132 protein-coding genes (1 of these 132 running past the window's edge) are annotated in these 113677 nt (G+C 38.5%); 52 read left to right on the top strand and 80 right to left on the bottom strand.

Annotation, left to right across the window (positions count from 1 at the left end; translation table 11 throughout):
• Window positions 1-217 precede the first annotated feature (217 nt).
• The 6 genes from AC1M9A_RS03690 (at window position 218) to AC1M9A_RS03665 (ending at window position 6740) form a co-directional block, all read left to right on the top strand.
• Window positions 218-1459 (top strand): mechanosensitive ion channel family protein, encoded by a 1242-nt coding sequence (locus AC1M9A_RS03690; protein ID WP_481607331.1) that lies wholly within the window; start codon window positions 218-220, stop codon window positions 1457-1459.
• 30 nt (window positions 1460-1489) lie between these two features.
• Window positions 1490-3355, top strand: coding sequence for an ABC transporter ATP-binding protein (locus tag AC1M9A_RS03685; protein WP_481609654.1), 1866 nt, complete (start codon window positions 1490-1492; stop codon window positions 3353-3355).
• On the top strand, window positions 3342-3776 hold the full coding sequence (locus tag AC1M9A_RS03680; protein ID WP_035267505.1) for a MaoC family dehydratase: 435 nt from the start codon (window positions 3342-3344) through the stop codon (window positions 3774-3776). Before AC1M9A_RS03685 ends, AC1M9A_RS03680 begins: the two co-directional genes overlap by 14 nt.
• A 116-nt stretch (window positions 3777-3892) precedes the next feature.
• Window positions 3893-4924 (top strand): AraC family transcriptional regulator, encoded by a 1032-nt coding sequence (locus AC1M9A_RS03675; RefSeq protein WP_179997980.1) that lies wholly within the window; start codon window positions 3893-3895, stop codon window positions 4922-4924.
• Window positions 4925-4992: 68 nt separating this feature from the next.
• Window positions 4993-5367 carry a glycine cleavage system protein GcvH gene (gcvH, locus tag AC1M9A_RS03670; protein ID WP_035267502.1) on the top strand — a complete coding sequence of 125 codons (375 nt, stop codon included), beginning with the start codon at window positions 4993-4995 and terminating at the stop codon, window positions 5365-5367.
• 197 nt (window positions 5368-5564) lie between these two features.
• A complete protein-coding gene (locus AC1M9A_RS03665) occupies window positions 5565-6740 on the top strand; it encodes an MFS transporter (protein ID WP_481609653.1) in 1176 nt (391 codons plus the stop codon).
• Between the two features lie 54 nt (window positions 6741-6794).
• Here AC1M9A_RS03665 and AC1M9A_RS03660 read toward each other — a convergent pair whose 3' ends face one another.
• From AC1M9A_RS03660 to AC1M9A_RS03645, 4 genes are all read right to left on the bottom strand, one after another.
• Window positions 6795-7958, bottom strand: coding sequence for a PilT/PilU family type 4a pilus ATPase (locus tag AC1M9A_RS03660; RefSeq protein ID WP_179997983.1), 1164 nt, complete (start codon window positions 7956-7958; stop codon window positions 6795-6797).
• Window positions 7959-8118: 160 nt separating this feature from the next.
• The gene (locus AC1M9A_RS03655; protein ID WP_481609652.1) at window positions 8119-9156 is read right to left on the bottom strand and encodes a 3-deoxy-7-phosphoheptulonate synthase; all 1038 of its coding nucleotides are present in this window, start codon (window positions 9154-9156) and stop codon (window positions 8119-8121) included.
• Between the two features lie 409 nt (window positions 9157-9565).
• Window positions 9566-11701, bottom strand: a complete 2136-nt coding sequence (locus AC1M9A_RS03650; RefSeq protein ID WP_180027846.1) for a sensor domain-containing protein — start codon at window positions 11699-11701, stop codon at window positions 9566-9568.
• Between the two features lie 383 nt (window positions 11702-12084).
• Entirely contained in the window at window positions 12085-12846 is a 762-nt protein-coding gene (locus tag AC1M9A_RS03645; RefSeq protein WP_481587912.1) for an alpha/beta fold hydrolase, read from the bottom strand.
• Between the two features lie 244 nt (window positions 12847-13090).
• On the opposite strand from AC1M9A_RS03645, the gene AC1M9A_RS03640 reads away from it, so the two are divergent.
• Window positions 13091-14296, top strand: a complete 1206-nt coding sequence (locus AC1M9A_RS03640) for an amino acid aminotransferase (RefSeq protein WP_481587911.1) — start codon at window positions 13091-13093, stop codon at window positions 14294-14296.
• Window positions 14297-14336: 40 nt separating this feature from the next.
• Here the strand turns inward: AC1M9A_RS03640 and AC1M9A_RS03635 are convergent, their stop codons facing one another.
• Window positions 14337-15446: an S-(hydroxymethyl)glutathione dehydrogenase/class III alcohol dehydrogenase gene (locus AC1M9A_RS03635; RefSeq protein ID WP_092766302.1), complete on the bottom strand. Its 1110-nt coding sequence runs from the start codon at window positions 15444-15446 to the stop codon at window positions 14337-14339.
• Window positions 15447-15647: 201 nt separating this feature from the next.
• Between AC1M9A_RS03635 and AC1M9A_RS03630 the strand changes: the two genes are divergently transcribed.
• Together AC1M9A_RS03630 and AC1M9A_RS03625 are read left to right on the top strand one after the other, a co-directional pair.
• On the top strand, window positions 15648-17126 hold the full coding sequence (locus tag AC1M9A_RS03630; protein ID WP_481609651.1) for a phospholipase D family protein: 1479 nt from the start codon (window positions 15648-15650) through the stop codon (window positions 17124-17126).
• Window positions 17127-17216: 90 nt separating this feature from the next.
• Window positions 17217-17654 carry a hypothetical protein gene (locus tag AC1M9A_RS03625; RefSeq protein ID WP_481587909.1) on the top strand — a complete coding sequence of 146 codons (438 nt, stop codon included), beginning with the start codon at window positions 17217-17219 and terminating at the stop codon, window positions 17652-17654.
• Between the two features lie 29 nt (window positions 17655-17683).
• On the opposite strand, the gene AC1M9A_RS03620 is transcribed toward AC1M9A_RS03625, so the two are convergent.
• On the bottom strand, window positions 17684-18271 hold the full coding sequence (locus AC1M9A_RS03620; RefSeq protein ID WP_092766305.1) for a uracil-DNA glycosylase family protein: 588 nt from the start codon (window positions 18269-18271) through the stop codon (window positions 17684-17686).
• Window positions 18272-18284: 13 nt separating this feature from the next.
• Window positions 18285-19007, bottom strand: a complete 723-nt coding sequence (locus tag AC1M9A_RS03615; RefSeq protein WP_481609650.1) for an SGNH/GDSL hydrolase family protein — start codon at window positions 19005-19007, stop codon at window positions 18285-18287.
• A gap of 114 nt (window positions 19008-19121) precedes the next feature.
• On the opposite strand from AC1M9A_RS03615, the gene AC1M9A_RS03610 reads away from it, so the two are divergent.
• Complete coding sequence (locus tag AC1M9A_RS03610) at window positions 19122-20531, top strand: alpha/beta hydrolase-fold protein (RefSeq protein ID WP_481609649.1); 1410 nt, start codon at window positions 19122-19124, stop codon at window positions 20529-20531.
• 24 nt (window positions 20532-20555) lie between these two features.
• On the opposite strand, the gene AC1M9A_RS03605 is transcribed toward AC1M9A_RS03610, so the two are convergent.
• From AC1M9A_RS03605 to AC1M9A_RS03590, 4 genes are read right to left on the bottom strand one after another with little or no spacing between them, the layout of a single operon-like run.
• The gene (locus AC1M9A_RS03605; protein WP_481609648.1) at window positions 20556-21299 is read right to left on the bottom strand and encodes an SDR family oxidoreductase; all 744 of its coding nucleotides are present in this window, start codon (window positions 21297-21299) and stop codon (window positions 20556-20558) included.
• A 31-nt stretch (window positions 21300-21330) separates the two neighbouring features.
• A complete protein-coding gene (locus tag AC1M9A_RS03600) occupies window positions 21331-22029 on the bottom strand; it encodes a histidine phosphatase family protein (protein ID WP_481609647.1) in 699 nt (232 codons plus the stop codon).
• Complete coding sequence (locus tag AC1M9A_RS03595; protein WP_481609646.1) at window positions 22026-23147, bottom strand: phosphotransferase family protein; 1122 nt, start codon at window positions 23145-23147, stop codon at window positions 22026-22028. Before AC1M9A_RS03595 ends, AC1M9A_RS03600 begins: the two co-directional genes overlap by 4 nt.
• 27 nt (window positions 23148-23174) lie before the next feature.
• Complete coding sequence (locus AC1M9A_RS03590; protein ID WP_481595279.1) at window positions 23175-24416, bottom strand: acyl-CoA dehydrogenase family protein; 1242 nt, start codon at window positions 24414-24416, stop codon at window positions 23175-23177.
• An 89-nt stretch (window positions 24417-24505) separates the two neighbouring features.
• Here AC1M9A_RS03590 and AC1M9A_RS03585 point away from each other — a divergent pair, with 89 nt between their 5' ends.
• The 4 genes from AC1M9A_RS03585 (at window position 24506) to AC1M9A_RS03570 (ending at window position 27836) form a co-directional block, all read left to right on the top strand.
• On the top strand, window positions 24506-25420 hold the full coding sequence (locus AC1M9A_RS03585; RefSeq protein WP_481588128.1) for a LysR family transcriptional regulator: 915 nt from the start codon (window positions 24506-24508) through the stop codon (window positions 25418-25420).
• 106 nt (window positions 25421-25526) lie between these two features.
• A complete protein-coding gene (locus AC1M9A_RS03580; RefSeq protein WP_481595280.1) occupies window positions 25527-26081 on the top strand; it encodes a thermonuclease family protein in 555 nt (184 codons plus the stop codon).
• A 100-nt stretch (window positions 26082-26181) separates the two neighbouring features.
• On the top strand, window positions 26182-26631 hold the full coding sequence (locus AC1M9A_RS03575) for a MarR family winged helix-turn-helix transcriptional regulator (RefSeq protein ID WP_481609645.1): 450 nt from the start codon (window positions 26182-26184) through the stop codon (window positions 26629-26631).
• A complete protein-coding gene (locus tag AC1M9A_RS03570) occupies window positions 26628-27836 on the top strand; it encodes an MFS transporter (protein WP_481609644.1) in 1209 nt (402 codons plus the stop codon). Before AC1M9A_RS03575 ends, AC1M9A_RS03570 begins: the two co-directional genes overlap by 4 nt.
• Window positions 27837-27885: 49 nt before the next feature.
• Here the strand turns inward: AC1M9A_RS03570 and AC1M9A_RS03565 are convergent, their stop codons facing one another.
• From AC1M9A_RS03565 to AC1M9A_RS03545, 5 genes are all read right to left on the bottom strand, one after another.
• Window positions 27886-28488, bottom strand: coding sequence for a nitroreductase family protein (locus AC1M9A_RS03565; RefSeq protein WP_481609643.1), 603 nt, complete (start codon window positions 28486-28488; stop codon window positions 27886-27888).
• A 245-nt stretch (window positions 28489-28733) separates the two neighbouring features.
• The gene (locus tag AC1M9A_RS03560) at window positions 28734-29225 is read right to left on the bottom strand and encodes a hypothetical protein (protein ID WP_481595283.1); all 492 of its coding nucleotides are present in this window, start codon (window positions 29223-29225) and stop codon (window positions 28734-28736) included.
• A 142-nt stretch (window positions 29226-29367) separates the two neighbouring features.
• On the bottom strand, window positions 29368-29994 hold the full coding sequence (locus AC1M9A_RS03555; RefSeq protein WP_481609642.1) for a DUF4760 domain-containing protein: 627 nt from the start codon (window positions 29992-29994) through the stop codon (window positions 29368-29370).
• Between the two features lie 557 nt (window positions 29995-30551).
• Window positions 30552-31946, bottom strand: a complete 1395-nt coding sequence (fumC, locus tag AC1M9A_RS03550) for a class II fumarate hydratase (protein ID WP_481609679.1) — start codon at window positions 31944-31946, stop codon at window positions 30552-30554.
• Between the two features lie 110 nt (window positions 31947-32056).
• A complete protein-coding gene (locus tag AC1M9A_RS03545) occupies window positions 32057-33058 on the bottom strand; it encodes an NAD-dependent epimerase/dehydratase family protein (RefSeq protein ID WP_481609641.1) in 1002 nt (333 codons plus the stop codon).
• 71 nt (window positions 33059-33129) lie between these two features.
• Between AC1M9A_RS03545 and tusD the strand changes: the two genes are divergently transcribed.
• The 4 genes from tusD to AC1M9A_RS03525 are packed head-to-tail and all read left to right on the top strand — an operon-like array spanning window position 33130 to window position 34549.
• Entirely contained in the window at window positions 33130-33498 is a 369-nt protein-coding gene (tusD, locus tag AC1M9A_RS03540) for a sulfurtransferase complex subunit TusD (RefSeq protein WP_481609640.1), read from the top strand.
• 44 nt (window positions 33499-33542) lie between these two features.
• Window positions 33543-33893, top strand: a complete 351-nt coding sequence (locus AC1M9A_RS03535; RefSeq protein WP_035267809.1) for a hypothetical protein — start codon at window positions 33543-33545, stop codon at window positions 33891-33893.
• A gap of 5 nt (window positions 33894-33898) precedes the next feature.
• Window positions 33899-34198, top strand: coding sequence for a DsrH/TusB family sulfur metabolism protein (locus tag AC1M9A_RS03530; RefSeq protein WP_035267811.1), 300 nt, complete (start codon window positions 33899-33901; stop codon window positions 34196-34198).
• A 27-nt stretch (window positions 34199-34225) separates the two neighbouring features.
• Window positions 34226-34549, top strand: a complete 324-nt coding sequence (locus AC1M9A_RS03525; RefSeq protein WP_179998007.1) for a TusE/DsrC/DsvC family sulfur relay protein — start codon at window positions 34226-34228, stop codon at window positions 34547-34549.
• 247 nt (window positions 34550-34796) lie between these two features.
• On the opposite strand, the gene AC1M9A_RS03520 is transcribed toward AC1M9A_RS03525, so the two are convergent.
• Window positions 34797-35168, bottom strand: coding sequence for a hypothetical protein (locus AC1M9A_RS03520; protein ID WP_180027827.1), 372 nt, complete (start codon window positions 35166-35168; stop codon window positions 34797-34799).
• On the bottom strand, window positions 35168-35518 hold the full coding sequence (locus AC1M9A_RS03515) for an immunity protein Imm33 domain-containing protein (RefSeq protein ID WP_035267817.1): 351 nt from the start codon (window positions 35516-35518) through the stop codon (window positions 35168-35170). The genes AC1M9A_RS03520 and AC1M9A_RS03515 overlap by 1 nt, the downstream gene beginning before the upstream one ends.
• A 152-nt stretch (window positions 35519-35670) precedes the next feature.
• Between AC1M9A_RS03515 and AC1M9A_RS03510 the strand changes: the two genes are divergently transcribed.
• From AC1M9A_RS03510 to accC, 5 genes are all read left to right on the top strand, one after another.
• The gene (locus tag AC1M9A_RS03510) at window positions 35671-36288 is read left to right on the top strand and encodes a LexA family protein (protein ID WP_257219868.1); all 618 of its coding nucleotides are present in this window, start codon (window positions 35671-35673) and stop codon (window positions 36286-36288) included.
• 28 nt (window positions 36289-36316) lie between these two features.
• Window positions 36317-37648 carry a Y-family DNA polymerase gene (locus AC1M9A_RS03505; protein ID WP_481597080.1) on the top strand — a complete coding sequence of 444 codons (1332 nt, stop codon included), beginning with the start codon at window positions 36317-36319 and terminating at the stop codon, window positions 37646-37648.
• Between the two features lie 236 nt (window positions 37649-37884).
• Window positions 37885-38340, top strand: a complete 456-nt coding sequence (gene aroQ, locus AC1M9A_RS03500) for a type II 3-dehydroquinate dehydratase (protein ID WP_481609639.1) — start codon at window positions 37885-37887, stop codon at window positions 38338-38340.
• Between the two features lie 18 nt (window positions 38341-38358).
• Complete coding sequence (gene accB / locus AC1M9A_RS03495) at window positions 38359-38778, top strand: acetyl-CoA carboxylase biotin carboxyl carrier protein (RefSeq protein ID WP_035267829.1); 420 nt, start codon at window positions 38359-38361, stop codon at window positions 38776-38778.
• 15 nt (window positions 38779-38793) lie between these two features.
• Window positions 38794-40158, top strand: a complete 1365-nt coding sequence (accC, locus tag AC1M9A_RS03490) for an acetyl-CoA carboxylase biotin carboxylase subunit (protein ID WP_035267832.1) — start codon at window positions 38794-38796, stop codon at window positions 40156-40158.
• A gap of 82 nt (window positions 40159-40240) precedes the next feature.
• Here the strand turns inward: accC and AC1M9A_RS03485 are convergent, their stop codons facing one another.
• Window positions 40241-40723 (bottom strand): hypothetical protein, encoded by a 483-nt coding sequence (locus AC1M9A_RS03485; protein ID WP_035270703.1) that lies wholly within the window; start codon window positions 40721-40723, stop codon window positions 40241-40243.
• Window positions 40724-40975: 252 nt separating this feature from the next.
• On the opposite strand from AC1M9A_RS03485, the gene AC1M9A_RS03480 reads away from it, so the two are divergent.
• Entirely contained in the window at window positions 40976-42442 is a 1467-nt protein-coding gene (locus AC1M9A_RS03480; RefSeq protein ID WP_481609638.1) for a GGDEF domain-containing protein, read from the top strand.
• Window positions 42443-42446: 4 nt separating this feature from the next.
• Here AC1M9A_RS03480 and AC1M9A_RS03475 read toward each other — a convergent pair whose 3' ends face one another.
• A complete protein-coding gene (locus AC1M9A_RS03475; protein WP_179998280.1) occupies window positions 42447-43610 on the bottom strand; it encodes an MFS transporter in 1164 nt (387 codons plus the stop codon).
• Between the two features lie 605 nt (window positions 43611-44215).
• On the opposite strand from AC1M9A_RS03475, the gene AC1M9A_RS03470 reads away from it, so the two are divergent.
• Window positions 44216-44401, top strand: coding sequence for a hypothetical protein (locus AC1M9A_RS03470; protein WP_481588135.1), 186 nt, complete (start codon window positions 44216-44218; stop codon window positions 44399-44401).
• A 65-nt stretch (window positions 44402-44466) separates the two neighbouring features.
• The gene (locus tag AC1M9A_RS03465; protein ID WP_481588136.1) at window positions 44467-44691 is read left to right on the top strand and encodes a hypothetical protein; all 225 of its coding nucleotides are present in this window, start codon (window positions 44467-44469) and stop codon (window positions 44689-44691) included.
• A 451-nt stretch (window positions 44692-45142) separates the two neighbouring features.
• Here the strand turns inward: AC1M9A_RS03465 and AC1M9A_RS03460 are convergent, their stop codons facing one another.
• From AC1M9A_RS03460 to AC1M9A_RS03230, 47 genes are all read right to left on the bottom strand, one after another.
• Entirely contained in the window at window positions 45143-45907 is a 765-nt protein-coding gene (locus AC1M9A_RS03460; protein WP_481609637.1) for an N-acetylmuramoyl-L-alanine amidase, read from the bottom strand.
• Complete coding sequence (locus AC1M9A_RS03455) at window positions 45904-46218, bottom strand: hypothetical protein (protein ID WP_481592616.1); 315 nt, start codon at window positions 46216-46218, stop codon at window positions 45904-45906. The genes AC1M9A_RS03460 and AC1M9A_RS03455 overlap by 4 nt, the downstream gene beginning before the upstream one ends.
• Before the next feature lie 45 nt (window positions 46219-46263).
• On the bottom strand, window positions 46264-46476 hold the full coding sequence (locus AC1M9A_RS03450) for a hypothetical protein (RefSeq protein WP_481590983.1): 213 nt from the start codon (window positions 46474-46476) through the stop codon (window positions 46264-46266).
• Window positions 46460-46939 carry a hypothetical protein gene (locus tag AC1M9A_RS03445; RefSeq protein ID WP_481609636.1) on the bottom strand — a complete coding sequence of 160 codons (480 nt, stop codon included), beginning with the start codon at window positions 46937-46939 and terminating at the stop codon, window positions 46460-46462. The genes AC1M9A_RS03450 and AC1M9A_RS03445 overlap by 17 nt, the downstream gene beginning before the upstream one ends.
• Complete coding sequence (locus AC1M9A_RS03440; protein WP_481609635.1) at window positions 46905-47414, bottom strand: hypothetical protein; 510 nt, start codon at window positions 47412-47414, stop codon at window positions 46905-46907. Before AC1M9A_RS03440 ends, AC1M9A_RS03445 begins: the two co-directional genes overlap by 35 nt.
• Entirely contained in the window at window positions 47398-47649 is a 252-nt protein-coding gene (locus tag AC1M9A_RS03435) for a hypothetical protein (RefSeq protein ID WP_481592619.1), read from the bottom strand. The genes AC1M9A_RS03440 and AC1M9A_RS03435 overlap by 17 nt, the downstream gene beginning before the upstream one ends.
• A gap of 14 nt (window positions 47650-47663) precedes the next feature.
• Window positions 47664-47987, bottom strand: coding sequence for a hypothetical protein (locus AC1M9A_RS03430; protein WP_481590011.1), 324 nt, complete (start codon window positions 47985-47987; stop codon window positions 47664-47666).
• Between the two features lie 45 nt (window positions 47988-48032).
• A complete protein-coding gene (locus AC1M9A_RS03425; RefSeq protein ID WP_481609634.1) occupies window positions 48033-50519 on the bottom strand; it encodes a phage tail protein in 2487 nt (828 codons plus the stop codon).
• 1 nt (window position 50520) lies between these two features.
• Window positions 50521-50940, bottom strand: coding sequence for an NlpC/P60 family protein (locus AC1M9A_RS03420; protein WP_481609633.1), 420 nt, complete (start codon window positions 50938-50940; stop codon window positions 50521-50523).
• 64 nt (window positions 50941-51004) lie between these two features.
• The gene (locus AC1M9A_RS03415; protein WP_481609632.1) at window positions 51005-51247 is read right to left on the bottom strand and encodes a hypothetical protein; all 243 of its coding nucleotides are present in this window, start codon (window positions 51245-51247) and stop codon (window positions 51005-51007) included.
• Window positions 51248-51259: 12 nt separating this feature from the next.
• The gene (locus tag AC1M9A_RS03410; protein ID WP_481609631.1) at window positions 51260-52339 is read right to left on the bottom strand and encodes an SUMF1/EgtB/PvdO family nonheme iron enzyme; all 1080 of its coding nucleotides are present in this window, start codon (window positions 52337-52339) and stop codon (window positions 51260-51262) included.
• A 20-nt stretch (window positions 52340-52359) separates the two neighbouring features.
• Window positions 52360-54246 carry a CotH kinase family protein gene (locus tag AC1M9A_RS03405; RefSeq protein WP_481609678.1) on the bottom strand — a complete coding sequence of 629 codons (1887 nt, stop codon included), beginning with the start codon at window positions 54244-54246 and terminating at the stop codon, window positions 52360-52362.
• A gap of 122 nt (window positions 54247-54368) precedes the next feature.
• Window positions 54369-55226: a DUF2163 domain-containing protein gene (locus AC1M9A_RS03400; protein WP_481609630.1), complete on the bottom strand. Its 858-nt coding sequence runs from the start codon at window positions 55224-55226 to the stop codon at window positions 54369-54371.
• Entirely contained in the window at window positions 55223-55876 is a 654-nt protein-coding gene (locus tag AC1M9A_RS03395; protein ID WP_481609629.1) for a DUF2460 domain-containing protein, read from the bottom strand. The genes AC1M9A_RS03400 and AC1M9A_RS03395 overlap by 4 nt, the downstream gene beginning before the upstream one ends.
• Before the next feature lie 10 nt (window positions 55877-55886).
• Window positions 55887-59582 carry a lytic transglycosylase domain-containing protein gene (locus AC1M9A_RS03390; RefSeq protein WP_481609628.1) on the bottom strand — a complete coding sequence of 1232 codons (3696 nt, stop codon included), beginning with the start codon at window positions 59580-59582 and terminating at the stop codon, window positions 55887-55889.
• Window positions 59583-59693: 111 nt separating this feature from the next.
• Window positions 59694-60461, bottom strand: a complete 768-nt coding sequence (locus AC1M9A_RS03385) for a hypothetical protein (RefSeq protein WP_481609627.1) — start codon at window positions 60459-60461, stop codon at window positions 59694-59696.
• A gap of 73 nt (window positions 60462-60534) precedes the next feature.
• Window positions 60535-60771, bottom strand: coding sequence for a hypothetical protein (locus AC1M9A_RS03380; RefSeq protein ID WP_481609677.1), 237 nt, complete (start codon window positions 60769-60771; stop codon window positions 60535-60537).
• A gap of 26 nt (window positions 60772-60797) precedes the next feature.
• Window positions 60798-61118, bottom strand: coding sequence for a hypothetical protein (locus AC1M9A_RS03375; RefSeq protein ID WP_034581963.1), 321 nt, complete (start codon window positions 61116-61118; stop codon window positions 60798-60800).
• Window positions 61119-61124: 6 nt separating this feature from the next.
• The gene (locus AC1M9A_RS03370; protein WP_481609626.1) at window positions 61125-61886 is read right to left on the bottom strand and encodes a hypothetical protein; all 762 of its coding nucleotides are present in this window, start codon (window positions 61884-61886) and stop codon (window positions 61125-61127) included.
• 59 nt (window positions 61887-61945) lie between these two features.
• Window positions 61946-62386 (bottom strand): hypothetical protein, encoded by a 441-nt coding sequence (locus AC1M9A_RS03365; RefSeq protein ID WP_481609625.1) that lies wholly within the window; start codon window positions 62384-62386, stop codon window positions 61946-61948.
• Window positions 62379-62861: a hypothetical protein gene (locus tag AC1M9A_RS03360; protein ID WP_481609624.1), complete on the bottom strand. Its 483-nt coding sequence runs from the start codon at window positions 62859-62861 to the stop codon at window positions 62379-62381. The genes AC1M9A_RS03365 and AC1M9A_RS03360 overlap by 8 nt, the downstream gene beginning before the upstream one ends.
• Before the next feature lie 7 nt (window positions 62862-62868).
• Window positions 62869-63063: a hypothetical protein gene (locus AC1M9A_RS03355; protein WP_179998029.1), complete on the bottom strand. Its 195-nt coding sequence runs from the start codon at window positions 63061-63063 to the stop codon at window positions 62869-62871.
• Window positions 63064-63072: 9 nt separating this feature from the next.
• Window positions 63073-63456: a DUF4054 domain-containing protein gene (locus AC1M9A_RS03350; RefSeq protein ID WP_179998030.1), complete on the bottom strand. Its 384-nt coding sequence runs from the start codon at window positions 63454-63456 to the stop codon at window positions 63073-63075.
• An 8-nt stretch (window positions 63457-63464) separates the two neighbouring features.
• Window positions 63465-63848, bottom strand: a complete 384-nt coding sequence (locus AC1M9A_RS03345; protein WP_481588151.1) for a hypothetical protein — start codon at window positions 63846-63848, stop codon at window positions 63465-63467.
• A gap of 13 nt (window positions 63849-63861) precedes the next feature.
• Window positions 63862-64857, bottom strand: a complete 996-nt coding sequence (locus AC1M9A_RS03340) for a DUF2184 domain-containing protein (protein WP_481609623.1) — start codon at window positions 64855-64857, stop codon at window positions 63862-63864.
• A 6-nt stretch (window positions 64858-64863) separates the two neighbouring features.
• Window positions 64864-65334, bottom strand: coding sequence for a structural cement protein Gp24 (locus tag AC1M9A_RS03335; RefSeq protein WP_481609622.1), 471 nt, complete (start codon window positions 65332-65334; stop codon window positions 64864-64866).
• Between the two features lie 14 nt (window positions 65335-65348).
• Entirely contained in the window at window positions 65349-66533 is a 1185-nt protein-coding gene (locus AC1M9A_RS03330; protein ID WP_481609621.1) for a DUF2213 domain-containing protein, read from the bottom strand.
• A 3-nt stretch (window positions 66534-66536) separates the two neighbouring features.
• Complete coding sequence (locus AC1M9A_RS03325) at window positions 66537-66953, bottom strand: hypothetical protein (protein WP_481609620.1); 417 nt, start codon at window positions 66951-66953, stop codon at window positions 66537-66539.
• A gap of 73 nt (window positions 66954-67026) precedes the next feature.
• Complete coding sequence (locus AC1M9A_RS03320) at window positions 67027-67323, bottom strand: hypothetical protein (protein ID WP_481589990.1); 297 nt, start codon at window positions 67321-67323, stop codon at window positions 67027-67029.
• 47 nt (window positions 67324-67370) lie between these two features.
• On the bottom strand, window positions 67371-68180 hold the full coding sequence (locus AC1M9A_RS03315; protein WP_481609619.1) for a phage head morphogenesis protein: 810 nt from the start codon (window positions 68178-68180) through the stop codon (window positions 67371-67373).
• Window positions 68155-69513 carry a DUF1073 domain-containing protein gene (locus tag AC1M9A_RS03310; protein ID WP_481609618.1) on the bottom strand — a complete coding sequence of 453 codons (1359 nt, stop codon included), beginning with the start codon at window positions 69511-69513 and terminating at the stop codon, window positions 68155-68157. Before AC1M9A_RS03310 ends, AC1M9A_RS03315 begins: the two co-directional genes overlap by 26 nt.
• An 8-nt stretch (window positions 69514-69521) precedes the next feature.
• Entirely contained in the window at window positions 69522-71048 is a 1527-nt protein-coding gene (terL, locus tag AC1M9A_RS03305) for a phage terminase large subunit (protein WP_481609617.1), read from the bottom strand.
• On the bottom strand, window positions 71026-71505 hold the full coding sequence (locus AC1M9A_RS03300; protein ID WP_481609616.1) for a DUF2280 domain-containing protein: 480 nt from the start codon (window positions 71503-71505) through the stop codon (window positions 71026-71028). Before AC1M9A_RS03300 ends, terL begins: the two co-directional genes overlap by 23 nt.
• Window positions 71506-71557: 52 nt before the next feature.
• Window positions 71558-72202, bottom strand: a complete 645-nt coding sequence (locus AC1M9A_RS03295; RefSeq protein ID WP_481609615.1) for a putative metallopeptidase — start codon at window positions 72200-72202, stop codon at window positions 71558-71560.
• Entirely contained in the window at window positions 72159-72599 is a 441-nt protein-coding gene (locus AC1M9A_RS03290) for a hypothetical protein (RefSeq protein WP_481609614.1), read from the bottom strand. The genes AC1M9A_RS03295 and AC1M9A_RS03290 overlap by 44 nt, the downstream gene beginning before the upstream one ends.
• Window positions 72600-72653: 54 nt before the next feature.
• Window positions 72654-73058, bottom strand: a complete 405-nt coding sequence (locus tag AC1M9A_RS03285; protein ID WP_481609613.1) for a type II toxin-antitoxin system HicB family antitoxin — start codon at window positions 73056-73058, stop codon at window positions 72654-72656.
• Window positions 73059-73105: 47 nt separating this feature from the next.
• Window positions 73106-73288, bottom strand: coding sequence for a type II toxin-antitoxin system HicA family toxin (locus AC1M9A_RS03280; RefSeq protein WP_026441143.1), 183 nt, complete (start codon window positions 73286-73288; stop codon window positions 73106-73108).
• Window positions 73289-73378: 90 nt separating this feature from the next.
• Entirely contained in the window at window positions 73379-73552 is a 174-nt protein-coding gene (locus tag AC1M9A_RS03275; RefSeq protein WP_481609612.1) for a hypothetical protein, read from the bottom strand.
• Window positions 73553-74331: 779 nt separating this feature from the next.
• Window positions 74332-74847 carry a hypothetical protein gene (locus AC1M9A_RS03270; protein WP_481609611.1) on the bottom strand — a complete coding sequence of 172 codons (516 nt, stop codon included), beginning with the start codon at window positions 74845-74847 and terminating at the stop codon, window positions 74332-74334.
• A gap of 12 nt (window positions 74848-74859) precedes the next feature.
• Window positions 74860-75018: a hypothetical protein gene (locus AC1M9A_RS03265; protein ID WP_171076748.1), complete on the bottom strand. Its 159-nt coding sequence runs from the start codon at window positions 75016-75018 to the stop codon at window positions 74860-74862.
• Window positions 75015-75422, bottom strand: coding sequence for a DUF559 domain-containing protein (locus AC1M9A_RS03260; RefSeq protein ID WP_481609610.1), 408 nt, complete (start codon window positions 75420-75422; stop codon window positions 75015-75017). Before AC1M9A_RS03260 ends, AC1M9A_RS03265 begins: the two co-directional genes overlap by 4 nt.
• The gene (locus AC1M9A_RS03255; protein WP_481589983.1) at window positions 75419-75679 is read right to left on the bottom strand and encodes a hypothetical protein; all 261 of its coding nucleotides are present in this window, start codon (window positions 75677-75679) and stop codon (window positions 75419-75421) included. Before AC1M9A_RS03255 ends, AC1M9A_RS03260 begins: the two co-directional genes overlap by 4 nt.
• The gene (locus AC1M9A_RS03250; protein ID WP_481609609.1) at window positions 75676-76632 is read right to left on the bottom strand and encodes a helix-turn-helix domain-containing protein; all 957 of its coding nucleotides are present in this window, start codon (window positions 76630-76632) and stop codon (window positions 75676-75678) included. The genes AC1M9A_RS03255 and AC1M9A_RS03250 overlap by 4 nt, the downstream gene beginning before the upstream one ends.
• Window positions 76629-76931, bottom strand: coding sequence for a hypothetical protein (locus AC1M9A_RS03245; RefSeq protein ID WP_481609608.1), 303 nt, complete (start codon window positions 76929-76931; stop codon window positions 76629-76631). Before AC1M9A_RS03245 ends, AC1M9A_RS03250 begins: the two co-directional genes overlap by 4 nt.
• Window positions 76928-77185, bottom strand: a complete 258-nt coding sequence (locus AC1M9A_RS03240; protein ID WP_481609607.1) for a hypothetical protein — start codon at window positions 77183-77185, stop codon at window positions 76928-76930. Before AC1M9A_RS03240 ends, AC1M9A_RS03245 begins: the two co-directional genes overlap by 4 nt.
• A gap of 47 nt (window positions 77186-77232) precedes the next feature.
• The gene (locus tag AC1M9A_RS03235) at window positions 77233-77685 is read right to left on the bottom strand and encodes a phage regulatory CII family protein (RefSeq protein ID WP_481609606.1); all 453 of its coding nucleotides are present in this window, start codon (window positions 77683-77685) and stop codon (window positions 77233-77235) included.
• Window positions 77686-77708: 23 nt separating this feature from the next.
• The gene (locus tag AC1M9A_RS03230; protein ID WP_481609605.1) at window positions 77709-77954 is read right to left on the bottom strand and encodes a Cro/CI family transcriptional regulator; all 246 of its coding nucleotides are present in this window, start codon (window positions 77952-77954) and stop codon (window positions 77709-77711) included.
• A gap of 1 nt (window position 77955) precedes the next feature.
• Here AC1M9A_RS03230 and AC1M9A_RS03225 point away from each other — a divergent pair, with 1 nt between their 5' ends.
• The 9 genes from AC1M9A_RS03225 (at window position 77956) to AC1M9A_RS03185 (ending at window position 84227) form a co-directional block, all read left to right on the top strand.
• Window positions 77956-78735 (top strand): LexA family protein, encoded by a 780-nt coding sequence (locus AC1M9A_RS03225; RefSeq protein WP_481609604.1) that lies wholly within the window; start codon window positions 77956-77958, stop codon window positions 78733-78735.
• 35 nt (window positions 78736-78770) lie between these two features.
• Window positions 78771-78986 (top strand): hypothetical protein, encoded by a 216-nt coding sequence (locus AC1M9A_RS03220; protein WP_481609603.1) that lies wholly within the window; start codon window positions 78771-78773, stop codon window positions 78984-78986.
• A 70-nt stretch (window positions 78987-79056) separates the two neighbouring features.
• Entirely contained in the window at window positions 79057-79884 is an 828-nt protein-coding gene (locus AC1M9A_RS03215; RefSeq protein WP_481609602.1) for a HipA family kinase, read from the top strand.
• Window positions 79877-80710, top strand: a complete 834-nt coding sequence (locus AC1M9A_RS03210; RefSeq protein ID WP_481609601.1) for a hypothetical protein — start codon at window positions 79877-79879, stop codon at window positions 80708-80710. The genes AC1M9A_RS03215 and AC1M9A_RS03210 overlap by 8 nt, the downstream gene beginning before the upstream one ends.
• Window positions 80711-80905: 195 nt before the next feature.
• On the top strand, window positions 80906-81334 hold the full coding sequence (locus AC1M9A_RS03205; protein ID WP_481609600.1) for a hypothetical protein: 429 nt from the start codon (window positions 80906-80908) through the stop codon (window positions 81332-81334).
• The gene (locus AC1M9A_RS03200; protein ID WP_481609599.1) at window positions 81334-82410 is read left to right on the top strand and encodes an ATP-binding protein; all 1077 of its coding nucleotides are present in this window, start codon (window positions 81334-81336) and stop codon (window positions 82408-82410) included. The genes AC1M9A_RS03205 and AC1M9A_RS03200 overlap by 1 nt, the downstream gene beginning before the upstream one ends.
• Window positions 82407-83756 carry a hypothetical protein gene (locus AC1M9A_RS03195; protein WP_481609598.1) on the top strand — a complete coding sequence of 450 codons (1350 nt, stop codon included), beginning with the start codon at window positions 82407-82409 and terminating at the stop codon, window positions 83754-83756. The genes AC1M9A_RS03200 and AC1M9A_RS03195 overlap by 4 nt, the downstream gene beginning before the upstream one ends.
• Window positions 83753-83896 carry a hypothetical protein gene (locus AC1M9A_RS03190; protein ID WP_179998060.1) on the top strand — a complete coding sequence of 48 codons (144 nt, stop codon included), beginning with the start codon at window positions 83753-83755 and terminating at the stop codon, window positions 83894-83896. The genes AC1M9A_RS03195 and AC1M9A_RS03190 overlap by 4 nt, the downstream gene beginning before the upstream one ends.
• A 64-nt stretch (window positions 83897-83960) precedes the next feature.
• On the top strand, window positions 83961-84227 hold the full coding sequence (locus AC1M9A_RS03185; RefSeq protein WP_481609597.1) for a helix-turn-helix domain-containing protein: 267 nt from the start codon (window positions 83961-83963) through the stop codon (window positions 84225-84227).
• A gap of 14 nt (window positions 84228-84241) precedes the next feature.
• Here AC1M9A_RS03185 and AC1M9A_RS03180 read toward each other — a convergent pair whose 3' ends face one another.
• Together AC1M9A_RS03180 and AC1M9A_RS03175 are read right to left on the bottom strand one after the other, a co-directional pair.
• Window positions 84242-85504 (bottom strand): tyrosine-type recombinase/integrase, encoded by a 1263-nt coding sequence (locus AC1M9A_RS03180; protein WP_481609596.1) that lies wholly within the window; start codon window positions 85502-85504, stop codon window positions 84242-84244.
• Between the two features lie 310 nt (window positions 85505-85814).
• Complete coding sequence (locus AC1M9A_RS03175; protein ID WP_035270711.1) at window positions 85815-86048, bottom strand: hypothetical protein; 234 nt, start codon at window positions 86046-86048, stop codon at window positions 85815-85817.
• A 273-nt stretch (window positions 86049-86321) separates the two neighbouring features.
• On the opposite strand from AC1M9A_RS03175, the gene AC1M9A_RS03170 reads away from it, so the two are divergent.
• Both AC1M9A_RS03170 and AC1M9A_RS03165 read left to right on the top strand, forming a co-directional pair.
• Entirely contained in the window at window positions 86322-86870 is a 549-nt protein-coding gene (locus AC1M9A_RS03170) for a hypothetical protein (RefSeq protein ID WP_179998064.1), read from the top strand.
• Between the two features lie 148 nt (window positions 86871-87018).
• Window positions 87019-87495, top strand: coding sequence for a hypothetical protein (locus AC1M9A_RS03165; protein ID WP_035263591.1), 477 nt, complete (start codon window positions 87019-87021; stop codon window positions 87493-87495).
• A 43-nt stretch (window positions 87496-87538) separates the two neighbouring features.
• Here the strand turns inward: AC1M9A_RS03165 and AC1M9A_RS03160 are convergent, their stop codons facing one another.
• The 3 genes from AC1M9A_RS03160 to prmB form a co-directional block, all read right to left on the bottom strand.
• Complete coding sequence (locus tag AC1M9A_RS03160; protein ID WP_143047393.1) at window positions 87539-87892, bottom strand: hypothetical protein; 354 nt, start codon at window positions 87890-87892, stop codon at window positions 87539-87541.
• Window positions 87893-87990: 98 nt separating this feature from the next.
• Window positions 87991-89076, bottom strand: coding sequence for a chorismate synthase (aroC, locus tag AC1M9A_RS03155; RefSeq protein ID WP_035263593.1), 1086 nt, complete (start codon window positions 89074-89076; stop codon window positions 87991-87993).
• A gap of 14 nt (window positions 89077-89090) precedes the next feature.
• A complete protein-coding gene (gene prmB / locus AC1M9A_RS03150) occupies window positions 89091-90101 on the bottom strand; it encodes a 50S ribosomal protein L3 N(5)-glutamine methyltransferase (RefSeq protein WP_092766327.1) in 1011 nt (336 codons plus the stop codon).
• 371 nt (window positions 90102-90472) lie between these two features.
• Between prmB and AC1M9A_RS03145 the strand changes: the two genes are divergently transcribed.
• The 6 genes from AC1M9A_RS03145 to AC1M9A_RS03120 all read left to right on the top strand — a co-directional run bounded on the left by AC1M9A_RS03145 (window position 90473) and on the right by AC1M9A_RS03120 (window position 95940).
• A complete protein-coding gene (locus AC1M9A_RS03145) occupies window positions 90473-90682 on the top strand; it encodes a cold-shock protein (RefSeq protein WP_035263597.1) in 210 nt (69 codons plus the stop codon).
• Between the two features lie 123 nt (window positions 90683-90805).
• Window positions 90806-91111 (top strand): hypothetical protein, encoded by a 306-nt coding sequence (locus tag AC1M9A_RS03140; RefSeq protein WP_481607396.1) that lies wholly within the window; start codon window positions 90806-90808, stop codon window positions 91109-91111.
• A 143-nt stretch (window positions 91112-91254) separates the two neighbouring features.
• A complete protein-coding gene (locus AC1M9A_RS03135; RefSeq protein WP_481607397.1) occupies window positions 91255-92628 on the top strand; it encodes an ABC1 kinase family protein in 1374 nt (457 codons plus the stop codon).
• Between the two features lie 227 nt (window positions 92629-92855).
• A complete protein-coding gene (locus tag AC1M9A_RS03130) occupies window positions 92856-94151 on the top strand; it encodes an acyl-CoA dehydrogenase family protein (protein WP_092766330.1) in 1296 nt (431 codons plus the stop codon).
• 30 nt (window positions 94152-94181) lie between these two features.
• Complete coding sequence (locus tag AC1M9A_RS03125) at window positions 94182-95381, top strand: acyl-CoA dehydrogenase family protein (protein WP_035263603.1); 1200 nt, start codon at window positions 94182-94184, stop codon at window positions 95379-95381.
• Between the two features lie 73 nt (window positions 95382-95454).
• Complete coding sequence (locus AC1M9A_RS03120) at window positions 95455-95940, top strand: GNAT family N-acetyltransferase (protein WP_092766331.1); 486 nt, start codon at window positions 95455-95457, stop codon at window positions 95938-95940.
• 38 nt (window positions 95941-95978) lie between these two features.
• Here AC1M9A_RS03120 and AC1M9A_RS03115 read toward each other — a convergent pair whose 3' ends face one another.
• Window positions 95979-97190 (bottom strand): alkane 1-monooxygenase, encoded by a 1212-nt coding sequence (locus AC1M9A_RS03115; RefSeq protein WP_035263607.1) that lies wholly within the window; start codon window positions 97188-97190, stop codon window positions 95979-95981.
• Window positions 97191-97378: 188 nt separating this feature from the next.
• Between AC1M9A_RS03115 and AC1M9A_RS03110 the strand changes: the two genes are divergently transcribed.
• A complete protein-coding gene (locus tag AC1M9A_RS03110; protein WP_092766332.1) occupies window positions 97379-98311 on the top strand; it encodes an AraC family transcriptional regulator in 933 nt (310 codons plus the stop codon).
• A 75-nt stretch (window positions 98312-98386) separates the two neighbouring features.
• On the opposite strand, the gene AC1M9A_RS03105 is transcribed toward AC1M9A_RS03110, so the two are convergent.
• From AC1M9A_RS03105 to AC1M9A_RS03095, 3 genes are all read right to left on the bottom strand, one after another.
• Window positions 98387-100252, bottom strand: a complete 1866-nt coding sequence (locus AC1M9A_RS03105) for a SurA N-terminal domain-containing protein (protein WP_481609595.1) — start codon at window positions 100250-100252, stop codon at window positions 98387-98389.
• Between the two features lie 128 nt (window positions 100253-100380).
• Window positions 100381-100653, bottom strand: coding sequence for an HU family DNA-binding protein (locus AC1M9A_RS03100; protein ID WP_035263613.1), 273 nt, complete (start codon window positions 100651-100653; stop codon window positions 100381-100383).
• A gap of 168 nt (window positions 100654-100821) precedes the next feature.
• Window positions 100822-101250 (bottom strand): phasin family protein, encoded by a 429-nt coding sequence (locus tag AC1M9A_RS03095; protein WP_481609676.1) that lies wholly within the window; start codon window positions 101248-101250, stop codon window positions 100822-100824.
• Between the two features lie 233 nt (window positions 101251-101483).
• Here AC1M9A_RS03095 and AC1M9A_RS03090 point away from each other — a divergent pair, with 233 nt between their 5' ends.
• The 8 genes from AC1M9A_RS03090 to fdx all read left to right on the top strand — a co-directional run bounded on the left by AC1M9A_RS03090 (window position 101484) and on the right by fdx (window position 107676).
• A complete protein-coding gene (locus AC1M9A_RS03090) occupies window positions 101484-102134 on the top strand; it encodes a hypothetical protein (protein WP_481609594.1) in 651 nt (216 codons plus the stop codon).
• A gap of 139 nt (window positions 102135-102273) precedes the next feature.
• Complete coding sequence (locus AC1M9A_RS03085) at window positions 102274-102747, top strand: Rrf2 family transcriptional regulator (RefSeq protein ID WP_035263618.1); 474 nt, start codon at window positions 102274-102276, stop codon at window positions 102745-102747.
• Between the two features lies 1 nt (window position 102748).
• Window positions 102749-103966, top strand: a complete 1218-nt coding sequence (locus AC1M9A_RS03080) for an IscS subfamily cysteine desulfurase (RefSeq protein WP_035263620.1) — start codon at window positions 102749-102751, stop codon at window positions 103964-103966.
• A gap of 103 nt (window positions 103967-104069) precedes the next feature.
• Window positions 104070-104456: a Fe-S cluster assembly scaffold IscU gene (gene iscU, locus AC1M9A_RS03075; protein ID WP_035263622.1), complete on the top strand. Its 387-nt coding sequence runs from the start codon at window positions 104070-104072 to the stop codon at window positions 104454-104456.
• A 30-nt stretch (window positions 104457-104486) separates the two neighbouring features.
• Window positions 104487-104807: an iron-sulfur cluster assembly protein IscA gene (iscA, locus tag AC1M9A_RS03070; protein WP_035263624.1), complete on the top strand. Its 321-nt coding sequence runs from the start codon at window positions 104487-104489 to the stop codon at window positions 104805-104807.
• A 101-nt stretch (window positions 104808-104908) separates the two neighbouring features.
• Window positions 104909-105424, top strand: coding sequence for a Fe-S protein assembly co-chaperone HscB (hscB, locus tag AC1M9A_RS03065; protein WP_481609593.1), 516 nt, complete (start codon window positions 104909-104911; stop codon window positions 105422-105424).
• A 37-nt stretch (window positions 105425-105461) separates the two neighbouring features.
• Window positions 105462-107321: a Fe-S protein assembly chaperone HscA gene (hscA, locus tag AC1M9A_RS03060; RefSeq protein WP_481609592.1), complete on the top strand. Its 1860-nt coding sequence runs from the start codon at window positions 105462-105464 to the stop codon at window positions 107319-107321.
• Between the two features lie 16 nt (window positions 107322-107337).
• Window positions 107338-107676 (top strand): ISC system 2Fe-2S type ferredoxin, encoded by a 339-nt coding sequence (fdx, locus tag AC1M9A_RS03055; protein WP_035263630.1) that lies wholly within the window; start codon window positions 107338-107340, stop codon window positions 107674-107676.
• Window positions 107677-107741: 65 nt separating this feature from the next.
• Here fdx and AC1M9A_RS03050 read toward each other — a convergent pair whose 3' ends face one another.
• The 4 genes from AC1M9A_RS03050 to AC1M9A_RS03035 form a co-directional block, all read right to left on the bottom strand.
• Window positions 107742-109184, bottom strand: coding sequence for an adenylate/guanylate cyclase domain-containing protein (locus tag AC1M9A_RS03050; RefSeq protein ID WP_481609591.1), 1443 nt, complete (start codon window positions 109182-109184; stop codon window positions 107742-107744).
• 52 nt (window positions 109185-109236) lie between these two features.
• Window positions 109237-109674, bottom strand: a complete 438-nt coding sequence (locus AC1M9A_RS03045; protein ID WP_035263634.1) for an HIT domain-containing protein — start codon at window positions 109672-109674, stop codon at window positions 109237-109239.
• 224 nt (window positions 109675-109898) lie between these two features.
• Entirely contained in the window at window positions 109899-113357 is a 3459-nt protein-coding gene (gene mfd / locus AC1M9A_RS03040) for a transcription-repair coupling factor (protein WP_481609590.1), read from the bottom strand.
• A gap of 101 nt (window positions 113358-113458) precedes the next feature.
• On the bottom strand, window positions 113459-113677 hold the 3' portion of the coding sequence (locus tag AC1M9A_RS03035) for a hypothetical protein (RefSeq protein ID WP_180027816.1). It continues 132 nt past the right edge of the window; 219 of the gene's 351 nt are visible here — the last part of the coding sequence; its start codon lies beyond the right edge, outside the window — the gene reads right to left on this strand; the stop codon is at window positions 113459-113461.

Below are 113677 nucleotides of genomic sequence, written 5' to 3'. Positions count from 1 at the left end.
CTGGTTTCAAGATAAGCTTTATAATTTAAAAATGTAATGACGATAATCTAGGAAATTTTATAGTGTGCCTTACTTCACTTTAATTTTATTTAAAATAGAAGTTCATAAAATGTTTCAAGTAATTTATTTAATCTATTCTGTTTGATAAACGTTAACTCTAATAAATTTAATAACTTAAACCATTAAGCTAATGCCAATTCATTTAGAGGTGATCAAGTTGGACAGATTAAATTTTGTAACTCAAATCCAAGAATGGTCAGATCAATTTCCTTGGTTAGAGATGTTGACCTCTCTGAGCATTCTTATTCTCATTGCATTTATCGCAAATTTTATTGCTAAACAAGTGGTCGTCCGTGGTATTCGCAAAATTATTAGTAAACTACGTTTTAGTTATAGTGATGTCTTAGCGGAACATAGCGTTATTCGAAGAATTGCAAACATTGTCCCAGCATTGGTGATTATGAATGGAATAGTGACGGTTCCGCACCTGTCTGAAAAAGTCATTACATTGATTCAGATGTTTGCACAAGCCTTCATTTTCTTAACCATAGCCTTGGCAATTAGTCAGCTTCTCACCATTTTTAATATTATTTATCAACGTAATCCTAAATCACACAATAAGCCAATTAAGGGTTATTTACAGTTAGTTAAACTGATTATTTTTGTTGTTTGTGCACTGATGGTCATAGGAACATTTCTTAAAAAAGATGTTTTCACGCTATTGGCAGGTTTCGGGGCAATGGCAGCAGTGCTGATGCTGGTTTTCCAAAATACAATTCTATCTTTAGTGGCTTCAGTTCAAATCTCTTCATATGACATGGTTCGGATTGGCGATTGGATTGAAATGCCAACCTTAAATGCGGATGGCGATGTCATTGATATGTCATTACATACGGTGACCGTACAAAACTTTGACAAGACCTATACCACTATTCCGACCAATCGTTTGGTGACAGATACTTTTAAGAACTGGCGAGGTATGCAAGAACAAGGTGTTCGCCGGATTAAACGTGCACTTTATATCGATCAAAATAGTGTTCACTTCTTATCTGCAATGGAATACAGCAAGCTCAAAGAATTTCTGATTCTAGAAAAATACCTAGATGAGAAACAAACCGAGTTAAAAAACTTTAATCAGCAATATGCAAATAATGGGGTCAATAACCAACGTCGTTTAACCAATTTGGGAACATTCCGCGCATATATTGAATACTATTTAAAAAATCATCCAGGTATTGCACAAAATCAGTCCTTAATCGTCCGTCAATTACAACCGACAGGTCAAGGTTTGCCTATAGAAATTTATGCTTTTACAAATACGACAGCATGGGTGGCTTATGAGGCGATCCAATCCGATATTTTCGATCATCTTTTGGCGATTCTTCCTGAGTTTGGATTAAAAATATTCCAGATTCCTTCTGGGAATGATTTCAAGATCCCTCAAGACACAGTAAACTGAGTTTTGATTAGATGAATTAAGATTGATCGTATGCTGCAGTGGTTTGAAAAACTCGTTGATCCATATCCATCCAAAGATTTAAATCAGCCCTTGCCGAAGAAATTTTTTCCATTTGTTTGGCAAGCAGCATCAGGAGTTAAGCGTTATCTCTTGGTGCTGGTGTTATTTACTGCAGCAACAGCTTCATTTGAAGCAATTTTCTTTTCCCAAATTGGTCATTTAGTTGATTGGTTGTCCGCATCGACGCCTGAAAATTTTCTCGAAAATAACCAAACAAATCTAATGATTTTATCTGGTTTTCTACTGGCTAATATTTTCTTTGCAAGTTTGCAATCAATCATAAGGCATCAGATATTATTCAGCAGCTTTCCAATGCGCTTGCGTTGGCGTTTTCACAATTTATTACTTCTTCAAGGCTTGGACTTTTTTCACAATGATTTTGCAGGTCGATTGTCAGCTAAAGTCATGCAAACTTCACTTGCTGTTCGTGAATTTTGGGTAATTTTGGGGGATATCGTTACTTATGTGGTGATTTATTTTATTACCATCAGTGTGGTTTTAGGAAACGTCTCCCCTCTACTCCTTATTCCCTTGATGGCATGGTTGATTTTATTCATTGGCGCGGCATCCTTCTTTATCCCGCGACTTGGAAAAATTTCAAAAAAGCAGGCTGATGCACGCGCGGTGATGACTGGTCGTGTGACTGATGCTTATACAAATATACAAACAGTAAAATTGTTTGCACATGCTGGTCGTGAAAGCCAATATGCCAAAGAGTCTATGCAACTTTTTATGAAGACGGTGTATACCCAGATGCGTCTGGGAACTGCTTATGAAATTAGCATTAATCTACTGACCGCAATTTTATTCTTTGGCGTTTTAGGTACAGCAGTTTGGCTTTGGTTTATTGGTGAAGCAAACATCGGTGTGATCGCCGCAACGACAGCCATGATTTTAAAGCTGAATAGTATGGCTTCTTTTATGATGTGGCAAACTTCAGCCTTATTTGAAAATATTGGTACCATCCAAGATGGGATGACCACGCTAGCAAAACCAATAGCAATTCAAGACAAAGAAGCTGCACTGCCACTCGAGGTACACTCTGGTGCAATTAAATTTGATAATGTGAGCTTTGCATATAATCAAAAAAATGTTATTAATCACTTGAATTTAGAAATTAAACCGGGTGAAAAAATTGGAATTGTCGGTCGGTCTGGTGCTGGAAAATCGACACTGATCCAACTACTACTTCATTTTTATCAAACCCAACAAGGTAAAATTTATATCGATGGCCAAGCAATTGATGAAGTCACCCAAGATAGTTTAAGAAAAAACATTGCTCTCGTGACGCAGGATACTTCTTTGCTGCATCGAAGTGTTGCTGAGAATATTAAATATGGTCGACCTGAAGCGACTGATGAAGAAATGTATGAAGCTGTCCGTAAAGCTCGAGCAGAAGAGTTTATCCCTCAGCTTACAGATCTACGTGGTCAGACAGGATATGACGCTTATGTGGGTGAGCGTGGTGTAAAATTATCTGGTGGGCAAAGACAGCGTATAGCAATCGCACGGGTATTCCTAAAAGATGCTCCAATTTTGATTTTGGATGAAGCAACCAGCGCACTCGATTCAGAGGTTGAGGCGGCGATTCAGGCAAGCCTTGATGACTTGATGGAAGGTAAAACGGTAATTGCAATTGCACACCGACTTTCAACCATTGCTCAAATGGATCGATTAATTGTTTTGGATCAAGGAAACATCGTAGAACAAGGATCTCACGATGAGCTAATCCAACAGAATGGAATTTATGCCCAACTTTGGCAACGCCAAACGGGTGGATTTTTAGTTGAACAAAAAGTGAAAGACAAGGAATTAGACGAAGATGCTTTATCTTGATGATTTAAAAGTGGGTGATCAGTTTAAAAGTCGTGAATATGAGTTAACACTCGAAGAAATTAAAGAATTTGCACAAAAATATGACCCTCAAGTCTTTCATACTGATGAAGAGGCTGCTAAAGATCATCCTATTTTTCAAGGTATCGCAGCCAGTGGTTGGCAAACTTCAGCCATTACCATGCGTCTCTGGACTGAATGTTTTCCAATTGCCAAGGGGCTTATCGGTTCAGAGTCAAGCTTAAGATGGCCAAAACCAGCTCGTGCAGGTGATCGTTTGCATGTGGAAGTTGAAATTGTTGCTATCAATCCTTCTAAAACAAAGCTAGATCGTGGGATTGTGAGCTATGTCACACAAACAAAAAATCAGCATGGTGATGTTTTGTTGATTTCAACCACAAAAATTGTCGTTTTTAAGGCTTAAACATCGGTTTCACACTAGATTTGTCCGACAAAATTGGTATTTTCTATCTGGAATTTATGTCAGTATTATTTTCACCAAAAATTATGAAAAAAATTGTGTAAAGCAATGGATCGCACATGAAAACAGTTTCAGTTCGCCCAGATTTAGGCATTCCAGGTGTTTATGGACTCTTACTTTTAGATGTTGTTTCTCGTTGGGGTTATAGTGCTGAGTCGCTATTCGCTCCCTTTGGATTCACCAACGAGCAACTTGCCGATCCTGAATTTAGAATTCCACTCCATGTTGCGAATGAGATGATTATTCTCGCGCGCAAAATGACAGGTGAAAGTTCTCTTGGTTATCATCTTGGTAACCAAATGCGGATTTCTATCCATGGTTTTATTGGCTATGCCATTATGACCTCGAATGAGATTACTGATGCACTTATTTTAGCCAATCGCTTTATACAACTGCGTATGCCTTTTCTGCAATTTCATTTCTCGACATTTACAGAACAAGTTTCTTTGCAGTTACAATGTGATATTGATCTTGAACCGCTGAGAACTGAAATTGTCATGGCTTTGACTTTTGGTGTCATTACCATGGCGAAAGCGCTGACAGGCATTAATGATTTGTATGGCGAAATTAATTTTGACTTCCCGAAACCTGAAGGCTTTGACAAATACATCAGTCGTCTACATCCCAAAACGATTATTCATTTTGACCAGACTCATTTTCTTGCCAGTTTCGATAAAAGTTATTTAGGCTTGAAGATGGTTAACGCAGATCCGATTGCCAGTCAAATTGCAATTAATCAGTGCGAAGCAGAACTATCAGAGCTGGGCGAACGCCGTCGAATTTCAATGCGTGTTCGCGATATTTTGACACATTCTGAACAACACTATTTAAGTATTGAAAATGTGGCAGATCGCCTGCATATGTCTGATCGTACACTGAAACGTCAGTTGGCTGCAGAAGGAACTTCTTTTTCAACCTTAGTGGATGAAGTTCGATATCGTCATGCAACCTCCCTACTGTCACGTACTGACTATTCACTCGAACAAATCGCAGATGAACTCGGTTATTCAGATGTTGCGAATTTCAGTCGTGCATTTAAACGTTGGAGTGGTCGAAGTCCAAGCAGTTGGCGTAAAGATCCATATTTATAGAACTTTCGTTTTTAAATAAAACACTGTATAACACAAGAAAATTTTTCAAATCGAATTGAGGAGTCGTGATGAATCATCCTTCAGAGCTTAAATATGCTCGCACACACGAATGGGTACGTATTGAAGGTGATCTCGTTGTTACTGGGATCTCAGATCACGCACAAGATGCATTGGGTGATCTTGTCTATGTAGAAGCACCTGAAGTAGGTCGTGAATTGACTGCTGGTGAACAAGCGGGTGTAGTTGAGTCTGTGAAAACAGCTTCTGATATTCATGCTCCTGTAAGTGGTGTAGTTGTAGAAATTAATGAAAATCTAGAAGATGATCCAGATTTTGTAAATGATGATCCCTATGGCAAAGGCTGGATCTACAAAATCAAACCATCTAATTTGGCAGATGTAGAACAACTTCTCTCAAATACAGATTATGAATCAGGTTTGTAATATTTATGACCAGTCTACGGACTGGTTTTTTATTTATACATTTTCGGATGAATGGCTCACTTTTTTGCTGTAATTTTCATGTAATTTGATTATAATTAATTCAACTTCTCTCCCTACTTCATTGCTGACCAAAACCAAAAATAATTTTATTTGGCACAGATTGAAGCTTTTAATGGTTCAATATTTCAAGGTTGTCTATGTCTTCTATACATGCTGAGCATCTATGGAATAAATCTTTTATTCTGTGTCTAATTAATAACTTATTTATTTTCATCTTCTATTTTGCTCAGACAACGATATTGCCAATTTATATTCTTAATGATTTAAATGGTAATATTACCCAAGCTGGGCTTGCACTGACTTTGTTTCTAGCTTCATCGATCGCAATACGACCGTTTACCGGTCTCATTATCGAGAAGATTGGGCTTAAAAAAGCGCTTTATATCTCTGAGTCATTTTTTGTACTGCTCTCTTTCGCTTATATCTTTGCTGATAATCTAACCCTATTACTGGTCATTCGATTACTACAAGGAATTTGGTTCAGTATTTTGACCACTGCCATGATACCAATCGTCAATGACTTCATTCCAAATCAGCGTAAAGGTGAAGGCATGGGCTATTTTGTCATGTCAGTCAATCTTGCCATTGTACTAGGACCCATGTTGGGCTTGATTCTCATTCAACCATGGGGATATATTCCAGTGGCTACACTTTTAGCTGCAATTGTTTTTATTGGTTATTTGTTCTGCTTTTTGATTCCGATCCAGACACAATTTCAAACTGTTAAGCGCAAAACTAAAATTAGTGTTCATGATTTTGTTGAGATTAAAGCTTTACCTGTTGCGATGATGGCGATGCTCATTTCATTTTCTTATGCAAGTATCATGTCCTTTATCTCGACATATGCTGAATCAAAAAATTTATTGACCTATGCGAGCTTATTCTTTGCTGTTTTTGCAATTTCCATGATGCTTCTAAGACCCTTCACAGGAAAGTTATATGACTCTAAGGGTCCTGCCTACGTTGTCTATCCAGCGATTGTGAGCTTTAGCATTGGGCTATTCATTCTAAGCCAAATTCATTCTGCTGCCGGATTATTGATATCTGCTGTCTTTATTGGCATAGGCTTTGGGTCTGCTCAGCCATGTCTCCAAACGCAAGCCATTCAAGCTGTTGCACGTGAACGAGTTGGACATGCGAGTTCAACTTTTTACACCTTTTACGATATTGGCATCGCATTAGGTTCTTTTATTCTAGGTATTGTGATCACACACTATCAGTATTCGATTGCATATATATTATGCGCGATATTGACGCTTTTGAGCTTGCTATTTTACCGCTTCGTTGTTCAAACTAAAGTTAAAACGGTCTAGATAGCTAAAAATTTGTCCAAAAAAAAGCCTTCAGATGAAGGCTTTTTTATTTAATTAGCTCTCTGCATCTTCATCAAACATACTGAAGGTTTGTGAAGAGGTTTCAGCATTCTCTCGGACGCGTGTACTTTTTAGCTTAATCTGTAGACGTAATTCATTTTTAGAGTCAGCATTACGAATGGCTTCATCATAACTGATCGCACCTTCGTTATATAAATCAAATAGTGCTTGGTCAAATGTTTGCATACCAAGTTCTCGCGACTTGGTCATAATTTCTTTCAACTCATGAAAGTTACCTTTCAAAATCAAATCAGAAACTAAAGGTGTATTTAGCATGACTTCTACAGCAGCTCTACGTCCGACACCATCTTCAGTTCGAACTAAACGTTGAGAAATAATGGCTTTCATATTTGATGAAAGATCCATAAGCAACTGATTGCGCCGTTCTTCAGGGAAAAAGTTGATAATTCGATCTAAGGTTTGATTGGCATTATTCGAATGCAACGTGCCTAAGCACAGATGACCAGTCTCTGCAAAAGCGATCGCATGCTCCATGGTCTCCGTATCACGGATTTCGCCAATTAAAATTACATCTGGTGCCTGACGAAGTGTGTTTTTAAGCGCATTATGCCATGAGTGACAGTCCACTCCGACTTCTCGGTGAGTGACCATTGATTTTTTATGTTTATGCACGTATTCAACTGGATCTTCTACAGTAATGATGTGCCCTGCTGAGTTCTCATTACGGTAATCAATCATGGCAGCAAGTGAAGTAGATTTACCCGATCCAGTGCCACCAACCACTAGAATTAAACCTCGCTTTTCCATCACCACATCTTTCAATGTTTCTGGTAATTTCAACTTTTCAAAGTTTGGAATTTCAGAGGTAATGGTACGAATGACCATCCCTACATTAAGTTGCTGTTGAAAAACATTCACGCGAAAGCGCGATACATCTGGGACATTAATGGCAAAATTACATTCTAATTCACTCTCGAATTCTGCTCTTTGTTTTTCATTCATTAAGCTATAAGCGAATAGTTTTGTTTTTTCTGCAGTCAAAGCTTGAGAACTTAAAGGCTTCATTGAACCTTGATGTTTCATACTTGGAGGAAAATCAGCTGAAATAAATAAATCTGATCCCTCATGGTCAAAAACGCTTTTAAGCAATCTGAACATGAATTGCCGAGCTTCGCTAAGTAATTCATTACTGAACATTAATTTCCCCAAGTTATAAATATTAAATACTTAAAATACTAATAGAAATATAAGGTTATTTCAGCTGTTTCATCAAATATTTAATGCTTTGAACAAACATTCAAATCTTAAAGGCAAAAAAAAGAACCCATATTTCATGGGTTCTTTTTTACGAATTATATTAGGAGAGTTGTTGAGCAACATCCAAAATCAATTGCTCTGTACTTAACCAACCCAAGCATCCATCAGTCACTGATTGACCATAAGTCATGTGATCAGAAATTTTCTGATTGCCATCGACTAAAAAGCTTTCTAGCATGACGCCACGGACTTGTGTTTGAGGTCGTTCATTCACAATTTGCTTTAATACAGCAGGTTGATTCAATGGATTCTTTGCGCTGTTTCCATGGCTACAATCAATAATCAAAGCTGGTAGTACATGGTTATTGTTTTCTTGAATCTTTTTAATTTCAGATAATTGGTAATTTGTACCCTGATTCGATCCACGTAAGATCAAATGTGCATGCGGATTACCCTTTGAAGATAAAATGCTTGGACCACCATCTTGACTTAAACCAAGAAATTGATGCGGTTGTGAAGCGGACTGAATCGCATCCAATGCAATTTGGATTGATCCATCTGTACCGTTTTTGAACCCAATGCTATAAGGCATATGGCTAGATATTTCACGGTGAATTTGCGACTCGCTTGTTCTCGCCCCAATCGCGCCCCATGAAATCAAATCATCAAAATATCCTGTTGCCATTGGGCTTAAGATTTCTGTGGCCAACGGCAAACCCATTTCAGCAATTTGAATGAAGAGTGATCTAGACTGTTCAAGTCCTTTTTGAATATCTGCTGAACCATTTAAATCTGGATCATACAAGAAGCCTTTCCATCCTACAGTGGTGCGAGGTTTTTCAATATAAGTACGCATCACGATGAAAATCTGATCTTTGACTTGTTCTTGCAGTTGTTTTAATTTTTGTGCGTATTCGAGGGTTGCTTTAGGATCATGAATCGAACATGGACCAGTAATGACCAATAAACGTGGATCATGACCCGCTAAAATGTCTTGTATTGTTTGGCGATGTTGACGAATTTGAAGTGAAACTATCGGACTAACTGGTAAAGCTGATTTTAGTTCTAATGGTAAGCTTAATTTTTTTTCTAAAGTATGTTGAGCTGTGGTTATAAGCTGAGAATTAATTGCATTCATCTTGAATTCCTTTGGGCAGCAATTGCCCTATCTTTTATTTGAGCGTGAGGTGTCTATTGGCTGGGTTTTGTTCTTGACTAAAATAGAACCAATAACCGTTGCTAAAATAAAAAGTATTCAATGTTTTCATGAGATGCTCCTATATTTGTTGAGATGAAAAAAAACCTGATTGGTGTTGCCAATCAGGTATAAACTTGATGGGCAACATTTTTGTTGCCCGAACGCGTCTAGGCAACTAGATGTTAAATTGCCAAAAATAATAATAAGCGTTAGTAATCAAGTGTGTCGTTTTCATCAAATTATCTAAAATATAACCCTTAAAAGTAAAATACGCATAAATAGACTGATTGACAAGCAATTTATATAAAAAATATTGTTATATCAATCATAACTCAAATATATCAATGGTTTATTGCTTATCTGTAGGAAGCCAATCTTTTATAGCACATACTTGTTTGAGCATCAGTTGCTCAGCCTCAGACTTACAAATCGCTTGGCTAAATAAAAAGCCTTGACCATATGCACAGCCAACATCCTGAAGACTTAAGAGCTGTTGGCATGTTTCGACACCTTCTGCGATCACATCCAATGACAGAATAGGTCCGAGCTTAGCAATGCCCTCTACAATTGAATTGATTGACTTCTCCTCATTCATTCGATTCACAAAAGCATAATCAATCTTGAGACAGTCGACAGGATAATCTCTTAAATGCGTCATTGAAGAATGACCGGTTCCGAAATCATCCAATGAGATTCGAAGACCATAATTTTTGAGCTTTTGTAGTGCTCGAATCACAAATTCTATTCCACGCTCAGCCAGAATATGTTCTGTAATCTCAACCTCGATTAAATGAGCAGGAATTTGATGTCGTTCTAAACGTTGAATTAACAATTCTGCATAATTGTCACGCATGAATTCAACTGGAGAGGCATTAATTGAGATCGGTACAAGTTGAACGCCCTTAGACATCCAATCTGCCATGTCACTGAAAATCTTTTGATGCATGATTTCACTGATTTTACTGGCCAGCTCATAATCGTTAAACGCTTCTGAGATTGAAGCTGGATAATGAAGTTGCTGCTGTGTATCATGCCAACGCATCAAAGCCTCAAATCCGATTAGCTGACAGTTATCTAAGCGAACCTTAGGTTGATAATACGGTTCGATTAAATTGTCCTGTATGATATAGCGAGCAGTATCAAGTTGTTGCATCTTCTTTTCAGCAAGTGCAAACATTTCGTCATCATACATACGATACCCACCACGACCTTTTTCTTTAAGATCATTTAGAGCGGTATCCGCACATTTCATCAATCCGAATACATCTTGAGCATCTTTAGGATAAATGGCACATCCAATACTCATCCCACTATTAATCACTTTTCCTGCATAAGTAATGGGGGCAATATTTTGTTTAAGCACTTTCTGTGTAGTTTGATGTAATTCTTCTTCTGAGGTCATCCCTGAGACAATAATTGCAAATTCATCTCCACCTAAACGTGAAACAATACACTTGCGATCCAAACTCTTTTGCAGACGTTTAGATAAGACTTTAAGTAGATGATCTCCAGCAGGATGACCTAAAGTATCGTTAATGTTTTTAAAATGATCGAGATCAATAAACATCATACCAATAAGTGTTTTTTCACGATTTGCTTGTGAAATCGCCGCTTTTAATTTATTTTTGAAGGCACGACGATTCATCAGACCAGTCAGATCATCATATTCACTGCTGATTTTTAGTTTAGCTTCGGCAACACGTTGACGGGTAATATCACGTGATACACAGAGAATACTGGTCGTATTTCCTTGTTCATCATGCACAGGTGTTAAAATATTATCCCAATACATCACAGTATCGCCGTGTGTGCTCATCCCCGCAAAACGGGCATTCTTCCCTCGAGCTGCTGTTTTAATCGCTTTTGCCCCCTGTTCACGTACTTCAGGTGGTAACAGCGTTAACCAATCCATTCCAAATTTCTTAACACGCTCTTGACCCAGTAATGCCATGCATCCAGATTTGTTCATGTGTTCAAGCTTGCCATCTGGTGTGATAATTTTTATACAGTCTACGCTGACATCGAGCATATCTGTATTCGCACGCAAGGCCTCAGCAGTTTCACGCATTTTGATTGTACGATCATGGATATTTGTGCAACTTATCATCCAATTTTGCTGGTTGGATTGAATCACCTTAGGTTCAGCAAGCATTAAGAACCAAAGATATTCACCTGATTTATTTTTTATACGACACTCTTTTTCAAATTTCTGACCGTTTTTTTGAGCATCATTCCAAATCTGATAAAGATGTTCAGCATCATCAGGATGAACAAATTTAAGCCAGTCTACGTCACGTAAGATTTGCGTATCCGCACCGATATATTGTTTAAGTGCGAGATTACAATACCCTGAGTTGGTGTGACTGACCCAAATCAAATTGGGCAGTAAATCGAGTGCAAATTTAAAGTCATCTGACAGTGTTAGATGCAAAGGCACAGCTTTGGACTGTAAATGATCAGCTCTATTCAGATCCAGAATGCTCATAGTTCACCTATTCGAAAATAACAACCCATCAAAATGACGAATACAAAAATCAGCGTAAAAATTTAGAATTTAATTAATCAGTATTTAAATTTAGTTAATAATGATTATTAATCATCATTAATTTTAAAATACGTGATAATAATAACACTTAAATGGACTAAATTAATACAAATACCATTTCTGCATGATACATAATTTTTATCACTTGTGAATATTAAATAGACAAAATGCATAAAAAATAATGAAATACGACACAATAATGAATTTATTTGATAATTCGACATCTTAGAATTAAATAATTCCGATTTTAATTAAAAAAATACCTACTTATATTAAGTAGGTGTTGAATAATATAAAAATAATCTAAACTTATTATTAATTTATTATAAAAAATCTTTAATGTTTTTGATCACCTCACTTGGTTTTTCTGCATGTAACCAATGTCCAGTGCCATCAATCGTCACAAATTTAGCTTTAGGATATTGGAACCGAATAAGATCGTTATCACGCTCGAGATTAATATAATCGGATAATTCTCCTTTTAAAAACAAAGTTTCATTCGATTGTGGATTAAGACGTTCCCATGACAAAATCTGAAAATATTGTTGTTTAAGTGCATCTAAGTTGAATAGCCAATGTCCATTGCGGAAAGATTTGAGCAGAAATTGAATAACGCCAATTTCATTAATATATTTCTGCATCAACTCGGTTGCCTCCTTTCTTGAAACAACTTGAGCTTTTTGAACTTCTTCTAAAGCTTTGAAAATTTGATCATGATGAGATTTTTGATAAGCGACGGGTGCCATATCAAGTACAATCAACTTAACTACTCGATGTGGTACAAGGTTTGCTAAGTGCATGGCAACTTTCCCCCCCATCGAATGACCAATGATGTGAAATTGTTGCACATTCATATCATCTAAAGTTTCTACAACATCTTGCGCCATGAGTTGATAACTCATTTGATTAGAATGAGGTGATAAACCGTGATTACGCAAATCAATTTGGATGACATCATGCGTTTCCTGAAATGCTCTCGCGAGCATGCCGAGGTTCGATAAACTACCAAAAAGACCATGAATCAGAACAAGAGCAGGTTGACGTTGATTCGCATTTGATTTGGTGATCTCAGCATTTAGTCGCATATATATACTCAAATAGCTTTAAAAATGTGATTCAAATTCTAACAGTAGAGTTTGTATTTTGGTGTTAGTTTAATTTTTATTTATATAATTCAGTAAATTAAAGACAATCAAAAAAATTCGGTTATAAGTAAAAGTATTGAGTTTTATAAAAATTAGTCCTGTAATTCGATCTTGTGATCGTGCGGAAATTATATATATTATCCGATTAAACTTTTTACTTTGAACATTTTAGGAAATTTAGACCATGTTTCATCATGTAGATGCTTATGCAGGTGACCCTATTCTTTCACTTATGGAAGAATATAGTAAAGATGAGCGTACTCAAAAAGTGAATTTGAGTATTGGTCTATATTATAACGAAGACAGTATTGTACCTCAGTTAAATGCGGTCAAAGCTGCGTACAAAAATATTGAACCGAGCAACGATAAAGTTAAACTTTATTTACCAATGGATGGTTTGAAATCTTATAACGAAGCGACTCAAGCATTAGTTTTAGGTCCTGATAGTCAAGCGCGTAAAGATGGTCGTGCTGTCACGATTCAAACACTTGGTGGCTCAGGTGCACTTAAAGTTGGTGCTGATTTTTTGAAAAAATATTTCCCTGAGTCAGATATCTGGGTAAGTCAGCCAACTTGGGATAACCATATCGCAATTTTTAATGGCGCTGGTATCCAATCTCATTTCTATCCTTATTTTGATGCTGATACAAATGGCGTTAACGTTCCAGCAATGCTTGAGGAATTAAAAACACTAAAAGCAAAAAGTATTGTTTTGCTTCATCCTTGCTGCCATAACCCAACTGGTGCAGATTTAACGCCAGCAGAATGGGATCAAGTGATCGAAGTACTTAAGACGAATGATCTTATTCCATTCCTTGACATCGCTTACCAAGGTTTCGGTAAAGGTCTTGAAGAAGATGCATACCTTATTCGTGCTTTAGATAAATCAGGTATGAATTTCATTGTGAGTAATTCATTCTCAAAAATCTTCTCACTGTATGGTGAGCGTGTCGGCGGCTTAACATTTGTCTGTGATGATAAAGCTACTGCTCAAAAAGTGCTTGGACAATTAAAAGCAACTGTACGCCGTATTTATTCTAGTCCAGCGAGCACAGGTGCATTGTTGGTTGAAAACGTGTTAAACAACGCAGATCTAACTGCTCAATGGCAAGCTGAATTACAAGAAATGCGTGAACGTATTATTAAAATGCGTGAATTGTTAAATGCTAAATTGAGTGCGGCTCTGCCTGAACGTGACTTTAGCTATCTAGTAAAACAACAAGGTATGTTCAGTTATACAGGTTTGACTGGCGAACAAGTGGATATTTTGAAAGATAAATATGGTATTTATTTAGTCCGTAGTGGCCGTATGTGCGCAGCAGGATTAAACTTGAATAATATTGATTATGTGGCTGAATCAATTGCAGAAGTTTTGAAAGCTACCGCTTAAAAACAAAAAACGGGCATATCGCCCGTTTTTTATTGCCCAATTAAAAATGTACAACTGTACGGATTGATTTACCTTCGTGCATTAAGTCAAAGGCTTTATTAATGTCTTCTAGCCCCATAGTATGAGTAACAAAAGGTTCTAATTGAATGTCACCCTTCATCGCATCTTCAACCATTTTTGGTAATTGAGTACGACCTTTTACACCACCAAATGCTGTACCCATCCATTTACGTCCAGTCACTAATTGGAATGGACGAGTTGAGATTTCTTGACCTGCACCAGCCACACCGATAATGACAGATTGCCCCCAACCACGGTGTGCACATTCAAGCGCTGAGCGCATTACGTTTGTATTACCGATACACTCAAATGAATGATCAACACCCCAGCCAGTCATCTCTACAATGACTTGTTGAATAGGTTGATCATAGTCCTTAGGATTGAGGAAATCTGTAGCACCAAACTGCTCAGCCAATTTAAATTTTTCTGGATTAGTATCCACTACAATAATTCGGCCAGCTTTGGCTTGTTTAGCACCTTGAACAACTGCTAAACCAATACCACCTAAACCGAACACAGCAACAGTATCACCTTCCTGTACTTTTGCAGTATTGTGAACCGCACCAATACCAGTCGTCACGCCACAACCCAATAAACAAACGTGTTCAGGGTTTGCTTCAGGATTAATTTTTGCTAACGATACTTCGGCAACAACTGTGTATTCACTGAATGTTGAACACCCCATATAATGGTAAATAGGTTCGCCGTTATAAGAGAATCGAGTCGTTCCATCAGGCATAACACCTTTACCTTGAGTGGCACGTACAGAGACACATAAGTTTGTTTTATTTGATTTACAGAACAAACATTCGCCACATTCTGCAGTATAAAGTGGAATGACATGATCACCTGGTTTTACACTGGTCACGCCTTCACCAACTTCAACCACAATACCTGCACCTTCGTGACCAAGTACCGCAGGGAATACGCCCTCTGGGTCTTCACCAGAAAGTGTAAATGCATCAGTATGACAAACACCTGTATGCGTAATTTTCACCAATACTTCACCAGCTTGTGGTGGAGCAACATCTAATTCAACAATTTGTAATGGCTGACCTGGACCGAATGCCACCGCTGCACGAGATTTCATGATGAAAACTTCCTTTGTAAATTAAGATTTAACAGATAAGTTACAGTAACCGCTTTTGATAAAAACATTCAACTATTTGATTGATGATATTATAGCCATACAACTGAATAATAAGATTTAGGAACGACAGCTTTGATGCTTATGTTGCGACATATATTGTGTTTACTCACATTCTTTATTTTAACTGGATGTAATTTGGCGATGAATACAAGTATAAAACAAGCCCCAATCCAACCTCATACCGCACTTTGGCTCAGTAATACACCAGAAACAAAACGCAATATTGAACAAGGTTTAACTGCATTTTTACCACTTCATGATCCTTTTATGAGTATGGCTTCACGTGTTCATTTAATACGTGAAGCAAATCATACGATCGATTTACAGTACTATATCTGGGAAAATGATGTGATAGGTCAGCATTTATTGTCTGACCTACTCAAAGCAGCTGATCGTAATGTGAAGGTTCGACTGTTAATTGATGATCAAAATGGCACTCAATTAGACTCGACCTTAAGTGCATTGTCTAAACATCCTAATATCGAAATTAAGCTATTTAATCCCTACAAATTTCGCAGCTTTAGAGTTTTGGATTATGTGTTTCGCTTTAATAAAGTCAATCATAGAATGCATAACAAACTGATTATTGCTGACGGAGCGATTGCTGTTACTGGGGGGCGTAATATCAGTAATGAATATTTTGATGCCAGTGACAATTTTCAATTCGCGGATATGGATATTTTATTTGCAGGGCAATCAGTTTCAGCTGCAAACACGGTGTTTCACCAATTTTGGAATGATGAGCTGAGTTATAATATTCAGCAAATAATTCCTCAGTCTCAAAAAGAATTAGCGTATTTAAGATCGCATTATTCAACCAAGCAAAATTTTCAAGGTGCTGAAACTAAAAAACGTATTGATCAAGCAGAACGTTTTTTAGAAGAAAATTTAAAAAAACATCCTATTCGTTGGTCTAAAGCTCATTTTGTTGCAGACAGCCCCAATAAAATCAGAGCGAAAGCTCAATCTCATGAACTGCTGTTTAATCAGTTCAAATCCATTATGGGGAAACCTGCTCAAGAAATAAACTTGGTGTCTGCCTATTTTGTTCCTACTGTTCATGGTGAGTCTTTCCTCAAACAATTGAGTGAGCAGAATGTCAAAGTTCGAGTTTTAACAAACTCATATTTGGCAAATGATGTCCCGATTGTTCATGCATTTTATCAAAAATATCGAACCCCACTCTTAAGGTCAGATGTAAAACTTTACGAGTTTAAACCTTATATTGAACGGTCTGATCGGACTTGGTATGAAATTATGACGGGTAATGTTATTCCTGCGAAAGGAAAAAATGCGTCGCGTCTTCATGCTAAATTTTTTACTGTAGATGATAAAGTTTTTATTGGAACATTCAATTTTGATCCACGTTCAGCGTATTTGAATACTGAACTTGGACTGATCATTGAGTCAGCCGATTTTAAAACAGAGATATCTCAATCTTTAGATGAAAATCTTCCCAAAGTTGCCTATCAGCTACATTTGGATGCACATCAAAACTTAAGATGGGAAGAACAACGAGGTGAAGAAAAGTTAATACATGATCATGACCCTGAAACGACTCGTTTTCAGAGATTTATGTTCAAGTCTTTGTCCTATCTCCCAATCGAATGGATGATGTAAATTCTTTGTTGTGACTGGTTTGTACAACCAGGATAAATTGCATTATTATTCACGTTTTATTTTTTGAACCCTTGGTTCTACTCTACTCCCATGCAATTTTTTGATCTTAGTCGACAGTATAATCTGAACGACATACTCACCCCTTTTTTATCACTTGAAGATTTATCTCAGCATGAATGGTATTTAGCTAAAATTAGTGTTGATTATGATTGCCTTACTGATGAAGACTTAGTTGAAGGTTCTATCACGTTAAAATCTAACCATAATGTTCAAATTGATTTGGCTTGGTTAATTTTAGACAATGGTCATGAGTTACAAGTTTTTTTCAAAGGCATTGAAACCTCTGTCTCAGAACAAACGCTCGTGATTGTGAAGGGTGCCCGCTTAGTTGATGAAGAAGGACAAGAATTATCTGCTCAAGCATTATCTTTATGGATTGATGGTACTCTACTCAATATGCTTCCACATATTCGTAAAGAAATTAAATCACGTTTAAACTTGTGGGATTATGTAGATTATGATGTGTAATAAGCATCTCGATTGACTTTAACAGGTTGTTAAATTAATCCAATTGACTGGAAAAGTTCACGATAGTATTCGGCTTTCTTTTCAAGAGCTAAAGGATAAGCTCTTGAAGAAGATGGCATACGATGAATTCGGATATCTTTGTTATCAAATTGCAGATCCACGACTGTACCCATTTTAACTTTAGTGTGTACAGACGCATTCATTGACTTTAATAAGGTCTCAGTTGCTTTATCACCTGTGGTCATAATATCTCGACAATATGGAATTTTTTTAAGCAATAGAAACATATCTGTCGGTGTAACGATTTCTAGAAATTGATCTGAGGCATTGTCTTTCAAACGCCGTACTTGATAGGCTGTATCAAATATTGCAATGCCCAACTCATTTAGAAAATCTTTCAGCATTTGCTCTTTGAATTGTTTATTTTCACGGTCTAGAAAATAATGAGAGTCTTGAAAAAAGATTAACCCATATATTTTCCACATATCATTTTGAAAATTCGGATAATAAAAATCCATTTTCCATCTTGCTTTCGGCGGAGGAAAACTGCCAAGCATGAGCAATTTGGCTTGTTGAGGTACAAATGGCTCAAGTGGATGTGTTTCGATATCAGTCATATCAAATTTCGGTCTAACTTTTCGATCTAAAGTGATTTTGAATAATCGAACTAATTTTTTTTGCCCAAAGCTGATAGATTTCTTTACTTGGATGAAATCCATCCTCAGCCATCTTCAAATTGAGTTGTTTATACTCATCCAAATCATATTTAACCAATTCAAATTTTGGTTGTGTTTCAATCCAATTTTCCAATTCAACATTCATTTGATAGGCATATTTTCCAAACAACCAAGCTAAAGGATTTGGTAATGCAGGAAACTCATTCATCGGTGGAACTCCAGTCGCGATAATGAGCTTGGGTGAAAATTTCTCAGCGATCAGTGAATATAATTGTTCTTGTAGGCAGATCCATTTTTGCGGTGAGATGAGCTGTGTTACATCATTGACCCCTATCGAAGTTACTACAATATCAAACTGATCATCATTAATAGCATGTATAGTTCGAATCACATCTGAAGTACAATTTCCAGTTTTTGCGATTAATGACCAGCGAATTTGAAAATGATCTCTAAGTTCCTGTAATAATGTTCCGCTTAACGCATCTTCTTGAAATTGCACACCCACACCAGCAGCAGCTGAATCGCCTAAAATTAAAATTGATATTTGAGGACCATTCCCAACCAAACCATTTCTTTCCCCCAAAGCTTCTGCTAAACGAGGTGTATTTTTCTTGACTTGGTAACCTTGCACAAGTAAAGCTGGAACGAGTGCGATTGTCGCTAATTTAAGAAACATGTAATTGATTTTAGGTTTTGATATTTCCTATTTTAAACGATTTTTTGATATTTTCATTGCTATTTATTATTGAAAATAATTATCATTTACATAATTAATTCAAGGCTAAAATCCATGAATCATCCTATCAAATTTTTTTCTATATTGATGTTAATGAGTTCCGCAGTAAGTGCTGATCTTTCTGTAAATCATTCATTACAAGTCAGCACTCAATCCTATGCCCCTGTATGTGAGGATATGGATGCCAAAAGTAAGGTGCTTCAACAAATCCAAAAACAGATTCAGATGCATCCTGAGCAAAAAAATCATCTCCTCGATCAATTTTGGTCGGAAATTCGTAAAAATCAAACCCCAATAATTGAACATTTTAATGAAACACACCAACGTGTCATTTATTTATATCGTGGTGCAAAACACAATGTGCGATTAATCGGTGGTCCGAGTAATGATCATGAGTGGTTAACTCGACTTAAAGGTACTGATATTTGGTTTAAAGAAAGTATTGTCGATTCAAGATTTATCGGAAGTTATAGTTTTGCTGTGGATTCGCCGAATATCGATGGATATTTATCAAATTACTGCCCACATTTAAACCCAAATTTAAAAGAATCACGAGATCAGCGTCGAGCTATTTTAAAGGTACAACAACTCGACCCTTTCAATCCTCATAAGTGGTTTGATTCTAAAAACATTGCCTTAAAAACGAATACCACGCTGAGGAATGAAAATATCGCAAAACTCAGTCGAGCGCCCAATTTTATTGATCCAACTCAAATGGCTGAAAAAAGTGAAAAACAATTAGTTTCATCCGTGTTGAGAAGTAAAGTTTTGGGAAATGATCGTCTTATTCAGATTTATGCAACTCCACCTCAAGTCGGAAAATCATATATCACTCTGATTTTTTTTGATGGTGAGCAATATGCGCATTTAGTTAAAGTTCCCCAGATATTAGATCAGTTGGTTCAACAACAGCAACTCCCACCTATACAGGCTGTTTTTGTTGGACATCCTAATGATCAATTACGTGCTAAAGAACTTAGCCCCAATCCAGAATACACACAGTTTTTTCAAGAAGAATTATTGCCTTGGATCAGTCAACATTTGCCATACCAACGTGATGACAACAAAACAGTCTTATTGGGTTCAAGTTTAGGTGGTCTGAGTTCTGCTTATTTGGCGTTAAAAACATCCAATGATATTAGTCACGTCGTGCCACTTTCTGGTTCATTTTGGTGGAAATCTGATCCAAATGATACAATCAATGGTATGAGTAAACTGATCAGAGCTTCAACATTAGACAATACAAAGAAACTCAATTGGTATATTTCAGCCAATAGCTATGAATATTCGAGACAAAATAATAGCTTAAGCATTCTAGAAACCTCTCCGATTGTCGCTCAGGATTTAGTCGATCAGGGACACAATGTTCACTATCAACAATATATAGGCGGACATTCATATGCCGTTTGGCAAATCGTCATACAAGATGCTTTGAAAAATTTCTTTAAAAATAAATCCCACTAAATGTGGGATTTATAAGACGTTCTTTTAACTCAGCTTATTGACGAGCTGAAGCGGTAAAACCTTCATTGCAAAACCCAATGGCAACCATGGCCACTTTGGTACATATGCTTTGGCTGGTTGCTTTTCGATTGCTTCAGCTAATAGTCGTGATCCTGTGGCTTGATCGACCTCAAAAGGTAATTTTCCAGCACCTTCATTAATTTCAGTTCGAATGTAACCAGGATAAATCGTTGAAACTTTAATTGGTGTTCCAAGAAGTTCAGCTCGAATCCCTTCGGCTAAATGCGCAATTCCCGCTTTACTGGCAGCATAAGCTGTAAGATGTTTTGGCATACCACGCAAAGCACTCATCGACGAAATTACAACTAAATGTCCTGAATTTTGAGATCTAAAAATTTCGACCGCTGCTTCACATTGTGCCATCGCAGAAATAAAATTAGTTTCAACTGTTGCTTTATTAATCGCAAAATTACCTTTACCGATACGACGTCCTTCGCCCACACCAGCATTGACTATCACTCGATCGATAGTGCCTAGCTCATCTTTAAACTCTTTAAATACACTGAAGACTTGCTCATCATCCGTGACATCCAATACCTTCGCACTTACTTTTACCTGATAGCGTTGTTCTATTTCATCTTTTAAAGCATACAACCTTTCTAAACGACGTGCACAGATCGCTAGGTTATATCCTTTTTTTGCAAACTCTTGTGCCATCCCAGCACCGATACCTGAGCTTGCACCTGTAATTAATATAGTTTTGTTCATTCCATTTTCTCTCTATGGCATATAGCCTTGATCAAATCCAAGTGAGCAAATCACGATCTTGTTCTTTTAAATAATGATGTTCATTTAAACTGAGTAATTGTGGTTCTGTACCAACCAATCTTAAGGTGGTAAAACTGGTATTGGTGATTGCCCAGTTCAATGCAAAAGTTTTGTCTGCACTTAAACCAAGTAAATGCCCTGCAACAACAGATATAACACCACCAGACGTATAAACCACGGCATAGCGAGGTTTTTCTGTTTCAAGTTGTATACATAGTTTGTTCAAGCCTTGAAGTACTCTTTGCTGAAATTGAGGCCAGCTTTCATCATAATCATGATGATGATCCCCCTTAGTCCAACGTTGAATTGCACCTTCAAAAATTTTTCCTAAATAGGCACGAGGATCTACCGCTTGACCAACATCTTTTTTAAGTAATGCAGGATCTGCAAAACGTGGTTCATATTTTGCAAACACTTGTTGATGATTGAACTCGTTCCAATGTGGATCGATATCAATCTGACTGTCAGGAAAACATTCATTCAAAGAGATATACGCCGTTTGCTGATGACGTTTCATCGAGCCAGCTATGACATATGGTCGCTCTTGTAGTAACTTTTGAAAATATTGTCCCAACACACGTGCTTGAACTTCACCTTTCTGAGAAAGCTGATCATAACTTTCAGCACCAAATGAAGCTTGACCATGTCTGACCAAATATATTGTCGTCATCTTGGCAGAATATCCTGTAATTTTGCGAGATAAGTTTTTGCAATTTCATTCGCTTCAAGCTTTTGTATACCTATAAGTTTTAAAGCACGAATATGTAATGCATGAATCACAATCCAAAAATCCTTAAATGCAGGATTATCCGTTTGTTTATGGTAATAACGATAATAAATTTGTTGTGCTATGACCGCTAATCTAAAGATCCCAAATACTTCATAGAACGTCCAGTTAGATGGCTTTAGTCGTGTTTTTTCAAGGTAATAATCCACAACTTCTTTACGTGTAAACATGCCTTCAAGATGTGTAGGTTGTCGACGTGTCGATTTAAAGATCATATTGTCGTTTTCTTCAACCCAATATGCTAAGGCTGATCCTAAATCCATAAGTGGATCACCAATTGTCGCCATTTCCCAATCCAACACCCCGATGACCTCAGTAGGCTGTTGAGGATTCAAAATGACATTATCAAAACGCCAATCGTTGTGAATAATACAGTTGGATGAATCCTCAGGAATATTGTCTTTAAGCCAATTTCGTACAAACTTAAAGGTCGGAACATTGATGGTATGGGCTTTGTCGTAGCGACTGTCCCAACCTTCGACCTGACGACGGCAGTAACCCTCACCTTTTCCAATTTGCTCAAGTGCTGTTCCTTGATAAGGAACTTGGTGCAATTCAATCAATTTGTCTAAAACATTTATACAAAGCTGATGCACATCAAATTTAGTGAGTTTTAGTTCTGGTGGAAGCTTTGCCCTTGGTATAATTCCCTCGATTCGCTGCATCACATAAAAATCGCATCCGAGTACAGATTCATCCTGACATAATGCCAGCATTTTGGGCACGACTGGATATAGATCTTTTAAAGCTTTCTGAACATTATGTTCTCGAACCATATCATGAGCAGATTTGGCTTTGGTTCCTGCGGGTGGTCTTCTTAATATCAGATCTGCATTGCTATATTTTAGCCGGTATGTCCAGTTTGAAGCTCCACCAGAATATTGTGTAACTTCTACAGGCTCAATCACTTCCACACCATTTTGATTTAACCAGTTTGTGACTGAAACGATATCGAGCTCTTCACCACGTCTGACTTGCCCTGCTGTATCTATAACTGACATATTTCTTCCTTAAATCGAGTGCTCATCTTATTGAGAATGACGAGTTGAAAAACCACGTTTCGCAAGTTCCAATTTTGCAATCATGCCTTTATGCACCTCATCTGGCCCATCTGCCAAACGTAATGCACGCGCTTGTGCAAAAAAACCTGTCAATGGCGTATCTCTAGATAGACCTGCACCGCCGTGAATTTGCATTGCCATATCGACAACTTTTTCCAAAACACTAGGTGCAACGACTTTAATTGCAGAGATTTCAGTGAGTGCAGCCATATTGCCCAGTTTATCCATTTTATATGCCGCATATAAGGTCAAAAGACGTGCTTGATCGATGGCAACACGCGCTTCCGCGACTCTTTCCAAATTACCACCAAGTTTCAAAATTTCCTTACCGAATGCTTTTCTTTGCATTCCACGATCAATCATTAATTCCAATGATTTCTCAGCAGCACCGATACAACGCATGCAATGATGAATACGTCCTGGACCAAGTCGCCCCTGTGCAATCTCAAACCCTTGACCTGCTCCACCAATAAAATGAGTGACTGGAACACGAACATTATTAAAGGTTACTTCTCCATGACCGTGTGGCGCATCATAATCACCAAATACAGGTAACATTCTTTCAATTTTTACGCCCTCAGTTTCAACTGGAACTAAAACCATTGAATGTTGTTGATGTCGACCTTTATTTGCGTCTGGTGTATGTGCCATAAATATAATGATTTTTGCATTAGGATCGCCTAAACCCGAAGACCACCATTTGCGTCCATTTAAAACAATTTCGTCTCCCTCAATTACAGCAGTGGCTTGCATGTTCGTCGCATCTGAAGAAGCAACTTCTGGTTCAGTCATGCAAAATACGGATCGAATTTTTCCGTCTAAGAGAGGTTTTAACCATTGCTCTTTTTGTTGTTCTGAGCCATAGCGCCAAATTAACTCCATATTACCGCTATCTGGCGCATTACAATTGAAAACCGTAGGAGCCAATAAACTACGGCCAGTTAACTCAGCAATGTGTGCATATTCTTGAACTGTTAAACCTTGACCAAATTCTGGGTCTGGTAAAAAAAGATTCCACAAATTTTGCGATTTAGCTTTTTGTTTGAGTACTTCAAGTTCTGCTGGCCACATCCATGATGTCCAATCATCACTTGAATTTAATTGATGAGCTTTATGCCAAAATTCTTGTTCTATAGGCTCTATTTCGTCTTGAATAAAGTGTTGTGCTAAATCATAAAAGTGTTTAGCTTTTTCCGTTAATTGAAACATTAATCCCTCGAACTATATTCTCATCACGCTTTACATCAACATAGCTTGAAACCTACTATGAATGAAATGATTTATTTAAATATTACTTTATGAATAGAATTCATCAGGAATCTGTGGATCTGAGCGCTTTTTCACACATTGATATCAATCTATATCCATTATTTATTGCGATATACGAACATCAAAGTATCAGTAAAGCCGCAAATTTGATGTGTATTACACAATCTGCAGCCAGTCACGCTTTACAGCGATTAAGATTACAATTGAAAGATGATCTTTTTATCCGAAGTGGTATAAAGATGGTTGCGACACCCTTTTCACATCAAATTTATCCACGAATAAAAGAAACATTAATCGCAATTCAGCATATCTCGACTCATCATATATCTTTTGATCCACTGACGATTCAATCTATTCGTATAGCAATTCATGATGAAATTGAGCCTTTAATTTTTCCGCAGTTAATTCGTCATTTTCGTGATCTTGGACTGGCGACACGGTTTCAAAGTATCAAATTAGACCGAACTAATTGGGCAAAAGATTTATTGTCACAGCAACTTGATTTAGTGGTCGATCTTCAACAGAAAGTTGATGAGAAAATTTATTTTAACCCTTTAGTGAATGATCGCTTTGTCATATGTGGTTTGACAACCATCGAAAATTTAGAACAATACAAACATGCCCAACATATTGGTGTTTCATCAAGGCATTCTGGTGTGCTTATTGAAGATTTACATTTTAAAAAGTTGAATATTCAACGTGATATTTTTTTACGCTGTCAACACTATTCAACAGCACTACAAATTTTGAAGGAGTATCCTGACACATTGCTAACCTTACCTTTTAGTATTTTAAAAAATTTGAAATTACCTCAAGATTTAAAAATTTCTGAACTTCCTGTTGAATTTCCTTTAATGAAAATGGGAATTTATTGGAACTCACAATTAGCATCACATCAAAAGTTTGAATATTTAATTTCAGAAATTAATAAAATTTTTGCTTAGGCTATTTAGTTGAAAATCTGTGTGAACACCATCTGTTCAATATTGAATCAAACACTCACTTCGAGTTGATTTATCATATTAAGGCTTGTTTTCTCTTGTGTTTTCTATGTTTGATCAACTCCCTGCATCATGGCTTATTGGGCTAGGTGCGATTTTATGCTTATTACTTCTTATCATTTTTAGACAAGTAAGAATTTATCTTCTTCAAGTATTTAAACCTTTTAAAAAAGGAAAAACTTATTGGTGCCGTGTTACAGCGGTGAGTGATGGTGACACCCTCTCCTGCCATCGTTTGAATTTGAGACGTTCTAAAACTAAATTACGCTTTGCTTTTGTAGATGCGCCTGAATCTAATCAAAGTTATGGGCTTGAATCTCAACGTTTAGTTAAGAAAATGGTTCAAGGTAAAATTGTTCGTGTAAAAATCACTGATATTGATCGTTATGGACGTTGCGTAGGTGTGGTCTACCTCTATCGCAAGAATATGAATGAAGAATTAGTGAGGCGTGGTGGTGCGTGGGTTTACGAAGAATACATACGTGATCCAAAGCAATTAAAATATATGATCTCGCTGCAAGATAATGCAAAACGCAATAAACGTGGTCTATGGCGCGGGACCCGTCCTATTCGACCAAGTACTTTTAGAAAACAAAAAAACTAATATTTTCAATACCCTGATTATCAATAAGTTCATTACGCTTGATTCGTCTAATAATTGAGCGTAAATTCAAGCCAACAAACTAGTTAGCTTGGTTAACTATATGCAAAACTCTCCCAAATTCCGTGTCGTATTGCTGCGAAGTGCGCGACTCTTTAGTGACCGTTTAAATGATATCTTGGCTCAATACCAACTGAACTATTCAATGTGGCAGTTGATTTATCATATCTATGATCATGACTCCATCACTTCAATTGATTTGGCTCATGAACTCAATGTTTCGAAACCATCAATTGCAAAACGCATTAATACTTTACATAAATTAGATGTTATTCAGTTTTTAGAATCATCTGATAAACGCCAAAAATTAATTCAATTAACCGAAAAAGGTAGAGATCTTTATCAAATTTGTACAATTCAGATTAATCAATTTGAACAACAGTTTTTGAATCAAATAAATCCTGAAGACATCGCTCAGAGTGCTGAGACACTTCAGCTGTTTTTGTCTATTTTAGAGCGTGATAAAAGCTTAAATATTGTGGAGGAGTTATGAGTATTTCCTCAAATCAGGTTGATCAGCCTCTTTGGACACGTAATTTTATTTTGGTCAGTTTAATTAACTTTCAATTGGTACTGACTTTTTATCTTCTTGTTATTGTCATTGTGGGATTTTCGATAGCAGAACTTGGAGCGACGACGGCGCAGGCTGGTTTAGTATCAGGACTTTTTATTGTGGGTACACTGATTGGTCGTTTATTGGTGGCTAAATTCCTCGTTAAATTCGGTTCTAAAGTCACCATGCTGGTCGGACTCACTGGATTTCTGATATTTTCAGGCTTTTATTTTCTCCATTTAGAGGTTGGAACTTTATTAATCGTTCGATTCTTGCATGGCTTTATGATGGGGGTTGCCTCCACCGTATTTGGCACAATGATCGCTCAAATTATTCCAGCAACTCGTCGTGGTGAAGGTATAGGTTACTACAGTATGAGTAGTACTTTAGGAACTGCAATTGGACCATTTTTGGCAATCTGGCTAATGCTTCATGTCAGTTACAACATTATTTTTTCCCTATCTTCAATCCTTGCGGTTTTATGTTTAATTACAGCATTATTTATTCAAGTTCCTCAATTGCATCAGGTTTCGTCTATACCTGATCAGGCACATACTCAAAATAGTTTTCTATCTCAGTATATTGAAAAGAGCGCCTTACCCATTGCTCTGATCATGTTGGTAAGCTCCCTCTTCTACTCTGGTGTTCTATCGTTTATTAACTTTTATGCCAAAGAAATCGATCTGGTTGAAGCAGCATCGTTTTTCTTTCTCATTTATGCGTTAACAATTCTGCTCTCTCGTCCTATTACAGGACCACTGATGGATAAGAAAGGCGAAAATATAATTATGTATCCGGCCTTTCTCATTATGGCACTTGCATTCTTCTTGTTGAGCCAAGCTAACAGTTCGGGTCTTTTGTTGATTTGCGCAGGATTATTAGGTTTAGGATACGGTAATATCCAATCAATTTGCCAAACAATAGCAGTAAAAAGTACTAGTTTGGAACGGATGGGATTTGCAACCTCAACTTATTTTATCTTTTTAGATGCAGGTTTAGGATTCGGTCCTTATTTCTTAGGTTTAGCTTTAGACTTGATCAGTTACCAACAACTCTATTTATATAGTGCTATTGGTACTTTATTTTGCATTGTCTTATATTATGTATTACATGGGAAAAACGTTCGAAATATGAATATTGCTTAGGCTATTTATGGGTTTAAAAAAAGCACTCCAATGAGTGCTTTTCCATATTTTATTTAAACACTTTAAAACGTGTGGCGTCGTCAATATAGCCTTTATCGAAAGCTTCACCTTCCTTAGATCCAAATACCAATTGTGCGCGTAGTTTCCACGAAGCTGGTATAGCCCATTCAGTTTGGACTTGATCATCTACAATCGGATTATAATGTTGAAGGTTTGCACCTAAACCTTCTGTATGCAAAGCTGTCCAAACCGCAAACTGTGCCATTGCTGTTGAATGTTCCGCCCAAATTGGAAAGTTTTCCGCATACGAAGGATATTTCTCTTGTAAGTCAGTGATCGTATCCATTTCTTCGAAAAATAATACAGTGCCTACGCCCGCAGAAAAGCTATCCATTTTTGCAGAAGTTTTTGCTGCACTCGCCTCGTCCTTCGCATATGACTTTAGCTTCTCTTTCACAAAGCCCCAAAACTTTTCATGTTCAGCGTTAAATAAAATTACCGCACGTGAAGATTGAGAGTTAAAAGATGATGGGCTTTGTTTAATCGCATTCTGAATAAGATCTGTTAAGTACTCAGGAGATTGTTCAACTGCTTTTCCTAAAGCATAAATCGTACGGCGTTTTTTAATTAAATCTAAAAATTGATTCGACATTTTCTGAAATCCTTTGGTATTTCCTCGGGGAAAGACGATACTCTGACTTTTAATTCATTAGAAATACTTAACCTAAGATTAAATATTCAACAAATCAAATATGTTGTAGTGTTACATTAAGCATTTATCAGACCAACATCTATCCATTTTGAACCCTAATTAGAAGATCTGATTTTATTCGTATTTTTTTTACCCAACAGTAAAAAGCCCTCCATAATAGAGGGCTTGTCTTGGCATATGTAAGCTTAAAATTTAGCTTCAAGAACCTGAGCCGATACTTGGTTTTTCCATAGGGAGCGTAAGGTTGGCAAATAGAATTTTTCACCTAACTCCACTAATTCAGCATCAATCGCCGTATGGACTTCATGCATGAACAAATAGTCTAAATCTACCGTATTGAGCTTAGGTTGTTCTTTAGAAAACTTCGCTCTTTTTTGTTGAGCAGTTTTTACTAGCTGATCTGCAAATTCACGATTTTTGAATTGTGTAATGGCATTCAGACGCAGTTCAATCACACCCCAACCTGTCAGTAGCAGTTTGAAGGTTTCAAAATCTTTTGTTGTTGATTCCCATGTCATGTCTTCTAGATTTTCATCTTTAGGTAGAACAGGAAGGAGTAATTCCATAATACTTGGGAAGATTTTTTTAAAGTTAAGAATAAATTTAACAGGATGTTCACCTGGATAATCTTGAAATTGAACATTTTTTTGAACATCTGTTAAATATATATCGAGCATTGAAAATTTCCGTAGATTGGCTGTCTTAAGTCTAAGATAAGAACTTTGATACAACAGCAATTAAAAGCAATGTGTATTTTAACAATTGTGACGAGTTAATCAATCTCATAATAATTACATGACTATGTGATGAAGTTTTTACTTATTTTTTTAATGTTTTGCAGTTATCGCATAATAAATCTTCCTCTGTTGTATATTTCGTTAATTTCTCTATTAATCTCATGATAGCTATCATTATTAGCCACCCTGAGCCCGTTAAAATTGTTAATGTAATGTTCCGAAGATTATTAAATTTATGTTTCTTTCTATTATGAACTTCATCATCAATACCTTGCTTACAATTGATACATTCTGGTTTTTTGTTCTCTTCCCACCTTTTATGCAAAATTTCGAGTTGATTGTAAATTTTAGGACTATCAATCTCTCTTAAATATTCAATTACAGGTTGGAAGAGGTTGTAATTAGCTTTAAGTATTGATTTGAAACTACTTTTTATTAAGTCTTCAGCTAAGTTGTTATGTCTGATTCCAATTGCTACAAATTCCAAAAAATTTAATAAATATGTTACAGCCGATTTTTCCTCATCTTCCAATGAATTAAATTTTTCTCTAGTCAATTGCACTTTATCTTTTGACTCTACGTTTTGATCCTTCCCCAAATTCCTTCTTATTTTGGTTGCAATATCAACCTTAGCAATATACGCAGTAGAATTCCTACTATTCATCAATACTTGTACTGAATGACTTCTTATAGTGTTTATAATTTGCACCCTTGAAGTAAAAATCCAACCAAAACGGCAGCTATAGCTGCTAAAACCATAACTAATGCTGTCGTTTTAAACTGCCCATCTGTATTTTCTATATCAAAATTTATAATCTTCAAAAAAACTTTTCCAAATTAATATTTCTACAAACGTGATACCTAATAAAATTAAGATGAGAAGGAGTTGATTACTACTTCTAATCCTAATAAAGAAATTATCTCTACGATAAATATAAAAATAAGCAATTACAGTGACATATGGAATTATCAGAAGATAATTATAAAAGAAATTCAATTTTATTTTACTCAAAAATAAAGCACCCTAATGGATGCTTTTTTATTACACAAATTTAAATGAGTCTCAACCTAATCCATAGCCTTCTTCAAGGATTAGACGAGCTTTATAATTATTCATAATTGTCTCCTTTGTAAAAGCCTTAAGTGACGTATGAAAGGTCGTTATATAAATAGTATTCTGAAATGAATAATTGGTGAATATATTAAAGACAGTTGCTTGTCAATATATGTTATCAACATTCAAATCAAAAATTCACCAAATCAAAATCACTTCACATTAGGTGAAACCATATTCTCAGGTACAACGACTTCATCAAACTGCTCAGCTGTGACTAAATTCAGCTCTACAGCAACTTGTTTAAGTGTTTTACCTTCCTTATATGCTGTCTTAGCAACTTTTGCCGCGTTTTCATAACCAATCACAGGATTCAATGCAGTCACTAACATCAATGAGTTATGCAAGAAATAATCAATCTTATCTTGGTTCGGCTCAATCCCCACAGCACAATGCTCATTAAAGCTATTACATGCATCACCTAGCAGCTGAATTGATTGCAGTAAATTATAAGCAATAACCGGCATAAAAACATTTAGTTCAAAATTACCTGAAGCACCAGCGATATTAATCGTCGTGTCATTACCCAAAACCTGCGCAACAACCATCGTCATAGCTTCACTTTGAGTAGGATTCACCTTACCTGGCATAATACTCGAACCTGGTTCATTTTCAGGAATACGAATCTCCCCAAAACCACAACGAGGACCACTCGCTAACCAACGAATATCATTGGCAATCTTATTTAAACTCGCAGCAAGTGTTTTCAGTGCGCCAGAAGCAAATACTGCAGCATCACGTCCTGCTAGTGCTTCAAACTTATTTGGTGCAGTCACAAAAGGTAAACCCGTAAGCTCAGCCAATTTTTTTGCTACATTTATCGCATAATCAGGATGAGCATTTAGACCTGTCCCTACAGCTGTACCACCTAATGGCAATTCATATAACCCTTCTAAAGCTTGCTCTAGACGCTTTAATCCATGATCGAGTTGGGATACGTAACCACTGAATTCCTGGCCTAAAGTTAACGGCGTTGCATCTTGTAAATGTGTACGCCCAATCTTAACGATATTTGAAAATTCTTGAGACTTCTGATGTAAAGTTTCACGTAAAGCTTGAACTGCTGGAATCAGTAACTCATTGATCTGTAAACTAGCAGCGACATGAATCGCTGTTGGAAACGAATCATTTGTAGATTGAGCTCGATTAACATGATCATTTGGATGAACGGGTTTCTGTGCTCCAAGCGGATTACCCAGTTTTTGATTCGCAATATTTGCAATGACTTCATTACAGTTCATATTACTTTGAGTACCAGAACCTGTTTGCCATACCACTAATGGAAATTGACTGTCCCATTGCCCCGTGATTACTTCTTCTGCAGCATCCACAATATAATTCGCCAATTCAGCAGGAATCTGATTTAACTCAGCATTGGTAAGTGCAGCCGCTTTTTTGACCAGCCCCATACCACGGATCATCGCACGAGGAAGTCGCTCACCGCCAATTTTGAAATTTTGCAAACTGCGCTGGGTTTGAGCCCCCCACATCGCATCACTTGGTACTTCTACATCACCCATCGTGTCGTGTTCTATACGTGTTTGCATATCAGCCTCAAATATTTCGCTATTCATTGGAAGAATCATGTTTGATTCAGATTGATCCACCGTTGATTTGATGCTAATCAAAAAAACCACAAATGTAAATGATTATCATTTTAATTATTAAAGGTGCTTTGATAGTATCGCCATTGATCTTCAATCATTTGTTCTAGTGATCGATGTGCTTTCCATTGCAATAATTCAAATGCTTTTAAACTATTCGAACCAATTTGATCTAATTCTTGGAAAACATAATCAGTTTCCTCAGTTCGAATTTTTGTTTCAGTCACTTTTTCTACCGTATTGATCAAGTTTTGAATTGAACTTGGCTGACCTGCGATATCAAATGCTTCGCACGTAGATCTTTGATTAAATAACCACTTTAAAGTTGCAATGACTGCCTCACACACATCAATGACATGCACAAAACTTCGTTCAACCGTTTGGTCTTTTGTCTTGGCATTCTTTTGTAATTGAATGGAATCGCGCTGCATGGCTGCGACTTGTAACACCAAAGGCAAAATATTTTTAGGTAAAGGGGCAACCACTTCACCCAAAACTCCATGTTCAAAAGCACCAGCTACATTTGCTAGTCTCAGGATCGCAATACTCCATTCTTCGTCCGTTTTAGAGGTATCACGGATGATCTCTTCAATCATTTGCTGGGATTTAATATAAGGGTTTGGATTGGCAAAATTGAGAGGATGTTCTTCATTTAAATTCAAACTCGAAGTGCCATAAACCGCCATACTTGAAAGATGCAATAATGTTCGTACACCTGTTCGTTGCATTGCACGCATCAGACTCATAATGCAACTGACATTATCATTATAATATTCAAGCGGTTTTAAGCGAGACTCCTCTAAAGACTTAAATCCTGCAGTATGTATAACAGCACGGATTGAGTACTGCTCAAAAACTTTATTCAGAGCAGGCGTATTTCTAACATCTAGCTTTACAAAAGGTACATACATCCCAGAAATGTATTCGAGACGTTCAAGTGTTTGTAAATTCGCATTGGCAAGATTATCTACAATGACAACTTCTTGACCATGTGCCAATAAGCTTAAAACAACGTGTGAACCTATAAAGCCTAATCCACCTGTCACTAAAATCATTGTATACTACCTTTTTGTTTAAAAGCCTGAACAAGCTATTTTCAGTTTGATCACCCTATGCGAAGTTTTAAATGAGTACGTTATTACTAATTACCTCGGCACCTAGCTCAATCCATGCTTGGCATGCATTAGGACTCGCACAATCATTGCAAGCGAAAGGCGAAATTTTTCGAGTTTTCTTTTATCAAGAAGGCGTTCAAGTTGCAAACAACTTACAGTGGTCGCCAGATGATCAAAGAAGTCTCAAACAAGAGTGGCAAAAATTAAATATCAAACTTCCTGTTTGCGTAAGTGCTGCCCTAGCACGTGGAATCACTGATGCTGAAAATGCTCAACGCCATCACATTGAGTCCCATAATCTGGCTGAAGGTTTTCAGCTGGTAGGACTCGGTGAATTGGCAGATGCTGTCTCAACTTCAGCACGTCTAGTTCAATTCTAAATTATTCATTTTTCATTGATTGTTGCAATTGAAAGGTAAATTGTGTGAAATCTGTACTGGTTATATTAACCCAATCAAATCTCAACTCGCTACAAGTTCATGAGAGCCTTTCTGCAACCATGGTTTTAGCAACTTTTGGCGCTGAAGTAAAAGTTTTATTGCAAGGCGCAGCTTTAAGTTTACTCCGTTCCGAATTAAGCTTCGAACCCATTAAACATGCGTTTAAACTGGCTTCCAACCTCGTCGATAGCTTTGAGTTTTACGATCTAAGCCCTATTTTGGTTGAATCCAATCAACAAGATAATCCCTTTGTTCAACATACTACGCATGAAATTAAATTTATTGAATTTAATAAAGAGTTAATTCAAAGCTTTGACCATGTGCTGTATTGGTAACTCATATGACCGATAAAACGCTTTATTTAATACAATCTCAATTTGCAAATACTGAACATTGTATTCAACAGGTTCAAAAAACACTGGATACCAATGATGCTTTAGTGCTTATGGGGGATGCGGTGTTGGCATTGTTTACACCATCTGTACTTACGATTCAAAACAAGGTCTACGTTTTAGATCGAGATGCTGAGTTATTACCTTCGCATCTATTGAACGGCGAGTATTTTCAAATTGAAGTGATTGATTACACCACTTTTGCAGATATCATTTTGGGCTTTACACGCTGTATTAGCCTTAAATAAAACAAATTTATTGACTTAGGTTTTACCATGACCACTGAATTATCCCTTGAACTCGATCAAGATGGTCATTTAGTTGACTATACCATTTGGAATGAAAATGTAGCGCAAGTACTCGCGAATACGCTCGAGCTTGAGCTAACAGCTTGGCATTTCGAAGTATTGCATGCGGTTCGCCAGTTCTACGCTCAATTTGGTCATTCTCCTGCAACTCGTCCCTTAATCAAATTTTTAATGAAACACGTCAGCGCTGACATTGATAATGCAGTATTGCAAGAAAGGTTTAAAACAGGCCTAGTTGCTCGCCATCTAAGTCGATTAGCCGGAATACCAAAGCCTGCCAATTGTCTGTAAACCAAAATTACTTTTTGATTTAAATAGCATATCGAGTCAGTTCGTAGCTTTAAAAAATGAATTAATCAGTGAAATAGACATCAAAAAACCCGCTATGCAGCGGGTTTAGACATCACCTAGACTAATGATGGTTAAGATGTCGCGTGTCAATCAGGGAAATTGGAATACGTCAACTCAACGCAAAAAATTATAATAAAGTTCGAGTTATCAATTCAGTCCAAATTCATATCAATATCTGACAAATTTGCTAGTTTGCGCTACACCAATCATCAATTGTCATGCCCGATTGCTGAAAACTCGTAGATTGCTGATTTAAATAAAATTGCGCAATACGTTTCATTACATGTGCTTGTTCAACTTGAATAAACTGGTCTGCTAAACCAACAATGTTTTGATAGGCCTTTAACCTTCCGCATAAAGCAAGTTGTTGCTCCATCGGTGTGGCTGTACTGTGTTCATCATCTAAAATCTGCTTGGTTTGTTCGATCAGCTGCATTTCATGATCCAGTTTTTGCTGATACACCATCTGTTGTGCATCAATCAAATCATTCGCTACAACCTGTTGTGATACAACAAAACTTAAACCTACAAAAATCAACCTCACCCATAACATGCGCATTAGATTCCTAAATCAGGCTCAGCTTTCCAAACATCCTCATAATCATCTCGATCAATCATAAAACGGAAACCTGTTTCCAATGCAAGAAATGGAATTGCGTCGGGTAAAATTTCTTCAAGCTCTTTCACCGTCATCGTCTCAAAAAAATCTTCGCCCTCGCCTAATTCACCACCATAAATAAACCATGCCACTTTCTCACCTGGTTCAGGCTTATTACGCAAACCGACGATTGGCTCTTGATCTAAAGTATGCTTAGCCACAGCAACAACATCATCTTCATTCACTTTGATGTAAGCAGAATCAAACTCCTCACAGACTAATTTTTGCTCTTCAATAAAATCTTGCAACATGGATGATTCCATTTTCATCATAAATTCAGACCTAATTTTAAGCATAGTGTCGTATAAGCACAATCAATCCGACGAAACAATCTGTTTTTACAATGTTTTTTTTGCTATCTTGATTTTGTTACATATTCAAGATTAAATGGGGGGAATTTCATATGAGCAGCAATTCAAATATTTCAGCAACAAATACCGCTTCTCTACATGGTGGTAAACGTGCCAATGCAGGTCGAAAATCACAGTTTTCAGAAAAAACAGTAGTAATGCGTGTTCCTGAATCAAAAGTGATTCAAATTAAAGAATGGTTAAAAATACGACCTGAAGATGATTTCAATCAACAAATTGAAATTTCACCAATCCAATTTAGAACACGTTTAAAAATTGCCTATCCTATTGAATCTGTGGCAGCAGGCTTCCCTTCCCCAGCACAAGATTATGTAGAAGGACATATTGATCTAAATGAATACTTGGTTCACAACGTAGCATCTACTTTTATACTACGCGTAAATTCTTTATCAATGAAAAATGCAGGGATTGAAGTTGGTGATCAAATCTTGATTGACCGGAGTTTGAATGCAGAACATGGTGATATCGTCTTGGCGCTGATTAATAATGAATTCACAGTAAAAAGATTAATGTTAGAAAAACAAAATGATGGAACGATCCTTTTATGGTTAAAAGCCGAGAATCCAGACTACCCTGACATCTATCCTCGTAGCGAAGAACAAATCATGGTCTGGGGTGTAGTGACTTGCATTTTAAAAAAACTGAAATAAATTGATCTAAGCAGTTCACCCTACTCCTATGCAAAATATTTATCATCAAGAGATTTTTGCGCTCATTGATATTAATAACTGCTATGTCAGTTGTGAGCGTGTATTTAATCCAAGTTTAAATGGTCAACCGGTCGTTGTTTTAAGTAATAACGATGGTTGTGTCGTATCCCGTAGTGAGGAAGCGAAAGCTCTCAATATTGGCATGGCCGTGCCATGGTATGAAATTGAAAAAGATATGCTTAAAGCTGGTGTTAAAGTATTCTCAAGCAACTATGCCCTCTACGGCGATATGTCTAGTCGTTTTTTCACTATTTTAGAGCAACACTTTCATGCAGATTCAGATTTAGAGCCCTATTCAATTGATGAATGTTTTATTCGTCTAACACATTATCAAAATCTTTTTGATTTAGAAAAATTTTGTCGAGAATTAGTCGACCGTATTCAACAATGGATCGGTTTACCTTGTTGTATCGGGATTGGTTACAGTAAAACACAAGCTAAACTCGCCAATCATTTTGCCAAAAAACGTTCTGGTTTTAACCGAGTGTGTTCTTTATTGGATTTGGATCCATGCAGTTTTGATCAATTACTTATAGAAACCTCAGTATCGGAAATTTGGGGCGTAGGTCGAAAAATTAGTAAACAACTTGAAAGTTACGGTATTTATAATTGCTATGACTTAACTTTTGCCAATGAACACTATTTGATGAAGCAGTTTTCAGTGCTCATGGGGCGTACCATTCGTGAGCTAAAAGGTCAGTCCTGTATTTCACTAGAAGATCCTGATTTACCGTCTAAACGAATCTTAGCATCACGAAGTTTTGCATCAGCATTAAAGGATAAAGCATTAATCAAGCAAGCCATGATTTTTCATTTAAGTCGGGCTCATGAGCGTTTAACCAAGCAAGAACAATTATGCGCCTGTGTCCATGTGTCTCTTTATGAAAAAATTCCAGTAAAACCATTCAAGAAATCACATTCTCATGTAATTGGTTTGGAATATCCGACGGATGATTTATTAATCCTGACCCATGCAGCACAACAGCAAATTGATGTTTTATTTAAAGAAAATATACGTTATGTAAAAGTTTCCGTCATGTTTTCTGCTTTGAGTGCTAAAAAAACACATACACATGACCTTTGGCAGCCTCATGATTTAATCCAGCAGCGAGATTCACTCATGACAACAATTGGCGCTATGAAAAACCGCTTTGGAAAGCATTGTATTCAAGTGGGCTATCATACCAATCAACAACAATGGAAAATGAAGCAATTGCACCACTCTCCACGCTATACCACCTCATGGTCAGAAATGCTGACTATTGATGACTCACATATGGCGGTTACACAAAACAAATGAATACTTTTGGTCAATTCGGTTTAAAATAGCAGACTCGAAGAATTAAAAGAAAAATGTAATTTTTTAACATTGCCAATTGACTGCAAAGTTCTCAAAATACAGCTCATTGACGACATTGTTTTTTTGCTATTTTTGAAACAAAATATAAATGAAAAGCTTAAAAACATGCCATAATATGCAAACTTTGCAGACATCTTGCAAGGTTATATTGCAACTTTCATATTGGAGCTGTCTTCATGAGTTCGACCATTTTGGTCATACATGGACCAAATTTAAACTTGCTAGGAAAGCGAGAACCTGAAGTTTACGGACATTTAACTTTAGACGATATCAATCATCAACTCATACAGCAAGCTCAAGAAAGTTCAATTCAACTTGAAACCTTCCAAAGCAATTGGGAAGGTGCCATTGTCGACCGAATTCATCAAGCCCAAATTGATGGTATAAAATTTATCATCATCAATCCTGCTGCACTGACCCACTCCTCAGTAGCAGTACGTGATGCCCTATTAGGTGTTGCGATCCCATTTATTGAAGTTCACCTTTCAAATGTTCACGCACGTGAAGCATTTAGACACCACTCTTATCTCTCAGATAAAGCTGTCGGTGTCATTTGTGGACTAGGCGCACAGGGTTATTCATTTGCATTAACTCATGCCGTGCAAAAAATTCAAACTTCTACACATCTTTAACCTTAGGAATACGAATTCATGGATATTCGCAAAATTAAAAAGCTCATCGACTTAATGATTGAATCGGATCTTCAATCTATTGAAGTAAAAGAAGGTGATCAATCCATTGCTTTAGCGCGTCGTAATCCTATCGTAGCCGCTGGTGTTGCACCAATACAATCTGCTGCGCCAGAAGCTCCAGTTGTGAAACCAGCTTCTCGTGGTGCTGTTGAAACCTCACCAATGGTTGGCGTGTTCTATGCTGCACCAAGTCCAGGCGAAGCACCATTTGTAAATGTAGGACAAACTGTTTCAGCAGGCGAAACGCTTGGAATTATTGAAGCAATGAAAATCATGAACCCAATTGAGGCAACTCAAAGTGGTGTGATTGAAGAAATTTTAGTTAAAAATGGTGATGTAATCCAATTCGGTCAACCTTTATTCCGCTACCGCGCGTAATCGTTGGGGGTTGGTATGTTGCAAAAAGTTCTCATTGCCAACCGAGGTGAAATTGCACTGCGTATTACACGTGCTTGCAAAACACTCGGTATTAAAACAGTCGGTATCTACTCGGATGCCGATAAAGACCTCATGCATTTACGCTTTGTTGATGAAGCCGTTTGTATTGGTCCTGGTGCAAGTAGCGAAAGTTATCTAAATATTCCTGCAATTATTACAGCAGCGGAAGTGACTGGTGCAGATGCAATTCATCCAGGTTATGGCTTTTTATCAGAAAATGCTGAATTTGCTGAGATTGTAGAAAGTTCTGGTTTTATCTTTATTGGTCCACGTCCTGAACATATTCGCCTTATGGGGAATAAAGTGTCAGCGATTATGGCGATGCGTAAAGCTGGTGTACCAACCGTTCCAGGTTCAGCTCATGCTGTAACACCAAACAATGCCTTGGCCGAAGCAAAAGAGATTGGCTTCCCACTTATCGTTAAAGCTGCTGCTGGTGGTGGCGGTCGCGGTATGCGAATTGTTGAACGTGTTGATACACTGTTGGAGTCTGTACAAGCAGCTCAACGTGATGCTGAAATGTGGTTCGGTGATGATACGGTTTACATGGAACGTTTCCTTCAAAAGCCACGCCATGTTGAAGTACAGGTGATTGGCGATGGTAATGGTCACGCCGTACATTTATATGATCGTGACTGTTCATTACAACGCCGTCATCAAAAAGTGCTTGAGGAGGCTCCTGCTCCGAACCTTCCAGAAGAAGCTCGTGCTGAAATTTTAGCAGCTTGCGTAAAAGCATGCGAATTAATGCAGTATCGTGGCGCAGGCACGTTCGAATTCTTATTTGAAGATGGTGAGTTCTTCTTTATTGAGATGAATACACGTGTTCAAGTAGAACATCCTGTGACTGAAATGGTAACGGGTGTCGATATTATTGAACAACAGCTTCGTGTAGCCGCTGGTCTTGGTTTAAATCTAGAACAAGATCAAATCAAAGTACACGGTCATGCAATTGAATGCCGTATTAATGCAGAAGATCCAACCACCTTCCTCCCATCACCAGGTAAAATCGAGCAATTCTACACACCAGGTGGTGCAGGCATCCGTTTAGATTCTCATATCTATCCAGGTTATAGCATTCCACCTTACTATGATTCGATGATTGCTAAATTAATCGCACATGGTAAAGATCGCGAAACCGCTTTGGCACGTATGAAACAAGCCTTAGATGAAATGATCTTAACTGGAATCAAAACCAATATTCCGCTACACAAAGATCTCATCCTTGAAGATAAGAACTTTGCAGAACAGGCTATGGATATTCACTACTTAGAGAAACATTTGTTGAAACAGGTACAAGGACATAGCGAAGCTGAGTAATTACAGCTTTACAAGATGAATAAAAAAGCCTCTTTTTCAGGAGGCTTTTTTTTATTGAAGAATACGCTGGAAAGATTTTAGCTCATGGCAATATACGATTAAGTTTTGCAAAACATTGTCCACCCTTTTCAGATGCACAGAAATTGATTTGATTCGGATTGTCCCATTTTACAAAATATTGAGACAAATCTCCTGCCTGATCTACTTGATTACCAGAGCAGTCTTTTTCGTTGTTCTCATAATTGACTTGCATGACCAAGGTAGGCAACAAGCCCGAAGAGCTGTCTTGAGATGGTTGATACTCAAATAAACCGACCGACCACTCTTTAGCACTATTCACGACCACCTCATTGTTACCACGGAAATTATAATACTCAACACATTTTTTATTATTTGGAATTTCCATTCCCCATAAACCTAAAATTTCTGGGCGCATGTTGATTCGAATATTATTTTCAGGCTGTTGTAAATCAGCACCTTTAGCTTGCGCTTGGACATTTTGATCGGCAGAAGAAAAAGACGTCATTAATAAAAGTAAAGGTGCAAAAAAAACTGTTTTTTTCATACAACATCTATAGGTCAACGTTTAGAGCTAAATTAGCACATTTCAGCAAGAAAACTCATAGAATTAACGTGATAAGAACAATTTTATATAAGAAAATGAATTCCCTATTGATGAAATTTAAATCATCAGCAGTTTAATGCGATCTATTGATTTATTAGTGCAAAAATATATTCTTATCAGAATAATATTCATTCTATACCTCACAGAAAGCTTAAAAATATAAGATTTTATGCAAGGGAATATACGTTAAGTATGACCATATGGATACGAACAGAGCTGATTAAAAACAATGCACAATCTTTTTTGATTGTCATGCTCATCATTACACTTTGTGCTTTGGCTGGAATACTTGGTCGACCTCTCTCATTTCTCGCAATTTTCTGGCCTGCAAATGCCGTACTACTTGGTCTTTTTTTAAGATTTAGTTATCTCAATAATCTTGGTGGCTGGCTTGGGGCCTTTTCTGGGTATATGCTTGCAGACCTAGGTACTGGCAACACTTTACAACTTACTTGGTTGTTAACTCTTGCTAACTTGCTAAACCCATTAGTGACCTTATACCTACTGAACCGGTTAAAAATCAATTATCAAGAATTCAATAAAGGTCTTACATTTGTTTACTTATTTTTAATTAGTGCTTTTGGAGGGTGCCTAGCGAGCCCAACCTTTGCGATTTTAACCATCCCTTATGTTCCTAACAGCTTTATGGAGCTCAGCCGTATTTGGGTTGATTTTGGCATGTGGTGGAGTGGTGAAATTCTTAACTTTGTCGCTTTTTTACCTATTGTTCTCGCATTACCAAGCAAAACTACAGTTCAACAATATTTTATAAATCAAAAAAATCAACGTTTAAGTTTGCCCCTTGTCTTACCCTTCATATTTGTCGTTGTATCTGTAATTCTAACTCACTTTTTTATTGGCCCTGGCGCCATCATGTTCCCGATCGGAGCACTCATCTGGGCAGCATTAACCTACAATTTATTGTTGGTTGCAATCATCAACTGCTTTGTATGTATGTTCTTATACAACAGCTTAAGTGCATATTATCTAACAGAATCTCCAGAAGCATTTATTTCGACAACACTGTCTGTTCGCATCGGTCTTTTCATGCTGGCTTTAGGCCCACTAACATTATCAATTATTAGTTTGAATCGCCAAAAGCTATATCACCAAATATTATATTTAGCGAACCATGACAGTTTAACAACGACCATGAATCGCCGATATTTTTATGAAGAAAGCGAAAAGACGATAGACTCAACTCATAGGGAGGCGAAATCCAATATACACAGCGTGTCTATTCTACTACTCGATATTGACCACTTTAAAAAAATTAATGATCAATATGGACATGAAATAGGTGATATTGTTCTCAAAGACTTTAGCAATATCGTCAGATCTCTAATTAGATCAAATGATTTATTCGGTAGAGTTGGCGGTGAAGAATTTGCCATCTTAATTAAAGATAGTAACCTACCAGCCTGCATTAAAATCGCACAGCGTATATGCGACCGCGTGGCAGAAACACCGATTATGATCAGGCAAAATCAACATCTCAATATTAGTGTAAGCATAGGTTTAAGTTATCAACAACTTCCGTCTGGCACCCCATTCCAACAATTGATTAATCGTGCAGATGTTGCCCTTTATCAAGCCAAATCTGAAGGACGAAATAGATTATGCGTGGATCCGCAATTACTATTTACTCAAACATCATAAGTCACTATCTTGCTTCAGTGGGCTTGAGATTTGGTAAAGCGGATAAAAATATGAAACCAATCAACGTTGAAGCTCCTGCAATGATAAAAATATAGCTGCCAGAAATCAGCTCCCAATATTGTCCTGCCAATACGCTTCCAGATGCCACACCCAAGCCCCACATCGTACTATACAAAGCTTGAGCTCTACCCTGCTGCCCAGCAGAAAAGTGCTCAAAAATAATGCGCATCGCCAATAAGTGAAATAAACCGAAACTGAATGCATGCATTGTCTGGGAGAGAAATTGGAGAACAAAACTTTCAGGAAATAAACCAACAATCAAAAACCTAAGCCCAGTCATCCATAAACAGATCGCAACCAACTGACGCCATGTAAAACGATTTAAAAAAAATGATGCATAGGCAAACATCATGATTTCAGCAATAACACCTGTTGACCAAAGAAATCCTGTTGCTGTGGTACTAAATCCAGATGACTGTAAGTAATTGCTATAAAAACTATAGAATGGTGCTTGAGCAAACAACATAATGAACTCAATTAAGAAAATTGCTTTCACAACTGGTTGTTTTAAGACTGGAATAATGGATTCAAGTGTTTTTTGGGCTTTTGGTGCGCCCTTCGGTTCTTTTACTGTAAATGACCATAAGAACGCTAGAAATGAAATACTCAGTAATAAAATCGGGAGATACTGAATATCGATGATTTCAAGAATTAGACCAATAAAGAAAACACCAACAATAAACCCAATCGATCCCCATTTTCTCACTTTGCCATAAAGTTCATTTCGTTTTTCACCTAACCAAAATAATGTAACGCCTTCAAATTGAGCAAGTATCGCATTTTGAAAAAAGCTGAAGATCAACATTAACAAGGCAATTGATTGAAAATTATTGGGTATAATAAAAATGAGGAACCATATACTCGCTTCCATCCATGTTGCGATTCGCACCAATAGCATTCTTTTACCCGTTTTATCCGCCACCCAACCCCAAATAAACGGCGCAAAAAAACGTGTCATGATTGCAATTGCACTAAGCCACCCAATCTCTAAAAAGCTAAATCCTTGATCTTGCAGATATAGACTCCAATACGGCATGAAGGTACCGACAATCGCATAGTAGAAAAAGTAGAATCCACCTAATTTTGTTTTAATTGGCAACGCTTGTATCATATTGCAATTACCAGTATTTTCAATAAGTTAATATCATTTAATAGTTGCATACATTTGTTACCACTTAGGTGTAATTGCACTTCATCAGTCTACAAATCAGTCTACAAATTTATTTTTTTGTAGACTCTTCATTTTTTGTAGACTGAAGATATTTACGTCTTAGAAAATAATTCTGTGATCATTTTCATCAGAATTAATTGTTAGTAAGTTACTAAAGAAATTTTATACTTTACCTATAAGGTTTCCTACCCAATTTTGCTATTTCTCTTTTTTGAGTATTCAGCGGATAGCATAACTTGCAAAGTATTGAAAAAATTTCAATCTATAGATTGTGTCGCACTAGACTGGGATAATAGAGTTTGATGAGGAGATTATTGCTAAATTGCTAATGTAAAAATTTATAACAATGCATGAGTAAGAGTTTTTATAAATTACAAATATATTAATTTAAATATTATATTAATAATCGATTAATATCAGGCACTCATAATAAATATTTCTAAAACTATAAATCTTGATACATATTCAGGGTATCTATTAAAAAATATAAGGCACATGCTGAGTTTGTCGATAATACTATTGACAATTCAAGGACAATCATTATGTCAAATTTCACAAAGTCAAGTGACTCTAAAACCCAGCAACAGAACCAGCAACAATCAAACCCTGTAGGCGATAATACGCAAAAAGCTCAGCAAGAAAAAAATAAGGAACAGCAATTAAATGCTGAGAACAGACAAACTAAAGATGCTCCGAAAGAGCATACTGAGGTTGAAGTTAAAAAATAACTTATAACTCAGAATTCTTAAATCATTTAAAAGGTTTAACTCCTTTTAGGTGATTAGGATAAATAATGAATATTGTTAAAGTTAAAGTCCATAAAATGTATGAAAACTTTCACAGAAATCCAGCTATTCAATATGTTGGGTTTTTTGATGATAATAATGTATTAATCAGCTTATACGATAACAATAATATTAAACTCATTAATAAAATCGGGACGTTGCAATGGGTAAGTATTGCTACCAATCAAGCTTACTTTGTTGAAATACCAGATCATATTAGTGCCGAGAATTAAACTCATGATGATTAAATACCCTCAAGTAATCCTCGTTTTTCACAAAGAGTCAAACCACAGTGATCGTAGATGTGCTTGGGCAAACTATAATTATCAAGGGAAACTAAATAACATTACGGATTTTTATGGCCAGAATTTATCTCTTTACGATGGCAATAAAGTTGTCATCGATGGTGATATTTGGGTTCTGGAAAGTCATCTACACAAGGTATATAGAGATAGAGGTCGCAAATGAAAAAAATTCTAAGTGCATTCGATTTAAAACGTAATTTATATTTCAGAAAATTAATGCTCGATGGTGATTACAAACAAAATGTATATGATTTAAAGCATAGGAATAATTATGATTTATATGTATATAAATTAATAGATAGTGAATCAGGCAGAAAACTGTACTTTAAAAATTTTGTTATATTTAAATAAATTAGCCCTCATTTAGAGGGCTATCTCTTTACTGGTTAGCGATAATTACTTTTGAGATTTCTCTTGCAATCAACCATGCTCGATCTTGAATTAGCTTTGCTTCAGCATCATTAGAGATAAAACCAACTTCAAGAATTAAACCTCCATTTTGTACGAAAGCCAATTTGCCTCGAGCTGATTTAGACTGATCAATCCAACCATTATCTCCACGAAGTCGTGAACCAGTGATTTTCTGAACGGCTTTAGAGATCTGTTGAGCCAATTTCTTATCTTTAGGTAATGAGATTGTTTCAATACCAACAGCAGTTTTGTTTGCTGCTGCATTCATGTGAATCTCTAGAGCAATTTTAGAGCCTTTGATCAATTTGAGTGCTGAAGACAATGGATCGTTCTGAGTACCGATACCATCAGTTTTAACCTGTAAGCCCGCCTGCTTTAGGTAATAAGCTAAAGCATTTCGAATGGTTACAACAAAATCGGCTTCTTTAAGATTGCCATTTACCGCACCAGGATCAGAATTTGAATGCCCTGCTGTTACAGTTACAAACTGATTAATGCTATGCAGTTCAGGTTGAGCCTTCAAGCGAGCAAGAATCATAGCTATACCAACAAAACATCCGACAAATTCTTTCCATTGTTCGGGAATGTAGGTTTTTAGCTCTGGTGGAATAACATTCCACACCTGTACAAACTGATCACAGAATAAAATTAAGGCATAAAAAAAAGCGCTAAATGCGCCTACTTGTACTGACTTGAGTTTCCAAGCCTGTTTCCAATTTTCAATTAATTTCATTTTCTATCCTCTCTGAGGCTTTTCATAATAGCCACATCTTGTTTGAGTTGATTGATTGTATTAATAGTCCACGAAGCACTAGTTATAGATATGCCGAGTAGAATAGTTGATGCCCATTTAAGTAAACCTATCGCACCTTGAGCACGATTGTTTTCACGCTCTAGGGCCTCAATCTTGATCCGATGCTGATCAAGTGCTTGGTGATACCCTTTGTTAATGGCATTTGATTCAATAAGTTGTTCAGACACTTTTTGGAGTTTGTCTGTTACTTCATTTAATTTTTTCCAAATTGATGCACTAGGTTCATTCACTAACGCCCCCTTAAAATCGGCAATAAAAAAACCACCCAGAGGTGGCTATACATTAAATGGGTTATAGTCCCATTCAGTAAATTCAGATATTGGCTTTTTATATTCCAAAATCCATTGATCAGGTGGTGGTAATGCTACCCATTGCTGAAAATTAAAAACAAACCAAGTTCCGTTTTCTTCTTTAAGATAATAATGTTCGCCAATTTGACTGCGATAATAATCTGAAAAAAACTGAGTACCTTCAGGCGGCAAGTGCATACTGATCTCCTATATAAGGTTTGCCAACAGCAATAAATTGTACAATCGCACCAACAGCATTGGTTAGAACCATAGCTGCTAACAAGCCTGCAGAATTCGCGGTTTTTGCTCTACCACGTGCTCGAGTAGTTGTAATACTCGAAGGAAATAGACATGCAAATGCAGCATTCCCAACAGCAGTATTAGTTTCGGGATTTAAAGCAAATCCTGTGATGAATATTTTGGGTGGTTCAGCAAATATGTTTTCAGGAATGTTGATTGTAAAGAAAGCATCCGATTCGTCTGCCACAACCTCACCTTCGTAAACAACTCTAGGCCCACCACTCGAAGACTTAAGAACATTACCTACCCGATTCCAATCAACATATAGTTGATTGTTATGCAGAATAAAGTCATCCGAAAATTCTTCAAGCTCAGGTACTTTTACTTCACTCGGAAACAATATCGGGTTGTTCTGGCTCATAAGGTAAAATCCACCCTTTAATATCACCTTTTAAATTTCTCAAGGCGACCGTAAACATACTTTTAATCAATGCACGCACATCAGCTTCACTCATAAATTGTGTCAAATCAATTCGCACTTGATCACCTGCAGTATCAGTGAGCACTAACACCTTTCCCTCAACCACACCACCATTTACGTGGACATCAGTCATAAATGCTGAAAAATTTAATTCTGTCGTTTGACCAAGCTCATTAACATAAGTGATAAAACGTGCACCTGACTCTGCATCGACTCTTGAAGAGAGAGCTGTTAATGTTTGATTGGCTTTAATAACATTAATCAATAATTGCGATTCAAAACTTAAGGCTATGGTTCCGTTTGGCTTGATATGAATAGATTCATTATCGACATTTACTTGCAGTTGATTATTCGCATTGATTGCTAGGCTCGGATGCAGATCATCCTTTAGTAAGATATCAAGTATCTGAACCATATATATTCCCCGCTAAATCTCTGAACAAAATTCTATTTTCATTAATTTTTTGATCAATTCGATCATCAACCTCATCTAAAGTTAGTCCAGGATCGCCTTTGGGTCCTTGACGACCAGCTTCATTTACTTGAACGACTTTGATGGGCATTTTCGCAACTATTGCTTTATTTGATGTGCTGACTGTCACCTTAAGCGCTGAATTTTTCACAATGACTTTCTGTGTGTTTTGACTCATAGAAATACCCTCCATTAAGAGATTCGTTCATCAACAATCCATTTGCTTACACCTTTGTCTGGCATAGGAAATACATGACCATCTTTCAAATAAAAGTAGACATCCCAAACATGTTCTCCTATAGGCCAATCATCAGTAGGACCTGTTTCTATAATGAGTCGACCAGGTGTTTCCTCATCAATGGAAATGATGAGTTCTGCAATAACCTCACGACTAATATTTCGTATCTTGCTGCGGATCTCAGTCACATCACTAAAGTCATATGGTGTGCCATCACTATTATTAACGTCTAATGGAATAGGCTTATTCGTACCCTGTTTAATCACGATATCTCGCAATTGATTACCCCTTTAAAAATGAAACCACCCGAAGGTGGTTTGTGATTAATCCGCAGTGGCTTGTGTGATTCGTGTTGAATAGTTCCACGAGGTCGGCTTCCATACGTCCCGTGCAGTAACACGCACATAATATGTGGTCGTTGATTGCAAGCCAGTAATCGTGCAAGCATTTTCAGTACCTGTCCAACGTGCAGCTGTAGTTTCGGGATCAAAGTTCGCATTAGTGCTGATCCACACCTGGTAATCTTTCAGATCAGGCACTTCACTTGGAATCCAAGTTACTGTGATCGAATCTGCAGTTGCCGATGTGTACACGTTCAACAATTGAGGTGGCACTGGATTACTGATATTCAACTCAGCAAAGGTACTGACAATTGAACCGTTTTTACTTGCGACACGTACCGTATAAGCACGCTGAATACCGTCGATTTTTGCTTCATCCATGCTGTATGAATAATCGGTATTCGTTGTATCAACAGTTCGAAGTAATACACCATTCGACCAAATCTGAACAACATAACCTGTCGCACCAGCTGCACTTTGCCATTGAACTTTAAAACTCGTCCCTTCAAATGCAGACTGCAGCGATAAACCTTTAACACCTGCAGGACGACCACCATTGATTGTGTAACTGTATGCCGTCACTTCATCCAAGGTTTCTTCCTTTTGCTCAAGACCATTGAAGCTTGTGAACTTCAGATAAATCTGCTTACCAACCATATTTTCATTGTAATCATGGCTAAAAATAGCACGATCAATACGGACAAATGCTTCACCTGAATTATGTGGACCTGCATCATCAAAACGTCCACGGACCACATCGCTTAATGTATACAGCCCAGATCCATCCAATGTGGCTTCGACGTAGTTAATATATTCGTCACCAACGCGGCATAGAGTTGCATCAACCTCAGCATCTTCAACCGTACCACTGAACATCTGGCTGGATGTATTCAACTGGATCTGCATCTCTGTATGATCGGCCTCAATCGCTGAAACCAAAGTACCATACCGAGCAGAACCGTAGATCGTACCGACCATTTCATAAGTCGTGTTATCCAGGCTGACCCAGACGTTACAGCCACCCCAATTGATGCCACCGGATACTGCTACCCAGATCTGATTTATACCGCCAGTCAAGTCTAATGGTGGCTCAAAAATATCAGGTGCAATAACGTTTCCAGGCTCTTCATTTCCGCCTTGGTACCCATTAGAGGATTGAAGGTCATATTCAATGGCAGAACGAGATCCAACAGCCAGCTCTTCAGCTGTAATAGAAAGCACTCCATCTTCATCTTCCTCAACACGAGTGATCCGTACTGGAAACTGATTCAATCCCAAAGATCCATCAGTGATGGTCACGATGTCCATTGGCTCTAATCGACAGTACTTCCAGCCTAATTCAAACTCATATTCATTTCGAACATAGAGTTTTCGCTGTAATAGCAATTGCACCGCATGACGCGCAATTTTTGGCTCACAGAAAAAGTCGTACTTGATCGGATCTTGGGTACGAAGCCCAAACATTTCAATATTGGCTTGGTCCTTGGCTTCAACCGTTTCAGTATTGTATTGGTTAAAACGATTCACGTACTCAATTTGGCAATGATTATACGCATCTGTATCACGACTTCGACGTACCCGAACTGGCTGATCTTCACCTATAAAATCGTCATCAGTAAGGTGATAAACCGGCTCCAGATCAGGTACGAACGTTACCCCATTTCCACTGACGACACTGTCACCATAAGATCGGATCTTCAAACCGTCTGGACTAGGTACCACGGCACAATTCACCGCTTCAACAATTTCATTGATGATTTCGAATGCTTCACGCTGTTCTGTCAAAGCAGGACTGATCAACAAATTGGTTGCTGTACAATAGGTCCGAAATTCAGACAAATCTGCCATTTGCAAAGTTGGTGATGCGCCATATCGTGGATTGGTAATGAAGTCTTCAATTACATCTGCAGGATTGGCATCTTGAATCGTTTCTGAGAATGTAATGTCGCTAATTACTTCAAAATTGTGATTCGATAAGCTGGCACTCCCCCCCAGATCGTAGTTGGCACATGCGACATAACCGAGAAATGGATAGTGCAATGCCTGGTCAGGATGCTTTGATGTGAGATAGCCCCAAACAGGATTATGATCACCATCAAATAATTCAAACCCTAGCTGATCAATGGGTTTAAGCTGGATACCACCTTCCGTTTTAGGAACAATCTGTTCTTTGTCACGCCAGATAATCCCAATATCTTTGATTTTATTTTCACAAAGCCCCAGCATGAAGGACGCGCTATAGGTATAAGTCGTGTTTTTGGTTTTTACACCACCACCCTTCCCCCCTTGCTTTTTCGTTGTTGTGTGGGCCGTGGCTGTAAAATCCCCATACCAGAACATATTGGCAGCGACACGGTTTTTACCGTAAACCAGAGGCTGGCAAAGACCATAGGCTGACTGCTGGATACGCATTGAATTGATACGTTTGTCAGATGTACTGACGGTACCACCACCAAAAACACCACCCATTTTATAGCCCTCTTAAACGATAAAACCCGGCAATTCGCCGGGCTAAACTTCCTTTGGTTCCATCCTGAAGAATGACTCCCTGATGGATATATGAGTGGATAATCGTTGGCCACTCAATGACAATTGCAGCATGACTGATGCACTTGCCAAAATGATAAAGAACAATATCACCAGGCTGAGGATCGTTTACCTGATCACAAAAGTTTTGAATGTGCTCAAGATAGCGCTGCCCCATCTGGTGCATATGCCAGTCAGGTGGGTATGGGCCTGGATCGTAATGATCAATCAGCCCCACTGCTTCATAGACTTCACAGATCAGTGTTCCACAGTCCACACCCACGCCTTTGACACGCCCCTGATGATGGTAGGGTGTGCCAAGCCAAGTGAGCGCTTCTTGTACTGCAAGTTGGTTTTTTTGCATCACTTCACCAAAATTTAGACATAAAAAAAGCCGCTCAATGGCAGCACCTAGTTCATGATTTTATTTACAATTTACCACTGACATGAGCCCAGACATAATCAAGATTAGTTTGTGTCAAACCATCCAAAACTTCATGCGTAGTAGCCGCGTTATCAATGATTGACTTGAAGCCAGGGAAAGGCTCTTCAATATCTGAGATAGATACATTGGCTCCTGTTTCAATCGAAATAATTTCAATGCGGCCATCATCAATGCGGACGCTATGAACTTCTTTTTGGCCATCGTTGTTTACAATTTTTAAAGTCATGTCAAATTATCCTTATGGTTTGTAATAAGCTGGGCGTGAACCTAAAACATTTATTGAATTACTGCGACTATCTCCTAATCTGAAAGAGAAAATATTTGCACCATTACCTTCGGAAAAGTGACCGCCACGACTCATCACAGTTTCTTCAGAACTCACATTAACATTGTTTCCACCCATTGTATTTTCAGTCCATATATCAAGAGGTAGCCAAATAGCAAGCTTGCGTAATACATTTAAAGCTTGAGATGAAACTGGAAAACTAGCTGAAGCTTGAGTGTTATAAACATTTGTTCCGGTAAGTTTCAAAGTGTAGGGATCTGTATTACTTGCATTATTAGTAACGCGAACAGCATAAGGAGTTGTACCACTCCCATTTGGTAAAATTAGATCGCCAGTTCGAGCATCAATCGCTCTCCACATACTACTTTCATTTGTTAATAAATCCAGCGATGCTGAATCGTTATTGGTCGTGACTTGCAACTCACCAAGAACTGTTCGAACACCTTGGAGCATATCTTTTGCATTCCCTGCTAAATCAGATATACCGTTGTATTTTCCGTTGTGGCGAAAAGAAACAGGGCCAGAACCTGTTAAAATCCGTGGATCACCTGTTGTTACACCAGCTTGCGAATCAACACCATCAACACGACGACCAAATTGTGTTGCATCTAAATGGCTTCTGCCATAATACCCATTTCCATGCGGCATCGTGCCGTCTTTCCATGCCTTTAGAGCTAATGCAGCCCATTCTGCATTTGTCATCATGTGGTGTCCCGCACCATTTGCTCTAGATGCATTAAAGTAAGCTGTATAGCTTGAGGCCGCGGGCGCTTGGTTAGGCAAGCTCAGTAACTCGCCGTTTCGAATCGTACCAGAGTACGTGCCAACATATATTTCGCTCTTTTCAATACCATTGATTATGAATGCTGGATGTGTGCCTGCTAAACCTTCGACAACCGAACTCATATCAAACTTTTTAATGATATTCATGAATGTTGGCTGACCTTTAGCTGTGTACAATACAGTCTGAGATCCACCGCTTGCAGCTTCTACTGAAGCACGTAAAGAATCTTTAATTAAAATCGTACTCATGTTGAGTTGCTCCTGATTTACTAAGATGAAAAATTGAAATAGCTGTCACACAACGGCAATCGTATTGAAAGCCAGTCATATATTTGTTTTGTTGATCCAGTTTGTTGAAGTGTTTGATAAATCGTTCCACCAGGAACTAAATTCCATCTGGTATTTTCAGCTTCAAAAAGCGCAGTTGGAAATTTACGTGTTAGGCTCTCGCAAACATTAAGAATGTTTTCGATACTAATAATATTTTTTCGTCTTAAATCAGCATAACGCGCATCAATTTCAGCACCATAAATCAGTCTGAACTTTGCCAATGTACCCCAACTGCTATTTGCAGCAGTACTTGGTACTATTAGTTTGTTGGCTGGGTGCAATTCCGTTACACCATCTGCATCGTAATAAACACCTGTAAAATGGAGCCCAAAAACAGTATCAACGTCATAAGGTAGGAAATGCCAAATATTGCCATCCCACGTTGTATACAGAGTGTTTTTATGAAGGTGATCCCACAAGTCACAAACTTGGCAAAGAATGATGTAATCCATCATGCTCTTACGGTCTATGTAGTTATCAATTCCTGCAGTCTCCATTCCAGACTTTGACATCTTCAAGAAAGCACTAAATCGATCATAATAGCCTTGAGATTCTTCATTCCAGGTTGCAGGCCGTCTGACATCAAATGCAGCCTTTGTTAAACTACTGTTCGCAGGATCATACGGAGTCGCAGGCAATGCATAGAGATTGACACCGCCTTCTGGATCAAGCTGTATATGTTTTGGTGAATCTTTCTTAAGATTATAGTTGTCTCGCTTTTTACCAATATTTAAACAACCTAAACCGTAAAACTCACCATTGATATACATCACAGCTGGAAAACCATCTACATGCCCAGTTGCACCCGTCGGTAAAGACCCCAAACCAACACCGCCTGTCATATTTACAAAATCAGGTTCACGCTTTGGCCAACCAGAACGTGACATTTGCATTTGATCCCAAATTCGATTTACAGCAATATTCCTGCAATGCGTGTTGTCAACAAAATTTGCTTTGAATACAAGTTCATCATGTGGCATTAAATGCCCTAGTTTTACTTTTATCGCATCTTCTCTTGATTCATTATTAAAGAAACCTAATGTCCAATTTTTCTTTGGAAAATTTGCACTTGATGATCCTTGAACTTCAAGTGTTCCAAAGCAACTCAATACCTGCCCTGCAACACTAATCGTGTTAATTGTATTAATTACTGGGCCTTTAGCCGTCGGCAATGCTTGATTTGTTTCTACATCAATTCTAATCAGCTCATCTGGTGATGATAAAATAACTACATTTTCAGATTCAATTTTTGCATTACTGCCAGATTTTTCAGGATCAAATCCATCTAATTTAGAAAGCTCAACTGTTTTCTCATGCTCACTCATCAATGCTTTTAGCTTAATAGCTTCAGGTTGCAATTCATTAGCGATGAAATTAACACCCTCAACTAAAGAGCTAATAGCTAATTGATGTTTTTGCGATACATCAGCATTATTTCTAGTTGCTAAATTAACAGCATCTAAATCATCTCTACATTGTGATACTACTGTTATTAAAGTAGTCAGACCTGTGTACAAGTTCAAAATATTATTTTGATCTACAACATCACTCGCTTTAATTTTTTCATCAGTGCTTATTTGAAGAGTGCTGATCACATCAACTAACTGTTGAACTGCTACAAATATATTAACAACATTGTTCTTAATAGAATTATTTTGAGACTGAATATCATTAAAATTAATGTCGTATTCTGTCAAATAACGCGCTATCGTATCGATTAAAATCTGGATTGAAAATAACAGTTTGGCATCATTCATTCCCGTTTCGTTACTTAAAGCTATTAAATCACTTTTTTCAGGAACACTACCTGCCATTTCAGCAAGCATTTCACGCACTTCAGAATGCTTTTTGGTTTTATTGCGAAAATCCGCAGGACTCGGAATTGGCATGATTTCTACCCCATAAAAAACCCAGCTCAATGGCTGGGTATGGATTAATACAAATTTAGTTAAACTGCGGTTTCAGGTACTGGTATAAATGGCGCACCACGGAAACGACTAAAGTTATTAAAACGGTTTTGACATGTCTCAAGACGTTTATCACACCCTGGATAAACTTTAATTCGTTGCCCTGCCTGCGGTGCTTCCAACAATGGCAAAGTCAATAACAAAGCACCCGATTCATGCATGCGAATGGTTCGTTTTAGACCAGCATTGCCACCGTCTAAGAACTCAATCACACCTTGAGTAAACCAACCTTGAGGCTGATTCACCTGGCATAAAATTCGTGCTGTAGTACTGCCCGATTCAATCGTTGTTTGCACCATAAAGTTTTGACGCAATAGACCGCATGCCGTATCAAATAGCGTGTTGGTACAGCTTGGCTGATATAGGTTTCTTGGCATTTGCACGTTCAATTCGTCCAGATCTGAAGCAACACTGGCTTGAATTGAATTTCGATCTAAGTCAGGCTCAATGATTCGACCTTCGAACAATTTGATGGTACCGGCACTGGTGTCCGTTGGTGTATTCATATCCATAAATATGCGTTCTAACTTAAATCGAGCACCGTCGAGTTGGCCATTATGAAACGCTTGAACAACATTGATACCGTTCCATTCATTATCATCAATACAATTAATACCGATCGATAAATTATCAACCTCAATACCCAGTGACAGGCTTATCCCTTCACGACTGATGATGGGACCACTTGAACTATATGTTTGACCTGCAACAGTCAAATCAAAGTCATAATTGGTATATCGAAATACATCACCTTGAACTGTCGTGATCGTATAAAGATCTGCCATCACAAACTGATCAGCATCAAGTAACGCAATTAGTTTTGCAGAAGCTGCTCTCATACTTTATTTCCTAGAGATCCAACGAGATCAACTCTTTTTGCATTCCAAAGTTTATGCATGAAATTCGTAAACTGTTGTTCATCATCAGCAAATCGACAGCGGTAGTAATATGTTCCATCGACTTCAAACTTAATGCCTCCATCTATTGGTTTGGATAACGTGATCTTTCCATCTTTTGAAATAATTGCAGTTGTATCATCCCAAAACAGATCGTCGTCGTTATCACTCCAAAATTGCTGATTGTCATTTTCATTCCAAAATGTTGGATCCACATCAAAAATTGTCTCAGCCTTAGTGTGAGCCAAAGGTATTACGGATGTATGCATCTGCTTATAAAGTTGATAGCTTGTTGTCGTGCCATCACCTTGAAAAGTGCAATTAAACTCATAATCATCAGGCATTTTGAAAAGAAATGAATCGAAAGCACCACGGCGCTCTAAAAAGAAACTTTCAAGTTGCTGTAATTCATTCCTACCATTGTATTCACGTAAAAATGCAAATGACATTGAGATTTCATACTTAGGAATGGCTTGGTAACTTGCGCGAAGTTCCCGACCGTTCACAGACGTCATTATTTTGGTATTAAAAATGGGAGTTTTTGACAACTCCCATTCAAGACCAGGTAATTCAGGAAATAATACATCAGACACAAAAACCCCCTTAGGTACCGAAATTACGGCGATGGCCCTTTAATCCACTCGCCAATTCACGACCATGCTTTTCAAAGAAACGCTTTACGTCACGTGAGTCAAAGGCTTGAATTGAGAAATGGTTACTCACTTGCTGACTTGGAGTTTGAGGTGTGCCAAAGCCTCCATCTGCACTTAGAGACTTACCTAAGGCACGAATCGTATTCGCGTGCTGTTTGGGTAAAACCATTTCTTCTTCGTGAAGTTGTGTCATAGGGTTTACACCAGCAGGAATATCGTACCCGCCTCGAGCAGATGCCACTTTTCCAACAATTGCAGATACACCCGCAAATGCGGCAATACCAGCAGCTACACCCAAAGCAGGACCTACGATTGGTATTGACGAAAGCGCTGCCCAAGCACCAGCCATAGCCTCCCAAGCCGACATCATGATTGACTTTAAGACTTCCATGAGCTTTAAACCTAAACGAGCAATTACACCTGTTGAAGTTGCAGCGGTTTTCATGCCTTCACCAGCTACCACGGCGCCAGTCTGTGCAGCTTGCCCAGCTACTTCAGCCGCCGTCTCTGATTTGATAAACCCTAATTTAATCGCCATACGAGTTGCTAAACTTGCAGCGTATTTTTTCAGTGGTTCACTAATCATGCTTTGAATAAATGCCCCTGCCAGTTCTGTAAAAATGGCATTCATGGCATTTTTCCAAGTCAGCGTGCCATTCATCATGGACTGAATGCCTTTATCCCATAGACCAGACATTCGTGACGTTAGATTCCCAAACTTATCCTCAAAGTCTTTCATTTGGGCATCAGAAATCATGCCTGGTACTTGGATATCAGACACCGATCTTTGATGATCTAATGCACTGATTTCATTGGTTACGCCACTTACCCCAGAACTATTCCCAGTGAGTTGACTTAGCTCTTGTTCAAGATCTAGGCGCTCCTCCAATCCAATACGCTTGATAGCATACAACTGTTCTTCAAGTTGCTTTGCAAGACGTACCTTTTCAACATTATTGATTCTTCCAGCATCAAGATCAGCATCCAAACGTGCCATTTCTAGCTCGAATATTTGCTGAGACAAAATCATTTTGCCTTGAAGCTCTTCCTCATGAAGCGTCTTGAGTTTTTCAAGTTGTTCAACACGAATCGCTTTGATTTTGTCGGCGGCTTCCTGCTCAGCTTTGATTGAAAAAGCTTTCTTTTCTTCAGCTGACAATATAGAAGAATCAATGTCACTTAGTTCTTTCTTAAGATCTAAAGCAACCTGCTTGCTTTCATCTGCATATTTATACTGCAGTGCTAGCATTTCCTTTTCAGCTTCTTCAGCTTTGCGGATTTGCTCTTGAAGTGATTTATCAAAATCTGAAGATTCAGTCCCTGCTTCTACACCGTTAACGCCAGCCATGTAACCCTTGACGTTTTTCACGTACTGGCGATTAATTGGACCAATACCGGTACCACGATCAACATTCCCTTCACCTGCATGATAAGCAGAAATAGCCTTGTTGATATCACCATACTTATCTAGCAAGAAACGCATGTATTTGGCTGCGCCTTCAGCAGCTTGTTTTGTGTCGAATGGATCAGATACGCCAAAGCGCTTGGCGGTCATATCCAGCATTTGAAAGTTGCCTTTCGCCGTGCCGTATTTAGTCTGAACGCCTTCAACATTTCGCCCCTTAGTCTCTTGCATGTTAAGAGCTGATAGCATGCCACTCGGCAAGCCATACTTGGCTTCAAAGCCTGAATAGTTAAACTTTTCAGCATTCGCTTTTACACGTGCATTGACCTGCAAGATCTGTTGCTGTTTTTCAAGCTCCTTAGTTTGACGTTTTTGAGTCTCCTCAGCTTTCTTTTCAGCCTCCTCACGCGCTTCAGCTGCTTGTTTACGCTTCCAGTCCGCTTCTTCAGCCTGTTTAACAGCTTCAGGCATTGCACCGTCTTTAGCGGTGTATCCCATACCAGCCTTATCACGAGCATCTGCCATGTGCTCAGCACGCTCACGCGACACACCACCAACGTTCATGTTGTGTTGAATATAGCGTTCTCGTTCAGACTGTTTGTTAGATTCACGAACATACTCCATCTGCTTTGCAGTCAAATTGGCTAATGCATTTGCTTTATCGTTGATGGAATTGGTGTGTTCCTTATTATCCTTAGTACCTTGTGTCACAACTTGGTTATAAGTTTTTAGAACACCCTGAGCATCAATGACTGCTTTACGCTCTTTATTAACGGCAGCAGCTTTCTCATCAATTCCAGCCTTATGTTTAGACTCAACTGTTCGTAGGTTATTAATACCTGTGGCTAGTTGATCTGAATTCAGCTTGCCTTGAATATATTGATCGTGGAGCTCTTTAGCTGCTTTTTTATCAGCATCTGATGCATCGGAATGATTAACAACCGCACGCACCAAGCCAAGTAATGCAATTTCCTGTTTACGGAAACCCTGCTCAGCTTTGGATAGGTCTGCCGTGGCTTGTCGCGTCAATACACGCTGTTGGGCTTTATCAAGCTTTTCATATTCCTCACGAAGTTGAGCAACACTTTTACCTTGTGTGCTTAAAGCTGGAACAGCTTCGTCACTGCTTCGTTTCATGTAAAGGAATGCAGCACCTGCCGCTAGACCTTGAAATGCCAACATACCTAAGCCAGCAGGTCCACCGAGCAATGCTGAAGCACTACGTAAGACACCCATCGCCGTCGCGGTACGCATTGCCTGCCCCTGAAGCGCAGACAATTGCATCTGATATGCCATGCCTTGGGCTAGGCCGATCACAAACTCTTTAGCCAAAACGGCGCATTGAACAACCAATTTAGCTGAAATAGCAGCACCTAAAGCGATGGCTACAGCTTTAATATTGTCAAAGTTCTGCGCAATAGCAGTCACTGCAGGCGTTACTGAATTGATCAGCATTGCCTGAAAGCCTTGGAAATGAAGCTCTAGTGTGTAAAGGTTTTCTTTAGCCTTACCGAGGTTGTCCACCATATCTTTAGACATGATAGCGCCAGCATTCTTGGCTTCTTCACCCCATTTTTTAAATCCTGCACCGCCGTCTTTGAGTAATGGAATAAGCAAACTGCCATCATTGACGATCTGCTCCATGTAAGTGATAGTTTCAGCGTGCGATAAATTGGCTTTTTCCAATCCATCGTAATATGCCTGGATAACTTCTGGACCACTTAAATCTTTGAACATATCGATGGTCACACCAATTTTAGGCGCAACCTTTTCAAAGAAGTCCATCATTTCGCCTTCACCACGGCGTGCTTCACCGAGCCGATCTAGCGCGTCCTTACCCATCATGCCGAACTGTTCTAATGACAATCCAGCTGTTTGAGCACCCTTGGCAAAGTATTGGAGGTCTTCTACCGATTCACCCAGCATGTCAGACATTTTCTGAACTTCTGAAGCGGTGCTAATTGCATTGCGAGTGAAACTGACCAATCCATCTACAGCTAAGGCAGAACCAATACCAGCAGCAATTTTTTTACCTAGGCCCAGCATCTGCGTTGAGATATTGCTTGAAAGATTATCAAAGGTCTTTTGCACACCAGACACGTCAATCTGAAAGTCCACTTTTTTACCTGTGACTTCAATCTCCTGCGCCGTATCTTTGACAATACTTTCAGCTTCATTCATGCCTTTTTTAAGTTCGGAAGTCTTCGCACCAACGTGCACTTCCACTCGATTGTTGCTCATAATTCCTATCTCGCAGGCATAAAAAAACCGCCGTGAGGCGGTATAGAAAATTTTCAGGTATTAAAAAGCACCCTAAGGTGCTTCTTTAAGTAAGTTTCAAAACTATGGGAATTACTGTTTTGTTCCTAAGTACAGTACTGCGTTCTGCCTATTGCTATTTTCTGCCACTGCATAAAGTGATTTAATTGATGAATCATAATAAACCACACCCTTTACAGACTGTCCCGCTAAGAGACAAGGTGAATAACCAAAAGCTAAATCAACATTGTAGTAAGGTGCATTTTCTTCAACTGCTATTTTCCCCGAGAACGTGCAGCCACTTTGTCCCTTACCTGAAATCACTCCCGTATTTGAAATTGTTAAGGTTGCTTCTTCAATACCTTCAACTATCGCTGATTGACCTATATAAGATCCTGCAATTGTCGTGAGATTGGATACCGAGTTATTTAATTCAGCATCATATAAAGTGTCAAATGTAACCTGATTTGAAGGCGTATAAGTGATCGTTCCATTTAGGCTCTTTTTAGTTTCAAAAGTACCATTAATAGATGTGTCGTAAACTGCACTACCACCAAAATAAAAGTCTTTGCCTTTATTCGCTTTTACTGTATTACCAGAAACAATTAAGTCACCAGTCATGAAGCCAGTAATTCCGTTAGAATAAGGTGGTGTATATAAAAACCAAAATTTATTTTTTTTATCTACCAACCCAATAACATTCTGCGCTTGATTGGTCTTGCCAGTGTAAATACCTGTGACTTCAGCATTAGCTACAGGTGTTTTATCTCCCTCATTATTAGAAGAAGAGGAATTACCCCCGCCACCACCGCAAGCAGTCAATGCCAAAGTTAATAGACCCAATCCAATTACTTTTTTCATGGTTATATCCAAGTTGTTATAAAGTTCCCGCGAACTTTAACCAACTCAAATACTTTAATCAATCAGGGCGGCCTTAGCCACCCTGAGGAAAATTCTGCAGATCCGCGAATAGATCATCTTCATCATCGCTTTGCGTATCATCTGAACCTGTAATGTCATCAATCCCCATAAATGCTTCAAGGATCCGACAAAGACGCTGAATACCAACATGGCTGGGAGGACACTGCTTATGGTACGCATTCAATGCTTTAACTCTTGGGAAATCCAATTCATTACGCACATAGTCGTAATCCTTGCCCAATGTCAGCACCAAATGCGTGTACAGCTCCTCCCAGTCTATTCCCCCGAATCAGTGGCCTGCTCGTCTTCACCTGTATAAACCAGACCAGAAGCCCCCATGACCGTTTCAAATACGGCGTTCACGTGGCCAACGTCAAGCAGTTCATCAGCAACAAATTCACGTGTAATGTCAGGATAGTTACGCTTTAAAGAGCCATGCGCAACATCCACCACTAAAGCAAAGTCACTTGGATCAAAGGTTTTAAGCTTTGGCATCAGCTTTTCAGCAGTACCTAAGGACAACGGCGCAAAAATCCAAATCTGGCCATTAATTTTAAGCGGGTTACCACGTGGGTTTTCGACCTGATTAAATTGCATATGGTATTACTCCGAAGTAGTCCATTTGAAGACACGGCCTAAATCATCGGCCATTGGCTGGAATTCAAACTCAGGTAGATCGTAATCATCCTGTTTTGAACTGAACGCAAGCTTATTGCTGACACAGCGGAAGAATTCAATACCAAAGAATTTACCCTTGTAGTCACGCATCAGATCAACACTGAATTCAGGCGTATAACCCATATCCAAGTTGCTTACGACACCTGATTTGGCACCTGCCACCGTCGCTGTGTATTTAAAGCTGATAAATACCGTTTTACCCACATCGGCAGATGCAAAGGTATAAACACCTGTCGATTCATCCACACTGTATTGACCTGCAACCGGTGCACTCGCCACACGCTTTAATGGAATAGCTTTGGCATCAGTCACGCCTAAATCTTTCAAGAATGTACCGCTGTTCGGAACGACTGGTGTTACGGATGCTGCAACGACTTCACCATTGATGGTTTGTGCGACTGCAGTAATACCACCTTCAGTGACTACGCCACCAAAGAAAATGGAATTCAACAATGCGCCGTTGATGCGACCCATTGTCGCTTTACACTTAATCGAACCCTTACCGCGTGCGGCATCTACGGCGAACTGACCACGGCCATAGAGTTCTTTTAAGTCATAGCTGATATCAACTGACGTTGACTGCAGTACGCCCACTTCAACGGGTGTGCCATTGGTGATTGGATTACCGTGCACATCCTGTAATGGTGTGGCAAAGATTTTACCGGCACCAAATAAATATTGAGCCATATCGACCTCTTAAAAATGAAAAACCGCCGTATTGGCGGTCATGGAATTTATAAATTGCTTTAGGTAGTGGTAATGATCCGTATCGGAATGATGGCAATCCCTTGGTCATCGAGCATGTTTTCAACTGCTTCAAAAACTTCGATTGTGCCCTCAATCCAACAATGCTCGACCAATCCCCCTAAGGTTTGGTATTCGCACATATCAGGATGATCAGGTGCAAGCTTGGCACGTACTTGATCAATCATCTGATTCAACTGTACCGACGGCGGTATCGTTGGATCTGATTCATGAATGTATACGTACACTTCCGCTTCAAGTTCAACCTTGGCATCCAAGCCCTTGATAGGCACTTCAGTTTGATTGCCTTGTGTCACAAATAACGCTGGACGCTGTTCGGGAGTAACATGGTTAAAATGCTTCAAGCGTCGACTGGTGGTTTTAATCCCATCAATACATGAAAGTCGGTCAAACAATGCCTGGTAAATGGCTTCACTATTCACTGCTCAATCCTCTTTCAATTGCTGCATCAATATTCTTCGGCACGATCTTCGCCACTTCATCCAATGAATCACGCATAAAACGGCGCTCTTTCATATCCACTTTACGTGAATGGGCTTTGATCATGACTTGGCGTGGTGTGATTGGCTGACCAAAGACTTTCTTGATTATCCGAAGATGTGCCTTAATGGCCATCGCACCTTTAAGCCCAAATTCATGCGCAAAAGCATACGGTACCAAGGCACCACCAGCTCCGACTGTACCCTCGATCCAGTCCTTATCCTCTTCCACCTTGGATGAAACGGATCCTCTTAAACGCCCAGACTGCACATTCAAACGCTGACCTGTCAGCATGTCTTCCTGAATGGTGCGCTGAAGTTTAAGTGTGAGTGCATTTACCGTGCGCCGTATTTCAGCACGTACACGTTCATTGACCTCGTTAAAATCAACATCAGCATCGACACGGTAATCACTCATACATCACCTACTTTGCAGCAGCAGTTTCTTTTTTAGGTTCTGCTTTGGTTTCAGGTACCGCACGTTTAAAACCATGTGGTGCCAAGATGTGTGCAATGTCGGTATCCGACTCGATCACACCTTTTTCAACCTTGTACGTGGTGCCTGCAATTTCAAGCGAAGTCGCTTTGAAGTTTTCAGGCGCTTGATACTTAAATGACATGCCTTGCTCCTAAACAACGAAAGCACCAACACCAATACGATTGGGATTAGTACCATCATTGCCAACTGGAATTGAATTTTTTAATGCCAGGTAACGCTGACCATAAATACTTTGGTTATAAAATGCATCGGTACCCGAACGTGAAAAACTCACGCTCTGACCTGCAATAGTCATACTTGATGCATCTGAAAAGCTGTTACCTGACTTTGATTTATGTGCAACTCTGAGAATATGTGCTGCATATAGACCCACAGCACGTTCTTTCAGATCACCAAATTCAAGCGCCGTTACAACAAGACCAGCTTCTTCTAATGCATCGGCAATTTCAGCATCAGAAGTATTTAATAATGTTGTGTCGTACTTAAACTTTAATTTAAAAGCTTGTGGGTCCATAGTTCACCTTATTCAGTAGCTTGAGCAAGTTTTTCTTGCAGCTGTTCAAGGGTTTCATCGTCAGCAAAGGTGATTTCAAGATCAGTCAACGCTTTACGCACATCATCAATCGTGAGCTCAGCAGTTTTGGATTCATCCTTGCCTTTACCTTCATCAGTTTTACCTGATTGTGCACCTTTACCACGACCTGAAGCAGGTTTTTCAACCGCTTCTGCAATCTCTTCAACAGCCAGCTCACCAGCATCAATCAAATGCTTAGCAAACTTATTTTTTTGAAGTGCTTTGTGGTGATTGGCTTCAACTACTACGGCGATACCTTTAGGTAAAGTTACCAGGCCTGCAAAAACAAAAGCGGCATTAGAGCCGCTGTAAGTGTATGAATATTTAGCCATGAGATTTTAATCCTTATGCATGATCAAGGTAACGAAGTGAATCAACACGCTTTAGCCAAACACCTTGGTATTTGTAGTGGCCTGGCACAAGTACATCCAGGCCTTTCGGTTGCGCCGTCAGGAACTCAACGCTGTTACCTTTAAACTGGATACATGATGGATCACGGCGATAAATGATCGAACGGTCAGCACCAGCGGTACCTTTGCCATTACCACGACCAGAACCACGAATAGTTAATGTTTTGCCCTGAGTGGTGAAGATGTTGTTTTCTTCAATGTACTTCAGGAATGTTTTACCGCCTGAGTTTGGTACCACACGTGTTGAAAGGTGTGTGTACTGCGCTGATGCCATCAAGTAGGTATCAGGCTCAATAGACGCATCACCGTCAAACAGGTCTGCTGAGTCAGCCAGCGAATTATTGAAGTCGGATAAAACCTCTTCAATGGTAGCCGTAGACCAATCATGCTGCCCTGTCACAATAGTGACGCCTGTTTGGTTTAAGAAGCCATTCACCTGTTCAAGTTGACCACTCGCATTGGCTTTGGTGTAACCATACCAAGCCACATTCGACATGTGCTTTTCAGCTGCCAAATTTGCAGCCTGAACTTTATCCGCTTCAAGCGTGAGGTTCATTTGCTGTGCGGTCGCCAATTCAACCACTGAATATTGGTAGCCAATCACACCCACCTTCACAGGTAGGCTTACAGTATCGTATTCAACTTCTGCAAGCGGAATATCATCACCTGTACCAGCATAGTCTTCGCCGATACCCACGCCTTTTTTACGAGACAGAATTTCACCACCACCATAAACCGCATTTACATTGGTCACTGGGATGAACTTGGCATAGTCAAGGACCTGTGCAAGCTGTGGTGTAATTTCGTTTTGTTCTTCGATCTTGACGAAGAGCTGTGCCAATGCATCCATGTTGAACGCATCGCCAACTTGTGCCTGAATGGCAGGTGAAATCGGCGTTAAACGCGCTTTCATTTTTGCTAATTTGCTCATGTTTAATTAAGCTCCACGAAGATTAAGAAGGGCTAAACCATCGGCACCTGTCACGGTTTCCCATGCTGCACCTGGTAATACTGTTCCGTCAGTTGCTAAGCTCGACAAAGAACCCAACGGCGCTGCTGTGGTACCGTTTGCAGTTTTTACGTAAACCGCAGTAGTAATGTCAGTGATTGGCGCTGAAGGCTTAACCCAAATCGCACCTTCAAACATCACTGGCACCATATCAGCCGCTTTATAGGCTTCTTTGTCAGCCGCCGTTTTGCCTGTCTTACCAACGCCGTGGCGTACCACCACACCAAAGCGTGTAGGTGTAGCACCTGCCACAGCCGTTACTGATTTGCCATCAGTCGTGCGGACAACCACATCACCATCATTGACTAAAGTCAGACCTGAAAGCGGTAATGACAGTACAACCTCTTTGGCAGTTAAACGGCCACGTTGACCGACCACCGCATTTAATTGCTGAACCATGATTCAAGTTCCCCTTAAATTGTTTTGTATGCAGCAGACTTGTCATAACCCTTATTTTCTTTAGGGTCCTGATTATTGTTTTGCTGTTGTTGCTGTTGATGTAATGCATCACCGACGGCATTGCCTGGTGTAGTCGACTTAACTGCTGCCAGGGCACGGAACACCGTGTCGATCTGCTCAGGTTTAGCATCACCGACGGCGACTCCACCCAGTACAGCGGTCACCAATGTGTCACCTGCTTTGGCTGCAATCACATCACGTTTGATTTGCTCACATGAACAGCCTTCAGTTTTGATACCTGGTACCAAGGCAATGGCGTCCGCAACCACTGACGCACGTTCAGCGACGACCTGATCAAGCTTTTCCGGTGTGATTTGGTTTTTTTCAAGATCACCGACTTTTTGCTTCAGTTCTGCATTTTCAGTCTGCAAGGTATCAACCACCGCTTGTACAGCTGGCAATTCATCACCGACGGCAAATTGTTTGTCACCGACTTTAAGTTTTGCTGCTTTTAAGTTTTCAAGCTGGTCTTCTTGTTGCTTTACAGCATCAGCTAGCGCTTGGTTGTCACCAATCTCAAAGCGAATACCGTTTACTTTAATTTCCATCTTTTTCCCCTTTGGGTTTGGGTTTTGGTCACCGACGCGACAATCACCGCCACAGCGACCGTATTTCACCAGCGCCACGTGATTGCCTTTAAAATTGATAAATTTGGCTTGATACGGCGTACCATCTGGCGCCGTGCCTTGTTCAAGGACAAGATCAGCCGCGTAGCCCAATGAGATCTCAACGCGCTCATTGTTTTGGATTAGACCGATACTGTTTTGATCTTTAATGATCAGATCACCGACCAAGAAATCACCCTCTTGGCGCACATTGAAACATTCGCCAATGTGGTAATCCTTCCAGTTGGAAGCATTGATTTCATTCTTAGGTGGGTGATAGTCCGTTGTGTCTACGCCGTCGAATCCTTTAATGACTTCAGGTTTGAATAGGTCCTCAGCTGCCACATAGACATTAATGACCTGATCCGCTGAATAGCCTTCCAGATTTGGAAATTCATAAGCGTAGTATTGACGGACTTGCGGTGCTTTGGCCAAGCGAACGTTGACGCATTTCAGGTACCCTTCTTGAGTAAATGAGCGTGTACTTTCGCTTGGTGCAAAATCACCAATTTTGAGTTGGTAAATGAGTTTCATGAGTTAATGACTCAGCTTTTGTAAGATTCCGCATAATAGAAGTGCACAAGCTACGATTGCTGCCATGTGTAATAAGCATTGACCAAACAATCCTGAGTCATTATTAGGCTCAGATGCTTCAATTTTTTCCAATGGTGGAGGTGGCACAAATTCAGGTTTAGGCTCAGGCTGTTTTGCTGAATTTTGGGCATTAAAAAAGGGCTTTTTAGCCCTTATTTCTTCCGCTTTCTTTTGTATGTTATTAGCAATGATTTCTAAATCTATTCGATCCATACAATTACTAAAATCTGGATAAATTTGGCAGTCCGAATAACCACCCTGCATTACATCCCAATCCGTTTCTGACTTGGATACTGCTTTTTTGTTTTGAGCTTCCAGACGGCGATAAAAACGCTCTTTGGAAAATTTCTTTTTACGCATGACATCACCTTTCTGTTGGCAATAAAAAACCCACCGAAGTGGGTTAAATTAGATAAAACAACAAGTGACTTTACTATTGATCTTTAAGCGAATTCATCATTACCGAAGCATCTGCTGCCCAACACTCTAAAGCACAATCTTTATCAAATTTACTTAAACCAATCCCTTCACAACAATTTTTAGTCACTTGTAGAATTTCAATTGAATCCATATTCAATAGCAACTCGATATCGAAGTTTGATTCTTTAAAAACATCAAATAAAGGCTGAAAGTGGGGATCAACCACATCCATAGAAAGATACTTTCCAATCCATTTATTTGCTCTATTTTTTACATCCAACAAAATATCTAGTTTTTGGTCTTGATGCATCTGTAATCCCCTGCATATCGAAAGATACTTTAAATCAAACTATTAAATCAGTCGATCAAAATATCCTCATAGTTTGGCAACGCCGTGCATCGACATCCAATCTTTTGACCAGGATGACCTCCCTTTGGCGGTGTATCCCATCGAAAGGTTTTACCATGATGGCTTCGGCATAACGGACGAACCTTTTCATCCTTTGATGTTAAATAATCGTAAGTCGTTACACCTAAAGACGTCTGACGTTTCTTATTGATAGCGCCGTTGATCTTACCCATCTGATCGGCTGCAATCAGTCGTGCACGATAGTCTGTGCTATGACCGAGTTTTTTTATTTCCTGAGCCAGTTCCTGATTAGTTTGCCCTGTCTGCAAGGCATTCATCACCAATGCTTCAAGCTTATCAGTGTACTGACTTGGAATCGATTTAATCAAAGATACGTTTGCAGCAATCTGATTATCGATTTCATCCTGAATATCAGCGCCACGGAAAAACGGCGTAAGGTCCACACCAAGAATGGTCTTGGTATGACTAGCAATCTGCTTATCAACATCCTTGCTGGTATCCATAACCACTTTAGTGGCCAAAGATACCGACACTTCCATGGTGTACTTGACCATCTTTTCACGTAACGCCGTGAATAGATCCGTCACCCAGCTATCACCGATGTTCTGCCCTACCGTAGGTAAAACAAAATCCTTGGTTTGTTCCTGACAATATTTAGAGATTTCCAAAAGCTGACGTGTATAGAACAGCTCAACACGGCGATTGACCTTGACTGCCTTGGGCTTAGCCTTGCGTCCTTTCTTGCTTTTCTTGATCTGCTGAAGCTGAGGCTTAAGGATCTGTATGATCGTCGTCATTTGGCTTCACCATGGTTTCCAGTAATTTGATGTGTTTTTCATCAATGACTGAATAAACGCCGTCGATATTAAGCTGACGTGCGATCTGTGGTTCAGTGATGATGCCCATGTTGAGATACTTTTCATCACGCTCAGCATTGGCTTTTTCCACCTCCGCTCGGACTTTCGCATCCAATTGCCAAAGCGGATTAAATACGACATCCAGCTCAGGTATTTGACGCCCAAACGTGGACTGACAGATCATAGCGAGAAACTTCATCAAGATCGGCTTAAGGTCCCATTCCTGCTTAGTAGCAATCGAGTCGTAATAATTACGAGTGTCATGCTCACCAGTTGCATTCATACCTGCAGGTGATTGGCCAAACAGAATCGTATAAGGGATATCTGCCGCGCCTGCCGTCTGAACAGAGAATTCACGCATCATGTCAGGCAAGCCGCCGAAACTATACGTTTTTGATTCGTACTTTTCTTCAGCATCAAGGACTAACATACCGTTTAGGCTTTTCATCAGCCCCACAGACATGAAACGTTCCATGACGCCTTTCATATCCTCTCTAATCTTATCGACCAAGTTCGGCGTTTGAATGACATCAATCTTTGATTCATGAATAAGGCTAGCAGATCCACGCTTCACACTGGCATGATCCAGCAGATCCTCATAGACCTCTTGCAAGATGCTTTGAGGCTCTTCATTCACCACATCGGCATGAGCAATGCGAATTAGACGAGTATGGTGAATGCGCTTTTTCGCTTCATTCCCCATTTTCATTTCGTAAAATTCAGGCTGTTTTAGCAATCCACAGCATGCCGACGGCGGCAAATAACTGTTTTTATCCGCCGTGATGTATTTCTTTTTCACGACCGTAAAGAATTCCAAACGACCTTGACCAAGTTTAGAAATATCTAAAGGTTGATCTAGAGCAGCTCCGTCTGCCGTTCCAAGCAGAATGTACACAACGCCGTAGAGGCGAGAAAGGATTAAGCCCGATAAAAGCACATGCTCTAAGTTAAATGCCTTACACGCTTCCTCAAGGCGTTTTAAATCATCACCTTGAATGCCTTCATAGAACCATCCAGCACGCAGCATGTCAGATGCAGGACGATTCACAATACGGCGTGCGAGCCAGTTCTGGTACACCGCTTCAAGCTGATCATCATCAATGTCTTTACGGACGAACTTGCCACCTGTGGCTTTGTCACGCTCGGTACCAATATTGGATACCAAGTTGGTATATGCACCAGCATCACCAATAGCGTTGATTGCCTGTTTTACTGCATCTGCTACAAGCGTTTTAATTTTACCGCCTGTATCAGACTTTTTATCTTTAGCCATAAATACCTCTAATCAAATACAGTCGGCTTTTTCGCAAGTGAGTCATTAATCGCATCGATGGTAGGGTCCCATTGGTCATCATGCTCATGTGTGAAGTCGGCTTTAAGACCCTCGATTTCTTCAACATAATTCAATAACCACGTCGCACTCACAGGTAGAACAACACGGCGATCTTCAACGTAGAACACCACATCCATAGTACGAGTCAGCTTGTCTGTATCACGCTGAATCGCTTTGATCGGTAATGTGGTTTCACGCGAAATGTTTTGAATCAGCATCGTGCCTGATGCTTTATCCTCGATGGCCATGTATCGAAGCTTGCCGATCTTGGTGTTGCTTTCCTTATGCTTATTGATGAAAGCCTTAGCTTCCTTAATCAGCTCAGGTGCTTCCCATTTGCCACGGCGCACGTCGATGATGTACAGGCGATTGTCATAACCAAGCCCTGCACATAAGAACACTGAATAGTCGTTATGCTCTTTGGTTTTTTGCGCCGTATCTGCCCATATCGCACGCCACTTGAGTACTGGTAACTCATGGTACCGATCGAACCATTCAGCCTTAACAAGATCACCACCAAGCTTTTTAGGCTCTTGCTGGTACTGACTGCTGAACGTATAACGCGACACTGTAGCGCCGTCTTTATCCTGACCGCCTTTCTCTAACTGCAGTAATGACTGTAACGACTCTTTCAATGGCCAATAGCTTTGACGCCCTTTCTCGTCACGCTCCACATCGCGCGGGACTTTCTTACGAATATGCTCAGGCAATGAGTTGATATAGTCATCATCAATCAGTGCTGGTATCGAGATCTGATGCCATTTCCCTGGCACGTTGCCAGTCATCACAAAGTTAGTCGGATCCTCAACGTGTAAACGCTGCATGATCAGAATAATCGGAGTAGATGATTTGGCTTTACGTGAGTTGACTGTGTTCAGAATCTTACGATTTGCCTTGTTACGTGCCGTCTTACTAAATGCATCTTCAGGCTTGAGCGGATCGTCCAGAATAATCGCACCGGTAAATCCAGCATCTGCCAAAGTACCTGCACGGCGGCCCGTAACCTGACCACCCATTGAGGCGCTATACACGTGCCCCGCTTCATATCCATCTACAGTCGTTTTCCAACTTGCCTTAGCATCGGTACTGGTTGAGATCTTCACAGGCCATAAGCCCTGAAAATCAGCCGATTTCACGATGTTTCGCGCCGTGGATGACACATCCTCTACAAGTGATTGCGAGAAGGACAAATATAAAAATCGTGAACGCTGATTCCGTGCCAGTCCACGTGCGATCAAATTGGTCAGTAGTTCAGTCTTACCTGAACCAGGTGGAACGTTAATAACTAAATTTTCGATTCGTCCGGCAATGACTTCATCAATGGCCCAAGCTATGTATTCATGGTGCCAATTGACTGAGAACTTAAACCCCATACGAGGCATGAAAAAACGGCGTGTGAAAAACAAATGTTCACGTTCGCATTTCTCACGTTCAATCTTTATCTCAAGCGGTCTAGTATTTACTTTCGAGTTCATCTAACACCTGCTTCACTAATTCAGGGCTAGCATCCACGTAGGTAACATTTTCGCTTTGTAATGGTCCACCGTCAGCACCTGTGATTTCAAATTTCTTTTCGTAAAAGCCCTTGATGATTTTTTGAATCTGATCGGAAAGCTTGATTGCATCACGTGTATTGTTTTTCTTCTTAATCAGAAGATCACTGAGGATTTTCAGCTGAACAATGTCGTTTGCACCTTCAATGTTGTAGATCGGCTGATCAATGTATTTCTTGCGTGCCTCATGAAATAAATCCACAAACTCTTCAGATAAATCAGCACCAGCCACCTTTGTTGGGTCGTAGCATTCGACTTGCTGAGGTGTGACATCAATATTGAATTTTACCTTGATCTCTTCTACCACCTGAGTCGGTGTCATGAACTGCGCAAGTGACCGTACAATAAAGGCTTTTTCGAGTTTTTTAAGTCTTGCCATAAATCACCATCCATCAAGGTACATCAAGGAAAGTGGGCAAAAAAATTTGAATCTAACCGATTAGACAATTCCCACAGCACGCAGCCATACTTTTTTCAGATACAAACGGCGCTTGTTTTGAAAGTTCAACTAATCGCTTCACAGATTCATCTGCTCCCCATCGTTTTACTTCACCAAAGAACACTTCAACGTCATGGCCAGCTAAGTAATGTTTAGGTAAGCCTGTGTGATCGCTATAAATGATTTCACCGTCTGCATCACGCTCAACACCAATGTGATATAGCTCATGTTCAATCAAACGGCAGAATTCACGGTCAGTGGCTTGTTCACAGAATGCAGCATCAACAGTAATCAGGTATTGAGGCACAAAGCCGAACCAATCTCGCATTTGTTGTTCTTGGCGTGCTTTTTTCCATCCACCTTGGTTAAACATCACTTTTTCGCATTGACCAAGGACCATACGCTTTTTTGACACGGCGGCACTTGATGCCCATGCGAATGCAAGGAATTCTTCGTTGTCATGTATGAGTTCAGCAATATGGTCATGGTCAGGGTTGTGAAGTTCACCACCCAAGGTGAGCCAATTCTTTACTACCCACTGGTAAAGTTCAGGTGCAGGTGCTAATCGAATAGCATCTTCATCTTCGGCTTGATCAATCAGATCTTGAGGTGGAAACGGTCGAATTTGTTGTTCCATAAGAAGCCTTCAATTGTTTCAACCAAATATACGCACGACCCATCATAATGTCGGCAGGCAAGAATTGTTGGAATCGATAACCCATCTCTTCGGCATGGTCATATCGATCCACACTCCACGCTTTTTTAGCTAATTTACCTTTACGACCACCTGACCATGGACCACCAGCGATTTCAATCAGCATTCGATATTCAATAAGATGCAGATCAAAACGCCAATGTTTCGTGCTTTTGAAATGAAAATACTCTTCGTATTTGATTTCCAATAGATCAAGCATGTATTTGATACGATCAAATGCTTCTAAATATTTTTCTGATGCTTTTGGCAACGGCGTATTACGTGGTTTTTTCTTTGGAATGGATTTATCAGTCATGGCTTTATATGCTTTTTCATCCATATTTCACCCATTAAAAAACCCGTCATGTAGACGGGTTTTTTCTTTACAATTTAATTAAGCATGAAGCATTCTTTCTGCGCTTGCAGCCAAGAATGCTGAACGTGATTTAAATCGAGCATCTTGTTTTACACGATCATCGATAAGATGGATTAAGCGACTTGGCAGAGTAACATTTACTTTTTCAGCTTTACCCAAATATCGACTTACATCTACATCAACAACAGCCCAAATCATACCTTTGTAATCTTCATTATCAAAAAAATTAGCAGCTGCTGATGCTAAAGGAATATCCTCACCATCTTCTGCTAAAATTTCCAAATGACCAGCGATTGCCTCTTTTACATTCTCAAGTGCCTCTTCAAAAGTATCACCTGCTGAAAAACAACCTGGAATATCAGGGACAATCACACCGTAGGCTTCTTTATCTGAGCCCCTCTCTACTGCGATTGGATATAACATTTTCTCACTCCAAAAAAGGGCTAAATCTATCTGGAAAATGCTGCGGGTCATTTGAGACCCGCTTGCTTCAAAATGCTATTCACAGTGCCCGGTGGTAAATCCTTTTTAGGATGAGGAATCGTTACCAACCCCTTCTTGGTTGGATGTTTAAAGTGATGATGATCACCCTTACACCTAACCTGGTACCAACCGTCTGCTTCAATCATTTTGATCAAATCCAGACTCTTCATTCAGCCCTCCATATTAACGTTATGGAGCAATTATAACCCTAGAGGTATATTTAAACAATAACCCTAGAGGTATATTTTTTATAATATTTGTTATCTGATTAGCACATTCCGTAAATTACGAATGCGCTCTTTCAGCTCAATCATGATTTCATCAATCGCAATCATCTGATGACGCTTTAGACCTGAACGACTCAGATTCTGATATTTCGCCAGCTCCGCACAACAGAACTGTAAATCTTGTTTGGCTTGTACACGGTCTGTCATCGATACTCTCCGCACGGCGCTACGTTGAATTAATAAAAAACCCTGCATTTAGCAGGGTTAATTTATAAATTTCAGAATTATTTATCTTGAATCTCACCTGTTCGTAATTGGCGAGCTCTTTCCTCAGTATTTATAGTGTCTATTTTCTTACACCAGTACATAATCACGTAATAAAATTTAAAAATGAATGCAATGATTATGAAAGTTATAAAATTGTGAATTTGGAAGGTATCAGTATTCCCTTTAATAAAATCATATAACGCTACACCCAAAGCAAATAGACTCAGCAATACAAAAATTTTATGCAAGATTGTTAGATTTCGATCTGTTATTTTAAGCATTTGAAAATAAATCTCATTATCAGTTATCTTGATTATATTATCAATAGATGACTTTTCAAGCAAAAAAATACCTCCCGGAGGGGGAGGCAAAATTGAAGAACAGGTTAGGACCTGCGTACAAATAATATTCAATTTATTAAGGCTTTGCATTAGCAATAAGTTACAAATGAAAAAAATTAAAACCCCGCCAATATCTAGCATGTGGCAGGGTTTTATACGCCGTAATCCGTTCAGCAAATAGTGAATATGGAGGCGGTAATTTAATTAAACCACTACGATTAATATTAGACCGCCATTGGTGCCCTGATCTTGCTTACACATGACATTTCTCAGGGCAATAAAAAAGCCCACCATTTGGCGAGCTTTTAAATTAACTTCATGTATCAACGTACACTTCGGTCACTATATCACAAATATGCCATACCCCGTATATACACGTCAAGCACAATTATCAGACTTTAAAACGATTGGTTTTTTGGTGAATTTTTCAAAACTAAATTGAGGATATCGAGATTTAATAAAAGCTAAACCACATTTTATATCCTGTTGAATTTGAGATACGTACGTATCATTGCTAGCAGCAATATCTCGTATCGATTCATCCATGACATAATGCGACCAAATTGAACCAATCCAATCTTGTAAAACCTCATCTTCAATGACTTGTAAATCCAAATACAGTTTATGAATAGCACGTGCTTCATTATTATCAATTTGACAACATGTGCCTGTACGCTTAGCTCTCAATCTATCAACCAGACTTTCATCTTTCATATACATTGCCAGCAATGCTTCACGTTGCTTTTGAGTGATGCGTTTTGTAGGCATGGTTTTCACGATCATTACTAATCTTTCATTATCACCATTAATCCATGCGCCTAACTGTCTTGACCACTCTTCAAAACTATATTTTTGCCAATTAGTCGCTTGCATAATTGTTAGCGCTGCATTCATTCCTTCACCCAATTATTTAAATAATTTGCATGTATGTTGGGTACCATTAACCCAGTACACATCCTGACTTTTACAAACCTGAACCGTATTCCATGTGTTTACAGCAACAACAAGCATCATCAACAAGATGAAACCAGCAATCCAAAGCCAGTCATTATTTCTACGTTTCATCCCAAATCCCCTACCATCTTTTCAATTTGTTCAATCGCTGAGCCTGACTTCACTTGCTCTGTACTAAACCGTATTACCTGGTAACCCATCATCGTTGCTGCATTATATTTTTCCATGTCCCCGATATACCCCTTGCCTCTGGTATGGCGTCCACCGCTCCATATACCGCCTTCGACCTCAATCAATATTTTCGTGCCGATTAGGTGAAAATCAGCTTTCCATTTGCGTTTGGGATGGAACCTAAATTCCTGCTCAAACTGAATTTTCACCGCACGTAATTGCATGGCCAGTTTGGATTCCCCCACACTTTCACGTGCTGCTTTAACCGTGGGACGCTTACGCCCCTTTTTCGGTTTTTCGATTCCTAGCATCTTGTGGTATTCAGCCAATGAGTAACTGGTCATTCAGTTGATCCATTGGCCAACTCAGCAAATAACTGTTTGGCATGATCTGTGAGGCTAAAACCTTGTGGGGTTTCTCCGTCTTTAGCCACTAAACCCCACGATGCAAGACCGTTCAAATAGCGCTGTAAGCTTCGTATTGAGATTCCCATGTTTGGTTCTATCGCTTGATGAATCTGTTTCACAGATACTCTTCCAGGCGTTGATGCCAAGGTTTTAAATATCATTAGATTGGTATACGTCCGTTCAGCTTCAGTCATGCTGCAACCTCTGGGAGATGCCCATTGAATCCAACTTGCTTGAGATACGACTCCCATTTTTTTGCTTGTGCTGGATTCTCTAGCTTCACGGCGATACGTGCTGCTAATTTGTCGTATGATTCTCCTGGTTCACTGAACTTGCCAGCAAATTCAGGATGATGAGCAAGTTTTTGAGCGAAGGTTTGAATTTGTTTTTCGGTGAGTCCTATTGAATTGGTTTTCAGTGAACTCGAATTTCTAGAAGTGCCTGAACTTGGTTTTTCAGAGTATTTGGTTTTGTAGGCGTTGATCAGCCAATCAGCGAAGTGATAAATCATCAAATCATCGCTCATGGATTTTTCAGCGTTGAAAATTTCGAATGCTCGTTTTTCTCGTTCAGCCCATTTGGAATTCATGATGAATTCAAAATCGATTCCGTCATCTGCTAAGAAAATTTCTTCACGAAGTTTTTTAAAGCAAAACCAAGATTTTTTATTTTTAGATTCTATTGATAGATTCTTTGAAAGATTCCGTGTCCCAACGTTGGGACTCTTTAACGGAATTGTTGGGACTCTTTCATGGAATTGTTGGGACTGTTCCATTGTTGGAACTGTTCCACTGTTGGGACTCTTTAAATCATCATTTTCAGCATTAAAGGGTTCCGTTGTTGGTACTGTTTCTCGACCATTTACACCTATTAATTGATAGACTTTAACTTGTTTAGTTCGGCCTTTGCGTTCACCAGTATCTGCAATTAATCCATCTTCGATTAGCTCATCAATGATTTTAAGAACAGTTTTACGGTCCATTTCTGTATCTTCAACCAATCTGCTCATGCTTGGATATGCACAATGATCTTCACTGGCACGATCAGCAAGTGAGAGCAATACTAATTTTTTAAGGGGTTTTAAAGCTCCGCCTTTTTTGGTGGGCATTTCAACTTTCCATGCCCATACACTTGCATCTAAACTCATGGATTTTCCTCACTCACCTTTGGCTTTACGTAACCACCAAATGCCACCACTTGTTCCGCTTTAATTAAGCTTGAGATTACTTGGTGTGCTAACCACATCGTTATACGAAATCGGTATGCCATCTTTTGAGCGAGTTCTTCTTTCGTTACTGCAGCGTTATCCTGGTTATAGCCACGACGTTTAAGGTTTTCTTTTTTTACTGCTAAAACTTCATTTAACAACTGCAGTGTCGGCTCATAGAATGACTGCACACCTTGTTGCTGTTTATAGTCAGGTTGCTTTTGAAATTGAGTATTCATGAAACCTCCGCTAATGCCATTTCAGCATCTGTTAAACGGCGTTTTAATTTGAGCTCTGTTGGTGTTGCCAGTCGGATATCCGCGCGATGTACAAGTTGGCCACCTTCTAACCAGTAATATTGTGCAGGTTGAAATGCCTCAACCATCACGAGGTCATCAGTTTTGATATGGTTCACGTACACCACGACATCACCAGTCAAGAAGTCTGTGTCTGGATTGTTTTGAATAAGGTCTTGTGATAGATTTGTTTTCATTCATGATTTCCTAAATTATTGAATGCCTAAAAGCCTGACCTCGACCGTCAGGCTTTTTCGTCTACGCATGCATGAATTTGTGAATCTAGCTTTGCTAAAAATAAGTGCAGTTGATGTATGACTTTAGACATGTCCAAGGCTTCTCCTTGCGTAATTCGACCATCTGCCATCATTTCTCTAAAGACTTCACATACATCCCCACCGCCCTTACCTATGCTTAAAACTAGATCTGTTAGCGCCGTATCTCTACATTCGGGAATCTGAGGCAGATCAATAGAAACCTTTCCGTGTTCAGCATTAAGTGCTTGCAAAATCCTGTAATCCCCTGTGATTGCAATTAACTTTGAAGCTTCGACAAGCGTTAGATGATGTGTTTCCGTATTTGGATTGACTTTACTGTTCAGCACAGCAGGACTTTTAATACCAAGACGTGGCGCGAGTGCATTTGCTCCGCCTGGATAATCGTGAACTGTGTTATATGCAGCATCAGTGATGTTCATTCGTATTCCCTTTGAACGTGTTTTTAGGCAGATGCTTTATTACTATTTTTAGTAGAACGAATAAACGCCCAGTTTATATCTGGACGTAACTGCTCTGCCTTGACTAACTCATTTGTAAATTCCTCAATTGGCAGACATCGATCTTCAGGAATTCTATCGAAATTCCATTTACTTAAAGCCCAAGGCGTTATACCGAGTCCACGAGCTAATGCTGATTTGCTACCCGCAATTTCAATTGCTTTTTTTAATGCACTTTTTGGAGATGACATAATGCAACCAATAACACTACTTAAAGTAGAAGACAATATACTACCAAAAATAGCATTGGTGCAACCAAAAATAAGGGGTAAACTTCTACCATTGGTAGAAAGTGGAAAAAGATCCAAAGTGCAAACAGTTAAATATCAAGAATTTGCATCTAGACTTAAAAGTCTTATGGAAAAAAAAGGCTCACCAATAAAATCAGTGACCCAATTAAAAGATGCTATTGACGTTACTTATGAGATGGCACGGCGTTATACATTAGGTATTGCTAAGCCGCGTGAAGAAAAATTATTGGTATTAGCTGAGATATTTAATGTTGATATAAGTTATTTATCTCATGGTACAGGGTTAGAACCAAATATTTCTTCCCCAATCCCTATCGCTGGTCGCCTAGTTCCAGTTATTTCGTGGGTACAAGCAGGAACTTGGACTTCAGTCGAATCTGTACCAAATGGCACACAATTTGAAGAATGGTTGCCCCCTAATCCTAAATGCGGAAAGAATGGATACGGTTTAGAAGTCGTCGGAGAATCTATGATGCCTGACTTTAGACCAGGCGATAAGATTTATGTAAATCCCGATTTTCAAACGGCGGATTTGAAGACAGGTGATCTTGTAATCGTTGCTTGTGAAGGTGATGCTGAAGCCACGTTTAAAAAATTAATATTAGAAAGTGGGAATGTTTACCTACAACCGTTAAATCCTCACTGGCCTGAACAAACAATCGCTTTAATTGATGGCTGCAAACTGGTCGGTAAAGTGGTGGGGTTGTACAGGGATGTTTAAACGTTGAGTTACTGTTGGCTTGGGGGATATTAGATGTGCAAACGATAGAAATCAATTCCCACAAGATCAGCTATGTGCTTTATCAGCACAACCTTCTGACAGTGGGACTTCAGACGGGTGAAAGATTTCTGTATCGCCTGATTGAATCTAGCACATTTGTTAAATTTATGGATTCGGTCGATAAAGACAAATTTTATAAAACTGAAATTGAAGCGAATAAAAATTTTAAGCGCATTCAGCTTTTTATATAGCTTAAAACTGCGAACCCGACGCAGCCTTTAGAACAGATCGGGTAGTAAATTATAGAGGGTGGATTGCAGTATGGTATTGGAAGAATTTATAGATAACCACTTATTGTATGGTAGGGCTTTAATTGATTTGCAAGTAAGCAAAAAGGGCTCTAACCCTTTATGGACTGGGTTTGTCTCAACAAATCAAGGAGAATTTCCTGCATATATTAAAAAATGCAATCATAAAGATGGTTTATGTATCGAGATTATTAGCTCATTATTAGGGTTAATGCTTAATATTCCCATCCCAAAGCCAATCCTAGTTTTGGTTGAACCCAACCACCCTCAGATAGTTGTGAATGAACCCACTTTTTTGTTTGGGTCTCAAATGTATGAAATGCCATCGTTTGAAAGATTCTTATGTGATCATAATTTAAGCGAAGAATGTTTGCTTGATTATCCTAATCTTCATTCTATTGTTGCGTTTGATGAGCTTATTGCTAATCCAGATAGAAATAATAGTAATATTTTATATGATGGCGAATCCTTTAGATTTATTGATCATGAAAAAGCATTTTCTGCTACTCAAGACCCGAGGCAATCAATCAGTGAGATGAGTAAAATTGCTAACATCTCAGATATTGTGCAGCACTATAAAGGAGAGAATGATGTATACATCCACAAATTAATGTCGAAAATAAAAAAATCAATTAGTGAAGAAATGTGGGCGACAAACTGTGACTCGCTTATTAAAAAAGCTAAAGATAATTCGGTACTTAGTGAATATAATTTAATTCTTGAAAGGGTGCGTAGCTTTTTACTAGCTAGACAAAGTGTGTTGGCAGTTCTAATTGAAAATGCTATAAAACCACCACAAAACCCTCAGCAATTGGACTTAATAGGAGGTTATGATGTTTAATAAAGTTTCATTTCCCTCTGCACCTGATTTTTTTGCTGAATGGCGAACTGTGTATTTTGAGCCAATTCCAAATAGTGGGGAACGTATTGCTATACTCATAGTTATTAAGAATGTGAATGGTAGGATTGAAATTTTTGATGCACTACACCCCACTGTTATTGATAGTCTATATGGTTCAAAAGCATCGTCATTTAACGGGTATTTAAAATTAATTAAACTAAATATTTTAAAAAATAATGGTGAGTCAACCATTGATGGAGTTGATATTAGCCCTTGGCATTCATCTCAATCTGTAAATATTCAAGGAGTAGTTAAACAAGCCCTATATAAGACTGCAAGTCTTGGAGCGGTTGCTTTAAAAAGTCTGTTTGAACAAGACGATAGTTCTATTGAAAATGAGCAAGTAGATAATCGTTGGTCTAAACGGATAAAAAATGAAGTGTTAGAAATTGACCCATCATATGAAAAATCATTCGATATAAAAATTCCCATTAGAAAAGATGTAAAAATCCTTTGTGGTTTTCATACATCAAGATACTCTGCAAAATTTAATGTCTGTACATCACAGACCATAACTAGAATGAAATCAAACTTAATGGATCTCCAAATATTTGATTCTCACAATGTGTCCGATAAATTTGACTTAATTATTCAAATGCCAACAGATGACAATCTTCAAGTTCCACTTAAGACTTTAGCTAGAATGAAAGAAAATATTGAGTTACTAAAAGAGGAAGTCGCATCGAAAGCTAATATTAGTATTTACACCTGTAATTCAGAGAAAGAAGGTGCAGCAAGAATATTTGAAATGCTTAAAGCTAGTTAAGATTAAATCCACATCCAACCCACCCAGTGTGGGTTTTATTTTGCCTAGTATAAAATAAAACAACTTAAAGTAGAATTATTTTCTACTTAGTATTGACAATATTTCTACTTTAAGTAGTATTTATCTCACAGACAATAAAAAAGCACATCGACTCTCTTAACTTCCGATGTGCTTTGCATCACTGCGAGATCAATTATGAATTTAAATTTCACACCATTCAATACCGTCGCCGTAAGTTTATTGGTATCTACTGTAACAATTGGTGCAGTAGTATTCACTAATCAACCAGACCCTTTGGACTTAAAGCTTAGCTATTCAAGCTATGTACCTAATCAAACATCTGTTGCAGCACTAAAACTGACCTCTGAAACGACTGGCTATGCAGTAGTACGTCTTGATGAATACACGCTCGACGTGTCATTTGACTACGAAAAATTTACGAATGATTACGGCGTTCCTGGTAGTGAATTTGACGATGCAATGATTACATCTCTGACGATCGACAAAATTCACGATGTATTAGGTAACTCTGTATCAGATTTCACAGATCACAATGACCATTACAACATTAATCAAATGTTGATCACTCACATGCACAAGAATCGCATGTTAGGGGGTGTGTAATGTCGACTGTATTTTTTAAAAAAGCGCAACGTAAAAATGCAAAATTACGCCTTGCTCTTGCTGGGCCTACCGGCTCAGGTAAAACCTTAGGTGCACTTCTTTTGGCTAAAGGAATTGGTGGGAAAATTGCTGTCGCTGATACAGAAAATAGTAGTGCTGAGCTGTATGAAGATATTGTTGAGTTTGAGCATGCGAACATTCAACCTCCCTACACTCCTGAAAAGTTTATTGATGCTATTCATGCTGCAGAAAAAGCAGGTTTCGATACCTTAATTCTGGATAGCATTACTCATGAATGGTCTGGCGTTGGCGGTTGTTTGGAGATTGTAGACAAACTTACCGGCACAACTTTCAAAGGTAATAGCTGGGGTGCATGGAGCCAAGTTACACCAAGACACCGTAAGTTTATCGATGCAATGCTTCAATCTAGCATCAATATCATTGTGACCATGCGCAGCAAGATGGATACCGTTCAGGTTGATGCAGGTAACGGTAAAAAGAAAGTAGAAAAAGTGGGGATGAAAGCTGAACAGCGTGATGGTATCGAATATGAGTTCACCACCGTTCTGGATCTAACTCACGATAACTATGCAGTTAGAACAAAAGATCGTACCCGCATTTTTAATGAACCCATGCTTCTTTCTGAACAGGCTGGTGTACTACTTAAACAATGGTTGAACTCTGGATCTGCTAATGCGTGTATCAATGGCAATCAATTCTTAGAACTTGAGGCACTTATGCAACAAGCTGGAATTGATATTGAAAAGTATTGTGCCAAACGAGGTCTAAATAGTCTTCACGATGTTCAACAGCAGAAGTTTGATGAAACATGCGCAGGCATTCACGCAATCATCCAGCGTAACCAACAAGCACAACGAGCTAATGAACAGCAGCTACATGCTGAAAATGAAGCACGTCTAGAAAATGATTATCAGGCTGCGTTGAGAGATATTCGGAATGCTAATCACGTCAATGATCTAAATCGGCCTGCGGACTACTTCAAAGGCACAAAGTACGAACAACAAATTTTAAACGCCTGTCAGGCGAAATCAGATATGGAGGGATGGTCAGCATGAAAATTTTAAATGGTAAAGAAGCCTTTGAAGCAATGATGGCTGGTAAAAAAATTCTGTGCCGTGCCATTGGTGATTTACTTGAATTCAACGATCTGGAAAATTTTCCGGCAACTATCTTTGCAATGCCTGGCTATGAGTTCTCTATCAAAGTTGAAACTATGGAGTTGGCAGGTATTACTTTTGCTAAGCCTCTAACGCTTGATGATGTAGTGGAAGATCAGGAAATCTTTATTGTTCATCCTGATCACGTTTCCCTGGTTAAATACAGTAAACAGAATGAGGAATATTTTGCTTGTGTGCGTAATGGTTTTGCTCAAGCAGATAATAAAAATGCAGTGTTACAACTAGAGGCAATCGGTAAGCTATTTGGTCGAGTCATTTGTTATTCACCAACAATCGATAATACAGCCAAAAAGAAACGATCAACCAAAGCTAAGAATGATGTAGACCAGGTCAACACACCAGTTACCCAACAGCCTGAGCAGGAAATTAAAACCATTTATGGATCTGATGTTAATTCTGAAGAAGTTTTTAATACGTATAAATCAGGTATCACTAACACCAGTAGCACTGAAACAATCGATGGATTGGTTTTCCAGGTCAAAACAGACCCAATATTAAGTGCTGACCAGATAAATGAATTGGTGAATTTTGCTGAAACACATCGAAAACAATTGAGTGATGCAGTTGAGCAAGATGAACCTGTGCTTGATGATACGGATCCTGCGATTCGGAGATTTATCGAAGCTATTGATAAATGTAATTCAGATTATGAGTTGCAAGGTGTTGAGCGCAACCTGGAAGGCAATAAAGACAAACTTGCTGATGATGATTACCAGGATCTGGTCAATCGTATTGCTGGTAAACGTGAAAGTTTCTTTGGTACCAAGCAATCAGGTGTACATCATACAGAATCATCAACCGGCAATTTAAGTATTGCTGAACTTAAACGACTGCAGGAAGAAGCTGAAAAGCTAACACAAAACAAGGATCAAGATGCAGATGGAGAATATCAATCATTGCTCGCTGATCTAGTTGATCGTGCCAGTAAGGCCAATACACCTGCTGAAGCCAATACCTTAGTTCGATACACCAAAACATGGACAGAAGAGCAACGCAAACCACTGCTTGATGCTATCCATAAACGCTTAGTTCAGCTGAATGATTCAAATGAACAACCATCACTGGCGGTACGTATTCAACGAGCTGAGGATCTGACTGAACTGGATGTTCTAGAGATTGATGTATCTGCATGTGATCCGGTTATTCAACCTAGATTAATAGATCTTATTGAGCAGCGCCGTATTGAGCTTGAATCACTTACTGAAGCTGGTGAGCCACAATGAAATTCAACTATTCCTCTATTACCCGAACACTCACAGTGTTCGGGACGCGAATGACCCATATTTTCGAAAATGTTGGTATTGGTGAAATTGATTCTTTGGTCATCAATGCAAAGTTTAAAGAAGCAACTTGGAGAAAGTAATGAAAAAAATTTATGTATCAGATTTTCAAAATGAAAAACAAATACAAACAACAGAGGTGTTTTCATGGCTTTGAAAAGTTTTAAGAATATCAATGAAGATGAACGATCTAAATTATTAAAACCATTTTTAGATGCTCCAGATGATCAAAAGTTTGGACAAGATTTGGTAGCTCTATATTTAGATTGTTCCCCGTGGACGTTAGCAAGAATGCGCTGTGATGGGTCTGAACTTCCTTACACCAAAATAGGTCGTCGAGTTGCTTATAGAAAAGCTGATGTACTCGCTTTCGAAAAAAGAAGAACTGTCACCTGCACAGCACAATACGCATAATTAAAAAGGCAGGTTTATCCTGCCTTTAATTGTTTGAGTCTTTCATCCCAGACACTTTCGTAGTTAAAACAATCAATTTTTCCTTGGTATACAGCCTCAATCATATTCATGGAAGCTCTTAATTCCTCCATCGGGATTTGAACATAGCCGCCCGTGACATCTAACCGTGGTCTAGCAGTATGGTTAAGGAGTCGTTTAGTCACATATATGTTAAATCTTAGTAAATTACATATCGTCGCGAAGGTGCGCCTAAAATCATGCATCGATACATAAAAATTAACCTGAGCACCTATTTTCTTGAGTGCAGTATCTACTACAGTAGCGTTAATATTGTGAGAAGTTGGAAGTTTAGTCGCTGGGAATACCCAATCATTTTCTTTTAGTAAGTATCTTTCTTTTAGTACGGATAGTAAGTGGTCCCCTACTGGAAATTCATGATTAGAACCATTTTTCGTATCTCTAAAAATAACTATACCTTCTTTAAAATTCACATCTTCCCATTTAAGACCACAGACTTCTTGACGACGGCAACCGGTATACATGGTAAATAGGATGATATCTCGATGCGTATTGGATCGTGCAGTATTTTCTAAATTGAGCTCATCCTCATAATTTATAACGGCGTTGTAGTACTTATGAATGATACTTTTATCTAAGTGCCTATTACGACTTTCAATCTTATTCCAACCTTTAGTTACGGCAATTATATCAACTGGATTGCTTTTTAAAATTGGATTTTCATCGGTAGAATAAAGCACATGAATATATTTCCAGACTGTGCCTAGCAATGAAATTGCACCATTGGCTGATGACTTGCTGAGCTCAGATACTTCGATAAATTTATCCAGGACTTCTTTTTTTGTTATTTCGAAGAGCTTACGATCTGACCACTTTAAGTATAAATCAAAGTATTTTTTATACTGTCTAATTGTTTTAGGTTTGAAATCATTTCTATCAATGTAAATTTTTAATGCTTCATCCACAGTGATATTTAAAAAATTATTTACGCTTACTTTTTCATTTGGACTAATGTATTCCCCATTGGAGATTTGAGCCAAAATCATTTGGGCTTTTGCTCGAGCAGAATTTACGGATATTTCATTCGCTTTCCCAATCACGACTCGATAAAGTTTCCCCTCGTGTCTACGTTCAACAATATAGGATTTTGATTTCGTGGTGACTCGAATCGCGAAACCGATCAAATCTTTATCTCTGATAATTTTTTGACCAGAATCCGTCAATGGGATAGCATCAACATTAGACTTGTTGAGTTTCATGATTAATCCAATAAACCTTCAGTAAGTTTATTAAATCATGCTTCTCAATAGTCTACAAATAGTCTACACGTGATTTTTTAAGACTTTTATAGCATCGTTAATATTAATATAAACCACTAATAAATATATAATTTTAATTTAATAATAATCCACAATGGTGCTATAGAAAAAGTAGAATCCACCTAACCTACTTTGGATTGGGAATGTTTGGTGCATATTGAACCGTGCTTAATTTCGAATAGAACTATATTATAAAATAGATTATGAATAGTGATGAGAATAAGAAAGGCAGCTCAAGGCTGCCTTTAAATTAATTCAGTGCGATGACTTTAACTAAGATTGTTTGTGATTCTTCAAAGTCATCAAATATTTGCTTTCGATTAAGTTCTTTTGACTTCACTTTAAACTCATGATTCTGGTACTGAATGACTGATGGAATTGAATCGAAATACGCATAGTCTGCCTCGATGGTTTCTTCAAACAATGGAGTGCCCAATTGATAGTCTTTGCTCTTCAGCACCACATATTTCACAGTCGTTTTCATTTCATACTCTTTTATTAACGCTTTATTTTTAGTTATATCACCTTTTGAAAAGTGTTCAATCAAAAATAGAAACGTTTGACCATAAAGGACTCAATCAATTATTTTTTAACGCCTTTAAGCTTAATTAAAGTAACATGACAAGCATCACCACAAAGAAAAATAGCAAAACAAGACAATAAATATATATTTTTTGATAACTGGTTAACATTTATATGGATTCTATGCTAAATTTAGCATATACAAAAACAACATCTATTTAACTGGTTGATAATAATGAAAGTTCAATTTATATCTATTCTTACTGCTCTTTCACTGAGTGGGTGTATCGTTGTATCCAATAAACCAAATGCAAGTTCTGCAAAAGCTTATGCATCTAATGTTATTGATTTTAAACCTTCAGAAAATGCCAAGCGAATTGAAACACGTGGTCAGGTGATTTGTGAACCATCAAAACCATGTACTGAGTTAACATTTGATTGGAAACAGCAGAGCAATAATTTATTTAGAGTACATACCAATCTATTTGATCGAAAATCTTTTGATATCAAGCAAGTGATTTTCACGCTAGATGGTCAAACTTATCCTTACACAACTTTAACTCAAACCAATACACGCTCAGTCAACAATTCCGATCTCATTAACTCTACAAATTACATTGATGTACCAATGAATTTTGTCGTTATGTTTGATCAGTCTAAATCTATCGATATTGCTGTAGTGACAGATCAAGGTGCTATTACGCATAGCATTTTAAAAGATGGGCATGCATCATTTGCCTATCAAACATTTAAAAGTGGCTACCAACAATTTAAACAAAAGTAAAAAAAGACCCACTATGGGTCTTTTTTTAATCATCGATACAAAACTGCAACGTGTTATTAGACTGCTAGGCATTTCATTTTTTAGAATTTTTCGTTAGATTTAACAAATTGTGTACACAGTTATAATAAACAAGACAATAGGTAAAATCATGAAAATCAAACTAGCGCTTATTTCAGCATTGGTTGTATTAACAGGTTGTGCAGGAAGTTATCCAGAACGTGTTGTAACCAAAGGACCTCTCATCTGTGCTACTGATGAAATTTGCCCTGAGCTTGCACTCCGTTGGAATGATGAAAAGCGTAATGGTTTTAAAATAACTGCAGATGTAAATGACACTATACAGCACGATATAAAACAATTGAACTTTATTGTTGATGGTCAGCCTTATGTCTATTCAACAATTCAACCAACCCAATATGCAACTGCAGCTGGTGTAACGAATTCATCTAATTTTATTGTCGTTCCTGTAAGTTTTTTAAACTCATTTAGAGACGCAAAACAAATTGATCTAAAAATCGTGACAGCTAACGGCGAAGTGACTCGTCCCATCCTGCAAGCTGACGGTCAGAAGTCTTCTGCTTACTTAACATTTATCAAAGGTTATACAGGTCAAACTATCGAATAAATGAATTATTCACTAAAAAGCCAGTTCGTTGAACTGGCTTTTTTTAAGGCTTACAACTTTTTTGATAACTTGTTCCTAAATCTTGGAATGATAACTCAAAAGAATTTCTCATTTTTTTTGCAAATAATGCTTCTTCTTTTGCTTTAGCCATATGAATATTCTTTTGTGCTATTCGCTCTAAAGCATTTAATGCATCTGCATATTCACAAGCTCTTTGAATGATCAACGAAATATTCTGCTTACTATCGACCGATTGATGTAATCGAATTTGACTCGCTTCAATTTCGTTATAAATTGATTTCACTTCAATATCAAACTGAGATTGTGTTAAGCCATTCGCATAACTATACGATAATCCGCATAAGACCATCGCCCCAACCAATATCCTTATTTTCAATTGAATTCCCCATAAAACGTTCAATTGCAATTTTAAAATTATATTAAAAAGCCAGATCAATCATCTGGCTTTTTACATCATACGTTTTTTTACTTTGGTTAAATTGGCTCAAATGGCGCAACAACGTCGGCATTTTGGGCACGATGACGCATAAAGTGATCCATTAACACGATTGCAAGCATCGCTTCAGCGATTGGTGTCGCACGAACACCCACACAAGGATCGTGACGACCTTTAGTAAGAACATCCGTATCTTCACGATTAATGGTAATCGTTTTGCCTGGTGTGGTAATAGAAGCAGTAGGTTTTAGTGCAATTGATACACGAATATCTTGACCACTTGAGATACCACCTAATATACCACCAGCGTGATTCGCTAAGAAGCCATCAGTTGTCAGTTCATCACGTGTTTCATGACCAAATTGTTCAGCCACGCCAAAACCATCACCAATCTCTACACCTTTAACCGCATTAATTGACATCATCGCATGAGCGATATCAGCATCTAAACGGTCGAAAACAGGTTCTCCCCAGCCTACGGGTACTTTAGAAGCAATAATTTCAAGTCGTGCTCCACAGCTTGTTCCTTTTTCACGCAATGATGTCACAAGTGCTTCAAAGCGTGGTACGGCATCAACATCACCACAAAAGAATGGATTATTCGGCACTTCATTCCAATCTAGTTTTTCTGTTTTTTCAGTTCCGATTTGTGTTACATGCCCTCGGATTTCAATACCAAACTTTTCAAATAAGAATTTTTTAGCAATTGCACCCGCTGCAACACGCATCGCTGTTTCACGTGCGCTTGAGCGACCACCACCACGGTAATCACGGAAACCATACTTTTGTGTATAAGTATAGTCTGCATGACCTGGACGGAAAGTTTGTGCGATATTACCGTAATCTTTAGATTTTTGGTCTGTATTACGAATTAAAAGACCAATGGATGTCCCAGTGGTTTTACCTTCGAACACACCTGAAATAATTTCAACTTCATCTGGTTCTTTGCGTTGTGTTGCAAATTTAGAGGTACCTGGTTTACGACGATCTAAGTCTATTTGTAAGTCCTCAGCTGATAACTTTAGACCTGGTGGAACTCCATCTACAATCGCCATCAAACCAACACCGTGAGATTCACCACAAGTTGTTACACGGAACAATTGTCCAATACTATTGCCAGCCATGTTCAACAACTCCTTTAAACTTGAACAGATTGAATGAATAAATCACGATATTGACGGCATTGTGCTGCAGTCAGTGCAAAAATACCTGATCCACCACGTTGGAATTGCAACCAGTAGAAATCAACAGTATTAAAGTTTTGCTTCATCGCCCATTCTGAGTTGCCCACTTCAATGACGATTAAACCATCTTCAGTTAAATAGTCTGCGGCTTGAGCCAGCATTTTACGCACAAGATCCAAACCATCTTGACCCGCTGCCAATGCCAATTCTGGCTCGTGATGAAACTCATCTGGTAAATCTGCCATATCTTCAGCATCGACATACGGCGGATTAGAAATAATTAAATCGTATTGATTTTCAGCAGGTATTTTAGCGAAAAGATCAGATTCCAATAAAGCTACTTGATACTGTTTATTGTGATGCTCACAGTTGATTTGAGCAACCTCAAGGGCTTCTTTTGAAATATCAGTAGCATCGACTTCAGAATCAGGGAATGCATATGCCAAAGCAATTGCGATACAACCAGAGCCAGTACACATATCCAAAATACGCTGTGGAGTTTTAGGATTTGGATTCACTGGCAAATTATTGACCGCTTCACCCATTTCACCATTTTCAGTCAAACAATAAGGTGCAAAACGATTTTCAATCAGCTCAACGATTGGTGAGCGTGGAATCAGTACACGCTCATCTACATAAAATGGTTTACCAAAGAAATAAGCAAGATTTAATAAATATGAAGTAGGAACACGGTCATTGATACGACGTTCGAGTAAACTCAAGAATTCCGCAACTTCGCTTGGCAGCAATTTTGAGTCTAAAATCTCAGCATCGGCATTCCAGTCTAGTGACAAAGTTTGTAAAACTAAAGCAGAACTTTCAGCAAAATAATCTTCAGTACCTTGACCTAAGTGTGCATCGTATTGACGTAATGCTGTAACTCCAAAACGAATAAAATCTCGAATAGTTGTTAAGTTTTCAGCGGCTTCCTGTAGATGTTCAGGGCTAATAGTCGGTCGATCCACTTAAGGCGTCTCCAAGGTCAATTTTTTAAAAACGGTCTATGATACCTTGTTTTATCCTATTAATAAAAAGTTCTATCCGTGTTATTCGGCAAATTTGTATTGAAAATTTGAATAGTTAGAATTATCCATTGAATAAGGTCTACTCATTCAGGTTTTAAAATAGCGAGAAAGTTGATTAAAACTAACGATATTGAAAATAATCGTGTATACTCGAAGCCAACTAGAAAATTTATGTTGTTTCATTAAATCTTTTATTTCGCAGTGTTAGTCATAATCCTACGTTTGGTTTCAGATTTTAAGTTTCATTTTTTTTCCAAGTTACATCATTGAGTTCAAACTCATAACATTAAAGTTTTATTAGGATTCCTATTATGTCTAATACTGTTAAAGGTACAGTTAAATGGTTCAACGAAACTAAAGGTTTCGGTTTCATCCAACAAGAAAACGGTCCTGACGTTTTTGCTCACTTTAGCGAAATCAAAGGTTCAGGCTTTAAAACTTTGGCTGAAGGCCAACAAGTTGAATTCAGCGTAACTCAAGGTCCTAAAGGTCCTAACGCTGTTGACATCGTAGCAGTTTAATTAACTGTTAAAAAAAAGCGGGCTTTGCCCGCTTTTTTTGTCTCTCGAAAAGCTCACCAGACTTGAAAAAGAAAATTTAGACTCAAACTAATAAAAGTTAAAGTGAATTTCAAAAGTTAAAGTATGAGTTATAAACACAATAATTTAATGGCAATGCGTCAAAATTACTGGAGTGATGATTCTTCCCCTCGTGTCACAACAGAAAAACAATTTCTTAAGAAATTTTTGATGGATCATCAAATTTTTGAAAATCCAAGTTTGGATGATGTTAAATATTTTTTCTTCAGCTTACCTAGCGTCATTATTATCAAAGCATATGCCCTTGGATTTATTCATGAAACTGTTGTCAACTTAATGAAGTTATTCATCTCTGAGTATCGCGTGTCTCTGTCTACTCGAGCTCAACTCCCAGTTAAATATCGACTTTAGAAAGCTTAGGCTATTTAAGTTTGAATAAATTGACCATTTATACACCTGATATTGAAATACTTGAACTATTTTAATACGTTCATAACATGTAATATTCAATACAATGATTTCTCTGCGCGATTCGCTTAAAGGACCTAAACTTCATGTCAGATCAGAATGAAAAGCTTAAACAATTAAAAACCTCTTCAATAGATCGCCGTCTTTCGATTGCGAAAGCTTCTCTACTGGCTGGCACACGCTGGGCTGCTTCAAGTGCGAGTTCTATTTTTTCAAGCGAAGAAGAAAAAGAAAAAAAACGTAAACAAGCGATGAAAGAACAAGCTGACTATCTTGTTGCTGAAATCGGTAAATTAAAAGGCTCTATCGTCAAAATTGGTCAAATGATGGCGTTATATGGTGAACATTTTCTACCTGAAGAGATTACGCAAGCCTTAAACACTTTAAATAATCAGACCGTTGCCCTCGCGTGGCCTGCGATCCATGAGCAACTGCGCAACCAACTTGGCTCTAAACTCGAAGATCTTACCATTGATCATGAGCCTTTAGGCACCGCATCATTAGCGCAAGTTCACCGTGCAACACGTAAGTCCGATGGTCTTGAATTGGTGCTCAAAGTTCAATATCCAGGTGTAGCAAGCGCAATTGACTCAGATATGAGCTTGTTTAAGAACATGCTCAAACTTACACGCATGGTTCCTCAAACTCGTGAATTTGATCAATGGTTTGATGAGGTTCGCGAAATGATGCATCGTGAAGTAAATTACAAAATTGAAGCTGAAACAACACGTCGTTTTAGAGCGCGTTTAAAAGATGATCCGCGTTATGTTGTTCCACAAATTATTGATCAATATTGTACAGATCAAGTGCTTTGTATGACTTTTGAGCGTGGTGTTCCGATTAATAGCCCAGTCATGCTTTCACTCCCTCAGGAGCGTCGCAACAAATTAGGTGAAGCATCGCTTGAAATTGCCGTTCGTGAAGTGTTTGAATGGGGCGAGATGCAGACTGATCCTAACTTTGGTAACTACCTAGTACGCTTAGGTGACGGCGCGCAAATTGAAGATAAAATCATTCTTTTAGACTTCGGTGCGATCCGTCAATTTGATGATCAACTCCTCAAGGTAGCTCGTAATTTAATTACCGCGGGCTATCATCATGATGCTCAAGCCATGGTCAATGCTATGACAGGTTATGAGTTTTTCGATGCAATGCCATTAAGCATTAAACCTGACATGGCAAAAGTGTTCCTTCTAGCTACTGAAGCTTTTAGTACTTATAGCAATAATCCAGACCTACCAACAGGCATTATGGATGAACAGCAGCGCTATGATTGGAAACAAAGCCAACTGCATAGCCGTGTGATGCAACGAGCATCCAAGTCGATGGCATCGCGCTATTTTTCAGTTCCACCGAAAGAATTTATGTTCATCAGTCGTAAGTTCATAGGTGCATATACATTCATGACTGTGATCGAAGCAAAAACAAATGTGCGCAAAATGATCCAATCATATGTTTAAGGAACAAAGACCATAGTGATCTATCGTGTCACTATGGTCAATTTATTAAATAAAAAATTTAATTACTAAAAAGAATATATCTTAAATTTCATTAGAATACCTATTCAATTACCATTTATCTGTTTGGTCAAAAAAGTCTTTTAAGCTAGTCATTTTCGACATAGTCATTTCACTAAACACATGTCACGATCTTGTTGTATAAAAAAACCATCAGGGAATTTACAACAATGAATGATATCGCAAACAAAGCGCAAGGTTTAGGCTTAGCCTTGATCACTAAGCTCGCAGGCAGTGATTTAATCGATCAATTAAAACTAAGAAAAATTATCGAACGCTCGCTTTATCAAGGTTCTAAGGCTGGATTTAAAACCTTGGGCTCTACACAGAAAATTTTTAAACAAAAATCCAATACTCCGACTCAACGTCTATCCAATCAGCAAAAAGGGTTATTTGATCTCAGCCTTTCTGAAGAACAACAGATGACTGTTGATGCGATGCAACAATTTGCTCATGAAGTTCTCTACCCCCTAGCACATACAGCCGACCACCAAGCTACTTTTCCAGAAAACTTATGGGCTCAATTTAAAGATTTAGGTGTCAATTATTATGCATTGCCTGAACAATACGGCGGCGTTGCTTCAGAAAAGAATGTGGTTACAAATGTGCTGATCGCAGAGCAACTTGCACAAGGTGACTTCTCATTAACAGCTACATTACTCTCCACGTTCTCAGTCATTAATGCAATTACACAGTGGGGTTCAGCAGAGATTCAAAATAAGTATTTGTCGGCATTTAGCGAACAAGATGATCTATTTGCAACTTTTGCTGTTCAGGAAAATACACCTGCTTTCAACCCTTTCCAATTAAAAACAAAAGCGACACGCCAAGGCGATCATTTTGTCATTAATGGTGAAAAAACTATCGTTATTCTAGGTGAGCAGGCAGATCTTTTATTGGTTTCCGCAGATTTAGATGGAACAGCTCAGGTTTTCATTGTTGAGCGAAATGAAACGATTTCATATAAAGCAAATCCAGCAATGGGGCTTAAAGCAACCCAATCTGTGAGCCTAAAATTTAACAACACACCAGCATTTAAACTAAATGAGCAAGATTTTGATTATTCAGCGTTCATTGATCTGGGCAATTTAATGTGGTGTGCAATGGCAGTGGGTACATGCCAAGCGGTTAAACAATATTGCATTCAGTATGCCAATGAACGCACCGCATTTGGTGAACCAATATCCCACCGTCAAAGTGTTGCATTTATGATCGCGGATATGGCTATTGAAATTGATGCTATGAAAATGTTGGTTTTGAATGCTGCAAGCCGCGCAGAATCAGGTTTAAGTTTCCATCGTGAAGCATACTTAGCACGAATTTTGTGTGCAGAAAAATCAATGAAAATTGGCACTGATGGCGTACAACTCTTAGGTGGACATGGCTTTACCAAAGAACATCCAGTTGAACGTTGGTATCGGGATTTGCGTGCTACTGCCATTATGCATTCTGGTTTACATGCTTAATCAAATAATAAAAATTTAAGGACAAAGATGATGAATTTAGAAAATCCGAAAAAATTTAAAATGCTTGTTGATCAAGCTCATCAGACAGCGTTAAACGTGCTTCGCCCTATTTCACGCAAATATGATAAAGCTGAACATGCTTATCCCAAAGAACTCGACATGTTAGCATCCCTATTGGATGGTATGAATGAAGGTGGCGATGGCATGAATGCTGGCGCTGCCGTCAATAAACGTGGAGATACGACTCAAGGCAACAAAAATGGCGTGAACATGTCTACTGCTTTGGGTGTAATTGAGATGTGTTATGGCGATACTGGTTTATTACTTACCATGCCTCGCCAAGGATTAGGTAACTCTGCAATTGCTGCTGTAGCCAATGAAGAGCAACTTGAACGCTTCAAAGGAACTTGGGCTGCGATGGCAATTACCGAGCCAGGCTGTGGATCTGATTCTGCAGCAATACGCACCACAGCGACTAAAGATGGTGATGATTATATTTTAAATGGCGAGAAAATTTTCGTCACTTCTGGTGAACGAGCTGATTCAGTCGTGGTTTGGGCAACACTCGATAAAAAACTTGGGCGTGCAGCAATCAAATCATTTGTTGTTCCTAAAGGCACGCCTGGCATGACCGTTGAACGTCTTGAACATAAACTCGGAATTAAAGCTTCAGATACTGCTGTCATTCGCTTTATCGATTGTCGTGTCCCTGCTGCAAATTTATTAGGCAATGCTGAAATCGATGTTGCAAAAGGTTTCGCTGGCGTCATGGAAACTTTTGATAATACACGCCCTCTTGTGGCTGCAATGGCAGTTGGGTGCTCTAAAGCGTCTTTAGAGCGTATCAAGGAAATTTTTAAAGACCAACTAGATGCTGAATATGCCACCCCCTACCTTCAATCCTCAAATATTGCAGCTCAGATTTATCGTATGGAAGCAGAATGGGAAGCTGCTCGTTTATTAACCCTAAAAGCTGCATGGATGGCTGACAATAAAAAGCCTAACTCGCGTGAAGCTTCAATTGCAAAAGCGAAAGCTGGACGAATTTGTAATGAAATTACATTGAAGTGTGTCGAACTTGCTGCAAGTGTAGGCTATACCGAAGATGAGTTGTTGGAAAAATGGGCGCGTGACTCCAAAATACTAGATATCTTCGAGGGTACACAACAAATTCAACAGCTTATTGTTGCGCGCCGTGAACTTGGAAAATCATCAAGCGAATTGAAATAAATCACGTTGAATTAAACTCAACTCCGATGAAACTTAGATATACTCTGTGAAGATTTAATAAGTTTCATCGATTATGTACTTTATTCGAACTATTCAACCCCAAGATAATCCCCATATTGCAAAAATCATTCGTGAAGTCTCAGTGGAGTTTGCTCTCGCTGCTGAATCAGGCTTCGCAGTAGCAGATCCAATTCTAGATCAACTCTATGACGTTTATACAAAACCTCACTCCATATATTGGGTTATTAGCAATGACCAACACGAGGTCTTTGGTGGTGGGGGCATTGCACCTTTGCTGGGCCACGAAAACACCCTAGAGATACAAAAAATGTATTTTATGCCCTCAATACGAGGTTTGGGTTTTGCAAAACAAATTCTAGAAAAATGTATCCAATTTGCACGAGATCAGAGTTACACGCAAATTTATCTCGAAACCACAGCATCTCTCTGGCAGGCTGTAAAATTATATGAAAAATTAGGTTTTCAACATCTACAACACCCATTAGGAAATACTGGACATAGTGATGCATGCGAAATACGCATGTTAAAAGTATTATAAAAAAACCGACCCATGGTCGGTTTTTTTATTTTTGAGTGTTAGCCCAATAATTTATCAATAACACCAAATTTTTTAAAAATTTTTGCTCGTCGTTTTGGATGAATATTGGCTTTATTTAAATCGCCACCATAATGGTCAAATACGCGCTTATCCATAATTTTAAACCATAACTTAGGTATTAAAACTGGGATCAACATCGTCGCATATCCACTTGGCAACACTGGCGCTTCTTCAAAGTTTCTCAATGCTTGGAATGGTCGTGTCGGATAAGCATGATGATCCGAATGGCGCTGCAACTGGTATAAGAATAGATTGGTTGTGATGTTATTATTATTCCAACTATGTTCAGGCATAGTACGCGAATAACTTCCATCTTCTTTCTTTTCTCGCAATAAACCGTAGTGCTCAAGATAGTTGACCATTTCAAATAAAGTCACACCGTAAAGTGACTGTATGGCTAAGAATGGTAAAATTTTCTTACCATACAGTTTTAGCATCGTTGCGTGAAAAGTTGCACTAATGGCTGCGCCGTGAAATAACTCATTTTTCAGTGAAAAGAACGACTCACCCTTACGATTTAATCGATGTTTTTCAATCTGTATTGCTGACTTCAAGCCACCGCTAATGGTTCTTGGAAGAAACTCGTAAAAGGTCTCACCCATCTTAGAAGTCGCTGGATCTTCTGGAGTAGCTGCGCGCTTATGATGCCCATATGGGTGCTCAATACGGAAATGATTGTAACCAAGTGGTGCTAGTGTCACGTGTGACCAATAATGATCTGCACGCTTCGGTCGATGGCATAGTTCATGGGCAGTATTCACACCAATACCGTTGATCAACCCCATAGTACAACCAATCAACAACTGATCCAACAATGGGGTTTCTTTACGAGAGACCACGTATCCAGCAAAAAAATTGGCTGCATATTGTAAAGGAACAAACATTTTTACTATACGATCATAGTAAGGATCACTGACTAATTTTTTGATCTGCTCATCACTCGGATTATTCTCATCAGTACCGACCAAAGCATCAATGGTGGGAATAATTACGTGTAATAATAAAGGTCCACCTAATGCAAACAATTTTTTAGTTGCTTTAGGTCCGTATTGATATCCAGCCAAAAAGCCCATCCCTAATACAGGTAGTGCTGGACTAAGCAACCATAAGTAACGCTTCTTATCCAGTTGTAAGCCTTGCGCTATCGGGTTCTGACTCAATAACTCTTCAACTTTTACCTTTGCATTCACTTGCAATTTTCCTTTTCTATTTCTTATTTTTATCTTTGTTCATTTCAAATTTCAAATACAGTCGTAATCGTCCAAAAAAGCTATTGAGTCGTATTTCCACAACGATTTTGAAGCTAAAATACATTATAGAAATCTTTACACATGTTAAGATTCAGCAATTGTAAGCGTATAGGGAATATACGAAAAACATGGATGCCCTCAGTCAAGTTTTTGAAGATATTCACCTCAAAAATACGGAATATCTCTACCTTCAAGCACAAGGTAAATGGGCTTTTGAGTTAAGTCATCAAACAGCCATGATTACCTATATTTTATTATACGGTGAAGCCTTTTTTAAATTTCAAAATGGCGAACAGCTACACTTAAAAGCTGGAGATATGGCAATTATTCCTTCTGGAATGTCACATCAAGCCTATAGCCATCAAGAACAAACATTAGTCAACATTACTCAAATAGATCATTTATTTAAAGGTTTAAGAGATGATGAAATTATCCTCGGTGACGAAGATGATAAATCTGAGAAATCTCTCATCTTCAGTATACGATCTAACATGGACAGTATTATGGGTGGACCATTGATTCAAGCCTTACCCACTTATATCCATTTAAACAATGCACTGAATGCTAGAGAGCCGGAGTGGTTAAGGATCGGGCTTTATTTCGTGGCTGATGAAACCAAGATGAACCGACCTGGTCGCCATAAGATTATGGATCACGTGGTGAGTATTATGTTAATCGAATGCGTGAGAGATTACATTTCCACGCTTACAGATCAGAATAACTGGTTAAATGCACTTACTCACCCAGAATTGAGCCCTGCATTTTCAGCGATTCACAGCCAACCAGAACGAAACTGGACTGTAGAATCATTGGCAGAAACTTGCTTTATGTCGCGTTCAAAATTCGCTCATTTATTTCAAAATATGGTGAATGAAACACCATTAGCATACTTACAGAAACACCGTTTAAGATTAGCCAGTCAACTTTTACGCTTGAGCCAGCTTTCAATCCAACAAATCGCGCACAAAGTTGGTTATTCATCAGAGACTGCATTTAGTCAAGCCTTCAAAAAACATTATCTATGCAGTCCAAGCCAGTATCGGAATACTTATTTGAATTAATCGAATTAAATAAATCATAGCAAAATAAAAAAAGCACCGAAGTGCTTTTTTTATGAAGATAGAATTACTGGTGAGTTACTTAATTTTTGCAACTGACTTTAAATACTCAGTGTAATCTTTAAGTAATTGTGTACCACGATAGTTTTGATAAAGCTGTGCAAGCTGCTGTTTTTCTTCAGCCGAAATCGAATCCATAGATGGTTTTTTTACCTCAGCCACACCGATAATTACCATTTCATTTGGTAATTGAGCTGTAGTCACAGACCACATTCCTGCTTTAGGTGCAGGCACACTAAATGCAGCACGTTCAATTTCTCGTTTAAGACCTTGAGAACGAGTAAAAACACCAGCATTTACGAAAGATTGCTGATGCTTAGATAAAACCTGCTGTGAAGGTAGTGTTTTAAAATCCTTTAACATTGCAGCAACTTTTGCTTGAGCAGCTTCATATGCCTTTTGATTCAACAGCTTTTCTTTAACCTTCGCTTTGGCTACTGATAAAGGTTGAACACCAGCTTCACGGTATTCACGAACTTTCAACCAAACTGTATCACCATTCGCCAATTGTATATTGCTGGTCGCATTACGATCACCATTTTTTACATCTTGACTAAAGATCTTAGCTTTTACAGCAGGATCCGCTAGGACTGTATTTTGAGTGGCAAGAGTTACATTATTCGCAGTAACCAATTTAGCCGATTTTAATTCCTGAGGGACTACATCTAAAGCATCGCTACTTACAACGAGCTCATTCAAACCATTTACTAGATCAGAATAAGCATTGGCATTTTTAGATTTTAATAAATCAGCTTCAAGACGTGCTTTTTCAGACTCAAAACTAGCAACATTCACTTGAGCAGCTTTAGCTTGAATAATATGTACACCAAAATCGGTTTTTACTGGCTTAGAAATCGTACCTTTTGAAGCTTGAACTGCATTATCAAAAGCATCACCGAATACACCGGCTTCATAACCATCAACTCGACCCGCATTATCTTTGGAACTAGAATCTTCAGAATACTGTTGAGCAGCCTCTGCAAAAGATAATCCTGATTGAATTTTTGCATAGACATCATTGGCTATTTTTTCAGCCTCAAGCGCAGTACGATTATCTGTTGTAATCAAAATATGTTGGACTTCAACTTTGGCATTTTTATTTTGTTGAGTTACATATTGATCATAAGCTTGTTTTAATTCTGCATCTGTAACAGTTGTTGTGGCATTTGCTACCATAGCAGGCGTTACCAATACATAATCAAGATCAACTGAGGCAGGTTGCTTAAACAGCACTTTATGTTTTTCATAATAAGCAGCGACTTCAGCATCAGTTATTTTTACAGACGTTTTGTAATCATCCAATTTTACAGATGACATAAATAACGTACGTTGCTCACCTTGTAGATTTGCGATTTGCTGAATATCACTTTGGCTTACCAAAGAATTATCACGAATGCTTGAAACTAACATTTGAAGCGCATGATCTTGTCTTAAATTTTGGATTAGACCCTGGCTCGTCATATTAATTGATCGAAGATAGTTTTCATAAGCTTGTTGTGAAAATTTACCATCAACCTGCAGACTTGGCTGTTGAGCAATCATTTGTTCAATCTGAGCATCACTTAAACTGATGCCTAACTTTTCAGCCTGCTGAACCAATAAAGCACGATCAATTAAACTATCTAGAGCCATTTGTTCTATATACGATTGATTCAGAAGTGATTCATCACCTTGAACCATTTGTAAGAATTGATCTTTATAATTCTTCGTTTGAACTTCTAGCTCTTTATTAGAAATTTCTAAATCATTAACGGTTTTAGCAATCCCATCTTTGTTTCCACCACCGAAATAGCCTTCAATACCGACCAATGCCAATGGTGTCAAAAATAATACTAGAAGGACTTTGCCGAGCCACCCTTTAATGAGTTTACGAAACGATTCCATAGGTATTCCAATATTTTATTTCAAAGCGATTCTAACTGATAATCCAAACCGAATATATCAGATGAAGCCATAAATTTTCTTTTTAATAAAAAACGCGCCAAGTCGGCGCGTTTTGGACTTAATAAGAATTAAGCTACAGAATCTTTTAAACCTTTACCAGCTTTAAAGCTAGGAACTTTGCTTGCTTTAATTTGTAATTCTTCGCCAGTTTTCGGGTTACGACCAGTGCGTGCAGCACGATCTTTAACGCTGAAAGTACCAAATCCTACTAAAGTAACAGAGTCACCTTTTTTCAGCGCTTCGCCAATAGAAGCAATAGTCGCGTCCAATGCCTTACCAGCATCAGTCTTAGACAATCCCCCTTTCTCTGCAATCGCATCAATCAATTCTGATTTATTCATGAAGATTACGTCCTCTTATATCGTTTGTTTAAAATCCAAGGCTTGTATTTTAAAAGGCCATGACGACTTTATAGCAATGCTTTGGGGGGAAACGCAATACTGCTCGACCTGTTTTGATCAAAATAAGCGACAAAAAATACCAAAATTACAGTTTTATCTCTAAATCCATCATTTTTTTTCGAGTTTGGCTCGTAAAGCTTGATTTTCAGCAATGAGCACATCTAATTTCTGGTGAATATCTAAAATCATATTCTCAAGATGTTGTACATCTTTAGTTGAGACGAGCCCAATACGATTAAGCGAAGTACTCACCCCATGATCTAAAAGTTTTTCGACCTTATCTTTTTTATCCGTAACAGACTCTTTAGTTTTTTCCGCAACTTTGTTTACTGTTTGATCTGTAAATTCAACCGTTTTTGATTCAAGCTCTTCACCAACTTTGACTAAAGAGTCAAACATTTTATTACCTTCTTCCTCTGCGCGAGAAAAAGCACCTAAACCAGCAAGCCAAATTTGTTTAGTATATTTACGAAAATCAAGTGTGGACTTACGTTGATGCTTTGTTTTACGTGAGTTTGCAGATTGTGAGTTGTCCATTAATTCCTGTTCTTTATTGTTATTTACATCTTGATCCACCGTTACACTCCTGTATATTTTAGCCTCTAAACTGACTATTCGTGCATAAAATACATTGATAATATCAAATATCGCTATTGAACCTTGTTCAAAACTGTTCTACAAAGCAATGATAAATGATGTAATCTTAGACTTAATTTAAGTTTGTGTTAATAGAACTTTTTAGATTTATTAAATTTGAATAGGATTTTTTTATGAGTGAATCGCAACAACAACAAGGTCATACCCGTTTGTTGCTTAACATTGTTATGTTAGTTTTAGAGACATTCTATTCTTTCGTCTTAAAACATGACCGTGTTGTTCGCCTTCAAGCAAAAAAATTTGTAGAACAACAAATTACAATTAAAATGAATAGCTACATCCCCTATTTTGACTTTTATATCCAATTTACGGATAAAGGCATCTTATTTGACCTTCAAGCGCCAGAAAAAGAACCTGACCTCAAGGTAAGTAGTACTTTAGTCGATATCATTCAAATTTTCGGGTTCGCAAACCGCAGAAGTTTGAAAAAAATGCGTATTGAAGGTGATCAAACCCTTAAAGACGAATTCAGAGATTTAGCATTGCATCTCTCAACACCGAAATTACTTTCAGATTGGAAAAATTGGTTAACAACAGCTTCTGAAGACCAAGATACAAAGGCTTCGAGAAAACGCATTGCACCATTACTTGAAAAAATTGACTTACAAAGATCTAAAATCAATACACTTCAAGTAGAGGTAAAACAATATAAAAATCGTATTCGTCGCATGCAATCCAACCAAAAACGTATCAACATTGCATTCGGGATAGTTTCGGTTCTATTTGTGGCTTTAATCGTGTATAATTTATTGAATAATTATTAAAATAATAAAGTTTTATCTGTTTGAATCCTCGCCATATTTAATTCCGATTAATTTAGTTGGTTTTTAGAAAAAATACTTGACTAAATTAGTCGGAATTCATAAAATTTCATCATCTAGCCTTTTACACGTGTATCGAATCATGCGCTTAACCACTCGCGGTCGCTACGCAGTGACTGCATTACTTGATCTAGCTTTGCAGCCGACTGAACAAACCATTACTTTGGCAGAAATTGCTACTCGCCAAACTATTTCTGTGGCTTATTTAGAACAACTATTTGCTAAATTAAAGCGTCATGGCTTGGTTTCGAGTGTACGTGGTGCTAATGGTGGATACCATTTAGCGCGTAATGCTTCTGATATTACGGTCTTAGAAATTATTGAAGCTGTAAACGAAACTGTTGATGCAACACGTTGTGACCACAAAGGTAACTGCCAAAATGGCGCAATGTGTCTAACTCACGATTTATGGCAAGAACTCTCCCTCCACATTGCCGATTACTTAGCTAAAATCTCTCTTGCTGATTTAGTTGCTCGCGATAACGTTCAAACTGTTGCGATCCGCCAGAATACAGCTCCATTAGATTCAGCCCTTTTATCGGTTACAGGTATTTGACATGAAACGTCCAATTTATCTTGATTATGCTGCAACGACTCCAGTCGACCCACAAGTTGCTGAGCGCATGATGGAATGCCTTACATTCGATGGGACTTTTGGTAACCCTGCATCACGTTCGCACGCATATGGTTGGCAAGCTGAAGAAAAAGTTGAATACGCTCGTGAGCAAGTTGCAAATCTTGTAAAAGCAGATCCACGCGAAATCGTTTGGACATCTGGCGCTACAGAATCTGACAACCTTGCATTGAAAGGTGTTGCACAGTTCTACGCTTCAAAAGGCAAACACATCATTACGAGTAAAATTGAACATAAAGCAATTTTAGATACTTGCCGTGAATTAGAACAAGAAGGCTTTGAAATTACCTATCTTGAACCAGAAGCTCAAACAGGTCTAATTACTCCTGAAATGGTTCAAGCCGCTTTACGTCCAGATACAATTCTTGTTTCATTAATGATGGTCAATAATGAAATTGGTACTGTGACTGATGTTGCCGCTATTGGTGAATTAACTCGTGCGAATAAGACATATTTCCACGTAGATGCCGCTCAAGCTGCTGGTAAAGTTGAAATCGATTTATCAACCATGAAAATTGATTTAATGAGTTTCTCTGCTCACAAAATTTATGGCCCTAAAGGTATCGGTGCACTTTACGTACGTCGTAGTCCACGTGTGCGTCTTAAAGCTCAAATGCATGGTGGTGGTCATGAGCGCGGTATGCGTTCTGGTACGCTTGCAACTCACCAAATTGTTGGTATGGGTGAAGCATTTGAACTTGCAGGTAAAAACCTAGTTGCTGAACAAACTCGCTTACGCACTCTACGTGACAAACTTTGGAATGGTCTACAAGATCTTGAACAAGTTTTCTTAAATGGTCATCCGACTCAAAACGTAGCAAACTACTTAAACGTAAGTTTTAACTTCGTTGAGGGTGAATCTTTAATGATGTCACTTAAAGATGCTGCTGTTTCATCTGGTTCAGCTTGTACTTCTGCAACATTAGAACCTTCTTATGTTCTTCGTGCATTAGGCTTATCTGATGAGTTAGCACACAGTTCAATTCGCTTCAGTTTTGGTAAATATACGACTGAAGAAGACATTGATCACGTACTAGAAGTGACAAAAGCTGCTGTAGAAAAATTACGTGACCTTTCTCCACTTTGGGATATGTACAAAGAAGGGATTGATCTGTCGAAAGTTGAATGGACAGAACACTAATTTAAACCAAACACATGCATCTTATTAAGCTTAAATATTGAAATTTAATAAGATGCACCCATATTAAATATTATCAGCCGACCCTGAGGTTTGGAGACGCATCATGGCTTATAGCGAAAAAGTGATTGATCATTACGAAAATCCTCGTAATGTTGGTGTTTTAGATAAAAACGCAGAAAACGTAGGTACAGGTATGGTCGGTGCACCAGCTTGTGGTGACGTTATGCGTCTTCAAATCCAAGTGGATGAGAATGGTGTAATTGAAGAAGCTCGCTTCAAAACTTACGGATGTGGTTCTGCAATTGCTTCAAGTTCACTTGTAACTGAATGGCTAAAAGGTAAAACTTTAGACCAAGCACAGCAAATCAAGAATATTGATATTGCAAATGAACTTGCGCTTCCTCCTGTAAAAGTACACTGCTCTGTACTTGCAGAAGATGCAATTAAAGCTGCTGTAGAAGACTACCGTAGCAAAAAAGCGAAAGCTTAATTTAGCGCTTGATGATTGAATGGAGTTTTCATGATCAATTTAACTGAAAATGCTGCAACTCATATCAGCAATTATTTATTGAATCGCGGTAAGGGTGAAGGTATTCGCGTTGGTGTGAAAACTTCAGGTTGTTCTGGATTGGCTTATGTTCTCGAATTCGTTGATGAAGTTGACGAACATGATCAAGTCTTTGAACAGTTTGGGGTTAAAGTTTTCGTTGATCCTAAGAGCCTTGTTTATCTAGAAGGTATGGAAATGGACTATGTTAAAAATGGCCTAAACGAAGGTTTTGAATTCAACAACCCAAACAAAAAAGGTGAATGTGGTTGTGGTGAATCTTTCACTGTTTAAGATAATCATTCTCTTTTTACCTGATTAAAACAGTGCCCTGCACTGTTTTAATTCTATTCAGCGCCCACTTTTATTTTTCACTATTTTGGAATTTCCAATCCATGAATCATTTTGAGTTGTTTAATCTCCCTGTAGCACTCGATATTGATTTAGCAACTTTGAAAGCTAACTTTCTAAAATTGCAGCAACAATATCATCCAGATAAAGCTGAAAATAAAGACCAAGCCTTGATCAAATCTAGCGAAATCAATCAAGCTTATAAAGTTTTATCTCAAGTTGACAGCCGTGCTGGATATTTACTTACACTCAAAAAACAAGACTATCATTTAGATCAATCCATCAATGATTTCGAATTTTTACAATCTGCATTAGAAATTCGTGAACAGTTAGATGAAGCTCAAAGTTCTGAACAACTTTCATCTTTAAAAACTGAAGTGCAACAATGGATTGATGGTTTAGTTCGCGAATTCAAAATAGACTATGAAGCTGAAGATTGGGCTGATTCTCGCGATACTGTTCGAAAATTACGTTTCTTCCAAAAAGTGATGAATGATATACATCAAGCTGAAGATCGTATTCTCGATGATGAAGATTTTGACTTAGATGACCAATTCTAATTTTATTTTTTTGTTTTATTTTCAAGGGATTTAACACATGGCACTCTTGCAAATTGCTGAACCTGGACAATCAAGTGCGCCACATGAACATCGCATTGCTATTGGTATTGATTTAGGTACGACCCACTCTCTTGTAGCAACTGTGCTTTCTGGCAAACCTAAAGTTCTAAACGATGAACAAGGTCAAGTGTTACTTCCTTCTATCGTACATTATGCTGAAAACTCTACTGTGCTCGGCAATGACGCAAAACCGTTTATAACTCGTGACCCACAGAATACTATTGTCTCTGTAAAACGTTTTATGGGACGCTCAAAAGCTGATATTAAATTTCAACACCCATATCAATTGGTGGGTGAAGACAATCAGATGCCTGCTTTTGAAACAGCGCAAGGTCGTAAAACACCTGTCGAAATTTCTGCTGAAATTCTAAAAAATCTAAAAGATCGTGCTGAAGCAAGTTTAAAAAATCCCATAAATGGTGCTGTCATTACAGTACCTGCCTATTTTGATGAGGCACAACGTCAAGCAACACGAGACGCTGCACAGCTCGCTGGTTTAAACGTACTGAGATTATTAAACGAACCTACAGCAGCAGCTGTAGCGTATGGTTTAGATCAAGCAACAAATTTAAGTACAGATCAAAATTATGTGATTTACGACTTAGGTGGTGGTACTTTCGACGTCTCCATCCTACGTTTCTCACAGGGTGTATTTGAGGTACTCGCTACAGGTGGACACACTGCACTTGGAGGCGATGATTTAGATCGTCTTATCGTCAAGTGGGCTAAAAAATCACTCAATATCGAGACCTTAGATGATAACGAGTATGCACACTTCCTTGTTGCAGCACGTAAAGCGAAAGAAGCTTTATCGGACCAAGATCAAGTTAATCTTCAGCTTTTAGAAAACGAATTAACTTTGGATCGTTCAACGTTTGAAAGCATCATTAAAGTTGCTCTAGATAAAACGATTTCAGTGTGCAAACGAGTATTACGTGACGCTAAATTGAAATTAGACGATATAAAAAATGTCGTTTTAGTAGGTGGCTCTACTCGCTCTTATGCGGTACAAAAAGCTGTAGCAGAAGTATTTAGTCAAGAACCCCTGTGTACCATTAATCCAGATGAAGTCGTTGCAATCGGTGCTGCAATTACTGCCAACCAATTAATTGGTAATAGTACAGATGGTTCTCTACTACTTGATGTAACACCATTATCACTTGGTATTGAAACCATGGGTGGACTAGTAGAGCGATTAATTTCACGCAATACTGCAATTCCTGTCGCTCGTCGTCAAGAGTTCACCACGTATCAAGATGGTCAAACTGCGATGTTAATCCATGTTGTCCAAGGTGAGCGCGATTTAGTAGAACATTGCCGTAGTCTCGGACGTTTTGTTTTACGCGGCATTCCACCGATGACTGCTGGTCAAGCACGCATTGAAGTGACTTATCAAGTCGATGCTGACGGTCTCTTATCGGTATCTGCTCGTGAAACAACATCTAACGTCTCAGCTCAGATTGATATTAAACCATCATACGGTTTATCTGATACTGATATGGAGCGCCTACTACTTGATGGTTTTAAATTTGCAGCAGAAGATAAAGCCCTTCGTCATTTACATGAAACTAAAGTTGAAGCTCAACGAGAACTTGAAGCTCTTTCTCAAGCGCTTAAAGCTGATATTAAACTCTTGACTGAACAGGAAGCTCAGGATTTAATTTCTGCACAAACTCATTTGGCTCAACAACTTGAAACTTCTGATATTGAAGCAATTGAAGCTGCTGTTGCTGCGTTAAAAGTTCATAGTGATGCATTTGCTGCAAAACGAATGAATCAACATATTGATCATGCTCTCAAAGGCACTAAGCTTGACGATTGGTCAAACTCAAACTAAACATAGGTAAAAATTTATGCCACGTATTAAAGTTCTTCCACATGCGCAAATTTGCCCTGAAGGTGCTGAGTTTGAAGTTGAGCAAAATGCCAATCTTTGCGAAAGCCTTCTAAAAAATGGTATCAAAATTGAACATGCTTGTGATATGTCTGCAGCTTGTACGACCTGCCATGTCATTGTTCGTAAAGGTTTTGACGGTCTTGAAGAAATGAATGATGTAGAAGCAGATTTACTCGATCGTGCTTGGGGTCTAGAGCCAGATTCACGTCTTTCTTGCCAAGTAAAAATTGAAAATGATGATTTAGAAGTTGAAATTCCGAAGTACACGATTAACCATGCTTCTGAAAATCATTAATCATTTGTAAAACCATATAAAAAAGGTCACTTAAGTGACCTTTTTATTTGTGTAGATATAAAATCCTAATTTAGATATTTTACTTCATCAGATAGTTTTAATTTCACAATACCAGAAGAGTTGGTTAAATCCTGCTGAAGTTTAATACGTTCAATCATTTTTTCTAAAACTGCGATTAATTCAGCATATTCGTAATTTTGTACTTCTTCCATATTCAGCACCAGCTGAAACCCTTTGTACTCATAATCAAACCAATGTTGATGGGTTTGCTTGGTGCTATATTTTTCCATTACCTGCCAACTCTTAATCGAACCATGAATCCCTTTCAGTTCTACAGGTTCCTGAGGTGCACAAAGATAATAGTTTTTAACTAACTTATAAGTCTCATCCGAGATTAGAATTTCATCAATTTCTGCAGCATTTTGAAGTCTTGCAGCTAAATTTGCATCCCGCCCAACAATGGTATATGCCATTCGATGAACTGCGCCATAGTTACCAACGTGACAATAACCTGTACTAATGCCCATACGTATATGCAGTGCTGAGTATCCCATTTTCACCCAGCGTTCACGCAAAAATTTCATTTGTTGACGCATTGCCATCGCCATATCGATGCAATTTTTGGCATCCTGCTCAACCCCTTGCGAATCTGGATCTCCAAAGAAAATGAGAATCGCGTCTCCCATAAACTTGTCAATTGTTCCACCATATTGCTTGGCAATTTCAGTCATATGGCTCAGATAGTCATTCAAAACAAAAGCTAAGTCATCTGGAATAAGAGTCTCTGAAAGCTCAGTAAACCCTTGAATGTCAGAGAAGAAAATCGTAATTTTTTTTCGTTTATATTCAAGTTTCGCTTCAGTTTCACCACGCATGATTGATTGCCACAATTGAATTGGTGCATAGCGGCTTAACTGATTCGATAACTCAATATATCGATTCATTTCTTTAAAATAAGTTTGACGTTGAACATCTAATTTTTTTACACGTCGATTCTGATAATAATTAGCAAAATTCACAAAAAGAATCGCACATATACACGAGACTACGGACAATTCGATTGAAGTTTGCTGGAAATAATCTTCAAAACCAAAAATAAAAATTGTACAAATATAAAAAACAATGATCGCAACTAAAATTGCAATTGAACTCACCATCATCGAAATTTTATTATTAACGGCAGTAAACACCAATCCAAATAGGAAAACAAATGTTGGCAACAAACTTAAATGCACTGCTGCTAAGGCGGTAGCTACAACAACTACATCAATAATAAAGAACGCAAAACGTCTGGTTTTACTACCATAACGATATTGGATACTGTGTGAAATTCGGGGTGCCAATAGAATCAGCAAGAAAATAAATAGAGGGTATAAAATCTGATAATTTTGGTTTTGTGAAGTGAAATAATAGATCACAACAAGAATCGCGATCATCACATACCCCATCATCCTGAGGAGTACTTCAAACTGCTGTGGCTCTTTATCCAGCATTCGTTCAAATGGCAATTGCTATTACCTCAATTCACATTATTTTTATTCTTCCTTGAAATTGACGTATTTACTCCATACGCCAATCGAAAGGCATGTCACCTTGACCACGTAGCGCGAGCATGAGCGTTTGACGCATATGCGCTAAAACATCATTACTGTAAGGAACTGCAGGTGAAGCACCCCAAACAGGCTTAGGCCATGCAGAATCATTCTGATAACGAACTACATGATGAAAATGAAGTTGAGGAACCATATTTCCTAGTGCTGCAACGTTCATTTTATCCGCACGGAAAACTCGAGATAATTGACTAGATAACCAGCTAGATTCTCTTAAAAATTGTTCTTGGTCTGCTTGGCTTAATTCATATAATTCAGTTACACCAGGAACACGCGGTACCAAAATCAACCATGGAAATTGCATGTCATTCATTAAACGACAAGTTGAAAGTGGAAAATCGCCAACAAAAAAAGTATCTTGAGCAAGTTGTGGATGCAAACTAAACATATATTTATAAATGACGCAAAAATTAAATGGATAGCTAATACTAACACAACAGTTTTAGACTGAGTATTATTAGTCATGTGTTTCGATACAAAAAAATATGTATTTCATTGATTTGAATCTCACTCATTCATTGCAATGCATCGCTAAAAAATCAACCTATAAGGTTGACTGTCAGCCAGTGCATTTTGAGCAATGAACAAGTATTGATTCAAGCCCAACTTAGATCAGTTGAGCCCCCTCATCAACTCATCTAAAAGATCATTAATAAACTGAATTCTTTTATCATTTTCCTCAAGCATAACCATCACTTTCAGACGTTGACCACCGTCCATTCTAAAAAATGTCGGATGTTTTTGCATCATTTGGATAATACTCATCGCTTGAACAGGAGTATCAGGTGAAAATTCAATTTGGCCACCCTGCTTACTCAAATCAATCTTGGTAATACCTAATTTTTCTGCTTTTATACGCACCTGATGAACAGTAAAAAGATATTTCACTTGTTGAGGTAGCACACCAAAACGATCGATAAGCTCCATACGGATATGATCGAGTTTTTCTTGTGTATCCGTATTACTAATTCGCTTATAGAACAATAAACGCTGATGCACATCACCTAAATATTCATCTGGAATTAATGCAGGCATATGTAAACTAATTTCTGCGGTGAGTGACAAAGGTGCATCAAAGTTAGGAGTCTTACCATTTTGGATGGCTTTAGTCGCTTTCTCAAGCATTTCCATATATAGACTATATCCAATTGCATGCATTGAACCACTTTGCTGCTCACCTAGAAGCTCGCCTGCTCCACGTATTTCTAAATCCTCTGTCGCCAATACAAAACCAGCGCCTAAAGTAGAAGCACGCTGAATGGCATCAAGTCGTTTTTCAGCATCACCTTTTAAGCCTTTAATAGACGGAACCATCAGATACGCATAGGCTTGATGATGAGAGCGCCCCACACGACCACGCAGTTGATGAAGTTGTGCCAAACCTAGCTTGTCTGCTCGCTCAATGATAATTGTATTGGCATTTGGTACATCAATTCCCGTTTCAATAATGGTCGAACACACCAATACATTATATTCTTTATGATAAAACTGCTGCATGACCTGTTCTAACTCACGCTCACGCATTTGACCATGCGCAACTGCAACCCGAGCTTCAGGAACTAACAACCGAATATTTTCAGCCGCTCGTTCAATGGTATCCACTTCATTATGCAAAATATAAACCTGACCACCACGTAATAGTTCACGCAAGATCGCCTCTTTCATCGTGGCATCGGTCTGCTCATTGACAAAGGTCTTAACAGCGAGACGGCGTGCAGGTGGTGTAGCAATAATTGAGAGGTCACGCATACCTGAAAACGCCATATTTAAGGTACGCGGGATTGGCGTAGCGGTTAGCGTCAGCATATCTACATCGGCACGCATCGCTTTAATACGTTCTTTATCTCGCACACCAAAGCGATGTTCTTCATCAACAATCATCAATCCAAGTTGTTTAAACTGGACATTTTCCTGCAAAATTTTATGCGTTCCAATGACGATATCAACTTTACCCTCTGCCAAATCTTCGATCGTTTTTAAGTGTGTTTTATTTGAGCCAAATCGAGATAACACTTCAATACGGATAGGCCAATCAGCAAATCGATCTTTGAAAGATTCATAATGCTGTTGCGCAAGTAAAGTTGTTGGAACTAAAACAGCAACTTGCTTATTGTTCTGTACAGCAACAAAAGCAGCTCTCATCGCCACTTCTGTCTTACCAAATCCAACATCACCACAGACTAAACGATCCATTGGTTTAGCTTGTTGCATGTCGTATAAAGTCGCTTCGATAGCATTCGCTTGATCAAGCGTTTCTTCATAAGCAAAACCACTAACAAACTGCATATAAGTAGTGTGATCTAATTCAAATTGAATACCTGGTTTTGAGTGGCGTCTTGCTTGAATATGAAGAAGTTCGGCTGCAACATCATGTATTTGCTCTAGTGCTTTGCGCTTAGCTTTATTCCAAGCATCAGTACCAAGTTTATGTAGTGGTGCTAAATCAGGATCACCTCCACTGTATCGACTAATCAGATGCAAATTGGTGACAGGAACATAGACTTTGGCATCATCAGCATAATTAAGTTGCAAAAATTCGTGGTCTTGCTCATCAATACATAAAGTCACTAATCCCGCATAGCGACCTACACCGTGATCAATATGAACTACAGGAGCACCTATACTTAATTCAGTTAAACTTTTAACTAAGAACTCTTCAGAAACTTCATGCTGGCGTTTTCTACGGCGTTGTACAACACGATGCTCATAGAGTTGATTTTCTGAAATGACAGATATTTGTCCTTTAATCTCCAAGCCACGTTCAAGTGGTGCATGCGTTACTGCTACTGAATATTGTTGATTAATAAACTCCTGATAATGCTCTACAACAGGAATTTCACCCATACTTGCTCGCAAGGAGTCCTTTAACGATTCACGACGTCCCGCACTTTCAGCAACGAGTAAGACAGGGTGTTGCGCAGCATCAATAAATGATTTTACAGCATGAAATGGCTGTTGATGTTTAGGCTCTACCGCTAAACGAGGTGGCTGTTCAGCAGAGGTATTGATTACACCCGCTTTAGGTTCAAAAACTTCGTCAGATGCGATAATACGAGGAAACTGATTGAGTTGTTCAAAAATTTGATTTTGTTGAAAGAAGATTTGTTCTGGAGCTAATAAAGGTTGATCAACATTATGACGTCGGTCTTCATAACGCTGATAAATATCTTTCCAAAATTGAGTTAATTCACTTTCAATATTTCGATCTGTAATGACAATGGAATGATTTGGTAAGTATGATGTAATACTACTTTGTTCTAGCATTTCTTTTTTTGAAAAGAACAGCGGAAAGTAATAGTCCAATCCGGGTGAAGATATACCCTCCATTACATCCTGATAAATCGGATTTTTTTTCGGGTTCGCCGTTGGAAACTCTTCAGCATAACGGTCTCGAAATTGAGCTCTACCTTCTTTTAAAGGAAACTCTTTAGCTGGTAAAACCTTAAAATGTTCAAGTTTCGTCGTGGTCCTTTGAGTTTCTGGATCAAAAAATTTCAAAGAATCAATTTCATCATCAAACAAATCTATTCGAATTGGAGCATCTTGCCCTGAAGCAAAAATATCAACTAAACTTCCCCGAACAGCAAATTCTCCATGATCATATACAGTATCGACCAAATGATAACCAGCCTGAATCAGGCGTTGTTTCTGCTTTTCTAAATCAAATTTTTGCCCAACGCTAATATCAAAATGCTCACCTAACACCCAAGACGTCGGCGCAACACGTTGTGCCAAAGTTGTGCTTGAAATGAGTAGTATCCCTTTTGCTGGCATATTAGAGAGCACTGATAATCTTTCTGAGACAATATCTTGATGCGGAGACAACCGATCGTAAGGTAAGATCTCCCAATCTGGAAAGATGGTGGGCTTCACACCATAAAATTCAAGTTCACTCTCAAGTTGAGCTAAATGTTGATTATTTCTAGCTACCAGAACAAAGAGTCGATCAGAGTTTTGACTTATTTCTTTTAAAAGCAAAGCGATGGCAGAGCCTTTAAGCGCCCCTAACCATCTTTTTTCGCCAGATTTTATTTGTGATAGATTAAGTTGAGAAATTTCTTTTTGGAACATGAAGATCGCTTTAAAAGTCTGGTAGGACATTGCACTATTTTATCATGTTCAAAATCGAGAATGAGTTATTTTTAGATATCACAAACATTCAGTCGCAAACATTAGCGCTCACGTTTGAATTCACGATAATAATCATTGAGCAATATAACGAATTTTTTTAACTGTTCTAGATTCTGTTGATTATTACCTAATCTCGTAGTAAAACGACCTGTATTCAACTCGAGATCTATTTTCTCTTTGATCAACATTCCCCGATAAAATAAATTTTCCAAATCATCAAAACGAGTAACCTTTCGGTTCGAAAAATATGACAATCTTTC

This window comes from Acinetobacter sp. ANC_7634 (assembly GCF_056779875.1).
Note: the sequence above shows the minus strand (reverse complement) of the source record. Positions and strands in the feature narration are given on the sequence as shown.

Bases quoted from the DNA above. Each gene is read 5' to 3' on its own strand.
- AC1M9A_RS03575 (WP_481609645.1), top strand. From the start codon at position 26,182: ATGCAAAACTCTCCCAAATTCCGTGTCGTATTGCTGCGAAGTGCGCGA.
- AC1M9A_RS03215 (WP_481609602.1), top strand. From the start codon at position 79,057: ATGGTATTGGAAGAATTTATAGATAACCACTTATTGTATGGTAGGGCT.
- AC1M9A_RS03355 (WP_179998029.1), bottom strand. From the start codon at position 63,063: ATGTCATTTAAGTATCAAGCGCCTGAAAACTTCAAAGCGACTTCGCTT.
- AC1M9A_RS03340 (WP_481609623.1), bottom strand. From the start codon at position 64,857: ATGAGCAAATTAGCAAAAATGAAAGCGCGTTTAACGCCGATTTCACCT.
- AC1M9A_RS03610 (WP_481609649.1), top strand. From the start codon at position 19,122: ATGAATCATCCTATCAAATTTTTTTCTATATTGATGTTAATGAGTTCC.
- AC1M9A_RS03105 (WP_481609595.1), bottom strand. From the start codon at position 100,252: ATGGAATCGTTTCGTAAACTCATTAAAGGGTGGCTCGGCAAAGTCCTT.
- AC1M9A_RS03615 (WP_481609650.1), bottom strand. From the start codon at position 19,007: ATGTTTCTTAAATTAGCGACAATCGCACTCGTTCCAGCTTTACTTGTG.
- AC1M9A_RS03445 (WP_481609636.1), bottom strand. From the start codon at position 46,939: ATGAGCCAGAACAACCCGATATTGTTTCCGAGTGAAGTAAAAGTACCT.
- AC1M9A_RS03510 (WP_257219868.1), top strand. From the start codon at position 35,671: ATGAGCAGCAATTCAAATATTTCAGCAACAAATACCGCTTCTCTACAT.
- AC1M9A_RS03665 (WP_481609653.1), top strand. From the start codon at position 5,565: ATGTCTTCTATACATGCTGAGCATCTATGGAATAAATCTTTTATTCTG.
- AC1M9A_RS03330 (WP_481609621.1), bottom strand. From the start codon at position 66,533: ATGAAACTCATTTACCAACTCAAAATTGGTGATTTTGCACCAAGCGAA.
- AC1M9A_RS03225 (WP_481609604.1), top strand. From the start codon at position 77,956: ATGCAACCAATAACACTACTTAAAGTAGAAGACAATATACTACCAAAA.
- iscU (WP_035263622.1), top strand. From the start codon at position 104,070: ATGGCTTATAGCGAAAAAGTGATTGATCATTACGAAAATCCTCGTAAT.
- AC1M9A_RS03620 (WP_092766305.1), bottom strand. From the start codon at position 18,271: ATGACTGATATCGAAACACATCCACTTGAGCCATTTGTACCTCAACAA.
- AC1M9A_RS03190 (WP_179998060.1), top strand. From the start codon at position 83,753: ATGAAATTCAACTATTCCTCTATTACCCGAACACTCACAGTGTTCGGG.
- AC1M9A_RS03660 (WP_179997983.1), bottom strand. From the start codon at position 7,958: ATGTTCAGTAATGAATTACTTAGCGAAGCTCGGCAATTCATGTTCAGA.
- AC1M9A_RS03530 (WP_035267811.1), top strand. From the start codon at position 33,899: ATGACCGATAAAACGCTTTATTTAATACAATCTCAATTTGCAAATACT.
- AC1M9A_RS03485 (WP_035270703.1), bottom strand. From the start codon at position 40,723: ATGAAAAAAACAGTTTTTTTTGCACCTTTACTTTTATTAATGACGTCT.
- AC1M9A_RS03400 (WP_481609630.1), bottom strand. From the start codon at position 55,226: ATGAGAGCAGCTTCTGCAAAACTAATTGCGTTACTTGATGCTGATCAG.
- AC1M9A_RS03585 (WP_481588128.1), top strand. From the start codon at position 24,506: ATGAATAGAATTCATCAGGAATCTGTGGATCTGAGCGCTTTTTCACAC.
- AC1M9A_RS03655 (WP_481609652.1), bottom strand. From the start codon at position 9,156: ATGAATGCAATTAATTCTCAGCTTATAACCACAGCTCAACATACTTTA.
- aroQ (WP_481609639.1), top strand. From the start codon at position 37,885: ATGAGTTCGACCATTTTGGTCATACATGGACCAAATTTAAACTTGCTA.
- AC1M9A_RS03210 (WP_481609601.1), top strand. From the start codon at position 79,877: ATGTTTAATAAAGTTTCATTTCCCTCTGCACCTGATTTTTTTGCTGAA.
- AC1M9A_RS03435 (WP_481592619.1), bottom strand. From the start codon at position 47,649: ATGAGTCAAAACACACAGAAAGTCATTGTGAAAAATTCAGCGCTTAAG.
- AC1M9A_RS03405 (WP_481609678.1), bottom strand. From the start codon at position 54,246: ATGCTTGCTGAAATGGCAGGTAGTGTTCCTGAAAAAAGTGATTTAATA.
- AC1M9A_RS03680 (WP_035267505.1), top strand. From the start codon at position 3,342: ATGCTTTATCTTGATGATTTAAAAGTGGGTGATCAGTTTAAAAGTCGT.
- AC1M9A_RS03635 (WP_092766302.1), bottom strand. From the start codon at position 15,446: ATGAAATCTCGTGCAGCGGTGGCATTCGGTCCAGGTCAGCCATTACAA.
- AC1M9A_RS03630 (WP_481609651.1), top strand. From the start codon at position 15,648: ATGAATACAAGTATAAAACAAGCCCCAATCCAACCTCATACCGCACTT.
- gcvH (WP_035267502.1), top strand. From the start codon at position 4,993: ATGAATCATCCTTCAGAGCTTAAATATGCTCGCACACACGAATGGGTA.
- AC1M9A_RS03425 (WP_481609634.1), bottom strand. From the start codon at position 50,519: ATGGGTGGTGTTTTTGGTGGTGGTACCGTCAGTACATCTGACAAACGT.
- AC1M9A_RS03255 (WP_481589983.1), bottom strand. From the start codon at position 75,679: ATGACTGAAGCTGAACGGACGTATACCAATCTAATGATATTTAAAACC.
- AC1M9A_RS03205 (WP_481609600.1), top strand. From the start codon at position 80,906: ATGAATTTAAATTTCACACCATTCAATACCGTCGCCGTAAGTTTATTG.
- AC1M9A_RS03320 (WP_481589990.1), bottom strand. From the start codon at position 67,323: ATGCATCAAGACCAAAAACTAGATATTTTGTTGGATGTAAAAAATAGA.
- AC1M9A_RS03480 (WP_481609638.1), top strand. From the start codon at position 40,976: ATGACCATATGGATACGAACAGAGCTGATTAAAAACAATGCACAATCT.
- AC1M9A_RS03165 (WP_035263591.1), top strand. From the start codon at position 87,019: ATGAAAATCAAACTAGCGCTTATTTCAGCATTGGTTGTATTAACAGGT.
- AC1M9A_RS03285 (WP_481609613.1), bottom strand. From the start codon at position 73,058: ATGTTATATCCAATCGCAGTAGAGAGGGGCTCAGATAAAGAAGCCTAC.
- AC1M9A_RS03325 (WP_481609620.1), bottom strand. From the start codon at position 66,953: ATGCGTAAAAAGAAATTTTCCAAAGAGCGTTTTTATCGCCGTCTGGAA.
- AC1M9A_RS03335 (WP_481609622.1), bottom strand. From the start codon at position 65,334: ATGGTTCAGCAATTAAATGCGGTGGTCGGTCAACGTGGCCGTTTAACT.
- AC1M9A_RS03470 (WP_481588135.1), top strand. From the start codon at position 44,216: ATGTCAAATTTCACAAAGTCAAGTGACTCTAAAACCCAGCAACAGAAC.
- terL (WP_481609617.1), bottom strand. From the start codon at position 71,048: ATGAACTCGAAAGTAAATACTAGACCGCTTGAGATAAAGATTGAACGT.
- AC1M9A_RS03595 (WP_481609646.1), bottom strand. From the start codon at position 23,147: ATGTCAGTTATAGATACAGCAGGGCAAGTCAGACGTGGTGAAGAGCTC.
- AC1M9A_RS03590 (WP_481595279.1), bottom strand. From the start codon at position 24,416: ATGTTTCAATTAACGGAAAAAGCTAAACACTTTTATGATTTAGCACAA.
- AC1M9A_RS03345 (WP_481588151.1), bottom strand. From the start codon at position 63,848: ATGGCTAAATATTCATACACTTACAGCGGCTCTAATGCCGCTTTTGTT.
- AC1M9A_RS03300 (WP_481609616.1), bottom strand. From the start codon at position 71,505: ATGGCAAGACTTAAAAAACTCGAAAAAGCCTTTATTGTACGGTCACTT.
- AC1M9A_RS03390 (WP_481609628.1), bottom strand. From the start codon at position 59,582: ATGAGCAACAATCGAGTGGAAGTGCACGTTGGTGCGAAGACTTCCGAA.
- AC1M9A_RS03465 (WP_481588136.1), top strand. From the start codon at position 44,467: ATGAATATTGTTAAAGTTAAAGTCCATAAAATGTATGAAAACTTTCAC.
- AC1M9A_RS03245 (WP_481609608.1), bottom strand. From the start codon at position 76,931: ATGAATACTCAATTTCAAAAGCAACCTGACTATAAACAGCAACAAGGT.
- accB (WP_035267829.1), top strand. From the start codon at position 38,359: ATGGATATTCGCAAAATTAAAAAGCTCATCGACTTAATGATTGAATCG.
- fdx (WP_035263630.1), top strand. From the start codon at position 107,338: ATGCCACGTATTAAAGTTCTTCCACATGCGCAAATTTGCCCTGAAGGT.
- AC1M9A_RS03645 (WP_481587912.1), bottom strand. From the start codon at position 12,846: ATGCGACTAAATGCTGAGATCACCAAATCAAATGCGAATCAACGTCAA.
- AC1M9A_RS03200 (WP_481609599.1), top strand. From the start codon at position 81,334: ATGTCGACTGTATTTTTTAAAAAAGCGCAACGTAAAAATGCAAAATTA.
- AC1M9A_RS03110 (WP_092766332.1), top strand. From the start codon at position 97,379: ATGGATGCCCTCAGTCAAGTTTTTGAAGATATTCACCTCAAAAATACG.
- hscA (WP_481609592.1), top strand. From the start codon at position 105,462: ATGGCACTCTTGCAAATTGCTGAACCTGGACAATCAAGTGCGCCACAT.
- hscB (WP_481609593.1), top strand. From the start codon at position 104,909: ATGAATCATTTTGAGTTGTTTAATCTCCCTGTAGCACTCGATATTGAT.
- AC1M9A_RS03415 (WP_481609632.1), bottom strand. From the start codon at position 51,247: ATGACTTTAAAAATTGTAAACAACGATGGCCAAAAAGAAGTTCATAGC.
- AC1M9A_RS03140 (WP_481607396.1), top strand. From the start codon at position 90,806: ATGAGTTATAAACACAATAATTTAATGGCAATGCGTCAAAATTACTGG.
- AC1M9A_RS03685 (WP_481609654.1), top strand. From the start codon at position 1,490: ATGCTGCAGTGGTTTGAAAAACTCGTTGATCCATATCCATCCAAAGAT.
- AC1M9A_RS03565 (WP_481609643.1), bottom strand. From the start codon at position 28,488: ATGTCGAATCAATTTTTAGATTTAATTAAAAAACGCCGTACGATTTAT.
- AC1M9A_RS03080 (WP_035263620.1), top strand. From the start codon at position 102,749: ATGAAACGTCCAATTTATCTTGATTATGCTGCAACGACTCCAGTCGAC.
- AC1M9A_RS03280 (WP_026441143.1), bottom strand. From the start codon at position 73,288: ATGAAGAGTCTGGATTTGATCAAAATGATTGAAGCAGACGGTTGGTAC.
- AC1M9A_RS03505 (WP_481597080.1), top strand. From the start codon at position 36,317: ATGCAAAATATTTATCATCAAGAGATTTTTGCGCTCATTGATATTAAT.
- AC1M9A_RS03600 (WP_481609647.1), bottom strand. From the start codon at position 22,029: ATGACGACAATATATTTGGTCAGACATGGTCAAGCTTCATTTGGTGCT.
- AC1M9A_RS03195 (WP_481609598.1), top strand. From the start codon at position 82,407: ATGAAAATTTTAAATGGTAAAGAAGCCTTTGAAGCAATGATGGCTGGT.
- AC1M9A_RS03135 (WP_481607397.1), top strand. From the start codon at position 91,255: ATGTCAGATCAGAATGAAAAGCTTAAACAATTAAAAACCTCTTCAATA.
- AC1M9A_RS03100 (WP_035263613.1), bottom strand. From the start codon at position 100,653: ATGAATAAATCAGAATTGATTGATGCGATTGCAGAGAAAGGGGGATTG.
- AC1M9A_RS03520 (WP_180027827.1), bottom strand. From the start codon at position 35,168: ATGCGCATGTTATGGGTGAGGTTGATTTTTGTAGGTTTAAGTTTTGTT.
- AC1M9A_RS03515 (WP_035267817.1), bottom strand. From the start codon at position 35,518: ATGTTGCAAGATTTTATTGAAGAGCAAAAATTAGTCTGTGAGGAGTTT.
- tusD (WP_481609640.1), top strand. From the start codon at position 33,130: ATGAGTACGTTATTACTAATTACCTCGGCACCTAGCTCAATCCATGCT.
- accC (WP_035267832.1), top strand. From the start codon at position 38,794: ATGTTGCAAAAAGTTCTCATTGCCAACCGAGGTGAAATTGCACTGCGT.
- AC1M9A_RS03440 (WP_481609635.1), bottom strand. From the start codon at position 47,414: ATGGTTCAGATACTTGATATCTTACTAAAGGATGATCTGCATCCGAGC.
- AC1M9A_RS03410 (WP_481609631.1), bottom strand. From the start codon at position 52,339: ATGAGTACGATTTTAATTAAAGATTCTTTACGTGCTTCAGTAGAAGCT.
- AC1M9A_RS03295 (WP_481609615.1), bottom strand. From the start codon at position 72,202: ATGGAACAACAAATTCGACCGTTTCCACCTCAAGATCTGATTGATCAA.
- AC1M9A_RS03360 (WP_481609624.1), bottom strand. From the start codon at position 62,861: ATGAGTGATTACCGTGTCGATGCTGATGTTGATTTTAACGAGGTCAAT.
- AC1M9A_RS03270 (WP_481609611.1), bottom strand. From the start codon at position 74,847: ATGAATGCAGCGCTAACAATTATGCAAGCGACTAATTGGCAAAAATAT.
- AC1M9A_RS03460 (WP_481609637.1), bottom strand. From the start codon at position 45,907: ATGAAATTAATTGAAAATTGGAAACAGGCTTGGAAACTCAAGTCAGTA.
- AC1M9A_RS03145 (WP_035263597.1), top strand. From the start codon at position 90,473: ATGTCTAATACTGTTAAAGGTACAGTTAAATGGTTCAACGAAACTAAA.
- AC1M9A_RS03605 (WP_481609648.1), bottom strand. From the start codon at position 21,299: ATGAACAAAACTATATTAATTACAGGTGCAAGCTCAGGTATCGGTGCT.
- AC1M9A_RS03420 (WP_481609633.1), bottom strand. From the start codon at position 50,940: ATGCAAAAAAACCAACTTGCAGTACAAGAAGCGCTCACTTGGCTTGGC.
- AC1M9A_RS03175 (WP_035270711.1), bottom strand. From the start codon at position 86,048: ATGAAAACGACTGTGAAATATGTGGTGCTGAAGAGCAAAGACTATCAA.
- AC1M9A_RS03560 (WP_481595283.1), bottom strand. From the start codon at position 29,225: ATGCTCGATATATATTTAACAGATGTTCAAAAAAATGTTCAATTTCAA.
- AC1M9A_RS03545 (WP_481609641.1), bottom strand. From the start codon at position 33,058: ATGATTTTAGTGACAGGTGGATTAGGCTTTATAGGTTCACACGTTGTT.
- AC1M9A_RS03350 (WP_179998030.1), bottom strand. From the start codon at position 63,456: ATGGACCCACAAGCTTTTAAATTAAAGTTTAAGTACGACACAACATTA.
- AC1M9A_RS03250 (WP_481609609.1), bottom strand. From the start codon at position 76,632: ATGAGTTTAGATGCAAGTGTATGGGCATGGAAAGTTGAAATGCCCACC.
- iscA (WP_035263624.1), top strand. From the start codon at position 104,487: ATGATCAATTTAACTGAAAATGCTGCAACTCATATCAGCAATTATTTA.
- AC1M9A_RS03185 (WP_481609597.1), top strand. From the start codon at position 83,961: ATGGCTTTGAAAAGTTTTAAGAATATCAATGAAGATGAACGATCTAAA.
- AC1M9A_RS03235 (WP_481609606.1), bottom strand. From the start codon at position 77,685: ATGAACATCACTGATGCTGCATATAACACAGTTCACGATTATCCAGGC.
- AC1M9A_RS03370 (WP_481609626.1), bottom strand. From the start codon at position 61,886: ATGGCTCAATATTTATTTGGTGCCGGTAAAATCTTTGCCACACCATTA.
- AC1M9A_RS03675 (WP_179997980.1), top strand. From the start codon at position 3,893: ATGAAAACAGTTTCAGTTCGCCCAGATTTAGGCATTCCAGGTGTTTAT.
- AC1M9A_RS03640 (WP_481587911.1), top strand. From the start codon at position 13,091: ATGTTTCATCATGTAGATGCTTATGCAGGTGACCCTATTCTTTCACTT.
- AC1M9A_RS03085 (WP_035263618.1), top strand. From the start codon at position 102,274: ATGCGCTTAACCACTCGCGGTCGCTACGCAGTGACTGCATTACTTGAT.
- AC1M9A_RS03045 (WP_035263634.1), bottom strand. From the start codon at position 109,674: ATGTTTAGTTTGCATCCACAACTTGCTCAAGATACTTTTTTTGTTGGC.
- AC1M9A_RS03230 (WP_481609605.1), bottom strand. From the start codon at position 77,954: ATGTCATCTCCAAAAAGTGCATTAAAAAAAGCAATTGAAATTGCGGGT.
- AC1M9A_RS03290 (WP_481609614.1), bottom strand. From the start codon at position 72,599: ATGGATGAAAAAGCATATAAAGCCATGACTGATAAATCCATTCCAAAG.
- AC1M9A_RS03385 (WP_481609627.1), bottom strand. From the start codon at position 60,461: ATGAAAAAAGTAATTGGATTGGGTCTATTAACTTTGGCATTGACTGCT.
- AC1M9A_RS03570 (WP_481609644.1), top strand. From the start codon at position 26,628: ATGAGTATTTCCTCAAATCAGGTTGATCAGCCTCTTTGGACACGTAAT.
- AC1M9A_RS03580 (WP_481595280.1), top strand. From the start codon at position 25,527: ATGTTTGATCAACTCCCTGCATCATGGCTTATTGGGCTAGGTGCGATT.
- AC1M9A_RS03095 (WP_481609676.1), bottom strand. From the start codon at position 101,250: ATGGACAACTCACAATCTGCAAACTCACGTAAAACAAAGCATCAACGT.
- AC1M9A_RS03650 (WP_180027846.1), bottom strand. From the start codon at position 11,701: ATGAGCATTCTGGATCTGAATAGAGCTGATCATTTACAGTCCAAAGCT.
- mfd (WP_481609590.1), bottom strand. From the start codon at position 113,357: ATGTTCCAAAAAGAAATTTCTCAACTTAATCTATCACAAATAAAATCT.
- AC1M9A_RS03170 (WP_179998064.1), top strand. From the start codon at position 86,322: ATGAAAGTTCAATTTATATCTATTCTTACTGCTCTTTCACTGAGTGGG.
- AC1M9A_RS03130 (WP_092766330.1), top strand. From the start codon at position 92,856: ATGAATGATATCGCAAACAAAGCGCAAGGTTTAGGCTTAGCCTTGATC.
- AC1M9A_RS03375 (WP_034581963.1), bottom strand. From the start codon at position 61,118: ATGCAATTTAATCAGGTCGAAAACCCACGTGGTAACCCGCTTAAAATT.
- AC1M9A_RS03240 (WP_481609607.1), bottom strand. From the start codon at position 77,185: ATGAAAACAAATCTATCACAAGACCTTATTCAAAACAATCCAGACACA.
- AC1M9A_RS03120 (WP_092766331.1), top strand. From the start codon at position 95,455: ATGTACTTTATTCGAACTATTCAACCCCAAGATAATCCCCATATTGCA.
- AC1M9A_RS03450 (WP_481590983.1), bottom strand. From the start codon at position 46,476: ATGCACTTGCCGCCTGAAGGTACTCAGTTTTTTTCAGATTATTATCGC.
- AC1M9A_RS03310 (WP_481609618.1), bottom strand. From the start codon at position 69,513: ATGGCTAAAGATAAAAAGTCTGATACAGGCGGTAAAATTAAAACGCTT.
- AC1M9A_RS03090 (WP_481609594.1), top strand. From the start codon at position 101,484: ATGAGTGAATCGCAACAACAACAAGGTCATACCCGTTTGTTGCTTAAC.
- AC1M9A_RS03525 (WP_179998007.1), top strand. From the start codon at position 34,226: ATGACCACTGAATTATCCCTTGAACTCGATCAAGATGGTCATTTAGTT.
- AC1M9A_RS03315 (WP_481609619.1), bottom strand. From the start codon at position 68,180: ATGACGACGATCATACAGATCCTTAAGCCTCAGCTTCAGCAGATCAAG.
- AC1M9A_RS03275 (WP_481609612.1), bottom strand. From the start codon at position 73,552: ATGACAGACCGTGTACAAGCCAAACAAGATTTACAGTTCTGTTGTGCG.
- AC1M9A_RS03265 (WP_171076748.1), bottom strand. From the start codon at position 75,018: ATGAAACGTAGAAATAATGACTGGCTTTGGATTGCTGGTTTCATCTTG.
- AC1M9A_RS03180 (WP_481609596.1), bottom strand. From the start codon at position 85,504: ATGAAACTCAACAAGTCTAATGTTGATGCTATCCCATTGACGGATTCT.
- aroC (WP_035263593.1), bottom strand. From the start codon at position 89,076: ATGGCTGGCAATAGTATTGGACAATTGTTCCGTGTAACAACTTGTGGT.
- AC1M9A_RS03125 (WP_035263603.1), top strand. From the start codon at position 94,182: ATGAATTTAGAAAATCCGAAAAAATTTAAAATGCTTGTTGATCAAGCT.
- AC1M9A_RS03625 (WP_481587909.1), top strand. From the start codon at position 17,217: ATGCAATTTTTTGATCTTAGTCGACAGTATAATCTGAACGACATACTC.
- AC1M9A_RS03260 (WP_481609610.1), bottom strand. From the start codon at position 75,422: ATGACCAGTTACTCATTGGCTGAATACCACAAGATGCTAGGAATCGAA.
- fumC (WP_481609679.1), bottom strand. From the start codon at position 31,946: ATGCAAACACGTATAGAACACGACACGATGGGTGATGTAGAAGTACCA.